The sequence below is a fragment of the Novosphingobium silvae genome (assembly GCF_009856825.1).
Classification (GTDB): domain Bacteria; phylum Pseudomonadota; class Alphaproteobacteria; order Sphingomonadales; family Sphingomonadaceae; genus Novosphingobium; species Novosphingobium silvae.
Genome location: NZ_WVTD01000001.1, coordinates 1 through 108,413, shown reverse-complemented (window position 1 = coordinate 108,413; position 108,413 = coordinate 1). Strand labels below are relative to the sequence as shown.

Annotated in this window: 117 protein-coding genes, 1 tRNA gene and 1 other annotated feature (1 of these 119 running past the window's edge); of the genes, 58 read left to right on the top strand and 60 right to left on the bottom strand. The window is 67.5% G+C overall.

From position 1 onward, the window contains the following. On the bottom strand, positions 1–505 hold the start of the coding sequence (gene pyk, locus GR702_RS00585) for a pyruvate kinase (protein WP_160984422.1). 983 nt of this gene lie to the left of the window's left edge; 505 of the gene's 1,488 nt are visible here — the first part of the coding sequence; its start codon is at positions 503–505; its stop codon lies beyond the left edge, outside the window. 86 nt (positions 506–591) lie between these two features. On the opposite strand from pyk, the gene GR702_RS00580 reads away from it, so the two are divergent. Next, positions 592–921, top strand: coding sequence for a DUF1244 domain-containing protein (locus GR702_RS00580; protein ID WP_160984014.1), 330 nt, complete (start codon positions 592–594; stop codon positions 919–921). A 512-nt stretch (positions 922–1,433) separates the two neighbouring features. Here GR702_RS00580 and sugE read toward each other — a convergent pair. After that, the gene (sugE, locus tag GR702_RS00575) at positions 1,434–1,751 is read right to left on the bottom strand and encodes a quaternary ammonium compound efflux SMR transporter SugE (protein WP_160984013.1); all 318 of its coding nucleotides are present in this window, start codon (positions 1,749–1,751) and stop codon (positions 1,434–1,436) included. A gap of 273 nt (positions 1,752–2,024) precedes the next feature. On the opposite strand from sugE, the gene GR702_RS00570 reads away from it, so the two are divergent. Continuing rightward, positions 2,025–2,261: a DUF2312 domain-containing protein gene (locus GR702_RS00570; protein ID WP_007679276.1), complete on the top strand. Its 237-nt coding sequence runs from the start codon at positions 2,025–2,027 to the stop codon at positions 2,259–2,261. A 40-nt stretch (positions 2,262–2,301) separates the two neighbouring features. On the opposite strand, the gene GR702_RS00565 is transcribed toward GR702_RS00570, so the two are convergent. Further along, positions 2,302–3,051 (bottom strand): CPBP family glutamic-type intramembrane protease, encoded by a 750-nt coding sequence (locus GR702_RS00565; protein WP_160984012.1) that lies wholly within the window; start codon positions 3,049–3,051, stop codon positions 2,302–2,304. Between the two features lie 312 nt (positions 3,052–3,363). Between GR702_RS00565 and GR702_RS00560 the strand changes: the two genes are divergently transcribed. Both GR702_RS00560 and ruvC read left to right on the top strand, forming a co-directional pair. Then, positions 3,364–4,128, top strand: coding sequence for a YebC/PmpR family DNA-binding transcriptional regulator (locus tag GR702_RS00560; protein WP_160984011.1), 765 nt, complete (start codon positions 3,364–3,366; stop codon positions 4,126–4,128). A gap of 9 nt (positions 4,129–4,137) precedes the next feature. Next, on the top strand, positions 4,138–4,614 hold the full coding sequence (gene ruvC / locus GR702_RS00555; RefSeq protein WP_160984010.1) for a crossover junction endodeoxyribonuclease RuvC: 477 nt from the start codon (positions 4,138–4,140) through the stop codon (positions 4,612–4,614). 474 nt (positions 4,615–5,088) lie between these two features. Here ruvC and GR702_RS00550 read toward each other — a convergent pair whose 3' ends face one another. Further along, positions 5,089–5,226, bottom strand: a complete 138-nt coding sequence (locus GR702_RS00550; RefSeq protein WP_160984009.1) for a hypothetical protein — start codon at positions 5,224–5,226, stop codon at positions 5,089–5,091. Positions 5,227–5,437: 211 nt separating this feature from the next. On the opposite strand from GR702_RS00550, the gene ruvA reads away from it, so the two are divergent. From ruvA to GR702_RS00530, 4 genes are all read left to right on the top strand, one after another. Beyond that, complete coding sequence (ruvA, locus tag GR702_RS00545) at positions 5,438–6,043, top strand: Holliday junction branch migration protein RuvA (RefSeq protein WP_160984008.1); 606 nt, start codon at positions 5,438–5,440, stop codon at positions 6,041–6,043. A gap of 3 nt (positions 6,044–6,046) precedes the next feature. After that, positions 6,047–6,190: a hypothetical protein gene (locus GR702_RS00540; RefSeq protein ID WP_160984007.1), complete on the top strand. Its 144-nt coding sequence runs from the start codon at positions 6,047–6,049 to the stop codon at positions 6,188–6,190. Then, complete coding sequence (gene ruvB / locus GR702_RS00535; RefSeq protein ID WP_160984006.1) at positions 6,187–7,215, top strand: Holliday junction branch migration DNA helicase RuvB; 1,029 nt, start codon at positions 6,187–6,189, stop codon at positions 7,213–7,215. Before GR702_RS00540 ends, ruvB begins: the two co-directional genes overlap by 4 nt. Before the next feature lie 253 nt (positions 7,216–7,468). Continuing rightward, entirely contained in the window at positions 7,469–8,356 is an 888-nt protein-coding gene (locus GR702_RS00530) for a PEP-CTERM sorting domain-containing protein (protein ID WP_160984005.1), read from the top strand. A 229-nt stretch (positions 8,357–8,585) separates the two neighbouring features. On the opposite strand, the gene acnA is transcribed toward GR702_RS00530, so the two are convergent. After that, on the bottom strand, positions 8,586–11,258 hold the full coding sequence (gene acnA / locus GR702_RS00525; RefSeq protein ID WP_160984004.1) for an aconitate hydratase AcnA: 2,673 nt from the start codon (positions 11,256–11,258) through the stop codon (positions 8,586–8,588). 140 nt (positions 11,259–11,398) lie between these two features. Then, on the bottom strand, positions 11,399–12,289 hold the full coding sequence (locus GR702_RS00520) for a DMT family transporter (RefSeq protein ID WP_160984003.1): 891 nt from the start codon (positions 12,287–12,289) through the stop codon (positions 11,399–11,401). 190 nt (positions 12,290–12,479) lie between these two features. Between GR702_RS00520 and GR702_RS00515 the strand changes: the two genes are divergently transcribed. Next, complete coding sequence (locus GR702_RS00515) at positions 12,480–13,934, top strand: L,D-transpeptidase family protein (protein WP_160984002.1); 1,455 nt, start codon at positions 12,480–12,482, stop codon at positions 13,932–13,934. Positions 13,935–14,014: 80 nt separating this feature from the next. Next, a complete protein-coding gene (locus GR702_RS00510) occupies positions 14,015–14,302 on the top strand; it encodes a hypothetical protein (RefSeq protein ID WP_160984001.1) in 288 nt (95 codons plus the stop codon). A gap of 14 nt (positions 14,303–14,316) precedes the next feature. Here the strand turns inward: GR702_RS00510 and recQ are convergent, their stop codons facing one another. The 7 genes from recQ to GR702_RS00475 form a co-directional block, all read right to left on the bottom strand. Further along, the gene (recQ, locus tag GR702_RS00505; RefSeq protein WP_337192481.1) at positions 14,317–16,197 is read right to left on the bottom strand and encodes a DNA helicase RecQ; all 1,881 of its coding nucleotides are present in this window, start codon (positions 16,195–16,197) and stop codon (positions 14,317–14,319) included. Between the two features lie 82 nt (positions 16,198–16,279). Beyond that, complete coding sequence (locus GR702_RS00500) at positions 16,280–16,849, bottom strand: NUDIX hydrolase (protein ID WP_160984000.1); 570 nt, start codon at positions 16,847–16,849, stop codon at positions 16,280–16,282. 53 nt (positions 16,850–16,902) lie between these two features. Continuing rightward, entirely contained in the window at positions 16,903–19,539 is a 2,637-nt protein-coding gene (gene metH / locus GR702_RS00495; RefSeq protein WP_160983999.1) for a methionine synthase, read from the bottom strand. A gap of 19 nt (positions 19,540–19,558) precedes the next feature. Further along, positions 19,559–20,077, bottom strand: coding sequence for a GNAT family N-acetyltransferase (locus tag GR702_RS00490; protein WP_160983998.1), 519 nt, complete (start codon positions 20,075–20,077; stop codon positions 19,559–19,561). Continuing rightward, a complete protein-coding gene (locus GR702_RS00485; RefSeq protein WP_160983997.1) occupies positions 20,077–21,138 on the bottom strand; it encodes a homocysteine S-methyltransferase family protein in 1,062 nt (353 codons plus the stop codon). Before GR702_RS00485 ends, GR702_RS00490 begins: the two co-directional genes overlap by 1 nt. Further along, complete coding sequence (gene metF, locus GR702_RS00480; protein ID WP_160983996.1) at positions 21,135–22,055, bottom strand: methylenetetrahydrofolate reductase [NAD(P)H]; 921 nt, start codon at positions 22,053–22,055, stop codon at positions 21,135–21,137. Before metF ends, GR702_RS00485 begins: the two co-directional genes overlap by 4 nt. Further along, positions 22,052–23,068 carry an ArsR/SmtB family transcription factor gene (locus tag GR702_RS00475; protein ID WP_160983995.1) on the bottom strand — a complete coding sequence of 339 codons (1,017 nt, stop codon included), beginning with the start codon at positions 23,066–23,068 and terminating at the stop codon, positions 22,052–22,054. The genes metF and GR702_RS00475 overlap by 4 nt, the downstream gene beginning before the upstream one ends. A gap of 168 nt (positions 23,069–23,236) precedes the next feature. Here GR702_RS00475 and GR702_RS21960 point away from each other — a divergent pair, with 168 nt between their 5' ends. Next, positions 23,237–23,407, top strand: a complete 171-nt coding sequence (locus tag GR702_RS21960; protein ID WP_202407977.1) for a hypothetical protein — start codon at positions 23,237–23,239, stop codon at positions 23,405–23,407. 238 nt (positions 23,408–23,645) lie between these two features. Next, positions 23,646–25,298: an NAD+ synthase gene (locus tag GR702_RS00470; protein WP_160983994.1), complete on the top strand. Its 1,653-nt coding sequence runs from the start codon at positions 23,646–23,648 to the stop codon at positions 25,296–25,298. A gap of 15 nt (positions 25,299–25,313) precedes the next feature. Here GR702_RS00470 and GR702_RS00465 read toward each other — a convergent pair whose 3' ends face one another. The 4 genes from GR702_RS00465 to panC form a co-directional block, all read right to left on the bottom strand. Further along, positions 25,314–25,910 (bottom strand): hypothetical protein, encoded by a 597-nt coding sequence (locus GR702_RS00465; protein ID WP_237449482.1) that lies wholly within the window; start codon positions 25,908–25,910, stop codon positions 25,314–25,316. Next, positions 25,907–27,262 (bottom strand): sensor histidine kinase, encoded by a 1,356-nt coding sequence (locus tag GR702_RS00460; RefSeq protein WP_160983993.1) that lies wholly within the window; start codon positions 27,260–27,262, stop codon positions 25,907–25,909. The genes GR702_RS00465 and GR702_RS00460 overlap by 4 nt, the downstream gene beginning before the upstream one ends. A 46-nt stretch (positions 27,263–27,308) precedes the next feature. Beyond that, the gene (locus GR702_RS00455; RefSeq protein WP_160983992.1) at positions 27,309–27,995 is read right to left on the bottom strand and encodes a response regulator transcription factor; all 687 of its coding nucleotides are present in this window, start codon (positions 27,993–27,995) and stop codon (positions 27,309–27,311) included. A 284-nt stretch (positions 27,996–28,279) separates the two neighbouring features. After that, complete coding sequence (gene panC / locus GR702_RS00450; RefSeq protein ID WP_160983991.1) at positions 28,280–29,143, bottom strand: pantoate--beta-alanine ligase; 864 nt, start codon at positions 29,141–29,143, stop codon at positions 28,280–28,282. A 144-nt stretch (positions 29,144–29,287) separates the two neighbouring features. Here panC and GR702_RS00445 point away from each other — a divergent pair, with 144 nt between their 5' ends. The 5 genes from GR702_RS00445 (at position 29,288) to GR702_RS00425 (ending at position 35,048) form a co-directional block, all read left to right on the top strand. Next, on the top strand, positions 29,288–30,100 hold the full coding sequence (locus tag GR702_RS00445; protein WP_160983990.1) for a division plane positioning ATPase MipZ: 813 nt from the start codon (positions 29,288–29,290) through the stop codon (positions 30,098–30,100). A gap of 4 nt (positions 30,101–30,104) precedes the next feature. Next, positions 30,105–30,392, top strand: a complete 288-nt coding sequence (locus GR702_RS00440; protein WP_160983989.1) for a J domain-containing protein — start codon at positions 30,105–30,107, stop codon at positions 30,390–30,392. A gap of 114 nt (positions 30,393–30,506) precedes the next feature. Further along, entirely contained in the window at positions 30,507–30,932 is a 426-nt protein-coding gene (locus GR702_RS00435) for a hypothetical protein (protein WP_160983988.1), read from the top strand. A 132-nt stretch (positions 30,933–31,064) separates the two neighbouring features. Continuing rightward, positions 31,065–32,492: a phosphoglucomutase/phosphomannomutase PgmG gene (pgmG, locus tag GR702_RS00430; RefSeq protein ID WP_160984419.1), complete on the top strand. Its 1,428-nt coding sequence runs from the start codon at positions 31,065–31,067 to the stop codon at positions 32,490–32,492. Positions 32,493–32,576: 84 nt separating this feature from the next. Beyond that, positions 32,577–35,048 (top strand): ligase-associated DNA damage response DEXH box helicase, encoded by a 2,472-nt coding sequence (locus tag GR702_RS00425; RefSeq protein ID WP_160983987.1) that lies wholly within the window; start codon positions 32,577–32,579, stop codon positions 35,046–35,048. A 165-nt stretch (positions 35,049–35,213) separates the two neighbouring features. Here GR702_RS00425 and GR702_RS00420 read toward each other — a convergent pair whose 3' ends face one another. The 4 genes from GR702_RS00420 to GR702_RS00405 form a co-directional block, all read right to left on the bottom strand. Further along, entirely contained in the window at positions 35,214–35,648 is a 435-nt protein-coding gene (locus tag GR702_RS00420) for an ExbD/TolR family protein (RefSeq protein ID WP_160983986.1), read from the bottom strand. 28 nt (positions 35,649–35,676) lie between these two features. After that, positions 35,677–36,210: an ExbD/TolR family protein gene (locus GR702_RS00415; RefSeq protein ID WP_202407975.1), complete on the bottom strand. Its 534-nt coding sequence runs from the start codon at positions 36,208–36,210 to the stop codon at positions 35,677–35,679. A gap of 136 nt (positions 36,211–36,346) precedes the next feature. After that, positions 36,347–37,117, bottom strand: coding sequence for a MotA/TolQ/ExbB proton channel family protein (locus GR702_RS00410; protein WP_160983985.1), 771 nt, complete (start codon positions 37,115–37,117; stop codon positions 36,347–36,349). A gap of 71 nt (positions 37,118–37,188) precedes the next feature. Continuing rightward, complete coding sequence (locus GR702_RS00405) at positions 37,189–37,857, bottom strand: energy transducer TonB (protein ID WP_160983984.1); 669 nt, start codon at positions 37,855–37,857, stop codon at positions 37,189–37,191. Positions 37,858–38,235: 378 nt separating this feature from the next. On the opposite strand from GR702_RS00405, the gene GR702_RS00400 reads away from it, so the two are divergent. After that, a complete protein-coding gene (locus tag GR702_RS00400) occupies positions 38,236–39,081 on the top strand; it encodes a hypothetical protein (RefSeq protein ID WP_160983983.1) in 846 nt (281 codons plus the stop codon). 159 nt (positions 39,082–39,240) lie between these two features. Beyond that, positions 39,241–40,548: a homoserine dehydrogenase gene (locus GR702_RS00395; protein WP_160983982.1), complete on the top strand. Its 1,308-nt coding sequence runs from the start codon at positions 39,241–39,243 to the stop codon at positions 40,546–40,548. A gap of 71 nt (positions 40,549–40,619) precedes the next feature. On the opposite strand, the gene GR702_RS00390 is transcribed toward GR702_RS00395, so the two are convergent. Then, the gene (locus tag GR702_RS00390; RefSeq protein WP_237449481.1) at positions 40,620–41,084 is read right to left on the bottom strand and encodes a hypothetical protein; all 465 of its coding nucleotides are present in this window, start codon (positions 41,082–41,084) and stop codon (positions 40,620–40,622) included. Positions 41,085–41,144: 60 nt separating this feature from the next. On the opposite strand from GR702_RS00390, the gene glpX reads away from it, so the two are divergent. Next, positions 41,145–42,125 carry a class II fructose-bisphosphatase gene (glpX, locus tag GR702_RS00385; protein ID WP_160983981.1) on the top strand — a complete coding sequence of 327 codons (981 nt, stop codon included), beginning with the start codon at positions 41,145–41,147 and terminating at the stop codon, positions 42,123–42,125. 277 nt (positions 42,126–42,402) lie between these two features. Continuing rightward, positions 42,403–43,338 (top strand): ribose-phosphate pyrophosphokinase, encoded by a 936-nt coding sequence (locus tag GR702_RS00380; RefSeq protein ID WP_160983980.1) that lies wholly within the window; start codon positions 42,403–42,405, stop codon positions 43,336–43,338. Between the two features lie 45 nt (positions 43,339–43,383). Here GR702_RS00380 and GR702_RS00375 read toward each other — a convergent pair whose 3' ends face one another. After that, complete coding sequence (locus tag GR702_RS00375) at positions 43,384–44,328, bottom strand: helix-turn-helix domain-containing protein (protein WP_160983979.1); 945 nt, start codon at positions 44,326–44,328, stop codon at positions 43,384–43,386. 166 nt (positions 44,329–44,494) lie between these two features. On the opposite strand from GR702_RS00375, the gene hisN reads away from it, so the two are divergent. From hisN to GR702_RS00320, 11 genes are all read left to right on the top strand, one after another. Next, positions 44,495–45,283 carry a histidinol-phosphatase gene (hisN, locus tag GR702_RS00370; RefSeq protein ID WP_160983978.1) on the top strand — a complete coding sequence of 263 codons (789 nt, stop codon included), beginning with the start codon at positions 44,495–44,497 and terminating at the stop codon, positions 45,281–45,283. A gap of 203 nt (positions 45,284–45,486) precedes the next feature. Next, entirely contained in the window at positions 45,487–45,690 is a 204-nt protein-coding gene (rpmI, locus tag GR702_RS00365) for a 50S ribosomal protein L35 (RefSeq protein WP_021232722.1), read from the top strand. Between the two features lie 13 nt (positions 45,691–45,703). Next, positions 45,704–46,066: a 50S ribosomal protein L20 gene (rplT, locus tag GR702_RS00360; protein ID WP_160983977.1), complete on the top strand. Its 363-nt coding sequence runs from the start codon at positions 45,704–45,706 to the stop codon at positions 46,064–46,066. A gap of 185 nt (positions 46,067–46,251) precedes the next feature. Then, the gene (gene pheS, locus GR702_RS00355; RefSeq protein ID WP_160983976.1) at positions 46,252–47,364 is read left to right on the top strand and encodes a phenylalanine--tRNA ligase subunit alpha; all 1,113 of its coding nucleotides are present in this window, start codon (positions 46,252–46,254) and stop codon (positions 47,362–47,364) included. Positions 47,365–47,384: 20 nt separating this feature from the next. Next, positions 47,385–49,793 carry a phenylalanine--tRNA ligase subunit beta gene (gene pheT, locus GR702_RS00350; RefSeq protein WP_160983975.1) on the top strand — a complete coding sequence of 803 codons (2,409 nt, stop codon included), beginning with the start codon at positions 47,385–47,387 and terminating at the stop codon, positions 49,791–49,793. Between the two features lie 48 nt (positions 49,794–49,841). After that, positions 49,842–50,723: an aldose 1-epimerase family protein gene (locus tag GR702_RS00345; protein ID WP_419880277.1), complete on the top strand. Its 882-nt coding sequence runs from the start codon at positions 49,842–49,844 to the stop codon at positions 50,721–50,723. Between the two features lie 12 nt (positions 50,724–50,735). After that, entirely contained in the window at positions 50,736–51,485 is a 750-nt protein-coding gene (locus tag GR702_RS00340; protein WP_160983974.1) for an SDR family NAD(P)-dependent oxidoreductase, read from the top strand. Between the two features lie 87 nt (positions 51,486–51,572). Continuing rightward, a complete protein-coding gene (locus GR702_RS00335; RefSeq protein ID WP_160983973.1) occupies positions 51,573–53,108 on the top strand; it encodes a peptide chain release factor 3 in 1,536 nt (511 codons plus the stop codon). Between the two features lie 126 nt (positions 53,109–53,234). Then, positions 53,235–53,939: an endonuclease/exonuclease/phosphatase family protein gene (locus GR702_RS00330; protein ID WP_160983972.1), complete on the top strand. Its 705-nt coding sequence runs from the start codon at positions 53,235–53,237 to the stop codon at positions 53,937–53,939. A gap of 172 nt (positions 53,940–54,111) precedes the next feature. Continuing rightward, positions 54,112–54,450: a P-II family nitrogen regulator gene (locus GR702_RS00325; protein ID WP_007687500.1), complete on the top strand. Its 339-nt coding sequence runs from the start codon at positions 54,112–54,114 to the stop codon at positions 54,448–54,450. Positions 54,451–54,464: 14 nt separating this feature from the next. Beyond that, a complete protein-coding gene (locus tag GR702_RS00320; protein WP_160983971.1) occupies positions 54,465–55,784 on the top strand; it encodes an ammonium transporter in 1,320 nt (439 codons plus the stop codon). Positions 55,785–55,976: 192 nt separating this feature from the next. Here the strand turns inward: GR702_RS00320 and GR702_RS00315 are convergent, their stop codons facing one another. Beyond that, the gene (locus GR702_RS00315) at positions 55,977–56,402 is read right to left on the bottom strand and encodes a protein tyrosine phosphatase family protein (RefSeq protein ID WP_160983970.1); all 426 of its coding nucleotides are present in this window, start codon (positions 56,400–56,402) and stop codon (positions 55,977–55,979) included. A gap of 312 nt (positions 56,403–56,714) precedes the next feature. On the opposite strand from GR702_RS00315, the gene GR702_RS22525 reads away from it, so the two are divergent. The 6 genes from GR702_RS22525 (at position 56,715) to queC (ending at position 61,878) form a co-directional block, all read left to right on the top strand. Continuing rightward, positions 56,715–57,494 (top strand): cold-shock protein, encoded by a 780-nt coding sequence (locus GR702_RS22525; RefSeq protein ID WP_160984415.1) that lies wholly within the window; start codon positions 56,715–56,717, stop codon positions 57,492–57,494. Positions 57,495–57,628: 134 nt separating this feature from the next. Continuing rightward, positions 57,629–58,819: an aspartate aminotransferase family protein gene (locus tag GR702_RS00305; protein WP_160983969.1), complete on the top strand. Its 1,191-nt coding sequence runs from the start codon at positions 57,629–57,631 to the stop codon at positions 58,817–58,819. After that, positions 58,819–59,745 carry an ornithine carbamoyltransferase gene (gene argF, locus GR702_RS00300; protein WP_160983968.1) on the top strand — a complete coding sequence of 309 codons (927 nt, stop codon included), beginning with the start codon at positions 58,819–58,821 and terminating at the stop codon, positions 59,743–59,745. The genes GR702_RS00305 and argF overlap by 1 nt, the downstream gene beginning before the upstream one ends. Beyond that, positions 59,742–60,650 carry an Hsp33 family molecular chaperone HslO gene (gene hslO / locus GR702_RS00295; RefSeq protein ID WP_160983967.1) on the top strand — a complete coding sequence of 303 codons (909 nt, stop codon included), beginning with the start codon at positions 59,742–59,744 and terminating at the stop codon, positions 60,648–60,650. Before argF ends, hslO begins: the two co-directional genes overlap by 4 nt. 74 nt (positions 60,651–60,724) lie before the next feature. Continuing rightward, the gene (locus GR702_RS00290; RefSeq protein ID WP_160983966.1) at positions 60,725–61,132 is read left to right on the top strand and encodes a hypothetical protein; all 408 of its coding nucleotides are present in this window, start codon (positions 60,725–60,727) and stop codon (positions 61,130–61,132) included. A 50-nt stretch (positions 61,133–61,182) separates the two neighbouring features. After that, a complete protein-coding gene (gene queC, locus GR702_RS00285) occupies positions 61,183–61,878 on the top strand; it encodes a 7-cyano-7-deazaguanine synthase QueC (RefSeq protein WP_160983965.1) in 696 nt (231 codons plus the stop codon). 136 nt (positions 61,879–62,014) lie between these two features. On the opposite strand, the gene GR702_RS00280 is transcribed toward queC, so the two are convergent. The 19 genes from GR702_RS00280 to GR702_RS00190 all read right to left on the bottom strand — a co-directional run bounded on the left by GR702_RS00280 (position 62,015) and on the right by GR702_RS00190 (position 77,215). Further along, positions 62,015–63,034: an OmpA family protein gene (locus GR702_RS00280; RefSeq protein WP_160983964.1), complete on the bottom strand. Its 1,020-nt coding sequence runs from the start codon at positions 63,032–63,034 to the stop codon at positions 62,015–62,017. 188 nt (positions 63,035–63,222) lie between these two features. Continuing rightward, positions 63,223–63,681, bottom strand: coding sequence for a DUF2793 domain-containing protein (locus GR702_RS00275; protein WP_160983963.1), 459 nt, complete (start codon positions 63,679–63,681; stop codon positions 63,223–63,225). Between the two features lie 36 nt (positions 63,682–63,717). After that, entirely contained in the window at positions 63,718–65,913 is a 2,196-nt protein-coding gene (locus tag GR702_RS00270) for a phage tail protein (protein ID WP_160983962.1), read from the bottom strand. Between the two features lie 9 nt (positions 65,914–65,922). Further along, complete coding sequence (locus GR702_RS00265) at positions 65,923–66,345, bottom strand: hypothetical protein (RefSeq protein ID WP_160983961.1); 423 nt, start codon at positions 66,343–66,345, stop codon at positions 65,923–65,925. Then, positions 66,342–67,166: a DUF2163 domain-containing protein gene (locus GR702_RS00260; protein ID WP_160983960.1), complete on the bottom strand. Its 825-nt coding sequence runs from the start codon at positions 67,164–67,166 to the stop codon at positions 66,342–66,344. Before GR702_RS00260 ends, GR702_RS00265 begins: the two co-directional genes overlap by 4 nt. Then, complete coding sequence (locus GR702_RS00255; protein WP_160983959.1) at positions 67,163–69,499, bottom strand: DUF2460 domain-containing protein; 2,337 nt, start codon at positions 69,497–69,499, stop codon at positions 67,163–67,165. The genes GR702_RS00260 and GR702_RS00255 overlap by 4 nt, the downstream gene beginning before the upstream one ends. Before the next feature lie 27 nt (positions 69,500–69,526). Further along, the gene (locus tag GR702_RS00250; RefSeq protein ID WP_160983958.1) at positions 69,527–70,099 is read right to left on the bottom strand and encodes a tail tape measure protein; all 573 of its coding nucleotides are present in this window, start codon (positions 70,097–70,099) and stop codon (positions 69,527–69,529) included. Continuing rightward, complete coding sequence (locus GR702_RS00245; RefSeq protein ID WP_160983957.1) at positions 70,089–70,286, bottom strand: phage tail assembly chaperone; 198 nt, start codon at positions 70,284–70,286, stop codon at positions 70,089–70,091. The genes GR702_RS00250 and GR702_RS00245 overlap by 11 nt, the downstream gene beginning before the upstream one ends. Then, positions 70,283–70,594, bottom strand: coding sequence for a gene transfer agent family protein (locus tag GR702_RS00240; RefSeq protein WP_160983956.1), 312 nt, complete (start codon positions 70,592–70,594; stop codon positions 70,283–70,285). The genes GR702_RS00245 and GR702_RS00240 overlap by 4 nt, the downstream gene beginning before the upstream one ends. Beyond that, on the bottom strand, positions 70,591–70,998 hold the full coding sequence (locus GR702_RS00235; protein ID WP_160983955.1) for a phage major tail protein, TP901-1 family: 408 nt from the start codon (positions 70,996–70,998) through the stop codon (positions 70,591–70,593). The genes GR702_RS00240 and GR702_RS00235 overlap by 4 nt, the downstream gene beginning before the upstream one ends. Positions 70,999–71,030: 32 nt before the next feature. Next, on the bottom strand, positions 71,031–71,420 hold the full coding sequence (locus GR702_RS00230; RefSeq protein WP_160983954.1) for a DUF3168 domain-containing protein: 390 nt from the start codon (positions 71,418–71,420) through the stop codon (positions 71,031–71,033). After that, positions 71,420–71,587, bottom strand: a complete 168-nt coding sequence (locus GR702_RS00225) for a hypothetical protein (RefSeq protein ID WP_160983953.1) — start codon at positions 71,585–71,587, stop codon at positions 71,420–71,422. The genes GR702_RS00230 and GR702_RS00225 overlap by 1 nt, the downstream gene beginning before the upstream one ends. Next, a complete protein-coding gene (locus GR702_RS00220; protein WP_160983952.1) occupies positions 71,584–72,126 on the bottom strand; it encodes a head-tail connector protein in 543 nt (180 codons plus the stop codon). Before GR702_RS00220 ends, GR702_RS00225 begins: the two co-directional genes overlap by 4 nt. 91 nt (positions 72,127–72,217) lie before the next feature. Continuing rightward, complete coding sequence (locus tag GR702_RS00215) at positions 72,218–73,357, bottom strand: phage major capsid protein (protein ID WP_160983951.1); 1,140 nt, start codon at positions 73,355–73,357, stop codon at positions 72,218–72,220. A 66-nt stretch (positions 73,358–73,423) separates the two neighbouring features. After that, positions 73,424–73,831 (bottom strand): HK97 family phage prohead protease, encoded by a 408-nt coding sequence (locus GR702_RS00210; RefSeq protein ID WP_160983950.1) that lies wholly within the window; start codon positions 73,829–73,831, stop codon positions 73,424–73,426. Further along, on the bottom strand, positions 73,828–74,136 hold the full coding sequence (locus GR702_RS00205; RefSeq protein WP_160983949.1) for a DUF6127 family protein: 309 nt from the start codon (positions 74,134–74,136) through the stop codon (positions 73,828–73,830). Before GR702_RS00205 ends, GR702_RS00210 begins: the two co-directional genes overlap by 4 nt. Beyond that, the gene (locus tag GR702_RS00200) at positions 74,133–75,308 is read right to left on the bottom strand and encodes a phage portal protein (protein ID WP_160983948.1); all 1,176 of its coding nucleotides are present in this window, start codon (positions 75,306–75,308) and stop codon (positions 74,133–74,135) included. The genes GR702_RS00205 and GR702_RS00200 overlap by 4 nt, the downstream gene beginning before the upstream one ends. Positions 75,309–75,405: 97 nt before the next feature. Next, entirely contained in the window at positions 75,406–76,731 is a 1,326-nt protein-coding gene (locus GR702_RS00195) for a DNA-packaging protein (RefSeq protein WP_160983947.1), read from the bottom strand. Next, the gene (locus GR702_RS00190; protein ID WP_160983946.1) at positions 76,721–77,215 is read right to left on the bottom strand and encodes a hypothetical protein; all 495 of its coding nucleotides are present in this window, start codon (positions 77,213–77,215) and stop codon (positions 76,721–76,723) included. The genes GR702_RS00195 and GR702_RS00190 overlap by 11 nt, the downstream gene beginning before the upstream one ends. A 204-nt stretch (positions 77,216–77,419) precedes the next feature. Here GR702_RS00190 and GR702_RS00185 point away from each other — a divergent pair, with 204 nt between their 5' ends. Further along, positions 77,420–78,058, top strand: coding sequence for a YqaA family protein (locus GR702_RS00185; protein ID WP_160983945.1), 639 nt, complete (start codon positions 77,420–77,422; stop codon positions 78,056–78,058). Between the two features lie 93 nt (positions 78,059–78,151). After that, entirely contained in the window at positions 78,152–78,703 is a 552-nt protein-coding gene (locus GR702_RS00180; RefSeq protein WP_160983944.1) for an NADPH-dependent FMN reductase, read from the top strand. On the opposite strand, the gene GR702_RS00175 is transcribed toward GR702_RS00180, so the two are convergent. From GR702_RS00175 to GR702_RS00160, 4 genes are all read right to left on the bottom strand, one after another. After that, positions 78,704–79,477, bottom strand: a complete 774-nt coding sequence (locus tag GR702_RS00175) for a GDSL-type esterase/lipase family protein (protein WP_160983943.1) — start codon at positions 79,475–79,477, stop codon at positions 78,704–78,706. 19 nt (positions 79,478–79,496) lie between these two features. Further along, positions 79,497–80,765 carry a serine palmitoyltransferase gene (gene spt / locus GR702_RS00170; protein ID WP_202407974.1) on the bottom strand — a complete coding sequence of 423 codons (1,269 nt, stop codon included), beginning with the start codon at positions 80,763–80,765 and terminating at the stop codon, positions 79,497–79,499. Between the two features lie 13 nt (positions 80,766–80,778). Continuing rightward, positions 80,779–81,018, bottom strand: a complete 240-nt coding sequence (locus GR702_RS00165) for an acyl carrier protein (RefSeq protein WP_160983942.1) — start codon at positions 81,016–81,018, stop codon at positions 80,779–80,781. An 86-nt stretch (positions 81,019–81,104) separates the two neighbouring features. Then, the gene (locus GR702_RS00160) at positions 81,105–81,467 is read right to left on the bottom strand and encodes a response regulator (protein ID WP_160983941.1); all 363 of its coding nucleotides are present in this window, start codon (positions 81,465–81,467) and stop codon (positions 81,105–81,107) included. 75 nt (positions 81,468–81,542) lie between these two features. On the opposite strand from GR702_RS00160, the gene GR702_RS00155 reads away from it, so the two are divergent. From GR702_RS00155 to GR702_RS00135, 5 genes are read left to right on the top strand one after another with little or no spacing between them, the layout of a single operon-like run. After that, entirely contained in the window at positions 81,543–81,821 is a 279-nt protein-coding gene (locus GR702_RS00155) for a DUF3572 domain-containing protein (RefSeq protein WP_272916642.1), read from the top strand. Next, the gene (locus GR702_RS00150) at positions 81,818–82,477 is read left to right on the top strand and encodes an HAD family hydrolase (protein ID WP_160983940.1); all 660 of its coding nucleotides are present in this window, start codon (positions 81,818–81,820) and stop codon (positions 82,475–82,477) included. Before GR702_RS00155 ends, GR702_RS00150 begins: the two co-directional genes overlap by 4 nt. Further along, positions 82,464–82,928 carry a RidA family protein gene (locus GR702_RS00145; protein WP_160983939.1) on the top strand — a complete coding sequence of 155 codons (465 nt, stop codon included), beginning with the start codon at positions 82,464–82,466 and terminating at the stop codon, positions 82,926–82,928. The genes GR702_RS00150 and GR702_RS00145 overlap by 14 nt, the downstream gene beginning before the upstream one ends. Further along, positions 82,909–83,688, top strand: a complete 780-nt coding sequence (locus GR702_RS00140; RefSeq protein WP_160983938.1) for a glycerophosphodiester phosphodiesterase family protein — start codon at positions 82,909–82,911, stop codon at positions 83,686–83,688. The genes GR702_RS00145 and GR702_RS00140 overlap by 20 nt, the downstream gene beginning before the upstream one ends. Further along, positions 83,685–84,830 carry a GNAT family N-acetyltransferase gene (locus GR702_RS00135; RefSeq protein WP_160983937.1) on the top strand — a complete coding sequence of 382 codons (1,146 nt, stop codon included), beginning with the start codon at positions 83,685–83,687 and terminating at the stop codon, positions 84,828–84,830. The genes GR702_RS00140 and GR702_RS00135 overlap by 4 nt, the downstream gene beginning before the upstream one ends. Positions 84,831–84,836: 6 nt before the next feature. On the opposite strand, the gene GR702_RS00130 is transcribed toward GR702_RS00135, so the two are convergent. Beyond that, on the bottom strand, positions 84,837–85,175 hold the full coding sequence (locus tag GR702_RS00130; RefSeq protein WP_160983936.1) for an SEL1-like repeat protein: 339 nt from the start codon (positions 85,173–85,175) through the stop codon (positions 84,837–84,839). Between the two features lie 296 nt (positions 85,176–85,471). Here GR702_RS00130 and dksA point away from each other — a divergent pair, with 296 nt between their 5' ends. The 5 genes from dksA to GR702_RS00105 all read left to right on the top strand — a co-directional run bounded on the left by dksA (position 85,472) and on the right by GR702_RS00105 (position 88,927). Continuing rightward, positions 85,472–85,930: an RNA polymerase-binding protein DksA gene (gene dksA / locus GR702_RS00125; protein ID WP_160983935.1), complete on the top strand. Its 459-nt coding sequence runs from the start codon at positions 85,472–85,474 to the stop codon at positions 85,928–85,930. A 195-nt stretch (positions 85,931–86,125) separates the two neighbouring features. Further along, positions 86,126–86,494 (top strand): PilZ domain-containing protein, encoded by a 369-nt coding sequence (locus GR702_RS00120; protein ID WP_160983934.1) that lies wholly within the window; start codon positions 86,126–86,128, stop codon positions 86,492–86,494. 150 nt (positions 86,495–86,644) lie between these two features. Continuing rightward, positions 86,645–88,183 carry an ABC transporter substrate-binding protein gene (locus GR702_RS00115; RefSeq protein ID WP_160983933.1) on the top strand — a complete coding sequence of 513 codons (1,539 nt, stop codon included), beginning with the start codon at positions 86,645–86,647 and terminating at the stop codon, positions 88,181–88,183. A 120-nt stretch (positions 88,184–88,303) separates the two neighbouring features. Further along, complete coding sequence (locus GR702_RS00110) at positions 88,304–88,693, top strand: DUF4112 domain-containing protein (protein WP_160984412.1); 390 nt, start codon at positions 88,304–88,306, stop codon at positions 88,691–88,693. A 51-nt stretch (positions 88,694–88,744) separates the two neighbouring features. Beyond that, complete coding sequence (locus GR702_RS00105; protein WP_160983932.1) at positions 88,745–88,927, top strand: hypothetical protein; 183 nt, start codon at positions 88,745–88,747, stop codon at positions 88,925–88,927. Positions 88,928–89,009: 82 nt separating this feature from the next. Here GR702_RS00105 and GR702_RS00100 read toward each other — a convergent pair whose 3' ends face one another. The 4 genes from GR702_RS00100 to ftsE form a co-directional block, all read right to left on the bottom strand. Further along, complete coding sequence (locus GR702_RS00100; protein WP_202407973.1) at positions 89,010–89,741, bottom strand: lysophospholipid acyltransferase family protein; 732 nt, start codon at positions 89,739–89,741, stop codon at positions 89,010–89,012. Continuing rightward, the gene (locus tag GR702_RS00095; protein ID WP_160983931.1) at positions 89,741–90,274 is read right to left on the bottom strand and encodes a YdcF family protein; all 534 of its coding nucleotides are present in this window, start codon (positions 90,272–90,274) and stop codon (positions 89,741–89,743) included. Before GR702_RS00095 ends, GR702_RS00100 begins: the two co-directional genes overlap by 1 nt. A gap of 39 nt (positions 90,275–90,313) precedes the next feature. Beyond that, positions 90,314–91,162, bottom strand: a complete 849-nt coding sequence (locus GR702_RS00090) for a cell division protein FtsX (protein ID WP_237449504.1) — start codon at positions 91,160–91,162, stop codon at positions 90,314–90,316. Between the two features lie 74 nt (positions 91,163–91,236). After that, positions 91,237–91,950 carry a cell division ATP-binding protein FtsE gene (gene ftsE / locus GR702_RS00085; protein WP_160983930.1) on the bottom strand — a complete coding sequence of 238 codons (714 nt, stop codon included), beginning with the start codon at positions 91,948–91,950 and terminating at the stop codon, positions 91,237–91,239. Positions 91,951–92,085: 135 nt separating this feature from the next. Here ftsE and GR702_RS00080 point away from each other — a divergent pair, with 135 nt between their 5' ends. Then, the gene (locus GR702_RS00080; RefSeq protein ID WP_419880276.1) at positions 92,086–93,006 is read left to right on the top strand and encodes an MJ0042-type zinc finger domain-containing protein; all 921 of its coding nucleotides are present in this window, start codon (positions 92,086–92,088) and stop codon (positions 93,004–93,006) included. 37 nt (positions 93,007–93,043) lie between these two features. On the opposite strand, the gene GR702_RS00075 is transcribed toward GR702_RS00080, so the two are convergent. The 3 genes from GR702_RS00075 to hisC form a co-directional block, all read right to left on the bottom strand. Next, complete coding sequence (locus GR702_RS00075; RefSeq protein ID WP_160983929.1) at positions 93,044–93,856, bottom strand: transglutaminase-like domain-containing protein; 813 nt, start codon at positions 93,854–93,856, stop codon at positions 93,044–93,046. Positions 93,857–93,923: 67 nt separating this feature from the next. After that, positions 93,924–94,847, bottom strand: a complete 924-nt coding sequence (locus GR702_RS00070; protein WP_160983928.1) for a prephenate/arogenate dehydrogenase family protein — start codon at positions 94,845–94,847, stop codon at positions 93,924–93,926. A gap of 31 nt (positions 94,848–94,878) precedes the next feature. Beyond that, positions 94,879–96,003 (bottom strand): histidinol-phosphate transaminase, encoded by a 1,125-nt coding sequence (gene hisC, locus GR702_RS00065; protein WP_160983927.1) that lies wholly within the window; start codon positions 96,001–96,003, stop codon positions 94,879–94,881. Between the two features lie 99 nt (positions 96,004–96,102). Between hisC and metX the strand changes: the two genes are divergently transcribed. The 4 genes from metX (at position 96,103) to GR702_RS00045 (ending at position 99,841) form a co-directional block, all read left to right on the top strand. Next, a complete protein-coding gene (gene metX / locus GR702_RS00060) occupies positions 96,103–97,212 on the top strand; it encodes a homoserine O-acetyltransferase MetX (RefSeq protein WP_160983926.1) in 1,110 nt (369 codons plus the stop codon). Beyond that, positions 97,209–97,646, top strand: a complete 438-nt coding sequence (locus tag GR702_RS00055; protein WP_160983925.1) for a GNAT family N-acetyltransferase — start codon at positions 97,209–97,211, stop codon at positions 97,644–97,646. Before metX ends, GR702_RS00055 begins: the two co-directional genes overlap by 4 nt. Continuing rightward, a complete protein-coding gene (gene metW, locus GR702_RS00050; protein WP_160983924.1) occupies positions 97,643–98,254 on the top strand; it encodes a methionine biosynthesis protein MetW in 612 nt (203 codons plus the stop codon). Before GR702_RS00055 ends, metW begins: the two co-directional genes overlap by 4 nt. Before the next feature lie 105 nt (positions 98,255–98,359). After that, positions 98,360–99,841 (top strand): hypothetical protein, encoded by a 1,482-nt coding sequence (locus tag GR702_RS00045; protein WP_160983923.1) that lies wholly within the window; start codon positions 98,360–98,362, stop codon positions 99,839–99,841. A gap of 14 nt (positions 99,842–99,855) precedes the next feature. Here GR702_RS00045 and GR702_RS00040 read toward each other — a convergent pair whose 3' ends face one another. Continuing rightward, on the bottom strand, positions 99,856–100,242 hold the full coding sequence (locus GR702_RS00040; RefSeq protein WP_160983922.1) for a VOC family protein: 387 nt from the start codon (positions 100,240–100,242) through the stop codon (positions 99,856–99,858). Positions 100,243–100,473: 231 nt separating this feature from the next. On the opposite strand from GR702_RS00040, the gene GR702_RS00035 reads away from it, so the two are divergent. Continuing rightward, the gene (locus GR702_RS00035; RefSeq protein WP_160983921.1) at positions 100,474–101,145 is read left to right on the top strand and encodes a glutathione S-transferase family protein; all 672 of its coding nucleotides are present in this window, start codon (positions 100,474–100,476) and stop codon (positions 101,143–101,145) included. 83 nt (positions 101,146–101,228) lie between these two features. On the opposite strand, the gene GR702_RS00030 is transcribed toward GR702_RS00035, so the two are convergent. Beyond that, positions 101,229–102,203, bottom strand: coding sequence for a complex I NDUFA9 subunit family protein (locus tag GR702_RS00030; protein ID WP_160983920.1), 975 nt, complete (start codon positions 102,201–102,203; stop codon positions 101,229–101,231). A 240-nt stretch (positions 102,204–102,443) separates the two neighbouring features. Here GR702_RS00030 and GR702_RS00025 point away from each other — a divergent pair. Further along, a tRNA-Leu gene (locus tag GR702_RS00025) sits at positions 102,444–102,530 on the top strand. A 207-nt stretch (positions 102,531–102,737) separates the two neighbouring features. Here GR702_RS00025 and GR702_RS00020 read toward each other — a convergent pair. After that, positions 102,738–104,831 (bottom strand): RelA/SpoT family protein, encoded by a 2,094-nt coding sequence (locus GR702_RS00020; protein WP_160983919.1) that lies wholly within the window; start codon positions 104,829–104,831, stop codon positions 102,738–102,740. Between the two features lie 287 nt (positions 104,832–105,118). Here GR702_RS00020 and GR702_RS00015 point away from each other — a divergent pair, with 287 nt between their 5' ends. After that, positions 105,119–105,601, top strand: a complete 483-nt coding sequence (locus GR702_RS00015) for a PilZ domain-containing protein (protein WP_160983918.1) — start codon at positions 105,119–105,121, stop codon at positions 105,599–105,601. 39 nt (positions 105,602–105,640) lie between these two features. On the opposite strand, the gene GR702_RS00010 is transcribed toward GR702_RS00015, so the two are convergent. After that, entirely contained in the window at positions 105,641–107,122 is a 1,482-nt protein-coding gene (locus tag GR702_RS00010) for a SulP family inorganic anion transporter (protein WP_160983917.1), read from the bottom strand. Positions 107,123–107,186: 64 nt separating this feature from the next. Then, positions 107,187–107,242, bottom strand: a sequence feature (sul1 is cis-regulatory element that is thought to sense ions involved in sulfur or methionine metabolism; They are found in Alphaproteobacteria). A 125-nt stretch (positions 107,243–107,367) separates the two neighbouring features. Then, positions 107,368–108,279 (bottom strand): oligosaccharide flippase family protein, encoded by a 912-nt coding sequence (locus GR702_RS00005; protein WP_160983916.1) that lies wholly within the window; start codon positions 108,277–108,279, stop codon positions 107,368–107,370. Between the last annotated feature and the right edge of the window lie 134 nt (positions 108,280–108,413).

The following is a 108,413-nucleotide window of genomic DNA, read 5'->3' as shown; positions in this document are numbered from 1 at the left end:
GGCCGCCGACTTCGGCGCTGCACAGGATCGAATCGGGTTCCGCGCGGATGACGACGAGGCGCAGCTTGCCGTCGTCGATCAGCAGGCGCTGGCCCTTTGTCAGGATGCCGAAAAGCTCGGGATGGGGCAGGCAGACGCGCTCGTCGGTGCCGGGCGCGGGATCGCGGTCGAGCGTGAAGTGGGCGCCGTGGCGGATGAAGGCCTTGCCTCCCTCGAACGTGCCGACGCGCAGCTTGGGGCCTTGCAGGTCACACAGGATAGCGACCGGGCGCTCCAGGTCCTTTTCCACGGCGCGGATGTTGGCGATCGTCTCGCGGTGAGTCTCGTGGTCGCCGTGGCTCATGTTGACGCGGAAGGCGTCGGCGCCGGCCTTGAGCAGCTTGGCGATGGTTTCCCTGTCCCGGCTGGCCGGGCCGAGCGTGGCCAGGATCTTCACCTTGCGCTGGCGCTTGATGCCGCGATGATGCGGCGAGCGGCGGTAGGGGAGCGTCGAGGAGGAAAGGATGCTGGCCAAGTTGCTGTCTGCCTCTTTCAGGAACGGGGGCTCATATGGCAAAGGCGGCATTACAAACCAAGGACGATTGGCAGAATATGAACGAGAGTGACCGTATTGACTCGCCCGCGGACATCGCCGGGCTGGACGACGCCGCCGCCGCAGCGGCTTTCCGCCGACTGGTGCGCCACCTCCAGCATCGCCACGATGCGCAGAACATCGAGCTGATGGGCCTTGCAGGCTTCTGCCGCAACTGCCTTGCCGACTGGATCCGCGATGCCGGTTTCGCCGGCGACAAGGCCGAGGCGCGCGCGCTCATCCACGGCATGCCTTTTGAGGAATGGAAGGCGAAGTACCAGAGCGAGGCCACGCCCGAACAGCTCGCCCGCATGGAGGAGAGCCTGGCGAAGAACGCCCCGGCGCACTGAAGCGGACGCAAGGCGATCGGCTGCGGCTTGACTTGGATAACCATTTAGGTTATACGCCGCAGCATCGATTGCGATCCTTGGGATCACGATCGAGCAAGCGGCGGGCCGGGAGCGTGTAGCTGACGCTTCCTTCGTTCCCGGCGCGGTCGGCGTTTCGGTCGTGGACACCGGAACAGCCACATCAGGATGCGTGGACGAAGATGAGGGTATGCCCTCAGGGAAGACGGCATGGGATGCGAGCCCTGCCCGTCACCCCCGCGCACCGCACGGGCTCGGCCATCGGGAGTTTTTCATAGCCTCTCCCGGGGCCCTCGGCGACAAAAGGCTTGAACCGGCAGTCCTTGCGTGATGCCCGCAAGGAACCCCAGCGCCGACCGCCTCGCCGTCCGCTGAACTTCTCCCCCGGCGTTACCCCGCACTCGCCAGCGGGCGATAAGGCGTGCCATGATGCATGGCACCGCCCCTCCTTGCCAGAGGCCTGCGCCGCCCGGCCGGAAACAGGGCCGCCCGCGTCAGGGCGTCGCCACTTTCATCAGCACGATGCCCGACAGGATCAGCCCCGCCGCCAGCAGGCGCGCCGGGCTGGCCGCTTCGCCCAGGAACAGGATGCCCGCGACGAAGGCCCCAACCGCGCCGATGCCCGTCCACACCGCATAGGCCGTGCCCAGCGGCAGCACTCGCATTGCCGCGGCGAGCAGGCCGAAGCTGGCGATCATCGCGACCAGCGTCAGCACGCTCGGCCACAGGCGCGTGAAGCCCTGCGACTGCTTCATGGAAAAAGCCCAGACGACTTCGAGCAGGCCGGCGACGAACAGCAGGATCCAGGACAAAAGGTATGCTCCGTGCAGGGAGGAGGGCCTCGGGGCGGGTTCGGCGCCGGGCCGTCCCGGTCTTGAAGCTCCGCACAGAGGAGGCGCGAACGTTGTCGGCAGGCGAACAGCATAGCGGGGCATCGCCGCATCGGCAACCGTGAGGAGGGCGGCACGAGGAGGCCGGCGCGCTCTCCACATGATTTCCACAGCCCCGTGCTTTGCCCGAATCCCTGCGCCTCGCTATCAGCGCCGGCCAACGATTCACGCCTTTCCACCGGAGCACCTGACCCAATGGCCGAAACCACCGACGATCGCCTGCGCCTGCTAATCGAGCGCGTCGAGCGCCTCGAAGAGGAAAAGAAGGGCATCTCGGACGATATCCGCGACGTCTACAACGAAGCCAAGGCGGTCGGCTACGATGTCAAGATCATGCGCCAGATCGTGCGCATCCGTAAGATGAAGCCCGACGACCGCCGCGAAATGGACATGCTGCTCGACACCTACAAGTCGGCGCTCGGCATCGACTGACGGCTCCCGGCGGCGGCGGCTCCCGGGCCCGGTCGCGGTGCTATCCCGCCATCGCCAGGGCCATGCTGGCCGCATTGGCAAGCGCGTGCTGGAGGATCGCTGCGGGCAGGCCGAGGCGCTGGCGGGTGAAGCCGAGCATCGCGGCCGCCCATAGCTGGGGCAGGACCATCGGCAGCGAAAGCGCGGTGGTCGCCGGATAGTTCATCAGGTGGATGGCGGCGAAGAGCACGGCCACCAGCCAGAACACCACCGGATAGGCCTTCCGGTATGCCGCGGGAACCCCGTGCCGCCGCAGCCGCAGCCATCCCGCGAGCGCCGCCGCCGCAAGCGCCAGCAGCGATGCGCCAAGCACCGTCGGCGCCAGCGTCTTTGCCGTCGTTCCCAGCACAAGCAGGACAAGCAGGCAGGCGAGCAGCCACAGAGCGCGGGGCCGTCCGGTCTGCCAGCCCCGGAAGATCGCCTCTTCCACCAACGGCGCGACCAGCACCGTGATCGGCAGCAGCCATCCGCCCGGCAGCTTGCCGAAGGCGTCCGGCAGGGGCAGGCCGAAGTGGCTTTGCCACAAGGCGATGAACGGCAGGATCACCAGCATCATCGCGCCCACGTGCAATGCCAGCAGCACGCCCAATGGTGCCCATGCCTCGCGGCGGAACAGCCCCCAGGGCGCAAGCACGCGCGGGCGGGAAAGAAAGGCCGCCAGTTCCTTCAGGATCGTGCGCGCGGAAGGCGGCGGGGCAAGAGGCGCGGCAAGAGGGGGCGGAGAGAGCGGGGCATCGTGCGGTGTCACCATGGCATCCGTGCTAGCGGCGCGTTCCTTGCCATTTCCTTGCCCGCCATGTCCTTGCGACATATCGCTTCCGGGCCGCCGTGTCGTTCAGCGACCGCGCAGGTGTGTTCCCTGGCAAGTCGGCTCGCCAACGTCATGGGATTTCGCTTTCGTCGTGCTGCGAACTGTCGGTCCCCGCTGGTGGCCCTTGCCCTTGCCCCTGGCCCTGCCCCTGTTGTAAGGCCCGCGCCACTTCATTCATCGAGAGCCCGCCGTGTCCCCAAGCCGGACGCGAGCCGGCGGGCAGGCAGCGAGCGGACAGGTAAGGCACGAGCAATGGCAGGCCATTCCAAATTCAAGAACATCATGCACCGCAAGGGTGCGCAGGACAAGAAGCGCTCGGCGCAGTTCAGCAAGCTCTCCCGCGAAATCACCGTGGCGGCCAAGATGGGCATGCCCGATCCCGACATGAACCCGCGCCTGCGCGCCGCCGTCAACGCGGCGAAGGCGCAGTCGATGCCCAAGGACAATATCCAGCGCGCGATCGACAAGGCGAGCAAGGGCGACGCCGAGAATTACGAGGAAGTGCGCTATGAGGGCTATGGCCCGAGCGGCATCGCCATCATCGTGGAGGCGCTGACCGACAACCGCAACCGCACCGCCACCAACGTGCGCACCGCCTTCGCCAAGAACGGCGGCAACCTGGGCGCGAGCGGCGCGGTCAGCCACGGTTTCGAGCGCCTCGGCCTGATCGAATACCCCGGCAGCGTGGGCGACGAGGACAAGGTCCTCGAGGCGGCGATCGAGGCGGGCGCCGACGATGTCGAGAGCGACATGGGCGATGGCGACGAGAACCCCGGCCTGCACCAGATCTGGGTCTCGGTCGATTCCCTCCACGAAGTGGCGCGCGAACTGGAAAAGACGCTGGGCGAGGCCGAAGGCGTGAAGCTGGCGTGGAAGCCGACCCTCAAGGTCGACGTCGATGCCGACACCGTGGGCACGCTGATGAAGCTGGTCGACACGCTGGAAGACGACGACGACGTGCAAACCGTCTGGGGCAACTACGAGATCTCGGACGAGGTCATGGAGACGCTGGGCTAAGCGCCCGGCATGATCATCCTGGGCATCGACCCCGGCCTCACCTGCACGGGCTGGGGTGTCGTCGCCAAGAGCGGCAGCCGCCTCAGCCACGTGGCCAACGGCCAGATCCGCACCGATGCCAAGGCCGGCATGGCCGAGCGGCTGGTGGAGCTCGACGCGGCGCTGACCGACGTCATCCTCCACCATCGCCCAGATGCGGGCGCGGTGGAGGAAGTTTTCGTCAACGTGAACCCGCAGTCCACGCTCAAGCTGGGGCAGGCAAGGGGCGTGGCGATGCTATCGGTCGCGCGCGGCGGGCTGCAGGTGGCGGAATATTCGACCAAGCTGGTCAAGAAGGCGATCGTCGGCACCGGCCGCGCCGAAAAGGCGCAGGTGCAGGCGATGCTCAAGATCCTGCTGCCCGGCGTGAAGCTGGCGGGAGAGGACGCGGCCGACGCACTGGCCGTGGCGATCACCCACGCCAACATGCTGGGAAGCCACCGCTAGGCTGCATGGACGGACAGTCCGCAAAGGGCTCGTTGCGGTCATTCGCTTGGTCAGCCAACGTTGAACACGTCCAAAGAGATGGGGCCCACGATTGCGACTGCCAATCCGCAACTACCTCGCAACGCCACTGACTATCTTCATTGAGCCGGTGTGCGATCAACATGAGGTTCCAGTGGGAGGCGAAGCGGTTGTAATCCTTGAAGACGGGTACCCGCACTCAATCGACGTTCACCCTGACAACTGGGTTTCCATCTGGAATGACGGACCGGCTTGGGCAACGGTACAGATATTTGACGAACACCAGTTCGCGAAGCCAAAGCGCAAAGTCTAGCAAGGTTAGCGGAACGCCTGCTTTCCACCCATAATTGCCATTAGGAAGCCAAGAGCCGCTCGGCCTAACGGACTGTCCGATGCGCTCGCTGCGCTAAGAAAAGCCGACCACCCGAACACGCCCCTAAGCGGACGTATTGCACTTTAGCGCAGGCCTGCGCCGACCGGCACGACCTGAAGCAGCACTAGCAAGCCGTAACCCACGCACGTCACAGCGACGATGCCGAGCAAAATGGTGAAGTACCAAAACTGGACCGGGTGCTTCCCCCGATACGAGCTCATGAATGATGCGTCCTCACGGCTACGTCTAAAGCGCTTCCACACAGCGGCACCAAGGACCAATCCAACCAGTAGCTGTATCAGAGCTCCCACCATACAGTTGCCCTATCCCAATCGGCAGCTGATTGCGACCATTGGCTATTGTCCGCCCCCACCCATCGCGGTCATCTTTTCCTCTGGCGCGCGGAATCCGTTCCTGCCATAGGAACAAACCATGATCGCCAAGCTGACAGGACTGCTGGATGATACCGGCCCGGATTGGGCCATCATCGACGTCAACGGCGTGGGCTATCTCGTCCATTGTTCGGCGCGCACGCTCGATCATCTGGGCATCCGGGGCGACCGGGTGGTGGTGCACACCGAGATGCAGGTCTCCGAAACCGACCAGCGCCTGATCGGCTTCGCCAGCGGGGCGGAGCGCAACTGGTTCCGGCTGCTGACGGCGGTGCAGGGCGTGGGCTCCAAGGTGGCGCTGGCAATCCTTTCTGCACTGACGACCGAGGAACTCCAGCGCGCCTGCGCGGGCGGCGACAGCGCCATGGTGGCGCGCGCCAACGGCGTCGGCCCCAAGCTGGCGAGCCGCATCGTCAACGAGCTGAAGGACAAGGCGGGCGGCATGCCGACAGCGCCCGGGCTGCCCGGCGCGGTCGCGGCGGTGCCGCCGGGTTCCGCCAGCGCCGACGCCGTCTCGGCACTCCAGAACCTCGGCTTCAAGCCCGCGGTGGCCGCCACGGCGGTGGGCCAAGCGGTCGAGGAACTCGGCGAGGACGCGCCGCTCGGCGATCTCATGCGCGTGGCGCTAAAAAAGGCGGCGGGCTAAGGCATGAAGACCGTGATCGCCATCATGACCGTTTTCGCGGGCGGCGTGCTGCTCGGCGTCGAAATCCGTGACTGGACCGCAAAGGACAGGTGCCTCGACCATGGCGGGGCGTGGGACGCCGAACTGGGCGGGTGCCGTTTCCGATGACCGATAACCCCATCCTCTCTCCCAATCGCCAAACCGAGGACGCCGATGCGGCGCTGCGGCCCAAGATGCTCGACGAGTTCGTCGGGCAGGCGGCAGCGAAGGACAACCTTCGCGTCTTCATCGAATCGGCCCGTTCGCGGCGCGAGGCGATGGACCATGTGCTGTTCTTCGGCCCCCCCGGCCTTGGCAAGACGACGCTGGCGCAGATCGTCGCGCGCGAGCTGGGCGTGGGCTTCCGCGCCACGTCCGGGCCGGTCATCGCCAAGGCGGGCGACCTTGCCGCGCTGCTGACCAATCTGGAGCAGGGCGACGTCCTGTTCATCGACGAGATCCACCGCCTGAATCCCGTGGTCGAGGAAGTGCTCTACCCCGCGATGGAGGACCGCGCGCTCGACCTCATCATCGGTGAGGGGCCCTCGGCACGCTCCGTGCGGATCGACCTGCCGCCGTTCACGCTGGTGGGCGCGACGACGCGGCAGGGCCTGCTGCAGACGCCGCTGCGCGACCGCTTCGGCATTCCCGTGCGCCTGCAGTTCTACACCGTCGAGGAACTGGAAAAGGTCGTCACGCGCGGCGCCGGGCTGCTCGGCATCGGCATGGACCGGGGCGGCGCGACCGAGATCGCGCGGCGCGCGCGCGGCACGCCGCGCGTGGCGGGGCGCCTGATGCGCCGCGTACGCGACTTCGCGCATGTCGCGGGCTCCGATGTGATCACGCGGGAGATCGCGGACGATGCGCTGACCCGGCTGGAAGTGGATTCCATCGGCCTCGACGCGCAGGACCGGCGCTACCTCCGCATGATCGCGGAGATCTACAAAGGCGGACCCGTGGGCGTGGAGACGCTGGCCGCCGGCCTGTCCGAGCCGCGCGACACGATCGAGGAAGTGATCGAGCCCTACCTCATCCAGCTCGGCCTCGTCGCACGGACGGCGCGCGGGCGCTGCCTCAATGACCGGGGCTGGCAGCACCTGGGCATCTCGCCCCCACAGGGGCCGCAAGGCGCGCTTTTCGATTCGGAAGGGTGACGCCCGGCCGGCCGCCGGGGCGGCCGAAAAAACGTCGAGCGCCTTTACACCTGCCGGGGGTGACAGTCCCGTTTCGGCACAGCATCCTTGCAAGGGGCACTTAACAACCGTCTTTCCCGGGTTGGGACGCTGAATTACCGGTTAACGACGTTGTCCCGTCAGCCGGTCTCTGCGTTGTTTCTGCAAGATAGGTCGCGGGTGTCTTCAGGGCGCTCTCCGCAAGGCGGCCGGAAACAAGAGAGAGCACCAGATCATGTCCGTTCGGATGGCCCTTGCGAAACTGTCTGCCTGCGCGGCGGGCTGCGCGATCATCGGCGGGGGCGCGGTCCATGTCGCGGAAACGCAGTCGCGCACGACCGAGTATCGCAAGGTGAAGGTCGCGAAGAAGGCGCAGCCGCCCAAGCGGCCCGCCGCGCGCGTCGTTCGCAAGGAAGAGCCGCGCACCACCCGGCGCGTTCGCAAGATCGTCCGGCGCACCTGCTGCGACCAGCAGATGGCCATGGTGCCGCTGCCGCCCGCCTACATCCCGCCCGCGCCCCCGGCGCCCTATTCGGGCGGCGGAGCGAGCGCGCCGGTGGTGATCGGCGGCGGACCGATCGGCGGCTTCGGCGGGGGCTTCTTCGGAGGGTTCTTCGGCGGCGGCGGTGGTGGAGGCGGCGGCGGCAACGTCGTCATCACCTCGACCACGACAGGCGGCTCCACTTCGAACGGGGAAATCACCTCCACCACGACCACATCCGGCAACGTCTCGACCTCCACCACCTCGGGGAACGTCTCCACGTCCACCACTTCGGGGAACGTGACGAGCACCAGCACGACCTCGGGCAATGTGACGAGCACGTCGGGCAACCTTTCCTCGACCACCACGACCTCGGGCAACGTGTCGACCTCGACCACGTCGGGCAACGTCTCGACGAGCACCTCGTCGTCGTCGTCGACGTCCACTTCCTCCTCGACATCGACTTCCAGCTCGAGTTCGACCTCGACCTCCTCGTCCACTTCCACCTCGGGCGGCGACGAGGAGAACCCGCCCACCAACCCGCCGACCGACGTTCCCGCGCCGCCGATGCTGATCCTGTTCGGCGCCGCCGCGGCCGCTCTCGTCGCGCGCCGCCGCTTCGCCCGGGCCGGGACGGCCTGAGGCGCACCGCATAGAGGCAGGCGCCCGCCCCGGGGGGAGCGGCGCCTGCGGGGGGAAGGGCGGCGCCATGCGTCGCCCTTTTTCGTCGGGTCCGTCGATAGCGAAAAATTCGGGCCCGGAGTTCGCGCCGCCGCGGCCGCAAGCGTTCCCGTGCCTTTCAACGAAAAACCCCGCCCGGCTCGCGCCGGACGGGGTTTTCAAAGCGACCGGCAGAATAGCCGGTGGCGGATCAGGCCGCCAGCTTGCGCAGCACGTACTGCAGGATGCCGCCGTTCATGAAGTACTCGACTTCGTTGGCGGTATCGATGCGGCACAGCGCCGTGAAGGTGAAGGTCGTGCCGTCGGCACGGGTGACCTCGACCTCGACGTCCTGCTGCGGCTTGAGGTTGGCGACGCCCTTGATGGTGAAGCTGCAGTCGCCGTTCAGCGCCAGGCTGTGGCGGCTCTCGCCATCCTTGAACTGCAGCGGCAGCACGCCCATGCCGACCAGGTTCGAGCGGTGGATGCGCTCGAAGCTCTCGACGATGACGGCGCGAACGCCGAGCAGGTTGGTGCCCTTGGCCGCCCAGTCGCGCGAGGAACCGGTGCCGTATTCCTTGCCCGCGACCACCACCATCGGGGTGCCGTCGGCCTTGTGCTTCTGGGCGACGTCGTAGACCGCGCCGACCTCTTCACCGTAGCGGCTCATGCCGCCCTCGATGCCGGGGACCATTTCGTTGCGGATGCGGATGTTGGCGAAGGTGCCGCGCATCATCACGTCGTGGTGGCCACGGCGCGAGCCGTAGGAGTTGAAGTCCGCCTTGGCGACCTGGTGCTCCATCAGCCACTGGCCCGCCGGGCTGTCGGCCTTGATCGAGCCGGCCGGCGAGATGTGGTCGGTGGTGATCGAATCGCCCAGGATGAGGAGCGGCTTGGCCTCGACGATGTCGGCGACGGGAGCCGGGGTCATTTCCATGCCCTCGAAGTACGGCGGGTTGGCGACGTAGGTCGAGCCCGCGCGCCACTGGTAGGTGTCCGAACCCACCACGTTGATCGCCTGCCAGTGCGCGTCGCCCTTGTAGACGTCGGCATAGCGGGCCTGGAACATCGCGCGGTCGACGCAGGCGTTCATCGTCTCGCTGACTTCGAGGTTGGTCGGCCAGATGTCCTTGAGGAACACGTCCGCGCCGTCCTTGCCGGTGCCGATCGGGGTGGTGGTGAAGTCTTCCACCACAGTGCCCTTCAGCGCGTAGGCGACGACGAGCGGCGGCGAGGCCAGGAAGTTGGCGCGCACGTCCGGCGAGACGCGGCCCTCAAAGTTGCGGTTGCCCGAGATGACCGCCGCGGCGACGAGGCCGTTCTCGTTGATCGCCTTGCTGATCGGCTCTGCCAGAGGGCCCGAGTTGCCGATGCAGGTGGTGCAGCCGTAGCCTACGAGGTTGAAGCCGATGTTGTCGAGGTGGCTCTGCAGGCCCGCCTTGTTCAGGTAGTCGGTGACGACCTGCGATCCGGGGGCGAGCGAGGTCTTGACCCAGGGCTTGGGCTTGAGGCCCAGCTCGTCTGCCTTCTTGGCAACGAGGCCGGCGGCGACCAGCACGCCCGGGTTCGAGGTGTTGGTGCAGCTGGTGATCGCCGCGATCATGACGTCGCCGTCACCGATGTCGAAGTCCTTGCCTTCCACGGCGACGCGGGCGGGAGCCTTCTTGTAGGTCGCGGCCATGTCGGCGTTGAACACGTCGTCCACTTCGGGGAGCGAGACCCAGTCCTGCGGGCGCTTGGGGCCGGCGAGCGAGGGGACGACGGTCGACAGGTCGAGCTCGAGCGTGCTCGAGAACACCGGGTCGGCTGCGCCCGGCTCCATCCAGAAGCCCTGTTCCCTGGCATAGGCCTCCACGAGGGCGATCTGCTCTTCCTCGCGGCCGGTGAGACGCAGGTAGTCGAGCGTCTTGTCGTCGATGCCGAAGAAGCCGCAGGTAGCGCCGTATTCGGGCGCCATGTTGGCGAGCGTCGCGCGGTCGGCAAGGCTGAGCGAGGCGAGGCCTGGGCCGTAGTACTCGACGAAGCGGCCGACGACGCCATGCTTGCGCAGCATCGAGGTGCAGGTGAGCACGAGGTCGGTGGCGGTGACGCCTTCCTTCAGCTCGCCCACGAACTTGAAGCCGACGACTTCGGGGATGAGCATGGAAACCGGCTGGCCGAGCATCGCGGCCTCGGCCTCGATACCGCCCACGCCCCAGCCCAGAACGCCCAGGCCGTTGACCATCGTGGTGTGGCTGTCGGTGCCGACGCAGGTGTCGGGATAGGCGACCAGTTCACCGTTCTGGTCTTCGCTCGACCACACGGTCTTGGCGATGTTCTCGAGGTTGACCTGGTGGCAGATGCCGGTGCCCGGGGGCACGGCGTAGAAGTTGGCGAGCGACTTGGAACCCCACTTGAGGAAGTCGTAGCGCTCCATGTTGCGCTGGTACTCGATCTCCATGTTCTCTTCGAACGCCTTGGGGTGTCCGAACTCGTCCACCATGACCGAGTGGTCGATGACGAGGTTCACGGGGACCAGCGGGTTGATCTTGCTGGTGTCGCCGCCGAGCTTGGCGATGGCATCGCGCATGGCGGCCAGGTCGACCACGCAGGGCACGCCGGTGAAGTCCTGCAGCAGCACGCGCGCGGGGCGGTACTGGATTTCAGCGCCGGTCTTGGGGTTCTGCTGCCAATCGACGATCGCCTTGATGTCGTTGGTGGAGACGGTGAAACCGCCGTCCTCGAAGCGCAGGAGGTTTTCGAGGAGGACCTTCATCGAGAAGGGCAGGCGGCTGACGTCGCCGATCTTCTCCGAGGCTTTCTTGAGCGAGTAGTAGGCGACGTTCCTGCCGCCGACGGTCATGGTGCTGCGGGTGCCGAGCGAGTCCTGTCCGACCTGAGTCATATTGGGTCTAATCCCCTTCTGTGATGCCTCTCGCGGGCTGCCTCGCGGCGCTCCTTTACCGTGTTGCAGTGCGACAGGCGGATTCGTCGCGCCGCCGATGCGCGCTTGGGGGGCGAACGTCAAGGGGGCGGGGGCTGGACTTAAATGTCGATTTGTGTCTTGCGCGTGCCGATCCAGCAACCCAGCACGATCAGCGCGGCCCCCGCGACCACTCCCTTGCCGGGCTGCTCGCCGAAGATCAGCCAGCCCATCAGGGCCGCCCAGAGGAAGCCGGTGTACTCGACCGGGACCAGCACCTGCGCCTCCGCGCGCGCATAGCCCCACGACAGGAACAGCAGCGCCGCCGTCGCCAGCACCGCGCCCGCCGCGATCCAGCCCAGCGTCTGCGCATCGGGCATCGTCCAGTAGAGCGGTGAGAGGACGAGGAAGATCAGCGCCACGTTGAGGTTCTGGAAAAGGGCGATCTCCACCGGGCCCGCCAGCATCGCCTGCCGCCGCTGGAGCACGAGGTTGAGCGCGTAGAACACGGCCGAAAGGACGATGGCCGCCGTGCCTTCGATGGCATCGGGCCCGTATTCTCCCGCTCCGAAGCGGTCGGCGCCGATCACCAGCATGCCCGCCAGCCCCAGCAGCGCGGCGAGCACCGCCCGGGGCCGGATCGTCTCGCCCAGCATGAGCGCCGCAAGATAGAGCGCGATGATCGGCGCGAAGAACGAGATCGCCATGCCCTCGGCCATGGGAATGCGCACAAGGCCGTGGAAGAACAGCGCGGCCATGATCGCGGTGATGGCCGAACGCTGGAAATGCAGCTTCGCGACAGCAGGCGTGGGCACCGGGCGTCCGGCCACGAGCCACAGCGGAAAGGTGATGGCGGTGGCGAACAGGTTGCGCAGCAGTAGCGCGCTCGCCACCCCGACGCCGAGCGCCGCCGCCTTCATCGCCGCGTCCATCACGCTGAAGGCAGCGATGCCCGCGATTACCGAAAGCACCGGCAGCAGCGGGGAGGAGGGACGGTCTAGAGACGCTGGCATGATGGCCCGAGCCTCTCGCCCGGCGCAAGGTTGTGCGCAAGCAATTCATGCCTGCGACAGGTGCCGTCCTTGAAGATGGGCGCGTAAAAGGGCACATCGGGGCGCACGCGGGCAACTTTCGCCCGCCCCCCGCACTTCCATTCCCAGGGCAGTGAAGCCCGGGCATCCATTCGGCAGGTTTCAAGGACTTATGGTGAGTTTCAAGCGGTTCGGTCCGGGCGTCGTCTCAGCGCTGACGATCCTCTCGTTGGGCGCGCAGGGCGCGCAGGCCCAGAAGATCAAGGCCGAGCCCGAGGATCTGCTGCCCCCCGCCGCGTCCCCGCCGGTCGCATCGCCTTCCTCACCCGCCCGCTCGCAGCCCACTCCGCGCGCTCCTTTCGGCACGCGCATGCCAGCGCCTGCGGTGCCGGCTTCGGCGGCGGTGGACGCCTCAGCGACTTCCACGCCGGTGGTGCAGGACGTCGTCGTCGCCGAGCCCGTCATGCCCTGGACGCTGGCGGATGCGCAGGCGCTGCTCAAGACCGTCGAGTACATCGGCAAGGAAGGCCTGCTTCCGGGAGACTATCAGCCCACCGCGCTCAAGACCGCGATCGCGGCCGGCGAGGGCGATGCGCTGGATGCGCTGGCGAGCCGCGTGTTCGGCTGGCTGATCGAGGACCTGCGCGATGGCCGCACGCCGATGACTGCGCGCGTGCAGTGGTTTGCGGTCGATCCCGACCAGGACGTGATGCCCACCGCCGAAATCATGGCGCAGGCGCTTTCCGATCATGACGTGGCCGGCGTGGTCGCCAAGCTTGCGCCGACGCACCCGGACTATGCCGCGCTCAAGACCGAACTCAACGCGACGCCCATGGCGAACAAGGCGCGCCGCGCGCTGATCCAGGCCAACATGGATCGCTGGCGCTGGCTCGCCCGCGATCTCGGCACGGTCTACCTCATGACCAACGTGCCCGAATTCCAGCTGCGCCTTGTGGTGAAGGACAAGATCCTGCGCACTTACAAGACGGTGGTCGGCAAGCCCGGCCGCACCGCCACGCCGCAGCTGGCCGAAACGGTGAGCGCGGTCGTGTTCAACCCGACCTGGACGGTGCCGCAGTCCATCGTCAAGGGCGAGGGGCTGGGCGCCAAGGTGCTCAACAACCCGCGCTGGGCCGCCGCCAACCACTACAAGGGCTACAAGAACGAGAACGGGACGATCACGGTCGTCCAGCAGCCCGGGCCCACCAACGCGCTGGGCCTCATGAAGATCGACATGCCCAACCCCCATGCGATCTACCTGCACGACACGCCCGCCAAGCAGTACTTCAATTCCGAGGTGCGCGCCTTCAGCCACGGCTGCATCCGCACCGAGCGGGCGGTGGAACTGGGCATGACGATGGCGATCCTGGGCGCGCAGATGCCCGCTTCCGAGGCGGCGGAACTGTCGCGCGCGGGCAAGTACAAGAAAGTGGAGATGACCCGGACCTTCCCGGTCTATCTCACCTACTTCACCTTCGCCCGCTCCATCGACGGAACGCTGCAGTCCTTCAACGACCTCTACGGCCGCGACGCGCCGGTCCTCGCCAGCTTCAAGGCCGCGCGCGAGCTCAAGACCACCCAGCGCAAGAGCGAAGAGGAAGTGATCCAGCTGGACAACCCGCTCTAACGCGGCAGCGATCGAAAGCGCTCTCCCCCTTGCGGCGCATGGGCTCCTCGCCCAAGTGATCGCAAGGCAAGGAGAGCACGATGACCGACCCCGAGACCGACCGCATCGAAGCTGCCGCAGCGCGCATCGTCGATCTCGAGGCGGAGCTGGAGGCCGCCGGCACCACCACCCGGGATGAAAAGGCGCTGCAGCGGGTCCGCGCGCTCCTTCACGAATGGGTCGATACCGTCACTGCCGTCGTCGCCACGCCGGGCGTCGGACGCGTGGTGCTGATCCACGGGAACGGCAGCGAATCGCGCATCGCTTCGCCCGAACTGCCGTTCAGGTTGGCCGTGCCTGTGACGTTCGGGGACGCGGCGGAGCATTAAGCCCCGCGCCGTTTTCAGAACCGGTGGAGCACGTCGAGGAATTCCTCGCCGTAGGCTTCCAGCTTGCGCGTGCCGACGCCGCCGATGCGGCCCAGCTCGACCAGTGTCGAGGGGCGTTCGCTCGCCATTTCGCGCAAGGTGGAGTCGTGGAAGATCACGTAGGGCGGGACGCCCGCGTCCTGCGCCAGGTCGCGGCGCAGTTCGCGCAGGGCCTCGAACAGCGGATCGTCCACCGGGTTGGCGGCGTTGTCGCTGCCGCGCTGGCGTCGCCTGCGTTCGGGCTTGGGCGGGATGGCGATGACGACGCTGGCTTCCCCTTTCAGGATCGCGCGGGCATCGCCGCCCAGCGCCAGGCCGCCATGCTCGGTCGGCACCAGGCTGCCGCGGGCCTGAAGCGCGCGCGCCAGCCCTTTGAGCAGCGGCTTCTCCTGCTCGTCCAGGATCCCGAACACGGAAAGACGATCGTGCCCGCGCTGTTGGATGCGCTCGTCCGATAGCCCCGCCAGCACCTTTTCCAGATGCCCCAGGCCATAGGACTGCCCGGTGCGGTAGACGGCCGAAAGCAGCTTGCGGGCAAGGTCCGTGACATCGACCACGCCCACGGGATTGAGGCAGTTGTCGCAGTTGCCGCAGGTTTCGGCGGGCTGTTCGCCGAAGTGGCGCAGAAGCACGGCGCGGCGGCAGCCTGCCGTCTCCACCAGCCCTGCCAGCGCATCGAGCCGCTGGCGCTCGCTCTGCTGTCGCCCCGGCTCGATTTCGGACAGGCGCTGGCGGGCCCGCGCGAAATCGTCCGCCCCCCAGAACATCACCGCCACCGAAGGATCGCCGTCGCGCCCGGCGCGGCCGGTTTCCTGGTAGTAGGCCTCGATCGACTTGGGGATGCCCGCATGGGCGACGAAGCGCACGTCCGGCTTGTCGATCCCCATGCCGAAGGCGACCGTGGCCACCATCACCATGTCCTCGGACGCCACGAAGGCCGCCTGGTTGCGCGCGCGCACTTCGGGATCGAGCCCGGCATGGTAGGGCAGGACGCGGCGCCCGGTGGCGGAGGCCAGGGTTTCCGCCAGTTGCTCCACGCGCGCGCGGGTGGGGGCGTAGACGATGCCGGGGCCGGGGTTCTCGTCCACCACCGCCTTGATCTGGCGGCCCACGTTTTCGCGCGGGCGGATGGTGTAGCGGATGTTCGGCCGGTCGAACCCGGCGACGATCAGGCCTTCTTCCGGGATGCCGAGCTGGGCGAGGATGTCGGCGCGGGTGTGATGGTCTGCGGTCGCCGTCAGCGCCAGGCGCGGCACTTGCGGGAAGGCATCGAGGAGTGGGCGCAGCAGGCGGTAGTCGGGCCGGAAGTCATGGCCCCATTCGGAGACGCAGTGCGCCTCGTCGATGGCGAACAGGCCGACGCGCGCGGATTGCAGCAGGTCGCGGAAGTAGGGCTGGCTCGCGCGTTCGGGCGCGATGTAGAGCAGGTCCAGGTGGCCTGCGCGGAAGGCGTCCATGGTCTGCCCGCGATCGGCGTCGGCGCTGGTGAGCGTGGCCGCGCGGATGCCGTTGGCGCGGGCGGAGCGCAGCTGGTCGTGCATCAGCGCGATCAGGGGAGAGACGACGACGCAGGTGCCCTCCAGAAGGACGGCGGGAAGCTGGTAGGTGAGCGACTTGCCCGCGCCCGTGGGCATGACCGCCAGCGTCGAGCGGCCGTGCAGGACGCGGTCCACCACCTGGTCCTGCACGCCCCTGAAGCCCGAGAAGCCGAAGACGTCGTGCAGCGCCTTCGCCACCGCATCCTCGGACGGAGGCGGCATGGGCGTCCAGTCCACATGCGGGGCGTGTATGTCCATCATGTCGGCGTCGGGTTCGCCGTAGAAGGTCGTCTCGAAAGGCCAGTCGTCGTCGTTCACGGCGGCGACTATGGCAGATGCGGGCGATGCAGGGAAACCGCACGGACGGCGGTTTCCTCCGTTATCGTGACCGGCCGTGCGCTCAGTCGGCCCAGAGATCGGGACGGCGCAGAAGCAGCGCCTGTGCGAGGACCAGCGTCTTGGCGTCGGTCAGTGCGCCCGACAGGGCCATGTCGCGCAGCGTGTCGAGGCCGATTTCGTGGACGGTGATGCACTCGTCCTCTCCCTCCGCGCCGCCGCCCGGGCCCACGCGGTCCTGCGCCGAATACTGCGCGAGGTAGAGGTGCACCCGCTCGGTCGAGACAACGAACATCGGCCAGATGTTGGCCACCGGTTCGAGGTCGCGGATGCACAGCCCGCCTTCCTCGATCGCTTCCTCGACGATGCGCTCCTGCGGGCTCGCCCCTTCGAGGTTGCCGGCGATCGCCTCCAGCACCGGAGGCTCCCCGGCCGCGATCACGGCGGCGCGCGGCTGGTCGATCAGCATGCACGTGCGGCGTACCGGATCGTAGGGGAGCACCGCCACGGCCGAGCCGTTGTCGAGGAGATGGCGCTCCACCTTCGTGCCGTCGGGCAATTCCATCTGCAGCCGGTAGAACCTGTACCAGCCATCGTGGAGCAGCGTGCGTTCGAGGATGCGGGCGGTCGTCATGCCGCCAGCGTTACCTTCGTGCCGTCATGTTGCAAGTGCGAAGATGGCGTTCGTCAGTCCAGGTTCGGCCGCAGCCAGCGCTCTGCCGTGGCGAGGTCCACGCCGCGACGCACCGCGTAGTCTTCCAGCTGGTCGCGCCCGATGCGGGCGACGCCGAAGTACGAGGATTCCGGGTGCGCGAAATAGAAGCCCGAGACCGCCGCCGTCGGCAGCATGGCCTGGCTTTCCGTCAGCACGATCCCGGCGTTGTCCGAGGCCCTGAGGAGGTCGAACAGGATCGGCTTGAGCGAATGGTCGGGGCACGCCGGGTAGCCGGGAGCGGGGCGGATACCGCGGTATTCCTCGCGGATCAGCGCCTCGTTGGTGAATTGCTCGTCGGGCGCATAGCCCCACAGCTTCGTGCGGACATGGCTGTGCAGGCGCTCGGCGAAGGCTTCGGCGAAACGGTCCGCCAGCGCCTTGAGAAGGATGTCGGAATAGTCGTCGTGTGCGGACTGGAAGCGCTCCAGATGCGGCTCGATGCCGTGGATGGCGACCGCGAAGCCGCCCAGCCAGTCGTCCTTGTCGTCGATGAAGTCGGCCAGGCAGAAGTTCTCCCGGCCGCGCGACTTCTTCACCTGCTGGCGCAGCATGGGAAGGCGCGTTGCCCCAAGGTCATCGGCGTCGAGCAGCACGTCGTCGCCATCCCGGCGGGCGGGCCAGAAGGCGCAGACGCCGCGCGCGGTCAGCCACTTCTCGTCGATGATCTTCGCCAGCATGGCCTGCGCATCGGCGAACAGGCTCGTCGCGCTTTCGCCCACGATCTCGTCCTCGAGGATCGCGGGGTAAGTGCCCGCAAGCTCCCACGCGCGGAAGAAAGGCGTCCAGTCGAACGTTGCGGCAAGGTCGGCAAGGTCCCAGCCATCAAACACGTGGAGGCCGGGCTCCGCGGGCGCCGCGGGCTTCTGCGCGAAGTCCGCCTTGAAGCCGTTGGCGCGCGCCTCCGCGATCGGGAGCAGCTCGCTCTGGCCCTTGCCCTCACGCGCGATGCGCACTTTCTCGTATTCGTCCGCGACTGAGGACACGAAAGGCACCGCCTGCGTATCGGACAGCAGCTGCGAAGCGACGCCGACGGCACGGCTGGCGTCGAGCACGTGGACCACCGGGCCCTTGTAGGCCGGGTCGATGCGCAGCGCGGTGTGGACCTTCGATGTCGTCGCCCCGCCGATCAGCAGCGGGATGTTCATCTCGGCGCGCTGCATTTCCTCGGCCACCGTCACCATCTCGTCGAGCGAGGGGGTGATGAGGCCGGACAGGCCGATGATGTCGGCCTCGTTCTCGTTCGCGGCTTCCAGGATCTTCGTCCAGGGCACCATGACGCCAAGGTCGATCACCTCGTAGCCGTTGCACTGGAGCACGACGCCGACGATGTTCTTGCCGATGTCGTGGACGTCGCCCTTGACCGTCGCCATGATGATGCGGCCCTTGGCCTTGGCGCCGGGCTGCTTCTCCGCCTCGATGAAGGGGATCAGGTGGGCGACCGCTTTCTTCATGACGCGCGCGGATTTCACCACCTGCGGCAGGAACATCTTGCCCGATCCGAACAGGTCGCCGACCACGTTCATGCCGCCCATCAGCGGGCCTTCGATCACTTCGATGGGCCTGCCGCCGCGCGCCGCGATCTCGGCGCGGGCTTCCTCGGTATCGTCCACCACGTATGCGTCGATGCCTTTGACCAGCGCATGCTCGAGGCGCTTGACGACGTCCCAGCCCCGCCATTCCTCGGCGGCCTTCTCGGCGACGGTGTCCTTGCCCTTGTAGCTTTCCGCCAGCTCGATGAGCCGCTCGGTCGCGGTCTTGCCGTCCTCGCCAATGCCCGGTCGGCGCATCATGATGACGTCTTCGCAAGCCTCGCGAAGGGCCGGGTCGATCTGGTCGTAGACGTCGAGCTGGCCGGCGTTCACGATCGCCATGTCGAGCCCTGCGGGAATCGCATGGTAGAGGAAGACCGAGTGCATCGCCCGGCGCACCGTCTCGTTGCCGCGGAAGCTGAACGAGAGGTTGGAGAGGCCGCCCGAGAAGTGCACGTGCGGGCACCGCGCGCGGATTTCCGCCACTGCCTCGATGAAGTCGAGCCCGTAGCGGTCGTGTTCCTCGATGCCTGTCGCCACCGCGAAGACGTTGGGGTCGAAAATGATGTCCTCGGGCGGGAAGCCGATGCCGGTGAGGAGGCCGTAGGCGCGCGTGCAGATCTCGATCTTGCGCTCCTTGGTGTCGGCCTGGCCCTTCTCGTCGAAGGCCATGACGACGACGGCGGCACCATAGTCCATGCACTTTCGCGCATGATCGAGGAACTGGTCGACGCCTTCCTTCATCGAGATGGAGTTGACGATCGGCTTGCCCGAGACGCACTTGAGGCCCGCCTCGATCACTTCCCACTTCGAGCTGTCCACCATCACGGGAACCCGCGCGATGTCGGGCTCGGCGGCGAGCAGCTTCAGGTAGGTCGTCATCGCCTCGACGGCGTCGAGCAGGCCCTCGTCCATGTTGACGTCGATGACCTGCGCGCCGTTCTCCACCTGCTGGCGGGCGACCTCGATTGCGGCGGGGTAGTCGCCGGCCATGACGAGCTTCTTGAACCTGGCGGAGCCGGTGACGTTGGTGCGTTCGCCGATGTTGACGAATCTGGAGCCGGAAGGGGTGGCGGTCATCTTTTGTGTTCTCGTTGAATCAGAGAGGCCGTGCGAGCACGAAGTCGTCGTATGTCCTGCCGCCCACGTCGAAGCGGCGGGTGCCGATCGTCTCGAAGCCGTGCTTGGCATAGAAGGAAAGGGCGCGGTGGTTGTCGTCCTTGACGCCGAGCAGCAGGCGCCTTGCGCCTTGCGCGTGGGCGACTACCGCCTGCATCAGGGCGCTGGCGATGGTCGAGCCCTGGAAGCGGGAAAGCAGGTAGATGCGCTTGAGCTCCACATCGCCGAGCTGCGCATGCTCGATCTCGGGCGCGCACAGGAGCGCGTAGCCCACCGGCGCGCCGCCCGGCTCGATCTCGGCGAGCCAGGCGTTTGCCCCTCCGGCGAAGTAGGCGCGATAACTCTCGGGCGCGTGCTGGCGCGTGCAATGCGCGACCAGCCCGGCGCCGTCGATGACGCCTGCAAAGGTTTCGAGGAACGTCGCCCCGCCCACTAGGGCGAGCGCCTCGGCATCCTCCGGCCCCGCCGGGCGGATGCGCCAGATCGGAAGCCGATCCATCACGCCTCCATGATGAAGGGCTCGAGCCCTGCAAGGCGCGTGACGGGCTCAAGCCGGGGGAGCGCACGCGGAGCCATGCCGCCCACCTTCTCGGCGATTGCCTTGATGTGCGTAGGGGTGGAGCCGCAGCAGCCGCCCAGTACGTTCACCTGCCCGGCGACGGCCCATTCGCCCACGAAGCCCGCCGTGGTCTCTGGCATCTCGTCGTAGGCGCCCAGTTCGTTGGGCAGCCCGGCGTTCGGATAGATCATGATGAGCGTATCGGCGATCTCCGACAGCGTCTTCACGTGGGGGCGCAGCTGCGTCGCCCCGAACGAGCAGTTGAGCCCGATGGTGACGGGCTTGGCGTGCCGAACCGCGTGCCAGAACGCCTCGACCGTGTGGCCGGACAGGTTGCGGCCCGAAAGATCGGTCAGCGTCATCGAAAGCATGATCGGCACTTCGCGGCCAAGCTCGTGCTCCAGCTGGCGCACCGCCATCACGCCCGCCTTGGCGTTCAGCGTGTCGAACACGGTCTCGATCAGGATGAAGTCCGCGCCCCCTTCGACGAGGGCGGCGGCCTGCTCCTTGTAGACGTCGACCAGCGTGTCCCAGTCGATCTCGCGGTAGCCGGGATCGTTCACGTCGGGGCTGAGCGAAAGGGTCTTGTTGGTCGGCCCGATCGCGCCCGCGACGAAGCGGGGGCGCCAAATACCTTTGTCGGCGTCCTTCGCCTGGAATTCGTCGGCAAGGCGGCGGGCGAGCCTCGCCGATTCCACGTTGATCTCGCGGACCAGATGCTCGGCGCCGTAATCGGCCTGGCTGATGCGGTTGGCCGAGAAGGTGTTGGTCTCGGCAATGTCCGCACCGGCCTCGAAGTAGGCGCGGTGGATCGCCTCGGGAACCTCGGGCTTGGTCAGCGCGAGGATGTCGTTGTTGCCCTTCTGGTCGTGGGTCAGCCCGAGGTCGCCGGCATAGTCGGCTTCCGAGAGCTTCCAGTTCTGGATCTCGGTACCGAACGCGCCGTCGGTGATGAGGATGCGCTTGGCCGCCTCGGCGAGGAATGTTTCGCGCACGCTCATGCGGCGAGCTCCTTGGGACGCAGGCCGAGCAGCTGGCAGATGGCGTAGGCCTGCTCGGCGCGGTTGAGAGTGTAGAAGTGAAAGTCGCGCACGCCGCCTTCGTAGAGGCGCTTGCAAAGGTCCGCGGCCGCCACCGCGGCGACGAGGGCGCGGGGGCCCGGACGCTCGTCGAGCCCTTCGAACATCGTCTCCAGCCAGTCCGGGATCTCTGTATTGCCCGACATGCGGCGGATCGCGGTGAAGCTCGTCACCGGCATGATGCCGGGCAGGATCGGCGCGGTGATGCCCGCCGCCAGCGCCTTGTCGAGGAAGCGGAAATAGGCGTCGGTCGAGAAGAAGAACTGCGTGATCGCGCGGGTGGCGCCGGCATCGATCTTGCGCTTGAGGTTGTCGAGGTCGAGGTCGGCGCTCGCCGCTTCGGGGTGAACCTCGGGATAGGCGGCGACGGAAACCTCGAAGTCGTGGCGCTTCATAAGTCCCTCGACCAGCTCGGCGGCGCTGGCATAGCCTTCGGGATGGGCCACGAAGCGGCCGCCGTCAGACGGCGGCGGATCGCCGCGCAGGGCGACGATGTGGCGCACGCCCGCTTCCCAGTACTGGTCGACCACCTCGGCGATCTCGGCCTTGCTTGCCGCCACGCAGGTGAGGTGGGCGGCCGGCACCAGCGAAGTTTCCCGCACGATGCGCGAAACGGTCGCATGCGTGCGCTCGCGCGTGGAGCCGCCCGCGCCGTAAGTCACCGAGACGAAGCTGGGATCGAGCGGTGCAAGCTGGGTGATCGCATCCCACAGCTGCTCTTCCATCTTCTCCGTCTTGGGCGGGAAGAATTCGAAGGAGACGCAGATGTCGCCCCGGGCCCCTGCGAAAAGCGGGGTCTCTGCAGTGCGCCCGGTTGCGGGCTGGGGAGCAGCGGTCATGTCGGGCTTGTCTCTCGATTGGCGTTGGCTTCGCTGGGCGCGGGGAGGGCGTGGTCGCCCGTGGCGCTTTCCCGCCGCGCCGTCCAGATCTTCACGGTGAGCGGATCGCCCGGCAATGCGGTGGGGGCGGCCGGGACCAGCCCTGCGGAAGCGAGCAGCGCCAGCATCTGCTCGTCCGAAAAGCCGAGGCGCGCATGGGCGTGACGCTCGCGCAGTTCCTCGCGGTCGTGGGCGGCAAGATCGACGACCGCGATGCGACCGCCCGGCCGAAGGACGCGCGCGGCCTCCGCCAGCACCGCGCCGGGATCCTGCGCATAGTGCAGCACCTGATGGAAGAGCACCGTGTCGAAGGCGGCCGGGGCAAAGGGCAGCGCGGTGAAATCGCCCTGCACGAGGTCGATCTTGCCCGCCGGAAGCGTCTGCAGGCGCGCGCGGGCGATGCGCAGCATCTCGGGGCTCTTGTCGAGCGCGGTCACTTGCCCCGCGCCCGGGGAGAGAAGCTCGGCCATGCGCCCGGTGCCGGTGCCCACATCCAGCAGCGCGCCGAGCGGATCCCGGCCCAGCGTGTCGAGCAAGGCGGCCTCCACCGGCTCGTCGGCGCCGTGCAGGCTGCGCAGCGTGTCCCATTCCTCGGCATGGCGCGCGAAGTAGGCCTGCGCGTTCGCCTCCCGCGCCGCGCGGATCGCTGCCAGGTGGCGGCGGTCCTCGGCGCACCGGGCGCAGAACTGCGCGTCCTCCCGCTCCGCCAGCGTCAGCAGCTGCGCCGCCACGCTCCCCATCGAGAGAGGGCCGTGCTCGTTCACCGCGCTGCGCAGGAACACCCAGCTGCCTTCCTTGCGCCGCTCGGCAAGGCCCGCGTCGCACAGGATGCGGATGTGGCGCGAGACGCGGGGCTGGCTCTGGCCGAGCACCTGCGCAAGCTCGCCGACCGCCAGCTCCATATGCGCGAGCAGGCGCATGATGCGCAGCCGCGTTGGCTCAGAAAGAGCTCTCAGGAGGGGGTCGATCCGCATGGCAAGGCATATAAAGATATCTTTATATGTTTGCAAGCCCTAGGAAAACAGCCGATTTCGGCCACCATCATTCCTATTTGCGTTGCACCATCGTCTCGTCTAAAGAGTGCCACTGCAGGCTTGCCTGCAAGCGTTGGCCTATGCGCCAAACAATGCAAGGGGATTCGCATGAAGAAGATTGCTTTCGCCGCGTTCGCGTCGGTCGCCGCACTGTCGCTCGCTGCTTGTGGTGGTGAACCGGCTCCCGAAGCCACCGAGTCGGTGGAAACCACTCCGGAAGAGATGATGACCGGTGACGCCACCGACGTGCCGACCGAGGCTGCGTCCGAGGCGATGTAATCGGCTCTGGGGGTCTGGCGCCTGCCCTCGCGGCTCGCTGGCCCCCGCGGCTTTTCGATCCGGGACTTTTCGGGGTCCTGACGGAAAGTCCGTTTCACGACGGACAGAAGCCCTCCTTAGCGGGAGGGTTTTTTGTATCCGGCGCAAGCGCAAAGCCTCCGGTCGGACTCCGTAGGTCCATGCTCCGGGCACGGCTTTTCGTTTGCACTGCCCCGGTGGCGCGGGCATCAACCGGGCCATGCCCGACACGCTGAAGATCACTCTCGCGCAGCTCAACCAGTCGGTGGGAGACATTCCCGGCAATGCGGCAGGCGTCCTTGCCGCGCGCGAGCAGGCGAAGGGCAGCGACCTTGTGGTCTTCCCCGAACTTCACCTTGTCGGCTATCCGCCCGAGGACCTGGTCCTCAAGCCCGCCCTGATCGAACGCGCAGCCGCGCAACTGCAGCAACTGGCAGAAGCGAGCGCGAGCGAGGGACCGGCGATGCTGGTCGGCTCGGCCTTCATCCTCGATGGCGCGCTTCACAACGGCGTCGCTCTCCTCGACCAGGGGAAAGTCGCGGCCGTGCGCCTCAAGCACGAGCTGCCGAACTATGGCACGCTGGACGAGATGCGCCTGTTCCAGCCCGGCCCGCTGCCCGAACCGGTGATCCTGCGCGGCACAATGATCGGCGTGCCGGTTGGCGAGGACCTGTGGCGCGTCGAGGTGTGCCGCCACCTTGCCGATTTCGGCGCCGAGATCCTCGTCTCGATCAACGGCAGTCCCTACGAGATGAACAAGGATGCCCTGCGGATCGAGGGCGTGGCCAAGCGCCGCGCGGTCGATACCGGGCTTCCGCTGGCCTACCTCAACCGCGTGGGTGGGCAGGACGAACTGGTGTTCGATGGGGCCAGCTTCGTCGTCAACGGCGATGGCAGCCTCGCAGCGCAGCTGAGGGACTGGGAGGAGCAGGTCTTCGAAACCCGCTGGACCAAGACGGTGAGAGGCTGGCGATGCGATCGCGGCACCGTGGAAGCCCTGGCCGCGCATCCTGAGGACATCTACTGCGCCATGGTCCTGGCCTTGCGGGACTATGTGAACCGGGGTGGCTTTCGGGGCGCGCTGCTGGCGCTGGACGGCGGCGTGGCCTCGGCCGCCTGCGCCGCGATCGCGGTGGACGCGCTCGGGCCGGAACGCGTTCGCGCCGTGATGATGCCCTCGCGCTCCACGGCCGGTGCAGCGCTGGAGGACGCAGCCGCCTGCGCCAGCGCACTGGGCATCCGCTGCGCGCCGATGCCGATCGACGCGGCGCTCGAGAGCATGGACGCCATGCTGGGGCAAGAGGATGGGGATGTGCCCAGCAGCCGGACGGAGGAAGAGCCGGAGCGCCAGCTGCGCGCGGCGGCGCTGGCCATCCTCGCGGGGCGGCGCGGCTCGCTGCTGGTGACGAGCAGCGACAAGAGCGATCTCGGCACCGGCGATGCAGCGCTGTGCGCGGGCGCGGCCGCCTACAATCCGCTGAAGGATGCCTACGCCAGCACTGTCGCCGCGCTCGCCAGCTGGCGGAACGGCCATGTGCCGCGCATCGGCCTTGGCCCGGCCGGAGCGGTGATCCCGCAGGCCACGCTGCTTCGCGGACGGCGAGACACGGCGCGCGGGGGACCGTACGGGAGCGGCCGCCTGCCCGAGGGCGAGATGCTCGATGCCATCCTCGTCGGCCTCGTCGAGAACGACAAGAGCGTGGGGCAGCTGGTGCAGGAAGGCTTCGCGCGGGAAACGGTGAGGGCGGTGGAAGACCTTCTCCACAGCGCGGAGTACAGGCGCCGCCAGTCCGCCCCGGGCGTCAAGCTGACCTCGCGCAACTTCGGCCGGGACCGCCGCTATCCGATCACTCACGCTTTTCGCAGCGAGTGAAGGGCGGCCAGCAGGTCACTCCACCACGAGGAAATATTCGGCCACCCGGTCGCCGCCGTTGCGCACCTCGATCACGTAGCGCTGGGTGAAAAGGGGTATCCAGCGGCAGCCGCGACGGGCGTCGGCGGCAGTGCAGACGGGCCGCCGGTCGGCGTCGAGGACCTGCAGCGTCATGGGCGTGTTGCTGGGCGTGGAAAGGGCGATGCTGGCCTTCTTGCCCGAAAGGAACACCTGCTCGAAACTGTCGCTTCGCCCGGGCGCGGCCTTGCCGCTGCGATAACCGGGGCCAAGGGGACTGCCGCGAAGCGGGCTGGGCGTGGTGGCGACCAGCGCGCGCCAGGCGGGGACGGGGTCTTGCCCCTGCCACTCGGCGAGGGGACGGGCGCCTGCGCGTTCGATCACGCCAAGCGCCTGTGCGAGCGCCGAGGCGTCTGCTCCGGCCTGCGCGGCCTGCGCGCTCGACAGCGCGAGCGCCACTCTCTCTCCAAGCGCGGGTGCATCGTCCTGCGCGGCTGTAGGGGCTGCCGGTGCTGCTGCGCATGGCGCGGTGCACAGGGCCGCGCAGAGGATGGCGGCGAAGGGGGCAGGGCGGCGGCGCAATGCAAGGCTCATCGCTTCGACTCCGGCGTAACGCTGAAACAGGCGCCCTTCTCGGTGGGCACCAGGTTGATCTCCAGGTGGTGCCGCTCGGCGATTGCGCGGCACAGGGCAAGGCCAAGGCCGGCCCCTTCCGTTCCGAAGCGACTGCCACCGCGACTGAACTTCTCGAAAATACGTTCTCGTTGATCCTCGCAGATGCCCGGTCCATCGTCGCTCACCACGAGTCTCGGGCCCTGCCGCAGCGTGAGGCGCACCGTACCACCGGCAGGCACGAACTTGAAGGCGTTGTCGAGCAGGTTGGTGACGAGCCGTGTCAGCTGCATCTCCTCCCCGTCGATCATGACGCCGGGCTCCACGTCGAAGGCGAGGTGATGGCCCGAATCCTCCGCGCTGTCGGCATAGAGTTCCGCCAGTCGGGTGACGAGGGCGCTCAGGTCCACGGGCGAGAGCCCGTGCCGGTCTCCTCGGCGCGCCTCGCTCGCGGCGATGTCGAGAAGCGATTCGAGCATGCGGATGATGCCGCGAATTTCCTTGCGGGCGTCGGCAATGCGCGCCGCGGTCTCGCCATCGGGCGTGGCGGCGAGCGCCTTCACCAGTCGGTTGTCGAGGTGCATGAGCGGCGTGCGCATCTCGTGCGCGACGTGGTCGCTCGTCTCGCGGTGCGCGGCCGCCAGGCGCTTCAGCCGCGAGAGCGCATTGCCCGAGTGGCTCGTCAGTTCGTCGATCTCGTCGCGGCCGACGGAGCTGCGGGCCAGTTGCTCCAGCGCTGCATCGTCGGGCTGGCGAAAGGCGGCGTTGATCCGCTCGAGCCTTCCGGCAAGCCGGTGCGCCGCGGTCCATCCGCCCAGCGCCACCGCGAGCACCGCCAGCACGCCGCCCGTCAGGAACACCAGCGCGACCTGGCGCTGCAGGACGCTGAGGTCGTTGTATTCGTGCGCCACCAGCAGCCTCAGGTTGGGGGCAAGCTGGGTGGAGCGGGCGAACGCCCCCTCGTTACCGTCGATCCTGACGTCTCCGGCTTCCGACAGCCCGGCGCGCAGGCCCGGCCATCTGGTGAGATCGCCGGCGATGCGATTGCCCTGGTCGTCGGCAAGCAGGTAGTGCGCGGTGGCCCCGGCGCGCGGTTGCAGGGCGAGGCGGTCCTTGATCCGCTTGGCGAGTTCGTGTTCGTCGCCGCTGGCATAGATGTCGACCATGCCTGCAAGGTCGACGTCGACGGCCCGCTCCAGAGCCTGCCGGTTGGTCCGCTGGATCGTTGCGTTGGTGAGCGCCCAGAGGCCGAAGGTGATCGTCGCCGCGGTCGCGATCGCCCACACGACGATCTGCGCGAAGATCGAGTGGCGAATGAGGATGAGGCGGCTCATGCCGAAGGTTCGCCCCGGAATCGGGGCCTTGCATGGAAAGGCATCCTCACCGCCCGTCGAGCAGCCGGTATCCCGAGCCCCATATGGTCGCAAGGGCGGGCCGGTCGAAACCTTCCTCGAGCTTGCGGCGCAGGCGACCTATGTTGACGTCGACGACGTTGGTCTGCGGGTCGAAGTTCATTTTCCACACGTCGCGCAGCAGCATCTCGCGGGTGAGGACTTCGCCCGCATTCTCCATGAAGTAGCGGAAAAGCTCGAACTCCTTGGGGCTCAGCGCGAGGTGACGGTTGTCGCGGAAGGCGGTGCGGGCCTTCACGTGGCACTCGAAGGCGCCGTAGAGGATGACGGCGGAATGCTCGCGGCCGGAGGCGCGGCGATGTAGCGCGCGCAGGCGAGCCAGCAGTTCGTCCGCCTCGAACGGCTTGGCAAGATAGTCGTCCGCGCCCGCATCCAGCCCTTCGGCGCGGTCGGAGCTGCGTCCCAGCGCCGAAAGCAGCAGCACCGGGGTGCCGACGCCGCTTTCGCGCAGGCGTGCAAGGATCGTCAGCCCGTCGAGGTCGGGCAGCATGCGGTCGAGGATGATGACGTCGAAGCGTTCGGCTCCCGCGCGCTTGAGCCCGTCGCTTCCCGTGGCGCACCAGCTCAGGGTGTCTCCCGACTGGAGGGCAAGTTCCCTGACCTGCGAGGCCGCGCGCGAATCGTCCTCGATATAGAGGATGTTCAGCCCGCTCATCGTGCGCCGCGCTTTCTGCCATGAACGACCGCGACGGCCCGGTGCGCGAGGCCGCCGCCCGTGTCGGGGCGTTGCAAGGCGATCAGCACGCTGGTGCCGCGCCGGCAGGACGTTGCATCGATAATGGCCATTCCCCCGCGACGGCGGCCGCGCCCATGCGCGGGCGGCGATGCCCCCATCGTATCCGCCCGAACCTACACTGGCGCGCCGCCGAGGTCGCCTGACAATGCCTGTCATCCCTCCCTCCCGCAAGAGGTGGGCGGGTCAGGAGTCCGGGCGCCTGGTCACTGCGGGGCGGCGGCAACCGGCATGTTGTCGATGAGCCGTGCCGGCCCGATCCGCGCGGCTGCCAGCAGGCGCATGGGGCGGCTCGCCCGGGCGTTCAGCGTGGCCAGGCTCTCCGCGTCGCGAAGCTCGGCATAGTCGACCGAGGCGAAGCCGCCGGCGATGATTTCGGCTTTCAGCGCCTCAAGCGCCTGCGCGACGTCTTCGCCGTTCTCGATCCCGGCGATTGCGCGGTGCATGGCGCGCGGCAGGGCGACGGCCGCCTCCCGCTCTTCGGGCGAGAGGTAGGCGTTGCGCGAGGAGCGGGCGAGGCCGTCCTCCTCCCGGACCGTCTCGACCCCGAGGATCGCATCGGCCGCCGGGCGCGTCAGGTCGAGGTCGCGGGCCATGCGGCGGATCACGGCGAGCTGCTGCCAGTCCTTCTCGCCGAACAGCGCAACGTCCGGCATGACCTGGTTGAACAGCTTGCACACGACGGTCGCCACGCCATCGAAATGCCCGGGGCGCGCGCCGCCGCACAGGCCCTCGCTCACGCCCGCAACGGAGATGTTGGACGAGAAGCCCGCGGGGTACATCGCCTCCACCGTGGGGGCCCAGAGCACGTCCACGCCCTCCGCCTCGAGCAAGGCCGAATCGCGCGCAAGCTGGCGGGGGTAGGCGTCCAGGTCTTCTCCGGCGCCGAACTGCAGCGGGTTCACGAAGATCGACACCACCACGCCCCGCGCGTGCCTGCGGGCCTCGCGCACGAGTGTCAGATGCCCTTCATGGAGCGCGCCCATCGTTGGCACCAGGGCAACCGGCCCGGCCTCGCGCAGGGCGGCGACGGCACTGCGCAGTGGATCAAGGGTGTGGACGGTTTGCATTGGGGTTCACTGCTCCAGTATGATGGCCGCGACCGGCAGGCGCGCGGGTGGTTCTCTAGACCCGGCGCGCTTCTGGGGGCAATGTTTGAAACGTCGGCCCAAGGACCTGTCCTTCGCGCCGCAGCAGGAAAGCGTATCGGTCCCGTGACAGCGCATCGCATCGTCTTCGCCAACGAGAAGGGCGGCACCGGCAAGTCCACCACCGCCGTCCATGTCGCCATCGCGCTTGCCTATCAGGGCGCGAATGTCGCGTGCATCGACCTCGATCCGCGCCAGCGCACCCTCTTCCGCTATCTGGAGAACCGGGTGGAAACCGAGCGCAAGCGCGACATCGCGCTGCCCGGCGCGCGCTTCGCGGTCTACGATGGCGACGATGTCGATGAACTGGACGATCTCGCCGAGCAGATCGCGGAAGGATTTGACTTCCTCGTGTTCGACACTCCGGGCCGCGACGATGCGTTCGCCCGCCATGTCGCCACCACCGCCGACACGCTGGTCACCCCGCTCAACGACAGCTTCGTCGACTTCGATCTCCTCGGTCAGGTCGACAGCGAGACCTTCCGGGTCAAGCGGCTGTCCTTCTACGCGGAGGTCATGTGGGAAGCGCGCAAGAAGCGCGGTCTCAAGACCATCAACGAGGGTCGGCGCGATCTCGACTGGGTGGTGGTGAGGAACCGCGTGCAGCACGTGGAAGCGCGCAACATGCGCCGCATCGACGGAGCGCTACAGGAACTGTCGAAGCGTGCCGGCTTCCGCATCGCGGGCGGCCTTTCGGAGCGCGTCATCTTCCGCGAGCTGTTCCCTTCGGGCCTGACGCTGCTCGACAAGGGCCATCTGGGCGACCTTGGCACCAGCCATCTCGTTGCCCGGCAGGAAGTGCGCGGCCTCCTGGCGGGCCTGAACCTGCCCATACCCGAGCGCGGGGCCGGCGAAGCGGCGCTCGCGGCAGGCGCGTGACCCGGTGGTGAAACTGCTCTGGCTGGTCGCGCTGGCCTGCATCGCCTGGCGCCTTTACTCGGGCCGCTGGCCCTGGCAGGCGAAGACCCCGCGAAGCGCCCTTTCGTTCGAGGCCGCGCGGGCAAGGGCGCTGCTCGGCATCGAGGCGGGCGCAAGCCGCCGCGAGATCGTGGAGGCGCACCGGCGGCGCGTGGCTCTCGTCCATCCGGACCGGGGCGGCAGCAGCGAACAGGTCCACGAAGCAAACGCCGCGCGCGACGTCCTGCTGGCGCAGCTTCCGGCAGAGGTCTGACGGCGCGGCACCCGGATGTAGCCGCAGCGCGGCGGGGGGAGGGACGATGCCCGTATCACGCCGCATGCTGTTGCCGGGGATCGGCGCCGCTGCCGCCGCTCTCTTGGCAGGCTCGTGCGGCTGATAAACGAAGCGCCGGGCCTTGATGACGATGCCGTGGCGCAGCGCGCCGACGAACTGGGCGTGCGCTTCGACAACGACGTCATCGATCGCATCCTCGATTACCCGGCACGCAGTCCGGTTGAAGACCTGGCCCTCATCCGGGGCTGGACCCTCTCGGCAGGCAAGCGCGACCGGGCACCCGTGCGCCTGGAGGAAACGAACATGCTGAAAGGCGAGCGCGGGCTCGGCCTCTACCAGTTCACCCTGCGCCGCGACCGGTACTACGCCGAAATCAGCGAGGTGGAGGCTTCGGGAGACAGTTGCACAGTGCCCTCGCCCGCGTTTTTCGCGGTGGAGGACCGCTCCTATCTCGGCGTCTTCGTGAACAACCGCCTGCGCGAGGTATCGGCTTTCGACGCCTGGCTTCGCGAGGTTTGAGCGGGGCGCGTCGCGTCAGATCATCGGAGGCAGGGTCGTTGCGGCAATGGGGGGAAGTTGGCGCTTCGATGCCCTTCACCTCCCGATGCGCGCTTGCCTGCGGTGGCGGCCCTGGGGCACAGATGGAGGATGATGCAGCCCCACGTCTTTCATCCTTCGATCCTGCGCGAATACGACATTCGCGGCGTCTACGGCGAGACGCTGTTCGAGGCCGATGCCCGGGCGATCGGCGCGCGGTTCGGCGCGATTGTGGCGGACACGGCGATTGCCGCAGGCAAAGAGCCCCGTGTCGTCGTCGGCCGCGACGGGCGGCTCAGTTCGCCGGATCTGGAAGCCGCGCTCGTCGAAGGGTTCGTCAAAGCGGGCGTGACGGTCATCCGCATCGGGCTTGGCCCCACGCCCATGCTCTATTTCGCGGAGGCATCAACCCCAGAGGTGCAGGGCGGCGTTCAGGTAACTGGCAGCCACAATCCCCGCGATCACAACGGCTTCAAGATGGTACTTGGCGGGCGGCCGTTCTTCGGCGCCGACATTCGCCGCCTCGAAGCGACGGACGGGGCGCCGGCGCCCCGCAGTCCCGGCAGGATCGAGCAGCGCGACATCCTGCCCGCTTACGTCGACTGGCTGCTCGAAGGGCTTTCCGGTATCGATCCGCACGACCTCGGCAGCCTTCGCGTGGGTTGGGACGCGGGCAATGGCGCGGCGGGGCCTGCGCTTGAAATGCTCGTCTCGCGATTGCCTGGCGAACACCATCTGCTTCACTCCGAAGTGGACGGGCGGTTTCCCAATCACCATCCCGATCCGACGATCGAGGCCAACCTTGCAGACCTGCAGGCGCTCGTCGCGGCCAAGAAGCTCGACTTCGGTGCGGCTTTCGACGGCGATGCGGACCGGCTCGGCATCGTCGACGGGCAGGGGCGGGTCCTCGACGCAGACGGGTTGCTCATGATCTTTGCCCGCGACCTGCTGGCGCGGCGCCCGGGAGCGACGGTGATCGCGGACGTCAAGGCCTCCGCCGCCGTCTTCGACACGGTGCGCGAACTGGGCGGGACGGCCCAGATGTCGCCCTCCGGGCACTCGCACATCAAGTCCAGAATGAAGGCGACGGGCGCGCTGCTGGGCGGCGAGACGAGCGGGCACTTCTTCTTCGCCGACGATGCATTCGGCTTCGACGATGGCCTCTACGCCGCTGTCAGGCTGATCGCCGCGTGTGCCCGGTTCAACCGCTCCGTTGCGCAGCTACGCGATACCATGCCGGTCATGCACAACACCCCCGAACTGCGCTTCGCCGTGCCCGAGGATCGCAAGTTCGCCGTGGTGGAGGAGGTGCGCGAAAGGCTTGCGGCCACGGGGCTGCGGGCGAACGCGCTCGACGGGGTGCGCGTGGAGACAGGTGAGGGCTGGTGGCTGCTGCGAGCCTCGAACACGCAGGCTGCGCTCACTGCCCGTGCCGAGAGCGCCACGGCCGATGGCCTCGCGCGGCTCGTCGCCGAGATCGACGGGCAACTCGCCCTCTCGGGAGTGAAGCGGGCGGGCGACGGCAAGGGCGGCCACGGCTGACGCGGCGGGGACGCGGGCGACCGTGCAACCTCGCTGGCGCGCGGTGCTTTCCTTCCTCGTGCCGATATGCTCCTCCTCCGCTGCATGAACACGAACGCGCCCGGCTCCGTCCCTCCCGAGATCGCCGCCTGGTTCGATGCGCGTGGATGGCGGGTCCGGCGCCACCAGGCGGCAATGCTGGAGGCGGACGACCGGGGGCAGCACGCCCTACTCGTCGCCGACACGGGTGCGGGCAAGACACTCTCGGGCTTCCTGCCGACGCTCGCCGCGTTCTGCTCTTCCCGGCTAGACGGCGTGCCCGCGCCCGAGGGCCTGCACACGCTCTACGTCTCGCCCCTGAAGGCGCTGGCCACCGACGTGCAGCGCAACCTGCTTGCGCCGATCGAGGAAATCGGCCTGCCGATCCGGGTCGAAACCCGAAGCGGCGACACGCCGTCCGACCGCAAGGCACGCCAGCGCAGCCGCCCCCCCCACGTCCTGCTGACCACGCCCGAATCGCTTTCGCTGCTGCTGAGCTATCCCGAGGCGGGCAAACTCTTCGCCGGGCTGCAGCGGGTGGTGATCGACGAAGTCCACGCCTTCGCCACGGGCAAGCGCGGCGATCTGCTGGCGCTGGCTCTCTCCCGGCTCCAGGCGATCAACCCCGCCCTTCAGCGCGCCGCGCTTTCCGCGACGCTGGCCGATCCGGACGAATATCGCGCCTGGCTTGCGCCCTGGGGCGAGATCGACAGTGTGGAACTGGTCCATGGCGAGCCCGGCGCCGAACCGGAGGTCGACATCCTGCTACCGCGCGAGGAGCGCATTCCCTGGAGCGGCCACGCAGCCACCTGGGCGATCCCGCAACTGATCGAGCAGATCCGGGCGCACCGCACGACGCTGGTCTTCACCAACACGCGGTTCCTTGCCGAATACATCTTCCAGGAACTCTGGGATGCGAACGAGGGCAACCTGCCGATCGGCATCCACCACGGCTCGCTCTCCCGCGAAGCGCGCCGCAAGGTGGAAGCGGCAATGGCGGACGGAAAGCTGCGAGCGTTGGTATGCACCGCCAGCCTCGACCTCGGGATCGACTGGGGAGACATCGACCTGGTCGTGCAGATGGGCGCGCCCAAGGGCTCCTCGCGCCTGCTGCAGCGTATCGGACGTGCCAATCACCGGCTTGATACGCCCAGCGAGGCCGTGCTTGTGCCGGGCAACCGCTTCGAGTTCCTCGAGGCCTTCGCGGCGCAGCAGGCCGTGCGCGAAGGCCAGCGCGACGGCGATCCGTTCCGCCCCGGCGGGCTCGACGTGCTGGCGCAGCATGTCATGGCCGTGGCCTGCGCCGGGCCCTTCCGCGAGGACGACCTGCGGGCCGAGATACGCTCCGCGCTGTCCTATGCCTGGATCGAGGAAGATACGTTCTCGCGCGTGCTCGAGTTCGTGGCGACCGGTGGGTATGCGCTGCGCTCCTACGACCGGTTCCGCCGCATCGTGCGCGACCGCGACGGGACATGGCGCCTCACCCACCCGGAGCATGCCGCACGCCACCGCCTGAATGCAGGGATCATCGTCGATGCCGAGATGCTCGACGTTCGCTTCCGGAACGGGCGCTCGCTGGGCAAGGTCGAAGAGGGCTTCGGAGCCAGCCTGGAACCCGGCGATACCTTCCGGTTCGCAGGGATGGACCTCGAGGTGGAGGGGTTGAAGGATCTGGAACTGATCGTGCGGGCCGCCAGGCGTTCGGCCACCATCCCCAGCTATTCCGGACAGCGCCTGCCGATCTCCACCCACCTTGCCGACCGGGTGCGCGCCATGCTGTCGGACAGGGCCGGGTGGTCGCGGTTCCCCGACGACGTGCGCGAATGGCTGGAGGTTCAGGACTGGCGCTCGCACCTGCCCGCGCCGGGACGCCTGCTGGTCGAGAGCTTCCCCCATCGCGGGCTGGAGTACACGAGTTACTACACTTTCGAGGGCTGGAATGCGAACCAGTCGCTGGGGATGCTCGTCACCCGGCGCATGGAGGCAAGGGGCCTTGGGCCGCTGGGCTTCGTGGCGACCGACTACACGCTGATCGTGTGGGGACTGAAGCCGGTGGAGGACCCGGCCATCCTGCTGTCGCCCGACATCCTCACGCACGAGTTCGTAGACTGGGTGCAGCAATCGTACCTGCTGCGCCGGGCCTTCCGCGAGGTTGCGGTGATTTCGGGTCTGGTGGAGCGGCAGCAGCCGGGCAAGCGCAAGTCTGGAAGGCAGGTCACGTTCTCCACCGACCTCATCTACGACGTATTGCGCAAATACGAGCCCGACCATCTGCTGATACAGGCCGCATGGGCCGATGCGCGTGCCCGCATGACGGACGTGGGCCGCGTCGCCGACGTCCTCGACCGTGCGGGTAAGGAGATCGACCATGTGCGTCTGGAGCGGATCAGTCCACTGTCGGTCCCCGCGCTTTCGATGATCGGCCGTGAGAACCTGCCCTCGGGCGCGGCGGACGACGACCTCCTGCTGGAGGCCGAGAGCCTTGCCTCGGTCGCCATGCGGGTCGACCCGGCGATGGAGGAAGAAGAGGGCGAGTGAGCGCAAACGCGCTGCGGCTCCCGCCGGGCTGCGAGCCGCGATCAGATGGGGAGCGCCATCGAGGGGCCCACCGAACAGGAGGCCGGGAGGGTCCTCAACAAAAAAGGGGCGGATCGCTCCGCCCCTTTTGGGTGTCCCTTGCGGGGACCAGTCTTTGAACCCGGCTTACTTGCCGAAAGTCGCGAACTGTTCGTTTCCGACGAAGCCGAACTTGGTGACTTCCGCGGCCTTGATGACCTGGAGCACCTGCGCCGACAGCTCGTAGCTGGCTTCCGGCTCGGGCTGGAACTGCAGTTCCGGCTCGGGGGTCATCCGGGTGGTGGCCTGAAGCGAGTTGGTGAGCGTCGCTGAGTCGATCTGGGTGCCGTTCCACAGGATCTTTTCGTCCGCCGTGAGAACGACCTTGTTCTTCACGGGATCGATCGGCGGCGGCTCGTTCGTCGGAGGCGTCGCGACCGGCAGGTCGATGTCGATCGAGTGGGTCGCAACCGGGATGGTGATGATGAACATGATGAGGAGCACGAGCATGACGTCGATCAACGGCGTCGTGTTCATGTCCATCATCGGGGCGCCATCATCCTTGCCGCCTGACATTGCCATGAGAGTTTACTCCTGTTCCTGCCGAACGTCAGCCGGCGGGGTCGATCGGGTTGGTGATGAAGCCAACCGTCGGATAACCCGAGACCTGAACGTTGTAGATCGCACCTGCGACGCAGCGCCAGGGAGCCTGGACGTCGCCGCGGATGTGAACCTGCGGGATGAGATCGGGATTGGCCATCAGGGCCTGCGGGCCGCCTTCACGCTTCACGATGGCATCGAGACGCTTGAAAGCCTGGTCGCGCAGCTCTTCCGAGGTGACCGGAGTGACGTTGTTGAAGTAGATGCGGCATTCGCCGTTGCGAGCCGCGCCTTCGTAGCCGGGTTCGCCGGCGCTGCGGCCGGAGCTGTCCGTGGTCGAGACGGTGAGGAGCAGGTTTTCGACCTTGTCCTTCGATTCGACCGCGGCAACAACCGGGATACGCAGCTTCTCGATCGTCTGGATCGCGACCGGAACCGCGATCAGGAAGATGATGAGCAGCACCAGCATGACGTCGACGAGCGGCGTCGTGTTGATGTCGGACATCGGTGTATCTGCACCGCCTCCGCCCGTGGATATCGCCATAGTCTTGTCCTAATCCTTGCGTTGCCTGGAGGCCGGCGGCGGCCTCTCGCATGCTTCGTGCCGCCGCCCTTGTGTTGGCCCCGACGGGTTCGCGGGTCGGGCCTGAACCGGAGCCGACCCGCCGGTCCCGTGCGTCTTACGGCTTGGCCGGAGCGGCGGCCGGCTTGGCCGGAGCCGCAGCGGCCTTCGCGGGAGCGGAGGCGATGGCGGGCTTCACGGCGCCCTTCGAGTTAATGTTGGCGAGCACGTCGTTCGAGAAGCCGGTCAGCAGCTCGGCGATGCGCTTGTTGCGCGCCTGCAGGTAGTTGTAGGCGAGAACGGCCGGAACCGCGACGAGCAGACCGAGCGCGGTCATGATGAGAGCTTCACCGACCGGGCCTGCGACCTTGTCGATCGAGGCCGAACCGGCAAGACCGATGGCGATCAGTGCGCGGTAGATGCCGACGACGGTACCGAACAGACCGATGAACGGCGAGGTCGCACCGACGGTGGCGAGGAAGGGCAGGCCGCCGGCCAGACGGGCGTTGATGCTGGCTTCCGAACGGGCGAGCGAGCCGTGCAGCCAGTCATGCGCCTCGAGCGAGTCGGTCATCTTGGCGTGCTGGTCTTCGGCGGCGAGGCCGTCGTCGACGATCTGGCGCCATGCGCTGTTCTTGTCGAGCTTGGCAGCGCCTTCACGCAGGGTCGGAGCGCGCCAGAAGGTGGTGCGCACGACGCCGAACTGGCGAAGGATCTTCGACTGCTCGAACCACTTGGTGAAGAGGATGTAGAACGAACCGAACGACATGATGCCCAGGATGATCACGGTCGCGTAGGCGATGAAGCCGCCCTGCTCGAGGGCTTCCATGAAGCCGAACTTGTTCTGCGGCGCGCCCGCACCGGCGGCAAGGATGTCAACGATAAGCATGCGATATACCTCTCAAGAAGAATGCAGGGTGTTGGCCAGGACCAAAAGGTGCCGTCCCGGCCGCCTTGGAGTTAGTTGAGCTTGTACACGATCGCGGTCTGGTAGGACGACGAGACCGGTTCACCCGCGTCGTTCAGCGCCGGATCGAAGCGCGCGTAGCGGGTCATGCCGTCGCAGGCCGCTTCGTCGAGGTCGGGGCTGCCGCTGGAGCCCGAGACCGAGCAAGCGGTGACCCTGCCGTCCGGTCCGATCTGGACGCGAACACCCACGCGACCTTCGCGCTCTTCACGAGCGGCGCGGGTCGGGTAGTTGGCCTGGATGCGACCAGCCCAGCCGGCCTGACCCTTGGGGCGAACGCCGCGGGCCTTCGAGGGGCCCGGCGCCGGCGGAGGCGGCGGGGGAGCCGGCGGAGCAGCGGTCGCGATCACGACCGGCGGAGCCGGCGGAGGCGTGATCACGGTCTGCACCGGCGGCGGAGCCGGGGCGATCTGGATCGGCGGCGGCGGCGCCACGATGGGCGGCGGCGGCGTATCCGGCTGCTCAGGCGGAGGTGGCGGCGGCTCCTCCTCCTTGGGTTGCTCCTCCTTGATGTCCACGGTGGTCACCTTTTTGATGACCTGTTGCGCCGCCTTGTAGGCCAAGCCGGTGACGAGCGCATAGCCGACGAAGACGTGGATCAAGGCGACAATGACAAGAGCAACAATCTTGTTGGTGCTCATTTGCTGGTCAGCGTAAGCCATTCAGACGCATCACTCCATTACCAAGCCCCGGACGTATCGGACGGAATGAAACCCGACAAGACGTGTCCAAGGGCGCCCATGGCTTCTTCCCGGAGGGAGAAAACCATGACGAAACTCAAATTACCCACCCTGACGGCTGACAGTCTGCCTCTTCCGAGAACGAACCCGACGGAAGGCGAACCGCGGGGCATTATTAGTATTTTTGCCCCATTTTGCAGGCTTCTTAGCGGTGAAGCCCCCCCCCGCGCAACGGCTTATCGCCCCCGCTTGGGTTAACGCACAATTCATGCCGCGTCCGATCAAATTGATCCAGTGCAATTTTGTCACGGCCCCCGCCTGTCGCTATAAGCCATCGCATTTTCTCGGAGATTATCGTTCATGTCGTCGAAAATCCGGCACCTTGCGGCAGGCCTTGCCAGTGCCTATCTCGCGCTCGCGGCACCGGTCGCGGCCGCCCAAGGGGTGGAAGCCGGCCCTCCGCCAGTCACTTACGCGGACATAGCGGACCTTGCCGATTCGGCGGGCCTTGTCGTGCACGCGCAGGTCGCGAAGGTCGTCCGCATCGAGGATCGGCGTGCGAACGGGCTGACACCCGGGCACGGCCGGTTCTACATTCAGGCCCGGACACGGGCGCTGCTCACGGGCAAGGCGCCGCTGGGCGAATCGATCAGCTACCTGGTCGACCTTCCGCTCGATGCACGCGGAAAGCCGCCCAAGCTCAAGAAAGTGGACGTCTTCCTTTTTGCGCGCGCCGTGCCGGGGCGCCCGGGCGAGCTGCAGCTGGTCAGCCCGACCGCCCAGCAGTACTGGACCGTGCAGGGAGAGGCCCGTCTGCGCGCGATCCTGCGCGGCTTCGTGGCGCCGGACGCGCCTGCGAAGATCACGGGCGTGCGGGAACTGCTGTACGTGCCGGGCAACCTGGCAGGGCAGGGGGAGACGCAGATCTTCCTCAACACCGTGGACAATTCGGCCGCGTCGATCACCGTCCGGCACGAGCCCGGCGCGGCTCCGGCGTGGGGCGTCTCCTTCTCCGAACTGGTTGCGGATATCGGCCACCCGCCGCAGCGCGACACGATCGAATGGTATCGCCTCGCCTGTTTCCTGCCGAACGTTCCTCCGGCCCGCGCCAATGTCTCGGACAGCTTCGCCGCGCAGCAGCAGGCGCTGTCCGACTACCGGATGGTTTTGGGTGACCTCGGTCCCTGCGACAGGACCTTGAAGTAAGTCCTTCGCGGCGGCAGATTGCGGACATTATATTTCGCGGCGGGGCTTACTTCATGTCGTTCCGGAAAGCTGAACAGGTGAAACAGGATCGTTGATCCCGCAAGCTGCTGGCATTTCCCCTCCGGCTGTCCTAGGGCGCGCTCCCGAAAAGGAGCTTGCATGGTCGAACCGCTCAATATCGCGCTTGCCGGACTGGGGACCGTCGGAGGGGGCGTGGTCCGCCTCATCGAGACGAACGCGGAGCTGATCGCCCGCCGCGCCCGCCGCCCGATCCGTATCGCGGCGGTCAGTGCGCGCGACCGCATGAAGGACAGGGGCGTCGACCTCTCCCGCTACGACTGGGTCGACGATACCGCCGATCTGGCCGCCCGCAGCGACGTGGACGTGGTGGTGGAGATGGTGGGCGGCTCGGACGGTCCGGCGCTTGCCCTCGCCCGCCACGCCATCGCGGGCGGCAAGGGACTGGTGACTGCCAACAAGGCGATGATCGCGCATCACGGCCTGGAGCTTGCCGCCGCCGCGGAAGCGGCCGGCGTCGCGCTCAAGTTCGAAGCGGCGGTCGCGGGGGGCATTCCGGTCATCAAGGGCCTGTCGGAGGGCGCGGCGGCCAATGCCATCGAGCGGGTCTACGGCATCCTCAACGGCACCTGCAACTACATCCTCTCCACAATGGAGGACACCGGGCGCGACTTCGCCGATGTCCTCGCCGATGCGCAGCGGCTGGGTTACGCCGAAGCCGATCCGACCTTCGACATCGAGGGCATCGATGCAGCGCACAAGCTGTCGATCCTGGCTGGCATCGCCTTCGGCTCGCGCCTGCGCTTCGATGCGGTGGAGACGATGGGGATCAGCCGGGTCAAGGCGGCCGACATCGAACAGGCCCGGGCGCTCGGCTATGTGATCCGCCTGATCGGCATGGCCGGCACCGACATGACCGACGGTACCTGCCGCCTGTTCCAGCGCGTGCGCCCGCACCTTGTGCCGATCGATCATCCGCTCGCCCATGTCGATGGCGCGACCAATGCCGTGGTCGCCGAGGGCAACTTCATGGGCCGACTGCTGTTCCAGGGCGCCGGCGCGGGCGACGGGCCCACCGCGAGCGCGGTGGTTGCCGACATCATCGACATCGCGCGGGGCGAGAAAGGCGCCGCCTTCTCAATGCCTGCCGGGGAACTGGAGGAGATGGAGCCGGCACAGACCGGGCACCGCATCACCAGCTCCTATATCCGCTTCACCGTCCCGGACCGCCCTGGCGTGCTGGCCGACATCACCGCCGCCATGCGCGATGCCGGGGTCTCGATCGAGAGCCTGATCCAGAAGGGCGATCCCGATCAGGACGGCGAGGTCATCCTGGCCGTGGTCACCCATCCCGGCCCCGAAAGCGCGGTGAACGAGGCGATGCGCATCCTCGATGGGTCCGACAGCCTTGCCGCGCGGCCGCTGGTCATGCAGATCATCGGCGCCTGACGGACGCACGAGCGGGATAACTGCGCGTCTGCCCGGACGGAGGGCGCGCGAAGGCGCCCTTCGTGCAGTCGCTAGGGCACGCGCATCTCGCCCTTGGCGATCTTGTCGGCGTCGGAGCCCTCGGGCGCTTCGGGGATCGAGGAAAGGTCGATGATGTAGGGCGCCTCGGGAGGGCAGGGCGGTATCATGCACATGCCGCTCATCGTCGACTTGCCCCGGAAGATGCCCCGTCCCCCGACATCGGCGGGAGCAAGATCGCCTTCGTCAATCGACTGATCGGGATCGTCGCCGGTATCGGGAACGCGGAACTGGTCCTGGTTCGGGGCGCAGACCACGATCTCGCCCGGGCGGGTCGGATTGGCGCAGCGGTTGCGGATGCGATCGGGCGTCACGCGCCCGCCCACGCCCAGCATCTTTTCCGCGATGGCGCGGTCCTCTGCGGCCTGCGTGGATGACTGCGGCGCAGCCGATTGCGCCATCGCCGGGACGGGCGCCGCTATTGCGAATGCGAAAAGGTAGAGCCAGCTTCTCGACAATTCAAATTCCTCTGTCTAAGCGGTTCGAACCTTTCCTCCCTGGATTAATCCGGAGTGAACATGTCCGACAGCAATACCCCCGCAAGTAAAGTCCTCGATCGCGTCCTCGTGCTCGAAATGGTGCGCGTCACCGAAGCCGCCGCCATTGCCGCATCCAAGCTCATCGGGCGCGGAGACGAGAAGGCCGCCGATCATGCAGCAGTCGAGGCGATGCGCAAGGCCTTTGACGAGCTCTACATGGACGGCACCGTCGTGATCGGCGAGGGGGAGCGGGACGAGGCCCCCATGCTCTTCATCGGCGAGAAGGTGGGCGGCGCCCCCGGTCGCGGTCCCAAGATCGACATCGCGCTCGACCCGCTCGAGGGCACGACCATCACCGCCAAGGCCGGTCCCAACTCGCTCGCGGTCCTGGCCGCTGCCGAGGAAGGCGGCCTGCTCAACGCGCCCGACGTCTACATGGACAAGCTGGCCGTGGGGCCGGGCTATCCCGAGGGCATCATCGACCTCGACAAGAGCCCGACCGAGAACGTCAGGGCCGTGGCGGCCGCCAAGGGCGTGAAGCCCGAAGAGATCATCGTGTGCGTGCTCGACCGCCCGCGCCACGAGGAGCTCATCGCCGAACTGCGTTCCATCGGCTGCGGCGTCGTGCTGATCGGCGACGGTGACGTCGCCGGCGTCATCGCGACGACAGACGAGGACACTACGATCGACATGTACATGGGATCGGGCGGCGCGCCCGAGGGCGTGCTTGCCGCCGCCGCGCTGCGCTGCGTGGGCGGGCAGTTCAACGGCCGCCTGCTGTTCCGCAACGACGACGAGCGGGCCCGTGCCCGCAAGTGGGGCATCGAGGATCTGAACAAGGTCTACAAGCTCGAGGACCTTGCCAAGGGCGACTGCATCTTCGCGGCGACGGGCGTCACCAGCGGTTCGCTGCTGCAGGGCGTCAAGCGCCTCAAGGGCGGCCGCATGACGACCGAGAGCGTCGTGATGCGCGCAAGCTCTGGCACGGTGCGCTGGATCAAGGGCGAGCACCGCATCTGATCCTGTCCGGTTCGCCGGATGCATGAAAGGCCGCCTGCGGAAAACTCCGCGGGCGGCTTTTTCTTTGGCAACGGCGCAAGAGGCGCCGCGCTGTGCCGAGGTCGGGCGGACATGCCGTCAGAGGCGGCGGCGCGCGCGGATCGCTGGCGGATCGATGTAGGCGTCGCGCCAGCCTTCGGCGCACAAACCCCCGGCCGACTATTGCAATCCCGCGACACCGGGCTACAGGGCCGGTCCCAACGACAGACCGCCAGGAAACGTCACGGGGATTCGCCAAATGAAGATCATGTCCGGCAACAGCAACATGCCGCTCGCCCGCGCCATTGCGGGATACCTCGAGCTGCCGCTAACCGACGCCAGCGTTCGTCGTTTCGCCGACGAGGAGATCTTCGTCGAGATCCACGAGAACGTGCGCGGCGAGGACGTGTTCGTGGTGCAGCCCACCGCTTTCCCGGCGAACGACAACCTCATGGAACTGCTGATCTGCATCGACGCGCTGAGGCGCGCATCGGCGCGGCGCATCACTGCCGTGGTTCCCTATTTCGGCTACGCTCGTCAGGACCGCAAGCCCGGGCCGCGAACCCCGATCTCGGCCAAGCTGGTCGCCAACCTCATCACCGAGGCAGGTGCCGACCGCGTGCTCTCGGTCGACCTGCACGCAGGCCAGATCCAGGGCTTCTTCGACATCCCGACCGACAACCTGTTCGCCGCGCCCGTCATGGCGGCTGACATCCAGGCCCGCTACGGCGACCAGTCGCTCATGGTGGTCTCGCCCGACGTGGGCGGCGTGGTGCGCGCCCGCGCGCTCGCCAAGCGCCTCGACAACGCACCGCTCTCCATCGTCGACAAGCGTCGCGACCGTCCGGGCCAGTCCGAGGTCATGAACATCATCGGCGACGTCAAGGGTCGTGCCTGCATCCTTATCGACGACATCATCGATTCAGGCGGAACGCTCTGCAACGCCGCGCAGGCGCTCATGGACGAAGGCGCCACCAGCGTGACGGCCTACATCACCCACGGCGTGCTTTCGGGCGCTGCCGTGAGCCGCGTGACGAATTCGGCGCTGAAGGAACTGGTGATCACCGATTCCATCCAGGCGACCGAAGCGGCGAAGGATTCGAACAAGATCCGCATCCTGACCATCGCGCCGCTGATCGGCGAGGCCATTCGCCGCATCGCCGACGAAAGCTCCGTCTCGAGCCTGTTCGACTGATCGGAGCGCTGACTACTCCCCGCCGCGCCTACTCCCTGGGGCGGCCTACTCCCAGGGACGGGGCGCGCCCGGCTGCAACCGGTGAAGCGCCTCGAGCCGGCGGGCCTGGCGCGATTCCAGCGTGAGGGTGAGGAGCGGCTGCGGCGTCTTCACGAACTGGCGCGGCGACATGCCGAGCAGGTCCGTGAACTCGTGGATCAGGTGGCTTTCGTCGTAGTAGCGCAGCGCGATCTCGTCGCCCTCGTTGCGGTCGGCGACACCGCGCAGGTGGCTTGCCATGTCGAGCGCGCGGGCGCGGCGCAGGACCTGCTTTGGCGGCATTCCGAAATCGCGGCTGATCACGCGTTCGAGCTTGCGCCGGTCCACGCCGCATTCGGCTGCGGCGGTGGTCACGGACATGCCCGGATCGCGGAAGGTAATCTCCTCGAACATCACCGTCACCGGGTCTGGCAAGCGTCCGTCCACCTGTCTCACCTGCTCGCGGATCATGCCTTCGAGCGCCAGCAGCCAGTCCTCCGGCGAGCCTGCCGGGTCGAGCATTTCGACGATGCGCTCGGACGGCGTGGCGACCGCCCCTGTCGGCACCACCCGGTCAAGGAACTCGCCCATGCGCGGCCCGCCCAGGGCGGTGCAGGCGCCCGGGCGAAGCGCCAGCCCGACGCTGATGAAGCTGCCCGTCACGGCTATCGGCATCCGGCGCGACTGCGGCCCGAAGAACATCGCCTCGTTCTCGGAGAAGACGCGGCCGGTGGCGGTGTCCGCCCGCCACTTGCCCGCGAGCTGGACCCGGATGAACGCCGTGTCGTTCAGAAGGCCGCACGCAAGGGTATAGTCGGCCGGAGCCTGCACCTTTGTCACATAAAGCCGCGCTACCCACGGGGCGAGGTCCGCCGCCGGTGCCCGGTTGTAGGACAGGGGTTGCCCGTCCCGTGTCACACCCTGTTGCGGCGCGATGGCAGGATCGACCGCAGGGCGGTTCTTGCGCTGCATGCCCACTCCAGCCGCGAATGCCCTGTTAACTGCGATAATCGGCGCGCAACCTCGCGGCAATGCAGGAAAACCCACAAATCCGGTTAGATTTCATCACCTGTGATAGTAAAGCAGTCCGGCAGGCGGCGCTTGACCGCGGCGGCCCCGTGCAGGCAGAGGACAAGCCATGAAAATCGAACAGGATATCGCCCTTGCACGGCGGCTGGCCGATGCCGCGGGGGATGCGATTCGCCCGCATTTCCGCACCGGCCTCACCGGTGATCGCAAGTCGGACGCCTCGCCGGTCACGGTCGCAGACCGCGCCGCGGAAGAGGCCATGCGTCGTATCCTCAAGGCCGAGGTTCCGCGCGATACAGTGATCGGCGAGGAGTTCGGCACGGAAACGGGCTCGTCCAACCGGACCTGGGTGCTTGATCCTATCGACGGCACGGTATCGTTCATTGGCGGCAGGCCGATCTTCGGGACGCTGATCGCGCTCCTGGTGGATGGCTGGCCGGTGCTCGGCGTGATCGACCAGCCGATCCTTGGCGAGCGCTGGATCGGGGCGAGCGGCCATCCCACCACCTTCAACGGCACTGCCGTGCGCACCCGCCCCTGCCGCGAACTGGCCGACGCGATGATGGCGACCACCGGCCCGCAATACTTCGATGACCACCAGGGCGACCACTTCATGACGCTGGCGGCGAAGACCGATCACAAGCGCATGATGTTCGGTGGCGACTGCTACAACTACGGCCTCCTCGCCAGCGGTCACATAGACCTCATCTGCGAGGCCGGCCTCAAGCTTCACGACTGGGCGGCGCTGGTCCCCATCGTAGAGGGCGCGGGCGGCACCATGTGCGACTGGAACGGCGAGCCGCTCAACATCGATTCCGGCGGCGAGGTGCTGGCGATCGGCGATCCCGCCCGCCTCGAGGACGTGATCGAGGCGATGGCCTGCCAGCACCACGACTGAGCACGCCTGCTCCTTGCCCCCGAGAAGGCGGCTAGGGCTGACGAGATGAACCCCGTGCATCCCGCTTGCCTTTCCATCCGCCACCCACTAAGGGCGCGTCCTTCAATCGACACGGTTGAGTCTTGATCCAAGAGATTCGCGCGTCGGCCTGGCGAAAAGGGCTGCCATGGCCGGCTGGACGTGTCCCTGAAAAGGAGACGAAAATGCCCAAGTTGAAGACCAAGAGCGGCGTGAAGAAGCGCTTCAAGCTCACCGCCACCGGCAAGGTGAAGCACGGCGTGGCCGGCAAGCGCCACCGCCTGATGAGCCACAACGGCAAGTACATCCGCCAGAATCGCGGCACCGAGGTCATTTCCGACGCCGATGCCAAGACGATCAAGAAGTGGGCGCCCTACGGGCTCAACTGAGGAGTACTGACCGATGAGCCGTATTAAGAGGGGTGTCACCACCCGCGCCAAGCACAAGCGTATTCTGGATCAGGCCAAGGGTTACCGCGGCCGTCGCAAGAACACGATCCGCGTTGCCCGTCAGGCCGTCGAAAAGGCCGGCCAGTACGCGTACCGCGACCGCAAGATCAAGAAGCGGACGTTCCGCGCCCTGTGGATCCAGCGCATCAACGCTGCGGTCCGTGCGGAAGGCCTGACCTATTCGCAGTTCATCCACGGCACCAAGCTGGCCGGGATCGAACTGGACCGCAAGGCGATGGCAGACCTCGCCATGAACGAAGGCGGCGTGTTCAGCGCCGTCATCGCGCAGGCCAAGGCAGCGCTGCCGGCGGCGTAATCCGCCCTAGCACGACGGTCTCGCCTCACGGCGGATCTGAAAAGGGCGTGGATGGCATTTTGCCGTCCGCGCCCTTTTCGCATCCGGGGAGCCGGCGCGAGGCGGTGCACACTCCGTTGCGATCTGCGCCCCTTCTCCCTAAGGAGCGCAACCGAAGACTTCACAATCAGGCAGGCAGACGACCAGTGGACTACGCAGCAACCGGCCAGGAGGCGCTATCCCGTATCGCGGGCGCCGATGATCTCGATACGCTGGAGTCCCTGCGGGTCGAATTCCTCGGCAAGCAGGGCTCGATCTCGGGCCTGCTCAAGACGCTCGGCAAGCTCGATCCCGAGGAGCGCAAGGTCGAAGGGCCCAGGATACATGGCCTGCGTGAAGCCGTCACCGAGGCGCTCGCCGCGCGCAAGGCCGCGCTCGAGACGGCCGCGCTCGACGCGCGCCTCGCGTCCGAGACGATCGACCTTTCGCTTCCCGCGCCGGAAGCGCCCCGGGGGTCCGTCCATCCGATCTCGCAGGTCATGGACGAACTTGCCGAAGTCTTCGCGGACATGGGCTTCGCGGTCGCCACCGGTCCCGAGATCGAGGACGAATGGCACAACTTCACCGCGCTCAACATGCCCGAGAGCCATCCCGCCCGCGCGATGCACGACACCTTCTACTTCCCCGATCGGAACGACGAAGGGCGCGAGATGCTGCTGCGCACGCATACCTCGCCTGTGCAGATCCGCTCGATGATCAAGCAGGGCGCGCCGATCCGCGTCATCGCGCCGGGGCGCGTCTACCGTTCGGACAGCGATGCCACGCATACGCCGATGTTCCACCAGATCGAGGGCCTTGTCATCGACAAGGGCATCCACCTCGGCCACCTCAAGTGGACGCTGGAAACCTTCCTGAAGGCCTACTTCGAGCGGGACGACATCGTCCTGCGCCTGCGGCCAAGCTACTTCCCCTTCACCGAGCCCTCGATCGAGGTGGACGTGGGCTATTCCAACGAGGGCGGACCCAACGGTTCTTCGAGGCGCGTCGTCGGCGGCTCGGGAGATGCGCCGGGCCATGCCTGGATGGAAGTCCTGGGCTCGGGCATGGTCAATCGCCACGTCATCGCCGCAGGCGGCCTCGATCCCGACGAGTGGCAGGGCTTCGCCTTCGGCACCGGCGTCGATCGCCTCGCCATGCTCAAGTACGGCATGGACGACCTGCGCGCCTTCTTCGACGGCGATGTTCGCTGGCTCTCCCATTACGGTTTCTCCGCCCTCGACGTGCCGACCCTGTCGGGCGGCGTCGGTACTCCGGCCTGAGCGCGGAAAGGATCTAGAAGATGAAGTTCTCGCTCTCCTGGCTCAAGCAGTACCTGGACACCGATGCCGGCATCGAGGAGATCGCCGCCACGCTCAACGCCATCGGCCTCGAGGTAGAAGGCATCGAGGACCCGGCCGAGAAGCTGCAGGGCTTCCGCGTCGCCCGCGTGCTCACCGCCGCCCGCCATCCCGATGCGGACAAGCTGCAGGTCCTCACCGTCGATACGGGCGACGGCGATCCGCTGCAGGTCGTCTGCGGCGCGCCCAATGCCCGCGCGGGGCTCGTGGGCGTGCTGGGCCTGCCCGGCGCCACGGTTCCGGCGAACGGCCTTGTGCTGCGCAAGTCGGCGATCCGGGGCGTCGAATCGAACGGCATGATGTGCTCGACCCGCGAGCTGGAGCTCGGCGAGGATCACGACGGCATCATCGAGCTGCCCGAAGACGCGCCCGTGGGCACCGCCTTCGCCCAGTACCACGGCGCGGACCCGGTGATCGACGTCGCCATCACGCCCAACCGCCCCGACTGCATGGGCGTTTATGGCATCGCCCGCGATCTCGCCGCGGCGGGCCTCGGCACGCTCAGGCCTATCGAGGCGCTGGAGATCGACGGCAGCTATCCATGCCCGGTCGAGATCCGCATCGAGGATGCCCAAGGCTGCCCCGCCTTCTACGGCCGCGTGATCAGGGGGGTGAAGAACCGCCCCTCGCCGCAGTGGCTGCAGGACCGGCTGAAGTCCGCCGGACAGCGCCCGATCTCGGCGCTGGTGGACGCGACCAACTACGTGATGCTCGCCTATGGCCGCCCGGCCCATGCCTATGACCTGGCGAAGCTGAACGGCGCGGTCGTCGCCCGCCGCGCGGTGGAAGGCGAAAGCGTCGAGGCGCTGAACGAGAAGACCTATACGCTCGACGCCGAGATGACGGTGATCGCCGACGAAAGCGGCGTCCACGACATCGCAGGCATCATGGGCGGCGCGCATTCGGGCTGCGGCGACGAGACCACCGACGTGCTGCTGGAGATCGCCTACTTCGATCCCGAGCGCATCGCGCGCACGGGCCGCAAGCTCAACCTCACGTCCGACGCGCGCGGGCGGTTCGAGCGCGGCATCGACCCGAACTTCCTCGACACCGGCCTCGCGCAGCTCACCGGGCTGATCCAGACGCTTTGCGGCGGCGAGGCGTCCGAGGTCGTGCGCCAGGGCGCCGCGCCCGCGACCCCGAAGATCGTCCACTTCCAGCCCGCGCTGGTGGAAAGGCTGGGCGGCGTGATCGTGTCCCCGGCCGAGCAGCAGCGCATTCTCGGCAGCCTCGGCTTCTCGGTCGTGGCGACCGAGGAGAATGGCGTCCAGGACTGGGCGATCACCGTCCCGGGCTGGCGCCCTGACATCGACGGCGCGCCTGACATCGTCGAGGAGGTGGTGCGCATCCATGGCCTCGACAATGTGAAGAGCGTGCCGCTGCCGCGCGCGGATGGCGTTGCCAGGGCGACCGCCACACCCGCGCAGGCGCTGGAGCGCAGAACCCGCCGCGCGGCGGCCGCGCGCGGCTTGCAGGAGGCCGTCACATGGTCGTTCCTGCCCGAGGCGGCTGCACTCGTCTTTGCCGAAGGTCCGCTCTGGATCCTCGCCAACCCGATCAGCGAGGACATGAAGGCCATGCGCCCCTCGCTGCTGCCCGGCCTGCTGATGGCTGCCCGTCGCAATCTCGATCGCGGCGCATCCTCGCTTCGCCTGTTCGAGCTTGGTCGCCGCTACTTGCGCGGCCAAGGCGGCGCGAGCGACGAAAGGCTCGCACTCGGCCTCGTGCTGGCGGGCGAGAAGACGCCGCGCGGCTGGAAGAGCGGCAAGGCCGTGCCTTTCGACGCCTACGACGCCAAGGCCGAAGTCCTGGCGCTGCTGGCCGAGGCAGGCGCTCCGGTGGACAAGCTGCAGGTCATGGGGGAAGCCGGGCCGCAGTTCCACCCGGGCCAGTCCGCCACGCTGCGCCTTGGCCCCAAGAACGTGCTCGCGCGCTTCGGCATGCTGCATCCCTCGCTTGCCAGGCAATTCGACGTCGACGGCCCGGTCGCCATGGCCGAGATCTTCCTCGACGCGATCCCGGGCCGCAAGGGCGCGGCCAGCTTCGCGCGCACATCTTACGCACCCCCGGCGCTGCAGGCCGTGACGCGCGACTTCGCGTTCCTGGTGCCCGCCGCGCTGCCTTCGGGCGATCTGGTGCGCGTGGTGCAGGGTGCGGACAAGGCGAACATCGTCGCTACTCGCCTCTTCGACGACTTCCGGGGGCAGGGCGTGCCCGAAGGACAGAAGTCGCTGGCCCTCGAAGTCACGCTGCAGCCGCTCGAGAAGAGCTACAAGGACGAGGAAATCAAGGCGATCAGCGACAAGGTGACTGCCGCCGCGGCCAAGCTCGGAGCGGTGCTGCGCGGTTGATGCCGGGGCTCGGGCGAGTCCCGGCGGGGCGATGACAAGGAGATCGACGTGGAATTCGTGACCATCTCCTCGGGCGAGCTTACGGCCCGGATCAACCCTTTCGGGGCCGAGCTGTGGTCGCTGACAGACACGCTCGGCCGCGAATACATGACCGATGCCGATCCGGCGTTCTGGACCGGTCACGCACCGCTGCTCTTCCCCATCGTCGGGGCCCTCGCGAACGATACCTACCGTGTCGACGGGCAGGCCTTCACGCTGCCCAAGCACGGCCTTGCCCGCCGCTCCATGTTCGAGGTGGTGGACGCGGGCGAGGCACACGCGCTCTTCCGCCTTGCCGACAGCGAGGAGAGCCGCAAGGCCTATCCTTTCGCCTTCGTGCTCGACATGGCCTTCCGCCTTGAAGGCAAGTCGCTCCGCATGGAAGCGCGGGTCTCCAATCCCGGCGAGGAGACGATGCCCTTCAGCTTCGGCTTCCATCCGGCCTTTGCCTGGCCGCTGCCGGGCGGCGCCGCCAAGGGCGACCACGCGATCGCATTCGAGCAGGGCGAGCCGCAGCCCGTCCGCCGCATCGACCCTGCCACCGGCCTCCTCCTTCCCGAACCCTTGGCAACCCCGGTGGAGGGGCACCTCCTGTGCCCCGACGCCGGTCTGTTCGAGGGCGACGCTCTTATCTGGGACCGCCTTTCCAGCCGCTCGCTCACGTTCGGTGCAGCCGGCGCGGCGCAGCTTTCCATCGCTTTTCCCGACACGCCCATGCTCGGCATCTGGCAGAAGCCGGGCGCGGCCTATCTCTGCATCGAACCCTGGCAGGGCATCGCCGATCCCCTCGGCTTCGCCGGGGACTTTCGCGAGAAGCCGGGCATTATCGCCCTGCCGCCCGGAGAGGCGCGCAGCTTCCGCATGGATGTCGCCGTCCTCTCCGCAGACTGAAGGAACTTTCCCATGAAGACCGTCCTCATCACCGGCGCCACGGCCGGGATCGGTGAAGCCTGCGCCCGCGCCTTCGTCGCTGCGGGCTGGAAAGTGGTCGGCACCGGCCGCCGCGTGGAGCGGCTGCAGGCGCTGGCGGACGAGCTTGGCGCGGACCGCTTCCACCCTTGCGCCTATGACATGCGTGACGAGGACGCGCGCGATGCGGCGCTGGCGGCCCTGCCTGCCCCATTCGCGGCGATCGACTGCCTCGTGAACAACGCAGGCCTTGCGCTTGGCGCAGCGCCCGCGCAGTCTTCCAGAGTGTCGGACTGGAAGACCATGATCGACACCAACGTCACCGCGCTCGCCTCGCTCACGCACAAGCTGCTGCCGGGCCTGATCGAACGCAAGGGAGCGATCGTGATGCTCTCCTCCGTCGCGGCGACCTATCCCTACACCGGCGGCAACGTATACGGCGGCACCAAGGCCTTCGTGCGCCAGTTCGCGCTGGGGCTGCGCTCGGACCTGTCGGGCACCGGCGTTCGCGTCACCTCGATCGAGCCGGGCATGGTGGAGACAGAGTTCACCGTCGTGCGCAACGGCGGCGATCAGGCGGCGTCGGACACGTTCTACGCAGGCGTCAACCCGCTGACCGGCGCCGACATCGCGCAAACGGTGCTCTGGGTCGCCACCCAGCCCGCGCACGTCAACATCAACACGCTGGAGCTGATGCCGGTGAACCAGTCGTTCGCGGGCTTCCAGGTGGCGCGCGAGGGATGATCGCTTCCGGGGCGCGATCCCCCGCAATGGAGCCGGATCGCCCCTTCAATCTTCCCTTATCTGCCTGGGCAAACTAAAGGCGCGCGGATGACCACCGCGCCCCACCAGTCCCGCCGCACTTTCGCGATCATCTCGCACCCCGACGCGGGCAAGACCACGTTGACCGAAAAGCTGCTTCTGCAAGGCGGGGCGATCCACCTTGCCGGGCAGGTGAAGGCGCGCGGCGCGGCGCGGCGCGCCCGTTCGGACTGGATGAAGATCGAGCAGCAGCGCGGCATCTCCGTGACCAGCTCGGTCATGACTTTCGAGCGCGACGGGATCACTTTCAACCTGCTCGACACGCCGGGCCACGAAGACTTCTCGGAAGACACCTACCGCACGCTGACCGCGGTCGATTCGGCCATCATGGTCATCGACGCGGCGAAAGGCATCGAGCCGCAGACGCGCAAGCTCTTCGAAGTTTGCCGCCTGCGATCGGTGCCGATCATCACGTTCGTCAACAAGGTGGACCGCGAGGGACGGGCCTGCTTCGACCTGCTCGACGAAGTGGCGGACATGCTCGCGCTCGACGTGTGCCCGATGTCCTGGCCGGTCGGCATGGGCGGGCAGTTCGAAGGCATTCTCGATATCGCCTCGGGCCGGATCAGCCGCCCGGAGGGGCCAAGCAAGGAATATCTCGGCAAGGTGGACGAAGGCGCGCAGCTGCCCGAGGCCGTGGCCGAGGAGCTTGAACTGGCACAGGCAGGCTATCCCGAATTCGATATCGACGCCTATCGCGGCGGCGACCTGACACCGGTCTACTTCGGCTCGGCGCTGAAGAACTTCGGCGTCACCGAACTGATCGATGCGATCGAGCGCTTCGCGCCGCCACCCCGCCCGCAGCCTTCCGAACAGGGCACGATCCTGCCGGACGACAAGGAAGTCACGGGCTTCATCTTCAAGGTGCAGGCGAACATGGACCCGATGCACCGCGACCGCATTGCCTTCATGCGGCTGGTCTCGGGCACTTTCAAACGGGGCATGAAGCTGACGCCGTCGGGGCTTGGCAAGCCGATCGCGGTACACTCGCCGATCCTGTTCTTCGCGCAGGACCGCGAGATCGCCGACAATGCGGAGCCCGGCGACATCATCGGCATTCCCAACCACGGCACCCTGCGCGTGGGCGACACGCTGTCGGAAAAGAACGACGTGCGCTTCACCGGACTGCCGAACTTCGCACCGGAAATCCTGCGCCGCGTGCAGCTCAAGGATCCCACCAAGACCAAGCAGCTCAGGAAGGCGCTCGACGATCTGTCGGAAGAGGGCGTGATCCAGGTCTTCTACCCGGAGATCGGCTCGCAGTGGATCGTGGGCGTCGTCGGCCAGTTGCAGCTCGACGTGCTGATCTCCCGCCTGGAGGCCGAGTACAAGGTGGAGGCGATGCTGGAAGGCTCGCCCTTCGACACGGCTCGTTGGCTCAAGGGGGACGACAAGACGCTGCGCGATTTCGCCGAGTTCAACAAGATGAACCTGGCGCGCGACCGCGACGGCGACCCGGTGTTCATGGCCCGCTCCGCCTGGGACGTGAACTACCAGCAGGAACGCAACCCGGACCTGACTTTCAGCGCCACGAAGGAACGGTGAGGACCGTGTTCCACGTGGAACCATATCGGTAAATGGAGTTCAGGATTTGCTCGTGAACGGACCATGGTGCAACCTCATGGTTCGCTGAGGGATTGTTGCGGGACACGTGTCACGGAAAAGCCCGCGTTGCAGATCAAGTTTGCCAGTTACAACATCCACAAGGCCGTCGGGCTGGACCGGCGGCGCGATCCCGAGCGGATCCTGAACGTCCTGCGCGAGGTAGACGCCGACGTCATCGCGTTGCAGGAGGTAGACCGGCGCTACGGCCGTCGCATGGCGGTGCTCCCGCTCGACGCGATCCATTCCGCGACCGATTATGCGCCCGTGCCGCTGTCGATGAAGCCTGACAGCCTTGGCTGGCATGGCAATGCCATCCTGGTACGCCGCGGGATCGAACTGGTGGAGGCGGCGCCCGTTCCGTTGCCGGTGCTTGAACCCAGGGGCGCCGTGCGCGCCGACCTCTGCATCGAAGGACGGCGGGTCAGGGTGGTGGGCATGCACCTCGACCTTTCGGGCCTCAGGCGCCGCCATCAGGTGCGCAGCGTGCTGGCCCACTGCAACGACTGCAGCGAAAAGGTACCCACGGTCATGATGGGCGACCTCAACGAATGGGCGCAGCGTGGTGGGTGCCTGCGTGAGTTCGACGAGGGCTGGCGCGTTCTCGCGCCCGGGCGCAGCTTCCCCTCTCGCCGCCCGATGGCCTTCCTCGACCGGATCGTCGTCTCTCCCGAATGGCGGGTGCAGGGAACCGATGTCCACCATAGCCCGTTGTCGGCGACAGGCTCGGACCATTTGCCGGTCCATGCGACACTCGAGTTGCCTAAAAATTAGGCATGTGCCCAAGGAACGTGCGACGGCGCGCGTCCCTTGCCGTGCATGATCGCGTCGCGAGCCTACCTGCCTCTGCCCTGACCGCCTGAAAGCGCGCGGCGTGCCAAGTGGCACGGCCCTTGCAAGGCCTGTCCTCAGCCGGCGCTGGGCCGGTGGCTAACAGGGGATAGGCATGAAGTTCATCATAGCCATCATCAAGCCCTTCAAGCTCGACGAAGTGCGGGAGGCGCTCGGGGCAATCGGCGTGGCCGGCATGACGGTTTCCGAGGTCAAGGGGTTTGGTCGGCAGAAGGGGCAGACGGAAATCTACCGCGGCGCCGAGTATTCGACCAACATGCTGCCGAAGGTGAAGATCGAGGTCGCCGCACCCGATGACCTTGCCCCCAAGATCGTTGAGACGATCCAGCAGGTGGCCAGCACCGAGGCCATCGGTGACGGCAAGATCTTCGTCCTCGACCTGGCATCGGCCGTGCGCATCCGCACCGGCGAGGCCGGCGACACCGCGCTGTGAGGGGAATTTCCATGATGAACCGCAAGCTTATCTGCGGCGCCGGTGCACTCACCGCGTCGCTGCTCGCCGCAATGCCTGCCTGGGCGCAGGAAGCGGCCGCCGCCGCGCCGGTGCCCAACCCCGGCAACAACGCCTGGATGATGACCTCGACCCTGCTGGTCCTGATGATGATCCTTCCCGGCCTCGCTCTCTTCTACGGCGGTCTTACCCGTTCGAAGAACATGCTTTCCACGATGACCCAGATCGGCGGCGTCACTGCGCTCGCCATGCTGATGTGGGTGATGTTCGGCTATGGCCTGGCATTCGGCCCCGAAGGCAACCAGTTCATCAGCTGGGGCAAGTTCTTCCTCGCAGGCGTCACGCCCGACTCCACTGCCGCGACCTTCACCGATGAAGTGATCTCGGAATATCTGTTCATCAGCTTCCAGATGACCTTCTCGGCGATCACCATCGCGCTGGTCCTGGGTTCGGTCGTGGAGCGCATGAAGTTCTCGGCCGTGATGGCCTTCGCTGTCGTGTGGCTGCTGATCGTGTATTATCCGATCGCTCACATGGTCTGGGAAGCGCGCGGCGTGTTCTTCGCGATGGGCGCTCTCGACTTCGCCGGCGGCACCGTGGTCCACATCAACGCCGGTGTCTCGGCGCTCGTCGCCGCTCTGCTCCTTGGCAAGCGCAAGGGCTTCCCCACCGAGCCAATGCCGCCCCACTCGCTGACGCTGACTTTCGTCGGCACCGGCATGCTGTGGGTGGGCTGGTTCGGCTTCAACGCCGGCTCGGCTCTCGAAGCCAACGGTTCGGCCGCGCTGGCCATGATCAACACGTTCGTCGCCACCGCTTCCGCCGCCCTGTTCTGGATGCTTGCCGAGCGTTTCTCGGGTCACAAGGGTTCGGCGCTCGGCTACTGCTCGGGCATCATCGCCGGCCTCGTCGCGGTAACGCCTGCGGCTGGTAACTCGGGTCCGTTCGGCGCCATCGTCCTGGGCGCCGTCGCATCGATCGTCTGCTTCATCTTCGTCTCGAAGGTCAAGCCCGCCCTGGGCTACGACGACTCGCTCGACGCATTCGGCATCCACGGCGTGGGCGGCATCGTCGGCGCCATCGGCACCGGCATCGTGTGCGCCCCCTCGCTCGGCGGTCCCGGCGCTGCCGACTACAGCATCGGCGGGCAACTGGTCACGCAGATCCTGGCCGTGGTCGCCACGATCGTCCTGTCGGTGGTTGGAACCGCCATCGCCATCTTCATCGCCAAGGCCCTCACCGGCCTGCGGGTCTCGCCGGAAGTCGAATCGGACGGCCTCGACATCGGCGAGCATGGCGAGCGCGCCTACAACTGAGTTCGGTTTCAAGAGTTTGGCGGCGGCGGGTACTTTCTCCTCTCCTTCCCCGTTGTCGCCAACCGTTGTTCCTCCTGCGAACACAGCCTTCAAAGGGCCGGAGCCAGCCGCTCCGGCCCCTTTTTTGTTGTCGACGCGGGCCGGAAGGCAGTCCGGTCAAGCCCTGGACCGGCGCACACCCGGAAGGAGACCTCAGCCGCGGGCGGCGAGCATCTCGATCAACTGGCGGATCGGCGACACGTCGTATCCGGCGCCTGCGGCCTTGGAGGCGATGACGGCCGGGCTGTCGCCGGCCTTCGCCCTTGCGAGGGCCCACAGCAGGGTGGAGCGGGTGCCCGACCGGCAGTAGGCCAGAACCGGGCCATCCGCCTGCAGCGCCTGCTCCATCGCATCGACCTGGGTCTGGCTGAAGCCCGAGTGCGAGACGGGTATGGCCACGTAGTCCAACCCCGCGGCGCGCGCAGCGGCCTCGATCTCGGGACCGGGCGTCTGGTCCTCGCTTTCGCCCTCGGGCCGATTGTTGATGATCCGAACGACGCCGAGCGCCTTGGCTTCTGCGATGGCATCGGTGCCGATCTGCGGGCTGGCGAAGACGGTGTCGGTGACCTGGCGGAACATGGCGCTTGCTCTCCGGATTCGTTCTGCTGTCGGCCATCGGGGCCGGAAGGGTCGCCATCAAGACCGTTGCGCGCGAACAGGCAAGTCAAATCGGGCGAGAACGGACCTTTCCGGCGCCGGAACCCGCTAACAAGCGGCCTGTACCCGAAATGAACGCGTATTTCCGTTCGCTATTGACCCGCAAGTCGTGTACGAGTCATGATCGCAGGAGAACAATGGGCCGGTGTCCATCGTTCAGCCTGAGGCTCGGCGTGCTACGTCCACGCGTCCGGGTGAATGCTTATGGGGCGCAGCGAAGGTACGTTCGTAGACATGGGTTTTGACAGAGGTCGTCGCGGTAGGGGACGCGACAAGCGGGATCGGTTCGGAGAAGACGAATTCGACCCGTTCTTTGCCGGACAAGATCGTTTCGGCGGCGGCGGTGATCGCTTCGGCGGTGGCGGCGGCGACCGTTTCGGCGGTGGTGGCGGCGGCTTCGGCGGCGGTGGCGGCGGCGGCGGTGATCGCTTCGGCGGCGGCGGCGGCGGCGGTGGTTTCCGCGGCGGCGGTGGCGGCGGCTTCGGCGGCGGCCCGCGCGGTGGCGGCGGTGGCGGCATGCCCGCCCAGGTCGTTGGCCAGGGCCGCGGCGTCGTAAAGTTCTTCAACGCAGCGAAGGGCTTCGGCTTCATCCAGCGCGACGAAGGCGGCGACGATGTGTTCGTGCACATCAGCTCGGTAGAGCGCGCCGGCCTCGAAGGCCTGGCGGAAGGCCAGCAGCTCGAATTCCAGCTTGTCGACCGTGGCGGCAAGATCTCGGCCACCGACCTCAGCGTCGTGGGCGATGTGATCCCCGTCGCCAAGCGTGAGCCGGCAGCCCCGCAGCGTCAGCTCACGGGCGAAAAGGCCAGCGGTACGGTCAAGTTCTTCAACTCCATGAAGGGCTTCGGCTTCATTACCCGCGATGACGGCCAGCCGGATGCATTCGTGCACATCAGTGCCGTGGAACGCTCGGGCCTTTCCGGCCTGAACGAAGGCGATCGCGTGGAGTTCGACATCGAGGTCGATCGACGAGGCAAGTACTCGGCGGTCAACCTGACGGCGCTCCAGGGCTGATCCTGCCTGCACTATCCCCGGCGGTTTGACCGGGGGACTGCAAACGTCTAAATGCGCGCAAATGGCGGTCCGGTAGGGCCGCCATTTGTCGTTTGCGATCTTCACACACCGATTCTGTTTCGAGGATAACCGACATGTCGATCACTCCGCTGATGCCCGTGTACCCCCGGTGCGGCGTGCGTCCCGTTCGCGGCGAGCACTGCCACCTGGTCAGCGAGGATGGTCGCCGTTTCCTCGACTTCGCAAGCGGCATCGCGGTGAATGCGCTTGGCCACTCGCACCCGGGCCTTATCGGCGCGATCCAGAAGCAGGCGGAAACGCTGATGCACGTGTCCAACCTTTATGGCAGCCCCCAGGGTGAGGCTGCGGCGAAGCGGCTTGTCGACCTGACGTTCGCGGACACGGTGTTCTTCACCAATTCCGGCGCCGAGGCGGTCGAGTGCGCGATCAAGACGGCGCGGGCCTATCACCAGTCGGCCGGGAACGATCACAAGTTCGAACTGATCACGTTCAACAACGCCTTCCACGGCCGCACGCTGGCGACGATCAGCGCGTCGAGCCAGGAAAAGATGCACAAGGGCTTCCTGCCTCTGCTGCCCGGATTCCGGTACGTCGATTTCAATGACCTCGAGGCGGCAAAGGCGGCCATCGGCCCGAACACCGCAGGCTTCCTCGTCGAGCCGATCCAGGGCGAGGGCGGCATCCGCATCGCCACGGACGCGTTCATGCAGGGCCTGCGTGCCCTGTGCGACGAGCATGACCTGATGCTGATCCTCGACGAAGTCCAGAGCGGCGTCGGACGCTCGGGCACGTTCTACGCCTACGAGCAGTACGGCATCGAGCCCGACATCATGGCAACGGCCAAGGGCATCGGTGGCGGGTTCCCGGTCGGAGCGTGCCTTGCGACGGAGAAGGCTGCGCGCGGCATGGTCGCGGGTACGCACGGTTCGACCTATGGTGGCAACCCCTTCGCGATGGCTGCGATCGGCGCCGTGCTCGACGTGATCCCCGACGAGGCCTTCCTTGCAGACGTGCGCGCCAAGGGCGAGCGGATCCGGGCCCGGCTGGAACAGTTCATCGGCAACTACCCCGATCTGTTCGAACTCGTGCGCGGGCGCGGCCTGTTCATCGGGCTCAAGATGAAAGTCGAGCCCCGCGCCTTCGTCGCCCACATGCGCGACAACCACGAGCTGCTGACGGTTTCCGCCGGCGACAACGTGGTGCGCATCCTGCCACCGCTTGTCATCGACGACACCCACATCGATGAATTCATGGAAAAGCTTTCCGCCGCGGCGGCCAGCTACCAGCCCGAGGAGGTCGTCTGATGACCCGTGACCTGATCGGCCTGGCCGACGCCGGCGGCGATGCCATCGCTGCGATGATCAACGATGCCATCGACCGGAAGGCTGCTCGCAGGAGCTGGCCCAAGGGCCGCGCGGACGCCGATGCGCCGCTCGCCGGGCACGTGCTGGCCATGATCTTCGAGAAGAATTCGACCCGTACCCGCGTGTCCTTCGACATGGCGATGCGGCAGCTGGGCGGCTCTGCCCTGATCATGGAGGCGGGCAGCACCCAGATCGGGCGGGGCGAGACCATCGCCGACACCGCTCGCGTGCTCAGCCGCATGGTCGACGCGATCATGATCAGGACCGACGATCACGCCAAGATCGAGGAACTGGCGCACTATGCCGACGTCCCGGTCATCAACGGCCTTACCGATCTGTCGCACCCGTGCCAGATCGTTGCCGATCTGCTGACCATCGTTGAGCGCGGGTTCGCCCTGCCCGGCCTTCAGGTGGCGTGGCTTGGGGACGGCAACAACGTCGCCAATTCGTTGATCGAGGCTGCGGGCCTCATGAAGTTCACCCTGCGTCTGGGGGGTCCGCCCGGATACGAGGCCGATGCAGGCTTCATCGAGCGCGCGCGCGCTGCAGGCGGCGAGATCATCCTGACCCAGGATGCCCGCGCGGCAGTGGCCGGTGCGCAGGTCGTCGTCACCGACACCTGGGTGTCCATGGGGCAGCCGGGCGGCGATGTTCACGTCGCGGCCATGCAGCCCTACCAGGTCGATGCAGCCCTCATGGCGGCGGCCGACCCACGCGCCATCTTCCTGCACTGCCTGCCCGCCCATCGCGGCGAGGAAGTGACGGACGAGGTCATGGACGGTCCTCAGTCTGCGATCTGGGACGAGGCCGAAAACCGCATTCATGCGCAGAAATCCGTCCTGCTCTGGGCGCTGGGGAAGCTATGATCAGGGACGAACTCTTGCGCCGCGACGACACCGGCTTCGACCGCGTCCTTGCGTTCACCGTGCCTGCACGCCACGCGCGCGGCCGGCTCGTACGGCTTGGCCCGGTGCTGGAAACGGTGCTTTCCGCCCACGACTATCCCAAGGTCGTCAAGCACGTCCTGGCCGAAGCGCTCGTTCTGACGTCGCTGATGGGCTCGCTGCTGAAGGACGACGGCGCGCAGATCACTTTCCAGGCCCAGGCCGAGGGCGGCGCCGTGGACCTGCTGGTCTGCGACTATCGCCGCGGGGAAGTGCGCGGGTACCTGCGCCACAACCCCGACATGGTCGGAGCCCTCGAAGAAGGGTGTTCGCTCGAGACGATTTTTGGCAAGGGCTATCTTGCCATCACGTTCGACCTGGCAGTCAGCGGCGAGCGTTACCAGGGCATCGTTCCGCTCGAGGGGGAATCGCTGGCGCAGGCATGCGAGAACTACTTCGCGCAGTCCGAACAGGTGCCGACCCTGATCCGCATTGCGGTGCGTTCCAACGGGGCGCGCTGCACCGCCGGTGGGCTGCTGGTGCAGCATTTCCCGGAAGGAGAGGTCGGCCGCGAGCGGCTCCACGCCAAGGACGACCATCCCGACTGGGAACATGTCGCCATCATGGCAGGCAGTGTCCAGGAGGCGGAGCTGGTCGATCCGGTCCTCAACCTTGAGCAACTGCTCTGGCGGCTGTTCCACGAGGAGGAGGAAGTGCGGGTGGAGCCGCTGCTGCCGCTCGAGCGAGGGTGCCGCTGCACGGTTGAGCACTACCTCGGCATCCTCTCGAGCTTCCCTGAAGAGCAGCGCGTCGAAATGCGGGACGACGATGGCATGATCCCCGTGGATTGCGCTTTCTGTTCGAAGATACTGCGCATTCCGACGTAAGTGGCGGTGCTGTCCGGTTGAAATCGGGCAGCCGCCTACCGATACTGTAGAGGGTCGGTAGGCGGGCCGAAGGAATGAAATTGAAGTCCACCCTTTCAGTGCTGTCGCTTGCCGGGCTGGCGCTTGTCGCCGCGCCTGCGCTGGGCGAAAAACCTTCTCTGGTCATGCTGGACGAACTGCAGCGCGGGAACTGGGAAATGCGCGAGCGCGGCGGTGACGGCACCGTGCGAAACATCTGCATCGACAATCCTCGGCGCCTTATCCAGCTGCGTCATCCGGGTCTGCCGTGCAGTACCGTCGTGGTAGAGGATGGTCCGGAACAGGTCACGGTGCAGTACACCTGCCGCGGCCATGGCTACGGGCGAACGCAGGTCAGGCGCGAGACCAATCGCCTTATCCAGGTGGACACGCAGGGCATCGTCAAGGGCCTGCCCTTCGCCTATTCGGCGGAAGGCCGCCATACAGGCGCCTGCACGAACTGACGGGCAGTTGAGCATTGCAGGCGGAGGTGTGCGGGAGTAGCCCACACCGCATGCAGAATGTGAACTCTTCCGATGTGCGGCAGGCTGTCGTGCTTCTCTCCGGCGGTCTGGACTCAATGGTATGCGCGGGGATCGCGCGCGAGCAGGGCTTTGCCGTCAACGCACTGACCATAGACTATGACCAGCGTCACAGGCGGGAACTGGATGCAGCCGCGCAGATTGCGGCCTTCGTCGCGGCCAAGCGCCATGTGGTGCTTCCACTCGATTTGCGGCGGTTTGGCGGGTCGGCGCTGACCGATGACATTGCGGTTCCCAAGGGCGGTGTGGGTGAGGACATTCCCGTCACTTACGTACCCGCGCGCAACCTGGTGTTCCTCTCGCTGACGCTGGCTTGGGCTGAGGCGATCGGCGCCACCGACATATTCATCGGCGTCAATGCGCTGGATTATTCGGGCTACCCGGATTGTCGGCCGGAATTCATCGCTGCGTTCGAGGATATCGCCACGCTGGCGACGAAGGCGGGCGATGAAGGCAAGGCACTTCGCATCCATGCTCCGCTGCAGTTCATGGGCAAGGCCGACATCGCCCGCGAAGCTGACCGGCTTGGCCTGGATCCCGGCATGAGCTGGTCGTGCTACGATCCCCAGCCTGAGGGCCGCGCATGCGGGCTTTGCGATAGCTGCCGCCTGCGCAAGGCCGGCTTTGCCGACGCCGGTCTGGTGGACCCGACTGCCTACGCCGCCTGAAGCAAAAGACACTTCTGAAACACAACGGGCCCGGCGGTTTGATCCGCCGGCCCTTTTTCTTAGGCTTGCTGGTACGCGCAAAAGAAAAGGGGGCCGGATTGCTCCGACCCCCCAATCTTGACCGTTGCCGGTTCGCTTACATGCCCGAACCCGGACCGTAAGTGATCTCGACGCGGCGGTTCTGCAGCTCGCGAACACCGTCCGCAGTCGGGACGCGCGGGTTGCTTTCACCGAAGCCCTGGCTCGAAATCGAGCCGTCGGGGATACCGTGGCTGGTCAGGTAAGCGCGGACCGAAGCGTTACGACGCTCGGACAGGCCCTGGTTGTACTTCGGCGAACCCGAGCGGTCGGTGTAACCGGCCAGCATGATGGGAACGCTGTCGCAGTTGCCATAGGCGCTGACGGCGCTGTCCAGAATGGTCGCGGCTTCCGGCGTGATGTCCGACTTATCCCAGTCGAAGAACACGATGTACGGACCCTTGTTGCAGACCACCGGCGGAGGCGGCGGGGGCGGCGGGGGCGGCGGAGGCGGCGGGGGCGGCGGGGGCGGCGGGGGAGCAGCTTCCTCACCACCGAAGTTGTACGCCAGGGTACCCAGCAGCGAGTGCGAGCGCCAGCGGGTGCTGATGCTGTCACCGGCCGGGCCGACCAGGTCGACGTTGTCGACGTTCATGAAGCGGTACTTCAGGCCCACGTCCCAGTTCGAGCTGAGCGGAGCGCGGATACCTGCGATCGCCTGCCATGCGAAACCGGTGTCGGAGTCGTCGATGACGTCAGCGTGGACGCGGCCAACGCCGGCGCCACCGCCGATGAAGCCCTGAAGGCCATCGTCGGGACCGAAGTCGAGCAGGCCGTTCACCATGAACGTCAGGTTGCTGGCGTCAGCACCGCCGCTGTTCTTGATCGAAGCCTGGCGATAGCTGGCTTCGGTTTCAAGACGGAACGGACCGAAGTCGTAGCCAAGAACGCCGCCGCCGTCGAAGCCCTTGTTGAAGTCGAGCGTGTCGACGTTGTTGACGCCATTGATGTCCACATCAGCGTCTTCGACGATCATGCCGCCGAATTCGAGCTGCAGATACCACTGGTCGTCGCGTGCGAGCGCAGGCGTGGCAATGGCGGTAGAAGCCAATGCCAGACCAAGGACGAGTTTCCTCATACGTTTCCCCTACAAAGAGATTTGGAGCCACCGAGTGCGAGAGTGTCTAACCCCTCGGCATTCCGTGTGCAAGCGCACATTAAGCCCGACTGTTGCCAAAATGTCGCGATTACGGGCCCTTGGGTTGCGCTTGCGACATCGATGAACGAAATCTCTGCCACCCCGAAGAACCCCTGTTGATGCACCCGTTATGCCGATGGGAGGATACCCAAGGCTTGAAGAGCCGAGACCAGATCTTTGATCGCAGCTCGAGCCTCCCCATCAACACTCGATCCTCCAAGTGGTTCCAAAGGAAGCGAAGCTTTTCTCCAGGAACCGAAAAACAGCGCCTCGCATCCGGTGGAGCGATCGAAGACGCGCATGCCGTCGCGCGGGGTTACGAACAGCCAGCCGCCGCCCTGTCGCACCGCGATTTCGCCTTCGTGTCCTTCCCAGCTGCCAGTTGCATTTTCCAGGATCAGCCAGGCTTCGCCATCTAAGGAATTTTCCGGAGGAGCGGCATTTGAGCCCTGGACGGTGCAGTGAAGCAGCACATCTGCAAGACCAAGCGCCTCGTTCACAAACGCTTCCTTCTGTGCCTGCCCGACGTGGAGAAGAGGCAGCGAATAGCGCGGTGTCGCACTGGTGAAGGTGAGAGGATCGGGCATGGAACACTCCTGTGGGGTCGATGAGGTTGGTTTGGCTCAGGGCAGAGTACAGAGCGTCAGCGGAAGCGAGAGGGCATGGGTGCCCTGCTGGCGAACCTGGAGAGGGGCGCCGGGTGCCATCTCGGCGAGTTCGCTCCAGAGAGCTGCGGGGAGGTCCAGACGCGGCGCGGCGACCGACCAGGTGGCCAGCGGCGCTTCCAGCGGACCTGTCGTGACGCGGTAGAGTTCGGCTTCTTCGACCAATGGCATGTCTATTCCGTCCTGCCACGCCCATCCTCCCCGCGTGCGCCGGGTCCATGACAGGGTGCAGGTACCATCGTGCCGCACCGTCCGGCGGGGGTGGACCGGGGAGAGCGGCCGCAAGGTGATGCCATCCAGCCGCACCCGGCTTTGCGCAGGAGCCGCATCGCCCGCACCAAGCGCGACGACCTGACGTTCGGCTGCCGAGCCGAGCACGGACGTATCGATCGAGGCAAGCCCCGTGCCGAGCAGAGCGAAGGGCTCGCCGGCGATGTGGAGCGCCCTCGCGGCTTCGGTTCCGCCGCGTCCACGCAGCAGGCCGCTCAGGCGCCAGTATCCATCGCCGAGTGGAACGGCATGCAGGAACTGCAAGATCTCTTCGCCGACGATCGCCAGGTTGGCGCCTGCCGCGAGCTGCCGCGTGTCGATCGATGCCAGCTGCATGGCGGGGTCGATCAGCCTCACAACAAGCCCGGGGCCTCGGTCCAGGAAAAGCGGGTTCGCGTCCGGGAGGATGGAAACGGTCGTGCCCATCACTGCACGGCGACGGCCGCTGGGGCCGAGCGGCAGCAGCTCGCCGTCTCCGCGGTCGGCGAAAAGGGCTGCTCCTCGCCAGTCGGGGCTGGCACTGGAAACAGCGGCGAAGCACCGCGGAGCATCCGGTCCACCGCTCGCGGGATCGAAGGGCAGCTCGAAGGCGAAAAGGCCTGTTTCGCCCGGCAGGACGTCGGGCAGGGAGTTGAGGCGGCCGGGGTCCGTTGCAAGCGCAGGCGGCATGTCTGCACCAAGGGGCAGATGACGCTGCAGCGCGAGTTCGATGCCGCTTTCGCGCCACTCCCATTCGCAGACCCGCCACATTCCCCCGATCCCCGGCAGGGAGACAAGCGAGCCGGGCGCTATGGAGGCATCGAGTTCGCAGGTGCGCCAGGACACGCGATCCCGGCTCCAATCGATGCGGCGAGCCGCGCTTTCGATCAGGGTGCGAGCAGATGCCGCCTCGATTGCGGCGGGAAGGTCCAACGCGCCGGGCTCCCCGGCCATTGCCCGCCCGCTCGCGCGCTGGACACTTGCCTGATAGTCGCGGCCCGGATCGTAATAGCGCAGGATCATCGGCGGTTGCGCGGAAGCCGGTGCGCGATGTCTGGTAAAGCCGGAGGCCCCGCCGAAGTCGTCGTCGCCGACTGCGATCGCGGCCTCGGGAAGTTCGACGAGGTCGGCGTGCGAACGTTCGCGGGCGATGACGAGCCGCCCTCCTGCGGTGTCTATGGCGAGCGGCACCACCTGGTCGAACGTTTCGATGTCGGTCGCGGGGGGCCCCTCGCTGGAGTATCCGAGGATCGTCGGCAGCGGCAGGGAACCTTCGAGGTCTTCGACCACGTCGCGAACGAGCGCCCCGAGGTCGAAGCTCTCGTCAGCGATGATCTCGAACGTGAGCGAGGGGATGCGATTGTAGAAGGGAGCGAGCTCGAGGTTCTCGAACACGGCATAGGCTAGGTCGCGGTGGGCGGGACAGCGTTGCGCCCCCTCCGCCGCAGCCATGAGCGGATCGGGTGCCTGATTGCCCTGGCCGGTGTGGATCCGGAGAGTCCCCCCCACCTTGAGGTCGCCCGCAGCACCGCGCAGCAGCTTGCCGTCCGCCCAGATCCGGCCCACGGAAAGGATGGGCCGGCTGGAGAGGGCGATCGCGAAGTTCGCCGTGTAGCTGTAGGTGGTGGTGCCGGGCGTGCCCTTCCCGCCACCTTGGGCTTCATCGTGTTCGACGAGCTCGGTCGCCCAGATGATCGAGCCGGCCACGCGCATCCGGCCAAAGTGCCGCGGCACGATCTGGCCGTAGGTGGAGGTGGTGACGGCCAGGTCCTTGAGGCGCGGGCCCTGTCGGCGGCCCGGCCCGAACAGTGCGGCATCGACCTGCCGCCCGGCGAGCGTGCCGATGGCGCCGCCGATCGGACCGCCCAGCATCGTGCCTATGCCGCTGAATACGAGCGTTGCCATGTCAGTTCCTCATCTTGGCGCGAGAGTATTTTCGGTTCGAAGGCGCCAGTGCGCCACGATCGGCCAGTCTTCCAGCAACGCGCCGAGGGCCACTCTGCGCAGGCCCGCATGAGCATGGACGATGGCCCTCGGGCCCGCCGCGACCGCGAAGTGAAGCTGGCACGGCGAGACGCGCAACATCAGTACGTCGCCTGGCTCGATGGGCCCGGTAACCGTTGCCAGGCCCAGCTTCTCGCCCAGAGCGAAAGCCTGGGGAGCGTGCAGGGTGCGCAGGGCATAGCCGTTTGGCAGCGGCGCCTTGCGGCCCAGCGCTGCCAATGCGGCAGCCACCAGGCCCACGCAGTCGAGCGCCACGTGCGGCTCGCGCCCATGGAGGCGAAAGGGCGTGCCGATGAGGCGGCTTGCCGCTGCAGCCAGGCTCTCCCCGGTCATGCCATTGGCCCCGGGTATCGGGTCAGCATGTCGTTGCCCGGCAGGTATGGCTCGCCCCGAAAATTCGCGGCGTTGCCGAAGCGGGCCGCGCAGGTGTCCAGCGTGTGATCGCACCCTTCGCGCAGAAGCGCACGGGTTCCGCCGGGAATACCCTCGTCGAGCGGCAGGTCAAGGACGAGGCCACCTGCGCCATCGTCACCCATGACCATCGCCACGGCGCCCATGAGCGGTCCTTCCAGCCAGCGCAGGCTTCCCCCCGCGCTGAGGGCAGGCTCCTGGTCTTCCCGGAGGAGAACTGCGTTGCTTGCGAGGTGAAGGGCGGCAACGGTCACCTCGCGCGTGAAACGAAGGGGATTGAGGTTGCAGCCTGGTCCGCAGAATGCAGCGCGGCAGGTCGGGCTCGTGCGGGGAACGGGATCGCGCCAGAGTTCCGCCTTGCGCGAGATCAGCTCGGCCGAGAAGGCGCCGTCCTCTTCGGCAACCGCGCCGATGGTTCCGGCGTAGAGCACTTCGCTTTCGCCGGTCTCCCAGTCCACAAGGCCGATGCGCACTTGCGCAGCGTCGAAGCGGCCGGCGGCAAGGTCAGTCGCATCGAGCGCCTCGTGGCTGAGCGCGCCGCGCACTTCGGCGCTGTCGGGCTCGAGATCGGCGGACTTGCGGATGGAGCTTGGCACCATTCCGGGCGAAGCGCGGTGAAGCACGCCATCCAGCCAGATGTCACGATCGTGGCTAATGAGCCCGACCGCCACGCCGTCGCGGCGCAGGATGCGCCAGAAAGTGGCGACCGTTTCCACCGGAGCGGTGAACCATTTCCTGCTCATGACCCCTCCCGGATCTCGACGATGGGTACGCTTGGCGCCTCGCCGGCGGCGAATGCGGAGCCGGACACCTCGAGGCGGTCTTCCGCGAAGCGCACCGGCACATCGAACAGGAAGCCCGCGCGGATCACCGAGCCGGGCGGCGGAGCGGCGTCGAACACGATTGTGCCGCCTGCACCCCGCCTCCAGCCAGCTTCCATCGGCACGCCGTCGACCGAGGCGAGGATCGATCCGGGAACCGGACGGGTGATGCGGCGCTGCTGCGCGTCGTCCCCGCTTCCGTACCGCTTCATCAGCGCGAAATCGGTGCGCAGCCCATCGCCGCTGCCGATGTCCTGATCGAGGGGGCCGGGCACGCCAGTCATTCCGCTGGAGCTGAAATCGCTCGGGTCGCGCAGCCGGAAGCCGCGTGCGGGCCCACGCCTTGCGCGGTAGAAGGCGATGAGTTCGCCCAGCTCGACTTCGGAACGAACGCCCGGCCCCACGTCGAAACGCAGGCGTGCGTTGGACCACAGGCTGTTGCGCCGCTCGAAGCCTGACGCAGTGACCGAGACGCTGGTTGAGAATTCGGGCACCACGGTGGCGTCACGACCCAGGGCGAGGGGATAGAGCACGTCGTCGAAGGCCTGCATGGCTTCTACTCCTGCGAAGGGGGGAAGGCGCACGTATCCGTCGCGCGCGACTTGCGGCAGCGCCCAGACGACGATCTCGTGAGGAGCGCGGCCAAAGGCTTCGTCGATCCCGGCGTCGATGCGGATCCAGTGGTCGGGGCGACCGGGGGCAAGGACGAATCCCGCAAGGTAGTCCTGCTCGTGCGGGGGATAGCCAAGGCGCGCGTCGACTTCGGCGTAGGCACTCCGGCGCAGGCCGTCGGCTCCGGCGGTCAGCCAGTCATAATCCTCCACCTGAAGGCGGTCGAACGCCGGAGCCGCCCATCCCACGGGCAGGTTCGCGCGCTTGAGTTCGGGCATGTCGGGTGCGAGCAGGGTGGGAGTGAAGACGAGCGCCAGCGCCTCCACGGAGCGGGGGGCCACTTCGTCGCGCACGGCGGATACCAGCCCGGCAGTGGACTGCGCGAGCATGGCTCCCGCCTGGTCGAGCAGGGCAGTCTGATCCGTGTTGAGCGCAGCGCGCATGTCTGCGATGGCGGCAGGCGAGCCCCCGAACGCAGCTCTTGCCGCATCGTCGTAGAGGCAGATGCGCCCGTCGCCGAACGTCCACCACCAGGGCTCGCCCACCTGAAACCGGACTGGAGCGCCAGCTTCCGCCATCAGGGCGGCGAAGGCCCGTGCCACGGACTGAAGCCATGCCATCGCGCCCGGGTTCGCCGGTGAAAGCAGGGTCGAAGGCGGATCCCACCCGGTAAGCGCCGGATTGCCTTCAAGGTCGCGCTGCTTCCAGGCCGCCGGGCAGTGCTGGTCCAGAAGTTCGTAGGACAGCGAGGCGACCGGGCTGAACCCCATCCGGGTGCACTCGGCGAAGAACGCGCGGTGCCAGGCGCGGGTGGGCGTGTTGAGCGGATCGCCGTCCTGCCCCGCAAGATAGGCATCGCCGTCGTGAGCGAGCCGGAAGTAATGGCTCATCCCAAGGTAGTGAACGACCGACCCGCGGTAGCCGAGCTGGCGCACGCTGCGCAGCAGGCGCGCCGGCGTCTGGACGCACTGGTCGTCATAGCCGGTGGCGATGGCAAGGCCACTTGGCGGCACCATGACATCGCCGATCTCGAGCATGGCGCGTGCGCCATCGGCGGCGATGTCAGACATCTCGATCCAGCCTTCCGCCTCTGCGGGAAGCGGGGCCGGGCTGGCGCCGTCGTAGCCGGGCGGGGCGAAGGAGATGAACATCCGCTCGATCGCGCGCGGCCATACCCGGTCGGCATCGGCGGGCAGCGCGTAGCCGCCGTCGAGCGCCGAGAAATCCAGCTCGACGAGGGCGTCCTCGCTCGTGCCATCGGCGTAGTTCCACAGGCGCACGTACCAGGTGCGCGCCGCGCCCGCTTCATCGCGGCCTTCGATGGTAAGGGTCGGGCCGTTGACGGCATCCAGCGGGAGGATCCCGGAAGAGCGCCAGCGAAAGCGCAGCGTGGTGCGCGAGTAGTCGCGGTCCGTGCGGTAGCCGAGCAGCGGGTGGTCGAGCCGGTCCTCGCTGTCCCAGATGAGGCCGCCAAGGTCCGCCCGGCGCAGGAACGAGGCTTCGACGCGCAGCGAGTCCGGGCCGGTCGAAACCACCGTCGCCACCATCGGGCGGGGATAGTTGACGGTCCAGAAGCGCGGGTCGAAGCGCATGATCCAGTCGCTGGCCTGACCCTCGCGCTTGCTGGCGAGCCAGAATGCCATGGTGTAGTCCTTTGGAAGAAGGGAAGGTCAGTAGGTGAGGGCGCGGCGCACCGCGCTTGCCAACTGCCGCGAGGATCGCTGGAGCGACTGCGGGGTGCTCGCGCCGCGCGGGGACGTGACGTTGATGGCGACACGCACCTCGCGTCCGCCGGAGCCGGTTCCCGCCTCGATGCGCCCGGCCGAGGTCGGCACGAAGACTTCGGGCCCCCGCTCGCCCACCAGATACCCGCGCCCGGGAGAGACGTTGCCGCCCGTCGCGCGGCCGGGTAGGCCCAGCGCTCCGGCGAGGAGCCCCGTGATATCGAACCCGCCCGTCGCCGCGGCCCCCCCGCCGCTGCCCATTACGGCAGAAGCGAGCGTGCGCGCCGCCTGACCTGCGATGGCATCGAGCGCGGAGGATGCCGTGCGCTTCAGGTCGTCGAAGCCGAGGCCGCCCTTGCGGATCGCCCCCGAAAGGCCGCGCTCGAGGGCATCGCCGGCGCGGGTGAAACCGGAAACCAGGTCGCCATCCACGGCGCTGCGCATCTGCGCGATATCGCGGGCGAAGCCATCGGTGCCGGCGCGCACTTCCACCAGCAGGCTGTCGATCTCATCGTCCATCGTCGTGCTCCATCAGACGTTGCAGGGTGCCTCGGTCGAGACCGGGGCTGGCGGCATCGCTCGCCGTCATCCCGAGCGCGGCGGCGAGTTCGGCGGGAGTGGCGGACCAGAATTCGTGCGGGCGCCAGCCCAGCGACCGTGCCGCAACCCCGCAGAGCGCCAGCACGGCGGGAGCGAAGCGGCTCACGCAGCGCCTTTCAGGATCTGGCCCAGGAGAGTGCGCAAGGGCGCGGCGCAGGCGGCAAGTCCCTGCCCCGCCACCGCCTCGCCGATCGCTTCGCGGGTGAGAGCCTCCGGCTCGGCAAGGCAGTGCCAGAACAGGGCCGTCATCTCGGCGAGCTTCAGCTCGCCCGCGCCCGCGCGCTCCACCAGCGCGAAGAGGGAGCCGAGTTCCTCCTCGGCGGCGACAAGCGCTGCAAAGGTGGGTCGCAGCAGCCGGGGAAGGCCCGCGACCGTGAGGCTCGCCTCGCCGCGAAGCGCGTTCGGCGTGCTCATGCGGGCGAGACCTGGCCCGAGCTTTCCAGCTGCAGCGTGTAGTTGCGCTCGCCGTTGAAGTCGCCTGCATAGTCGAGCCGCTGGACGAGGAACCGGCCCCGCAGCCGCTCTCCGTCCTCGAAGCTCAACTCGTAGTCGTCGAGCGTGCCGGCCATGGCATTGGCGCGGATACGGGCTTCGGCGGCGCTTCCGAGGAAAATGCCAGCCGCACTGACCGAAACCGAGCGCACGCCCGCGCCGGAGAGGAGTTCGCGCCAGCCGCCGCTGTCCTTGGAAGTGACGACGACGGCATCGCCCGTCACCGACATCTGCGTCGTGCGCAGCCCGGCTACGGTCTGGTAGGCGGCGGGAGTCGCGCCGTTGGAGATCTTGAGGAGGAAGGCGCTGCCTTTCTGGGCGGGCATGGTCGGGCTCCTTGGGATTGAGGTGGAAGGTGTCAGGCCGCCAGCAGGCGGAAGCGGTATTCGACGAGGATCGCCCTGCGGCTTTCCGCGCGCTGCTCGGCGCGGGCGCGAAGGAACACGGTCGAGGCGATGCGGAACGAGGGCTGCACGGCGGGCATGGCTTCGATCCGCGCCTCAATCGCCGATACGAGGTCGGCGGCGGTATCCGGCCGGTCGCCCCGGCAGTGCAGCTCCAGCGCGATGCGCACTTCGCGGCCGGGGATGGTCTTGGTGCTCCAGTCGGTGCTGGCGCTCGTGGCGATGGCGAGCCAGGGCAGGCTGGTACGCGAAGGCGCTTCCTCGACCACGGCGTTGAGCCTCTGGGCAAGCGCGGCATCGCACGAGAGCCAGGCGATCAGCGCGGCGCGCAGGGCGAGTTCCATCACTTTTCCCTTCCGAACAGAGGCCAGACCAGAGCGGCGCTGCGCCAGCGGCGCTCGTCGCGCCTGCTTGCCAGCACGCGTCCCGCGACATGGGCCTGGGCGATTTTGGCGGCGCGCGCGGCCAATCGGGCCGCCAGCGCGTCGAAGCTGGTGCGAGCGGCGATCATGCGAGGCGCAGCCGCCGCCAGGGGCGCCAGAGCGCGGCCACCGATGTGGGCGGCGTGGGCGAGGCGCCGCTGCCTTCGCGCTCGCGGTGCTGATGCGCGGCGAGACGCACGATGCCGTGGCGCAGGCCATCGGGCAGCGCGCCCCATTCGGACGCAAGGCCGGCGGTGAAGCGAACGGCAATCCGCGTCGAGGGCCGGGCGAGGCGGACCCTCCCCGTGCCGTCCGCGCCCAGATCGGCTTCCCAGTCCGGCGCGAGAAGAGTGCTGCGGCTGCCGTCGGAGGCGATCGCGTCCACGGCCGCGATCGACTGCACCGGGCGCGTGGCGAGCGTGAGCCAGCCGCAGCGGCCGTCCAGCCGCTCTTCGCAGGCAGCTTCGAGCGGCATGGCGCCGATGAAGGCCTCGCACGTCTCGAGCGCCGCGGCGATGAGCGCCGAGAGGGCGTTGTCGTCGTTGCCGGTGGTGATGCCCAGCCACTGGCGCAGCTCGGCAAGTGCCGAAGACGGCAATGCGGCGGGTGTAAGGATGACCCGGTTCATGGGCGCCTCCGATGGTTCGATGTCGGGAAGGAAGAAGCGAAAGGTGCCCGCGCCGCCGGGAGGGGATACGGCGACGCGGGCCTCGGCCGGATCAGGCCGAGATGCGCAGCAGCTTGATCGCGTCGGAATCGAGCACCTGCCCGCCGATGCGCTTGGTTGCGTAGAAGTGGACGAAGGGCTTGTTGGTGAACGGATCGCGCAGGATCGAGGTGGCCGAGCGTTCCGCGATGAGATAGCCCGCGCGGAAGTTGCCGAAGGCGATCGGCGAGGCGCTGGCGGCGATATCGGGCATGTCCTCGGCCTCGATCACCGGGTAGCCGAGCAGGCGGTTCGGCTGGCCTTCCATGATGCCCGGCTGCCACAGGAACGAGCCGTCCGCCGCCTTCATCTTGCGCACCACGGCCAGCGTCTTCGAGTTCATCACCCAGGTGGCACCCTGGCGGTGGCCTGCCTTCAGCGCATGGACCAGGTCGATGAGCTTCAGTTCAGGCGCGGCGTCGAAGCCCGAGGCATTGCCCGAGACGATGTGCTGCAGCGTGCCGAAGGGGCGGGTCGCGTCGGCGGCGGTGGTGGAGGTGACGTTCAGGAAGCCGCGCGGCTGGTTGGTGCCGGTGCCGGTGATGAAGGCCGCGCCCTCGGCCCGGGCGAACTCGGTGGCGATCTCGTTGGCCAGCCACGACTGGACGTCGAAAGCCGCATCGTCGAGCATTGCCTGGCTCGCGGCCGGGTTGGCGTAGAGTTCGCCGGTCGGCGGGGCGATCTCGGCGAAGGCGGGGGTGGAAGTCTCGGGCCGGGTCGCGGTTTCGCTCACCCAGCCGGACGCGGTGCCGCTGGTGGTGATGAGCTTGCGATAGCCCGCGCTGCCGGTCTGCACCACCTGGGCGATGGCGCGGATCGGGCTGATGGCGCGCAGCCGGGCGGAGATAAGCGCATCGATCTCACGCGGGACGGCGAAGCCGCCGTCTGCCGCCACCGCGCCGGAGAACGACTTGAGCTCGGTCTCGCGGCCCGCCCGGAGGTAGCCCTGGACGAAGCTCTTCACCTCGAGGCTGGAGCCGTCCGGGCCGCCTTCGATGATGGGACGGGCGGCGGCGCGGCTGACCCGGTCGAGCCTTGCCTTCACATCGTCGACATCGCCGCGCAGGACCTGGACCGCGACATCGGTCGCATCCTGGCGGGCGACCAGATCGAACGAGGCATCGAGCGCCTCGACGGGAGTATTGGCTTCCATGGGGTATTCACCTTTCGGTTGGTGGGGAAGGAGAAGGGGGCAGGAGCAGGGGCGCGAGGAGGCGGCTCACGCGATTAGGTGGACGCGCGCCTCGTGCTGCATCGGGTGGGTGACCAGGCTGACCTCGAACAGGTCGACGTCGAGCAGTTCGCGGCCGTCTTCGGAGCGGCGGCTTGCACGGGCACGGTAGCCGAAGGACAGGCCGGTCACGGTGCCGCGCTTGAGAGCGAGGCCCGCTGCGCCGAAGGGGTTGTCGATCGTCGCGACGACGCGCAGGCCGCGCTCGTCCTCGGCGGCCGTCTCCACCCAGCCGATGCGAAGGTCCGACCGGTGCTGCCAGTAGAGCGGCAGCGGATCGCGGCGATCGGCGAGGGTGCGGGCGAACGCGCCCGCGCGGATCGTGTCGCGCCCAGCATCCGTCCTGCCGAAGAGGGCGGCATAGCCTGCGAAACGCAGGGGACCATCGCCGCTCATCGCAGCAGATCCGTGGCGCCAAGGCGCACCGCGATGCCCAGCATCAGAAGGGCGAGCGCACCGCGCATCAGCCAGCCCACCACCGCCGAGCGTGCGCTCGACTTGGCATCGCGCCACGCGCGCAGCAGTTCGCGCAGTTCGCCCATGTCCTGCGAGGCGGTCGCGTCGTCCAGGCCGATGCGGGCCAGCATGCGCCTCGCGCCAAGCTCGCTGGCTTCCTCGACGACTGCCCTAAGGGTCACGAGATCGCCGCCTTCCCTTGCCGCCTGCGCGAGCAAACCGGCCAGCATATCATTGGAGTTCATGATTTGTTCTCCGAATTTTCCTGATTATCAAGGGGGCGGGGCTGCAGGCCGAGCAGGGCGCGCTTCTCATCGGCATCGAGGAAGTCGGCCGCGCTCACCTGGGTCCAGAGCCGCTCGCGGTCCTCGGCGAGCGCGGGCACACGGTCGAGGTCGATGGCGAGCACGGCTTCCGGGAACCAGGGAGCCAGACCTTCGCCGATGGCCGCCAGGATCTTGCTGGCGAGCGGCAGCAGCGTCAGGCGCCAGAGCGCACGGTTCGCCTCGCGGTAGTTGTTGTACGTGGCATCGCCCGGCAGGCCCAGCAGCATGGGCGGCACGCCGAAAGCAAGCGAGATGTCGCGCGCGGCGGCGGCCTTGAGAGTGGCGAAGTCCATGTCGGCCGGGGTCATCGCCATGGCCTGCCACTTCAGGCCGCCCTCCAGCAGCATCGGTCGCCCGGCGTTGGCCATCCCCGTGTAGGCGCTGGTGAGCTCGGCCTTGAGCCGCTCGAACTGGTCGGCGGTAAGCGCCGCGCCGTCCTCGCCCTCGTAGACCAGCGCGCCGGAAGGACGGGCCGCGTTCTCCAGGAGCTGGCGGTTCCATGCCGACGCTGCATTGTGCGTGGCGATCGCCTCGTCCGCGGCGGTGAGGCACCCGGCGCCGTAGTGGTCGTCCGCCGGGTGGAAGTGGCGGATATGGATGAGATTGGGCGAGGCATCCTCGTCGAGGGCAGGTATCGTCAGGCGGCGGCCGGCGACATCGTAGGCGAAGGCGGCGGGCCAGCCGTCTTCGCCGGCCACCACGCTCACCCGCTCGGGACGCAGGGCGAAGAGTTCGACCGGGCAGCCCCGGGCGTCCTTTAGCACCTGCACGTAGGCGTTGCCGTGAAGCAGCAGGTGCGAGGCCAGCGTCTCGAGCAGCGGCTGACCGGCGCTGGTCTCGGCCACGAGCGCGGCGAGCGCCGGCTCTCCCGGGCGAAGCGGCGCACCGCCGATCCCCTCGGCGACAAGCCGCACCGCCCGCTGCGCCACGGGGTTCTCGAGGTAGGCGCGGCGCACCGCGCTGTTGTACTCGAAAGGAGCACGGGCCTTGCCGGTCTCGGCGAAGAACCAGGGCGAGGCGGCGCCGCGCGCCAGGGGAACGCGGTTCCTCTCGCCCTTGAAGGCGGCGACGAGGGTTTCGAGGAAGGACATGGAGTTCCTTTCGAGAGGAGTTTCAAAGCGGCGCGCCGGAGCGCGGGCGAATAGGACGAGATGGACGAAGAGCGTTCGTCGGCCTTGGTAGAGGAGACTAGATCGCCGCCCTGATCCGAGGGCCTGCCGGGCGGCCCAGCATCAGTTCGGTCAGCGCCCAGACCAGCGCGTCGGCACGGTCGGGGGAGCGTCCGGGCCCTTCGTAGGCGCCGCCCGCCACCAGCCCGCACAACTCGTCCTCCAGCGCGGGGAACGTGCCGCGATGGCGGACGCGGCCCGCTTCGTAGAGGGCGGCGACCGGCTCGGCTCGGGCGGTCTTGCCCCGGCTGGCGTGGACGAGCCGCAGCGGCAGCGAGAGCGCCGCGGCGCGCAGCACCGCGCCCACCATCTCGCCGCCCTGGTTCGCCTCGGCGACTACGCGGTCGGCGCGCCATGTCTCGGCGGCGTTGGCGACCGCGCGGGCCCAGCGCTCGGGACCGGCCTTCTCGACCGAGGCATCGGCCAGCACATGCGCGGTGCCGTCGTTTGCGAGCGCTGCGACCACGATGCCGCAGGCGTCCCCGGCGGAGGAGCCGGGAGGATCGACCCCCACGACCACGCGGACGAACTCGGCGGGATCCTTGCTGCGGCAGCTTTCCAGCAGGGCGCGGGTCCAGAGCGCGCCTTCGATGTCGGCGATCAGTTCGCCGTCGAGCTCCTGCCGGCCCAGCAGCGACTGGCCGAAGCTGCGCCGGATGTCGGTAAGATAGCGTGCGGGCAGGTTCTCGCGGTTGTCCTCGGTGCTGCCGCGCGTCACCGCGATGTCGTCCTCGCTCTCACCCAGGATGCGCTGCAGGAGCGGCACCGCGCGCGGCGTGGTGGTTGCCAGCACGCGGGGCCGCTCGCCCAGGCGCATGCCGAAGAGCAGGTTGTCCCAGGTGCGCACCGCCCGGCCCGAGGCATTGTCCCACTTGGCCACCTCGTCGCACCAGCCGTGGCTATGCTGGGGCCCGCGCAAGGCCTCGGGCTCCTGCGCGGAATAGAGCATGGCCTGCGCCCCGTTGGGCCAGACAAGCCGCCGCAGCGAGGATTCGAACCGGGGGCGCTGCTTTGCCGGACCAACCGAAAGAAGGCCGCTTTCCCCCTCCACCATCACTGCCCGCATGTCGGGCAGGCTGGCGCCGACGAGAGCGAAGCGCGCTTGCGGATCGGCCTTGGCGACGGCGCGGACCCATTCCGCCCCCGCGCGGGTCTTGCCAAAGCCCCGCCCCGCCATGATGAGCCAGGTGCGCCAGTCCCCGGGCGGGGGAAGCTGCGACGGGCGCGCCCAGAGCCGCCAGTGCGTCCCCAGTTCGGCGCGCTCCTCGTCGGTGAAGGCCTCCATCTTCGTCCGGCGCTCGGACTGGGGAAGCGCCTTGAGGATCGCCAGCTTTTCACTGATCATCGGTCTGGTCGGTGTCGGCTCCGGGCGCAGGCAGCGCCGGAAGGCTGCGCTCGCGCATCTTCTCGATCTTGGCGTCGATGGCATCGAGGATGGCATCGGAATCGCGGTTTTCCATCACCGCCCGCTGACGCGCGGTGCTCTCGCGGTGGGCGGCAAGTAGGCGCAGGGCATTGGCGTTGTCGAAAGTGCGCACGCCCTTCTTCGCACCGGCGGCGGGCTTCACCTCGCCTTCGCGCAGACGGCGCAGCAGCGCCATCTCGAGCATGTCGTAGCCTTCGCAAAGGGCCTCCTGCCATTCGCGGTAGAACCCGGGCTCGGCCCGCCTTGCCTGGTATGCCAGCGCGGGGCTGATGCCCGCGTGGCGCGCCGAGGCGGCAACGTTCGAGGTTGCCGCAAGCTCGGCCAGGAAGGCGGCGCGCCACTCGGGCACGGCATCGGTGCCGACGGCGTGCGCACGTCGGCAGGGCAGGGGGGCATCCGCCATGATCGGTTCCAGTTGCTGAAGCAGGGAGCGGGAGCGGCCCGGAGGCAGGCTCTTGCGCTGTCTGTCCTGGAGTACCGGATAGGACGTCACATGTCAAGAATAAAAACCTAATAGGTTACACGTGGAACATCGTTCGTACTTGTCGGCGGAGGGCGCTGTCACTAAGCAGAGCCGCGTTCGGGCGTGGGGCCCGGGGGGAACACGATGCTTCGCCGTCTCTACGACTGGACCATGGCCAAGGCCGCGCACCGCCACGCCGAATGGTGGCTCGCCGCCTTCGCGTTCATGGAGGCCAGCTTCTTCCCGGTACCGCCGCACCCGCTGCTCGGCCTGATGTGCCTGGCCGAGCCGAAGAAGGCGATTCGCTTCTCGGTCATCGCGACGCTGGCTTCGGTCGCGGGCGGTCTGCTGGGCTACGCGATCGGCCATTTCGCCTATGCCGCTTTCGGTGAGGCGCTGCTCGGCGCCCTGGGCCTGGCCGAGAGCTTCCCCAAGGCGGCCTGCTACCTGCGCCTTTACGGCGCCGAGATCATCATCGTGAAGGGCGCGACGCCGATCCCCTTCAAGCTGCTGACCATCACGGCAGGCTTCATCGGCATGAACGTGCTGGTCTTCATCGGCGCCTCGATCCTTTCGCGCTCGATCAGCTTCATGGTCGTGGGCGTGCTGTTCCGCCTGTTCGGCGCACCGATCAAGGCAGTGATCGACAAGCATCTCGGCAAGGTCACGGCGGCGTTCGCGTTGGCTGTGGTGGCTGGCTTCCTTGCCATCGCCTTCCTTGGCGGCGGCGCCAAGGACACCAACGAGAAGTGCGCCTCGGCCGTGGCGGGTCGGTCGGCCTGAGCGGCAACCGGGGCGGTTCCTCGCAACGGTCTTTCCCCTGACACCGAAAGCGGCGATCTCTGGCGTCCCGTTCACACGCCAGGGAGTGCCCCCATGTCCAGCATCGCCATCGTCGTCGGCAGCCTTCGTGCCGAATCGTTCAATCGCCAGCTGGCCGAGGCACTCACCCGCTTGCCCGAGGCGCAAGGCCATGAGTTCGCCTTCGCCGACATAGGCTCGCTGCCGCTCTACGATCAGGATGACGATGCCGACCAGGCCGCGAGCGTCAAGGCGCTGAAGACGCTGATCTCAGGCTCGGACGGGGTGATCTTCGTGACGCCCGAATACAACCGCTCGATCCCGGGCGTGCTCAAGAACGCGATCGACCACGCCTCGCGCCCTTACGGGCAGAGCGCATGGGCGGGCAGGCCCGCAGGCGTGATCGGCGTGTCGGTGGGCGCGATCGGCACGGCGCTGGCGCAGCAGCACCTGCGAGCCGTCCTCGCCTATCTCGACATGCCGACGCTGGGCCAGCCCGAGGCGTTCATCGCGTGGAAGGAAGGGTTGCTGAACGCGGACGGCACCGTGGGCGAAGGTTCGGCCGGGTTCCTGGGCGGCTGGATGGAAGCGTTCCTGGGCCTCGTGGAATTGCACAAGGCACCCTGATCAGGAGGCTTTCGCCAGCGCTTCTGTCAGGACCGGGCGCAGCGCCTCGTAGCCGGCGGCGGTCAGGTGGATACCATCCTCCATGAACAGTGCCTTTCGCACCGTTCCGTCCGGGCGCAGGAGAGCGGCGTGGTAGTCCGCCAGAACAAGGCCGCGCCGTGACGACAGGTGCCGGAGCAGGGCATTGAGGCGCGCGATGTCGGGTGCGGGATCGCCAAGGCGAAAGCCCTTGAAGTCGCGCGCGGGAGGCACCGTGCCGACGATGACCTTGATGCCATGGGCGCGGGCCAGTTCCACCATGTCGAGCAGGTTCGCGGTGATCTGGTCCAGCGCCACGGGTCCGGTAAGGCCGGCGATGTCGTTCGTGCCCACCCAGATGTGAATAATGCGCGGGCGCAGGGCCAGCGCATCCTGCCGGAAGCGCAGCAGGACCTGGCCGCTGGCCTGCCCGCCGACCCCGCGCGTGACGATCTGGCGCTCAAGGCTGGCACGCGGCCAAGCGGCGGTGAGCGAATCGCCGATCATCACCACGCCTGGGCGGATGCCGGCGGCGATCATCCGCCGGTTCTCCTCGCGATAGCCGCAAAGCGTCGCCCAATCGTCCAGAGGGCGGCCGGTGACGACCTGCCCGTCCGCGCCGCATGGCCGCTCGGTCAGGCCGACGAGCGCCATGCGGCGATGGTCGGCCCATGTGGTGAAGGCGGCGTAGACACCCAGCGCGGCGACCAGCGCCAGCACCAGGATGCGGGGGCGGATCGCTGGCCGGCGAGGCATGGGCGGAAAGCGCCCCGTCCTAGCCGATGATGCCCACTGCCTGGCCGGCGCGGGTGAACATGCCAATGATCTGCTGGACCTGCTGCGCCGTATGCTCGGCGCAGAGCGAGCAGCGCAGCAGCGTCATGTTCGCGGGCGTCGCCGGCGGCCTTGCAAGGTTGACGTAGAGACCCTCGCGCAGCAACGCTTCCCACATCATCGCGCCGCGTTCCAGATCGGGCATGATGACCGAGATGATCGCGCTCTGCGGCTCGGTGGTGCCGAGTTGGAAGCCGGCATCGGTCAGGCCCTTGTGCAGCGTTCGCGAGCTTTCCCACAGGTGCGCGCGCTTGTCGGCGGCGGTCATCAGCTTGCGGATCGAGGTGGTCGCGGTGGCGACCACGCTGGGCGGCAGGCTGGCGGTGAACACGTAAGGACGGCAGACCAGGCGCATGATCTCGAACTTGGGGTGGTTCGAGACGCAGAAGCCGCCCACCGTGCCGACCGACTTGGAGAACGTGCCGATCACAAAGTCCACGTCTTCGAGGCAGCCCTGCTCCTCGGCCACGCCGCGCCCGTTGGGGCCGATGAAGCCCATCGAATGCGCCTCGTCGACCAGCACCATGGCGCCGTGCTTCTTGGCGACCGCGATCATCTCCTTGAGCGGGGCGATGTCGCCCAGCATCGAGTAGACGCCTTCGAGCACGACCAGCTTGCCCGCGCCCTCGGGAATGCGCTTCAGGCGCTTTTCCATGGCCTCGATGTCGTTGTGCTTGAACGGCACGACTTCGGCGTCGCCCATCTTGCAGCCGTCCCAGATGGAGGCGTGGCTGTCGATGTCGAGGACGATGTAGTCGCCCTTGCCGGCAATCGTCGAGATGATGCCGAGGTTGGCCTGGTAGCCGGTGGAGAACACCATGGCGTGCTTCATGTCGTAGAAGTCGCATAGCGCCTCTTCGACTGCCTTGTGACCCGCATAGGTGCCGTTGAGCACGCGGCTACCGGTGGTGCCCGAGCCGAAATCGTCGAGCGCCTGCTTGCCCGCCGCGATCACGTCGGGGTCGAAGGTCATGCCCATGTAGTTGTAGGTGCCCAGCAGGATCGTCTCGCGCCCGTTGCAGATCGCCACGGTGGGCGAGACGACGCGCTCCATGACGAGGCCGAACGGGTCGGTGACGCCGGTGGAGAGCAGGTCGGCGCGCATCTTGATCAGCGGGTCGAACTTGCTGAACAGGTCGCCCCCGTTTGCAGGAGCGTCGCCGCCCACGAGGGTTTCGGGCTGGTCGGGCTGGCTCACGGCATCGGTCATCGTATTCTCTCTATCAGCCCTGCAGCCTGACGACGGCGTCGACGAGCTGGCCGTAGGTCTCGATCTCGGCCTGCTGGTTCATCGAGATGATGATGTCGAACTCGTCCTCGATGGCGGCGACGAAATCCATCACCGTCAGGCTGTCGAATTCGAGGTCGTCGGTGAAGCGGGTGGCGTCGGTCACTTCGATGCCCTTCTTGTTGAAGGGTTCGATCAGGCCGGCGATGCGGGCCGAGGTCTCTGCGCGGTCCATGGGGTATCTCCGAAAGGGTCGGCGGCGCTCTGGCCGGGAAATGCGGCGCAAAAGCGGCGCGGAACGGTCATGTCAAGGAATGTGTATCACAGAAGCGCCCGCACGGCCTGCATGAACGGCCCGATCGACACCGGCTTGGCGAGGTAGCCTTCCGCGCCCGCTTCGCGGATGCGTTCCTCGTCGCCCTTGCCGGCATAGGCGGTGACGGCGAGGATCGGGATGGGGCGCAGGACCGAATCCTTCTTCGCCGCCTCGATCAGGTCGAGCCCGGAGACGTTCGGCAGCTGGATGTCCATGATCACGAGATTGGGCACGAACTGGCGCGCGCGGTCCAGCGCGTCGAGCCCGTCCGCCACCGGTTCGACGGCGAAGCCCTGGGCGCGAAGCACGTCGCAAAAGAGCTTCCGGTTGAGATCGTTGTCCTCGACAACGAGGATTCGCTTTGCCATTCGACGCCCTGATGACCATCTGAGGGAGAGGGCCCCCGAGGTTCCTGCCATCCCGTCTATTCCACGAGAGCGAGGCTGACAATTCTTCGAGACACGCCATCCCCCGCCGACCCGCAGGCGCTGGCGCTCAATGCGCTGGGCTGGGTCCTGGTCGACCAGGACAGGGCCGAGCGCTTCCTCTCGCTCACCGGGCTCAGCCCCGAGGAACTGCGTGCGTCGCTGGGCGAGCCCGGCACCCTGACCGCGGTGATAGAGTTCCTCTGTTCGCATGAGCCCGACCTGCTTGCCGCCGCCGATGCGCTCGGTGTCACCCCTCAGGCGCTTGCCGCCACGCGCGAAAGGCTCGGCGCATGAGCACCGACACCGGCAGGCCCCTCCTCATCACCGACTGCGACGAAGTGCTGCTTCACATGATCAAGCACTTCCGCGACTGGCTGGCGGAGGAAGAAGGCGTCCGCTTCGACATGACGGGCGGCGAATTCTATCAGTCGATGCGCCGCCTCGGCAGCGAGACGCCGCTTGAACAGGCGGAAATGTGGGCGCTGCTCAACCGCTTCTTCGATACCCAGATGCACCGGCAGACCCCGATCGAGGGCGCGGTGGACGCCATCGCCGCGATCCGCGAGGTGGCCGACGTGGTGGTGCTCACCAACTTGCTCGATTTTCGGCGCGAGGCCCGCGAGACGCAGCTGGCCGGCCATGGCATGCCGCTTCGGGTCTTCACGAACCAGGGGCCCAAGGGACCGGCGCTGCAGGCGATCCTCGACGAGTACCGCCCCGCCCGCGCGGTCTTCATCGACGACCTGTCGCAGCACCACGGCTCGGTATTCGAGGTTGCGCCCGCAGTGCGCCGCCTCCACCTGTGCGGCGAGCCGCAGATCGCTCCCGGCATCAAGTGCGCGCACAAGCTCGGTCACGCGCATGCGCGCATCGACGACTGGGGCAGCGCGCTTCCCTGGCTACTCGAAAGCCTGACACGCGAAGAAGAGGATATTCATGAGCAACATTGACGCCCGCCTGGCCGAACTGGGCCTGACCCTTCCCGAACCGGCGGCGCCCGTTGCGGCCTATGTGCCGGTTGTCGAGGCGGGCGGGCTGGCCCACGTTTCGGGACAGCTGCCGTTCGTGGAGGGCACCCTGGTCACCGGCCGCCTTGGCGAAGACGTCTCGCTCGAGGCCGGCGTGGAAGCGGCACAGGCCTGCGCGGTCATGATCCTGGCCCAGCTCAAGGCCGCCCTCGGCTCGCTCGACCGGGTGGAGCGGATCGTTAAGCTGGGCGCGTTCGTCAATTCGACCGGAGACTTCACCGACCAGCCCAAGGTCGCTAACGGCGCCTCGGAGCTCATGGTCGCGGTCTTCGGCGATGCCGGCAGGCACGCCCGCAGCGCCGTCGGCGTTCCCGTCCTGCCGCTGGGCGCCGCTGTCGAAGTGGACGCCATCGTTGCCGTTCGCCCTGCTTGATCGCTGGGCATCGCCCGTTCCCGATCCGCGCAAGGTCGCGTGGATCGGCGAGCACGACTATGCCCATCGCGGGCTGCATGGCGCGGGCGTGCCCGAAAACTCGCGGGCGGCCTTCGCAAAGGCGATCGAGCAGGGCCACGGCATCGAGCTCGACGTTCAGCGCTCGGGTGACGGGCACCCGGTGGTCTTCCACGACGACGCGCTGGAGCGCCTGACCGGCGAGACGGGGCCCGTCTTGCGGCGCAGCGCGGCGCAGCTTGGCGCCATCGCCCTGTCCGGCTCGGCGGAGACGATCCCCACGCTGCGACAGGCGCTGGCGCAGATCGGCGGGCAGGTTCCCGTCCTCATCGAGGTCAAGTCCGATCGCGACACCCGGGTCGCTGCGCTGTGCCTTGCCGTGCGGCGGGTGCTGGAAGGCTATACCGGGCGGCACGCCGTCATGAGCTTCGATCCGCGGGTGAGCCGCTGGTTTCGCATCCATTCCCCCCATACCGTGCGCGGGCTCATCATCTCCGAGGGAGAGGACAGGGCCTTGCCGGGCCGGATCCGCCGCCGCCTGTGGCTCTGGTGTGCGCGCCCCGATTTTCTCGCCTACGACGTGCGCGATCTGCCGAGCCGCTTCGCCGCGCGCCAGCGGCGGCGCGGGCTGCCCGTCGCCACGTGGACCGTGCGCGAGGCCGAGCACGACGAGCGGGCGCGCACCCACGCCGACGCCGCGATTTTCGAAGTGGCGGGCGATCCTGCGGGTGACGTCAGGTGAGTGACGGCACCTTCACCGCACGGGTGCTGGGCAAGGTGGGCGACGTGCCCGCCGAGGAGTGGGACGCGCTGACCGACGGGGGCAATCCCTTCGTCTCCCACGCCTTCCTCGCCGCCATGGAAACCTCGCGCAGCGTCGGCGCGCGCAGCGGCTGGACGCCGCTGCCGATCGTCATCGACGGGCCGGACGGCCGCGTCGCCGCCGCGCTGCCCGCCTATCTGAAGGAACACTCGCAAGGCGAGTACGTGTTCGACCATGCCTGGGCCGACGCCTGGCACCGGGCGGGCGGATCCTATTATCCCAAGCTGCAGATCGCCGTGCCTTTCACGCCGGCCACGGGTCCGCGGCTGTTGACCGCGCATCCCGAACTCGCCCTGCCGCTGCTGCGGGCAGCCGAGACGCTGTGCCGGGACAATGGTCTGTCCTCGGCGCATGCCACCTTCATCGAGCCGGCGCAGGTTCCCGTGTTCGAGGCGGCCGGCTGGCTGCTGCGCGAGGACATCCAGTTCCACTGGGAAAATCGCGGCTATGCCAGCTTCGACGAGTTTCTTGGCGCGCTCTCCTCGCGCAAGCGCAAGGACCTGCGCAAGGAACGGGAAAAGGCGCAGGAAGGCGTCGAGATCCGCGCGATGACCGGCGACGAGATCACCGAGGCGCACTGGGACGCGTTCTGGGATTTCTACCAGGACACGGGCGCCCGGAAGTGGGGTCGCCCCTATCTCACCCGCCAGGCGTTCAGCCTCCTGGGCGGAACGATGGCGCGCCAAATCCTCATGGTGCTTGCCTTCGACGAGGGAGGAGAGCCGATCGCCGGCGCTCTCAACTTCATCGGCCGCGACACGCTTTACGGGCGATACTGGGGCGCACGGGTCGACAAGCCGTTCCTGCACTTCGAGCTGTGCTACTACCAGGCGATCGATGCCGCGATCCGGCTGGGCCTCTCCCGCGTGGAGGCGGGCGCGCAGGGCGGGCACAAGCTGGCGCGCGGGTACGAGCCGGTGCGCACGGTCTCGGCGCACTACATCGTCCACGAATCGCTTCGGTCCGCCATCGCCGATTACCTGGCCCGGGAGCGCGACGGCATCGCGCAGGACCAGATGTGGCTCGGCGAGCGATCCCCCTTCCGCAAGGCCGAGGGCTGAACGCTCTCAGGCGGCCTTGCGCATGGTGCCCGCCAGCCACTGGCGTGCACGGCGCTGCGCCTCGGCGATTTCACGCGCGGTCATGTCGTCGGACACTTCGGCTCGGCAGGTCGCCGCTTCCTCGTGGCCGGAGACGGCGGCGAGGTTGAACCACTTGTGCGCCTCGACAAGGTCGCACCCAGCGCCGAGGCCGCCGGTGGAGTAGGCGACGCCAAGCTCGAAGCAGGCGTCCGCATCCCCCTGCGCCGCGTCGGCGAGCGCGGCGGCAAGGCGCAGGTCGGCAGTTGCCGGGTCGGATCCGGCAACCGGAGTGGCGGCCATATGCTTAATCGAGACAAGTTCCATCGTCAGCCTCATCATCCTTCAACCGAAGCAGTTCTCTGCAATCGTTGATCACAATGTCGGCGATTCGCCCGAAAATAGAGTTAACGTCCGTTCCGCGTCGCACCTTTAGGGAGGAAGCCCAGTTGCGGCCCTGAGCTTCGTTAAGAATTTTGTGGATGATCGATCATATGCGCTTGTGCACGCATAGGTGCGGAACTATAGGCCCCCTCAACCGCGGATCGTTTACGGTTACCGGAAAAAGTCCGGGGCTGCAGGGCGTTGGCGATCCGATGGAGACACTTGCGGAGTTTCTCTGGATGGCAACGGCCCTAGCTGACGAAATCGATGTACTGGCCAAGGCGAAGCGCGCCATTGGCGGCGCTTACATTCCCGATCCCAACGAAGACTACATGAGCGAAGCGCAGCAGGATTATTTCCGCAAGCTGCTCCTCGCCTGGAAGAAGTCCATCCTCGATGCCGCGGCAGGCACGCTGCAGCAGCTGCAGGACGGCCCCATCCGCGACGCCGACCTCAACGACCGCGCTTCGAGCGAGACCGACTGGGGCATCGAACTGCGCACCCGCGACCGGCAGCGCAAGCTGATCGCCAAGATCGATTCGGCGCTGCGCCGCATCGAGGAAGGCGAGTACGGCTACTGCGAAGTCACCGGCGATCCGATCGGCCTCGGCCGTCTGGAAGCCCGGCCCATCGCGACCATGACCGTAGAGGCGCAGGAAGCGCACGAGCGCCGCGAAAAGGTCTCGCGCGAGGACTGAGCCGGGCTCCCCGCTCCGGGTGCCTGCGGTCAAGTTCCGTCCAGCGGTCCGCCCGGGACACTTTCCGGGTGGGCCGTTAAGCCTTTATTCGCCATTGCGCGCTAGTCACGGAAGCTGACGCGCGTTATCCTGCGCAGGCCCGCTCCAGCGGCGCGGCAATGGATACTTGCAGATGCGTAATGCCGGACGGAGCGCATGAACGAAGGTGAAAATCGGCAGATCGCGCGTGACAGCCTGTTCCTCATGGCTGACCTGCGCATCGAAGGACTTGATGGCGAGTTTCGCATCAAGGTCCGCAATCTGTCGTCCGGCGGCATGATGGGCGAAGGCGTTGTGCGCGTCGTCCGCGGCACCGTGGTGCGGGTGAATATTCGCAATATTGGCTGGGTGGAAGGCTCCGTCGCCTGGGTTCAGGACAGCCGTTTCGGCGTGGCGTTCCGGGACGACATCGATCCCCGCCTCGCGCGCGAGCCGGTGGGCCGGGTTGCCGATCCCACGCCCGATTTCATCCGCAAGCACCAGGACCACATGGCGGTGCCCGGCGCCACCCGGCGCAAGCTCTGAACGCCGCTTTCCGGAGTCGTCCTGCGCGTTCGGCAGTCCGCCGTCGGCACGGCTCGCGGCTTGCAGTGTGCCTGGAGCGACACGGCTTTCCCGGTAAAATCCGGCGCTTGAGCATTTGCGCCGGTGTCGAAATGCACTAGGCCATCCGACATGTTCTTGCCGCGCTCCCAGCGCCCCGCGACGTGGGCCTCGAAAGTGGCGCTCGCGCTCGCGTTCTCGCTCGCGTTCTCGGGGGGTCTGGCGGGCTGCGGCGCTTCCGACACGTCCTCCCTCGACGTGGCGGTGGTGGACGACGGGCCCGACCCGGTGGCGCCGGACACCCGGCTTGCCCCGGCCCGGCAGATGCTGCGCGCGGCGACGGCGGAAGGTCTGGTGGCCTTCGATGCCGCCGGGCGCGTGATCCCCGCTCTCGCCGACCGCTGGATCGTCACCGACGACGGGCAGAGCTATATCTTCCGCCTGAGGGAAGGCACCTGGCCCGGCGGCGATCCGTTGACCGCAGAGTCCGCGCGCCGGGCGATCCGCTCGGCGCTCAGGAACCTGGGCGATACTCCGCTTTCCCGCGACCTCGACGGGATCGACGAAGTGCGCGCCATGGCGGGGCGCGTCGTCGAGATCCGGCTCAACCGGCCCATGCCCTACCTTCTCCAACTGCTCGCCCAGCCCGAGCTTGGGCTCGACCACGATGGCGAGGGCGCCGGGCCGATGGCGATGACGCGCAGCGGCGACGTGGCCGTGCTTACCCGGATCGAGCCCTCCCGCCTGGGGCTGCCTGCGATCCAGGACTGGAACGAGCGCACGCGCCGCGTTCGGCTTCATCCGCTGGCCGGCCCCGCAGCTGTCGAGGCGTTCAACGCCGGCAAGGTCGATCTCGTGCTCGGCGGACGCATACAGGACTTCGTCGAGACGCGTTCGGTCGGCATCCTGCGCGGTACGATCCAGCTGGATCCTGTCGTCGGCCTGTTCGGCCTGCAGGTCATGGCGGGTGCCACGGCGAAGGACGGCTTCCTGTCGCTCGCCGCCAACCGCGAGGCGCTGGCCATGGCGATCGACCGTCCCGCATTGATCGCGCCTTTCGGTGTGGGCGGCTGGGTGCCGACGACGCGGATCGTCACGCCCAGCCTCGATGGCGATCTCGGCACCATCGGGGAGCGCTGGGGCGAGCAGCCGCTCGAGCAGCGCCGCGCGCTTGCCGGGGCGCGGGTACGGGCATGGCGCCCTGCGGAAGGCGCGCCGGGGCCGGTGCGGCTGCGGATATGGTTGCCCCAGGGCGGCGGCTCGCGCCCGCTGCTCGACCGGCTCGTCGCGGATTTTGGGACCATTGGCGTCGGGCTGGAGCGCGTGCCGGACCTCTCGGACGCGGACCTTGCGCTGGTGGACGATGTTGCGCGTTATCCGCGCGCGGCCTGGTTCCTCAACCGCCTGTCATGCCAGCAGGCCAAGGCGCGTCCCCGCACGCTCTGCTCGCCCGAGGCGGATGACCGGGTGGCCGAGGCCGCTAAGGCTGCAACGCCCGCCGAGCGGGCCGCGCTGCTCACCGAAGGAGAGGCGGAACTGACGGCGGCTAACGTCTTCATCCCCTTCGGAACGCCGATCCGCTGGTCGCTCGTGCGCGGAAGCGTGGATGGTTTCGCGACCAATCCGTGGGGCTGGCATCCCTTGATGCCGCTTTCCTGGCTCCCCAAGTAAGACGCAGCGGCAACCGCGCCGCATGTCTCGAGAGGTCAGGCGAAGTTGGTCACAGGTTCAGGTTCGACGGATCGGGGCGGCTTGGCCGGACGCTCCGCGCAGGGCGCAAAGGCCCGGCGCATGGACATCGAGCTGCCGCTCGGTAGCGATCCGGCATCGGTGCGCCGCCGGGTGGAAGCGCTCGAACAGGTGCTCGAACGGGCGCTGACGGTCCCGGGCCTCAACCGCAAGGTCGGGCTCGACGCGATCGTCGGGCTCGTACCCGTGGCAGGCGACGTCGTTTCCGCCGCCATGGGCCTTTATCTCGTGTGGGAGGCCCGGAACCTCGGCATGTCGAAGTGGCAGCTGGCCCGGATGACGGCCAACGTCGGGTTCGACACGATGGTCGGCGCCATTCCCTTGGCCGGCGACCTGTTCGACTTTGTGTTCCGCTCCAACTCGCGCAACCTGCGCATCATCCGCAAGCATCTGGACAAGCACCACCCGCAAACCCGTGTGATCGAGGCCTGAGGCTTTCGGCGGAGGCTTCCGTCGGTCGGTGCGCGGCGCTATGGCAGGCGCATGAAAGCGATCCGCCTTTCCCTGACGACCGCCGCGCTGCTGACGGCCGGCGCTTGCTCGCAGTCCGACACCGCGCCGGGGCCCGGCGGGGTCACTGTCGGCGAGGCCCGGGCCCTTGACGAAGCTGCGGCCATGCTCGACGAGCGCCGCCCTCCCGAGCAGGCGCTGCAGCCTTCGAAGTAATGCCGCCGGACGGCTTGCTTGCGCCGACCTGCGGCTCTCGCCCGACTTTTTGCCGCCCGTCTTTTGTAGCTTGCGCGCTGTCTCAGCGGTTCAGCGCGTTGATGGCGGCGTGGACACGCGCCTCGACCTCTTCGCGCGCAAGGCCTGGCTCGATGCGTTGACCCACTCGCAGCGTGATCGTGCCGGGTTTCTTCCAGCGCCGATGGTATAAGCGCCCGCTGTCCACCGCCACCGGCACCACCGGCAGGGCCAGCAGCTTGTAGAGGCCGGCGAACCCCGATTGCAGCGGCGGCTGTGCGCCCGTGGGCACGCGCGTGCCTTCCGGGAATATCGCGAGAGGCCGCCCCTGCGCCGCCAGCCCGCGGGCACTGCTCACCATCGCGCGCAGCGCCTTCGCGCCTTCCCCCCGTTCCACGACGACCGCGCCGTAGCGGCGCAGGGCCCAGCCCCAGCCGGGGATTTCCGTAAGCTCCGCCTTCGGGAAGGGCGCCGGGCGCTGCATCTGCGCGGGCAGGTCGATCGCCTCGAAGAAGCTCTCGTGCTTGAGCGCGACCAGCACTCCGTCCTCGGGCATCGTGCCTTCCAGCCTGACGCGGATGCCCAGCAGCCAGCGCGCGCAGAAGCGGTGGTACTGGCTCCATCCACGCACCACCCGCCGCAATGGCTCCTCGCCCACGAACGAGGCCAGGAACGAGCCGGTCACATAGCCGACCGTTCCCAGATAGAAGGCGGCATAGAACACGAGGCTGCGCGCCACGTCGAGCGGATTGGCAGGCACCTGTGCCACTGCGGGGGCAGGCCGGTCGTCAGTCATCATCGTTCCCAAAGGTCTAGCGCGGCGCGGGCCAGCAGCTTGTGGTATTCAAGGAAGAGCGCGCCCAGGCTCGGCCGCGAAGGTACGCCGTCCCGCTCGATCCTGACGCCCTCGGGAAATTCGCGACCCAGTTCCAGCGCGGCGCGGCGCATGTGCCAGTCGGCGGTCACGAGGCGGACCGATTTCGCGCCGTGCTCTTCTACCCACTGCGCCGCCTCTATGGCGTTGGAGCGCGTGTCGTAGGCGCGGTAGCCGAGCGTCACGCAGCACTTCATCAGGCGGGGCGGCACGCTAAACTGCGCCGCAAATTCACGCGGGCGCACTTCCCGGTCGACTCCCGAGACGAGCAGGTCTGGCGCCTTGCCTTCTTCCAGCACCTTGAGTGCGTGCTCGATCCGGCCGGAACTGCCGGTGAGCACGATGATCACGTCCGTGCGCTGGCTGGCGGGCAGCGGGCCCGGCAGCGCGATGGCGAACCACAGGAAGCCGAAAAGCCAGACGAGCAGGACAAAGGCGACGAAGCGGCGGAACATCAAGGTCTATATAAGCACAGGCACGCGCGAAAGCAGCGGCTAAAGCATGCGCCGCAGTGCGTGCAGCACCGTGAACCGGGCGGTGACCATGGCGAGCAGGGTCGCAAGGACCGGCACCAGGGCAAGCAGCAGCCAGTCGGTCCAGGCCAGCGCCCCGTTGTCGACGAGACCTGCGCCAAGGCTCGAGAAGCGGCGTGCAAGGGCGAGGATGACTACCAGCGCCAGCGCCAGTCCCACCGTGCCGCCCCCGGCCGCATCGTAGCCGATCGAGCGCTGGAACACGCGGGCCACCTGGGCGTCGGTGCCGCCAAGCAGGTGGACGATCTCGATGGTGTCGCGGTTGGCGCCCAATGCCGAGCGCGCCGCCAGCAGCACCGCTGCCGCAAGTGCCAGCGCCAGCAGCGCGACGAGGGCGATCGAAAGCACCTGGAGCGAGACCATCGCCTCGAACACGGGCCGCAGCCAGTTCGATTGCGCATCGATCCTGGCACTGGGCGCGACGTGCGCCACGCGGTAAGCTACTTCGCGCAGCCGGGCCGGTGTGGCAGGGCCTTTCAGGCGCACGTCGATAAGGGCCGGCACAGGGATGGCCGATCCCGTGGCCGAGGCGATGCCGGTGCCGAGCCAGGGTTCTATCAGTGCGTCGAGTTCCTCCTGCGGCACGAGCCGCAGCCCGGCCAGGGAGGGCATCGTCTTGAGCGCCTCAACTGCGCGGGCGGCTTGCACGGCACGCAGTTCCGAGCGCGGCTCGATGATCTGGACAGTGATGCCGCCGTCGATCTCGGCGCGGGCGGACGAAACCGCGTTGCCGAGGGCAAGGCCTGCGGCGAGCGCGATCGCGGTGAGCGCGACCATGATGGCGATGACCCAGGGCATCGGCCCCGCCATGCGCCCTTCCGGTATGATCTCGGCCCGCCTCCGGCCCGAAAGGCCGCGCCCGCGAAGCCTTGAGAGCAGCGCCTTCACGCTGGCCTCCGTGGCGGATAGCGCAGCGCGCCGGTGGGATCGGAGAGGCGTCCGCGGTCCAGCCTCATGATGAGGCTCTCGGGCACCTTGCGCAGAAGGTCGAGGTCGTGGGTCGCGACGACAACCGTCGTGCCCTGCCGGTTGAGCATCTCGAACAGGCGCATGAGCTTGAGCGCCATGTCCGGGTCGACGTTGCCCGTGGGCTCGTCCGCCACCAGCATCGCGGGCCGGGCGATGACTGCCCGCGCGATGGCGACGCGTTGCTGCTCTCCGCCCGAAAGCGTCTCTGGCCGCGCTTCGATCCGGTCGGCCAGGCCCACCCATTCGAGGATGTCGCGCACCGGTCCTGCCAGGTCCCGCTCGCGGTGGCCGGCCACGCGAAGGGGCAGGGCAACGTTGTCGAAGGCGGAAAGGTGCTCCACCAGACGGAAGTCCTGGAACACGACGCCGATGCGCCGGCGCAGCATCGGCAGGCGGCCGCGAGGCAGGGTGATGGCATCGGTGCCGAACATCCGTATGGCCCCGCTCGAAGGGCGCTGGGCAAGGTAGAGCAGCTTCAGCAGGGACGTCTTGCCCGCGCCGCTCGCGCCGGTGAGGAAGTAGAAGCGGCCTTCGAACAGCGTGAACGTGAGGTCGCTCAGGACCTCGCGGTCGGTGCCATAGCGCAGTCCGACATTGTCGAAGTGGATGATTTCGCCGTCCGCGCTCATGCTCGTCTAGTGTCTCACTCGGGCCGAACCGGCGACAGCGAGGCCTATAGCGGTCATTGCATGTGGAAAAAAGACCGTCAGGGCGCGAACCCACAGGGTGAGTCCTTGTCGCGCGCGAGGCAACCGTGCTTATGCATGACAATCATGATCATCGCGTGCCCCGCCTGCTCTACGCGCTACGCCGTACCGGACAGTGCCATCGGCGTGGAAGGCCGGACGGTGCGCTGCGCCAAGTGCCGGCACAGCTGGTTCCAGGAAGGCCCGGAACTCGCGATCGAACCGGTAGCCGCAGAAGGCCGGGCAGAGGCTCCTGTAAAGGCTGGGGCAGAGTCTCCGGCGGAGACGTCGCCCGCTTCGCCGCCTGCCGTGCCCGAGCAACCCGCAGCCGAGCAGCCGGCGCGCGCTCCAGCGCAGCGCCCGGCGATCGTCGTGCCCCGTCCATCCGCGCCGCTGGACGAGACCGCGCCCGAGCCTGCAGCCGCTCCTTCGCCCGCCCGAACGGTGCCGGATGCCGGTGCGCCGCGTCTGAAGCCCGCTGCCGCCAGCGCCTACTACGATGATACGCTGAACCGGCCCTATGCCGACGAGAACACGTCGAGGTTCGATTTCTCGCCGCCGTTCCGTCCGCGTCGCAACTGGACCCGGATCGCGACTTACGCGGCGGTGATCTTCGCGATCTCCACCCTTGGGCTCACGGCGGCGGTCGCCTTCGGAGGGCTGCCCGACTGGGTGCCGATCCCGCGCCAGACCTTCCAGCAGGCCCAGCCCGATCTCAGGCTGGACTTCCCGCGCAACCGGCAGGACCGCAAGCCCCTGCCGGACGGGACCGAGTTCTTCAGCGTCAGCGGCACCATCACCAACATCGGCGCGCAGGGCCGCAGCGTCCCCTCGCTGCTGGTGGTGCTTCGCGACCGGCGCGAGACCATCGTCTACCAGAAGGAAGTGGTGCCGGCGAAGCGGCAGCTGGCGCCGGGCGAGACGATCACCGTGAACGAGGCGCTGACCGACATCCCCAAGTCCGCCGCCGCCGCTGAGATCGGCTGGAAGGCGGACTGAGTTCGCCCGCCCCGCCGACGTTTAAGGGCCGCCTTTCCTACGCCGGCACCAGTTCGGTTACCTGAACGCTCTGGGATAGCAGTTCCACCTTGCCGAAGCTCGAAAGGAACGAGACGTCCGCCGCGTCTCGTCCGACGCCGATCTTGGCGATGCGGTCAGGCGAAGTCATGCCGGTGGCATCGACCATATGCCACGCGCCGTCGAGGAAGACTTCCGCCACGGCATGGAAGTCCTGCGGCTCCACGCCGAGGCCATAGACGCTGGCGAAGCGCGCGGGGATCGCGCTGGCGCGCACCAGGGCGATCATCAGGTGCGCATAGTCGCGGCAGACGCCCTTGCGGCTTTGGAACGTATCGGCCGCCGTGGTGAACGCATCGCTCGACCCGGCTTCGTAGGTGAGAGTGCGGGCGATGAAGTCGCGGATGGCGCCGACGCGGGCGCCGCCCTGTAGCGGCCCAAACTCCTGCTCCACGAACTCGTGGAAGGTGTCCGACGTGCAGTATCGCGAGGGCATGAGGTAATCGACGGTTTCGCCGGGCAGCAGGTGCGGGGGCACGGCGGGAAGCGTGTCGATCTCCGCCAGCATGCGTTCGATCGAGACGGTGGCCTCGTAGCGGACCTGCAGCGGGCCCGACGTGCGCAGCCAGATGCGCTCGCCGATCTGGGCCTGCGCCGCCACCCGGGCGAAATGGTCGACGGGAGGAAGGTCGATCCGCGCCTGAAGAACGCTCTGCTCGGGGATCATCGCCGCTTCCACCTGAAGCAGGCAGTCGACCGGGCCGAGCTCGGGATGGGGCACCGCGTAATCGAGCGTGGTGACGATGGAAAGCTGCGTGTGCGAGAGCTGCATGTAAGGGTCGTCCTCGAGAGGATGTTTCCCGCAGGAAACCTCGAGGCCGCCCCGGGCTCCCGGGGGCTCAGGGATTCTTTGCAGCCTCGTGGTCGCCTCGTCCGAAATCGGGGCGGGAATCGTCCTGGCCTTCCTCGATGATCGAGCGGCGAATGGCGCGGGTGCGGGTGAACTGGTCGAACAGGGTATCGGCGTCGCCCACGCGGATCGCCCGCTGCAGCGCGGTCAGGTCCTCGGTGAAGCGCTGCAGCATGGTGAGCACGGCCTCCCGGTTCGAGAGGAACACGTCGCGCCACATCGTCGGATCGGAGGCGGCGATGCGGGTGAAATCGCGGAAGCCGCCGGCCGAATACTTGATGACCTCACCCTGGGTCACGTCCTCGAGGTCGGAGGCGGTGCCCACGATGGTGTAGGCGATGAGGTGCGGCAGGTGGCTTGTCACCGCGAGCACGAGGTCGTGGTGCGCGGGCGTCATGATCTCGACGTTGGCGCCAAGCGCCTCCCAGAAGGCGACGAGTTCCGACAGCTTCAGCATGTCGACCTTGTCCGGCGGCGTGACAATGCACCAGCGGTTGCGGAACAGGTGCGCAAAGCCGGCGTCCGGCCCGGAGTTCTCGGTGCCCGCGACCGGGTGGGCGGGGATCACGAGATGGTCGGGCAGGGCTTCTCCCAGCGCCTTGGCGATCGCTTCCTTCGACGAGCCCACGTCGCTGACGAGCGTGTGTGCCGGCAAGGCGGCGCGGATCTGCTCGGCAGCGATGCCCATCGCGCCCGGAGGGACGCAGAAGATTACGAGATCGGCCTGCCGCACGGCTTCGGCGGCGCTGTCGCACACGGTGTCGACAAGGCGGCGCTCGGCGGCGCGGGCGCGGTGCGCGGGGTTGATGTCGTAGCCGGTGGTGCGCGCCTCGGGCAGGTACTCGCGCACCGCCAGCCCGATGGACCCGCCCTGAAGGCCAAGACCGATGATGGCGATCGTCGCGAAGGTCATGCGGCGATACCCCGATTGATGGACGCGCGGATCACTTCGCGTTTTCCGCCATCTCGCGCAGACCGGCCGCGATCGCGTCCATGTCCTCGCACTTGCCGATCGTGATGCGCAGCGCCTGTCGCAGCCCCTGTCCGGGCAGCCAGCGCACGATGTACCCGCGCTCGGCAAGTCCCTCGAACGCGGCCTCGGCCGTCAGCGCTCCCTCGAACAGCACGAGGACGAAGTTCGCCTGGCTCGGCAAGGGACGCAGCCCATGGTTGCCGAGCGCTTCGAGCTGACCCACGAAGCGCGCGCGCTCGTCGCGGTTGTGGACGCGGCTGTCCTCGAGGAAAGCGGCGTCTCCCAGCGCGGCCAGGGCCATGGCCTGTCCGGTCGCCGAGACGTTGAAGGGGCCACGGATGCGGTTTAGCGTGGCGATGATGCCGGGCGCTCCCGTCGCCCAGCCCACGCGCTCACCGGCAAGGCCGAAGATCTTGGAGAAGGTGCGGGTGACAAGGACGTTTTCGTGCGCCTCGGCGAGGGCGAGACCGCCATCGTCGTCGTGGGCCGCGACATACTCGCCATAGGCCTGGTCGATCACCAGCAGGACGTCGGAGGGCAGCCCCGCGTGCAGCCGCGCGATCTCTCCGCCGGGCAGGAAAGAGCCGGTCGGATTGTTGGGATTGGCCACGAAGACGACGCGCGTCCGCTCGCTCACCAGGGCCAGCAGCGCATCGACGTCGGTGCCGAAGTCGCAGTCCGGGGCGACGACCGGGGTCGCGCCGCAGCGCCTTGCGGCGATGTCGTAGACCGAGAAGCCGTAGCGTACGTAGATGACCTCGTCGCCGGGACCTGCATATCCCTGCGCCGCGAGGTTGAGCAGTTCGTCCGAGCCTGTGCCCATGACGATGCGCGCCGCATCGATCCCGTGGCGCGCGCCGATGGCGGCGCGCAGTTCGGTGCTGTCCGGATCGGGGTACAAGGCCGGGGCCTGGGCGCGCGCGGCAAGGGCGGCGGGGCTCGTGCCGAGCGGGTTCTCGTTCGCGGAAAGCTTGACGAGGGGGCGTCCGTCCTTGCCCTTGGACCTGCCGGGGACATAGGCATGGATCGCCTCGATCCAGGGCTTGGGGGCGGGGCACTTTGCCAGGGTCGGCGCGGACGTATCGGTTTCGCTCATGACGCGCGGCCCATAACCCAGCGTGGCCTTCAATGACAGTGGCCGATTGCGGCGAACCGATTGATTCCCTAATGGCGATCTCCCATCTGGCGAAACATCATGGCGACGTCCCCCACTATTCCTACCGAAAACAGGTTCCTCGATCTCGACATGCCGCTGATGCTGGATGGTGGGCAGAGCCTTGCCTGCCCCCGCATCGCCTACGAGACCTGCGGAACGCTGAACGCGGCCAAGGATAACGCGATCTTCATCTGCCATGCGCTGACCGGGGACCATCACGTCGTCTCCGATCACCCCAAGACGGGCAAGCCGGGCTGGTGGGTGCGCATGGTCGGGCCGGGCAAGCCGATCGACACCGATCGCTACTTCGTGATCTGCGCCAATGTGATTGGCTCGTGCATGGGCTCGACGGGCCCCGCCAGCCTGTCGCCCGATGGCGAGCCTTGGGGCATGCGCTTTCCGGTCATCACCATCCGCGACATGGTGAAGGGCCATATCGCCGTCCTGGATGCGCTCGGGATAGACAGCCTCCATGCGCTCGTCGGCGGCTCGATGGGGGGGATGCAGGCCCTCAGCCTTGCCGCCAACTTCCCCGAGCGCACCCGCGCCGTGCTGGTGCTGGCTTCCACCGCGCGCCACTCGGCCCAGAACATCGCCTTCCATGAAGTGGGACGGCAGGCGATCATGGCGGATCCGGCCTGGCGTGACGGTAATTACTACGCCTTCGGCAAAGGGCCGGAAAAAGGCCTTTCGGTGGCTCGCATGGCCGCGCACATCACCTACCTTTCCGAGGCCGGGCTGACGGAGAAGTTCGGCCGCCGGCTGCAGAACCGCGAGGAGAAGACTTTCGGCTTCGACGCGGACTTCCAGATCGAATCGTACCTGCGCTACCAGGGCCTGTCGTTCACAGACCGCTTTGATGCGAATTCGTACCTCTATATCACCCGCGCCATGGACTACTTCGACCTGGCCGAGGAGCACGGCGGCCTGCTCGCCAATGCTTTCGCGAAATCGAAGGCGCGATACTGCCTCGTCAGCTTCGATACGGACTGGCTCTATCCCACGGCGGAATCGCGCACCGTCACCCATGCGCTGAACGCGGCCGGGCTTCCGGTCAGCTTCGTCGAGCTTTCCGCTCCCTATGGGCACGATTCCTTCCTGCTCGACGTGCCTGCGCTCGACCGGGTAGTGGAAGGGTTCCTGGGATGATCGAGCTTTCGGACGAGCGGCAGCGCATCGACCTTCCGCGGGTGCACGGCTGGCTCGCGTCCAGCTACTGGTGCCCCGGCATCGCGATCGCGCAGGTGGAGCGGCAGATCGCGGGATCGCACTGCCTGGGGGCATACCATCCCGATCACGGGCAGGTGGGCTTCGCGCGCGTCATCTCGGACCGTGCCAGCTTTGCCTGGCTCGCCGACGTATGGGTCGACGAACCGGTGCGCGGACAAGGCCTCGGGCGACGCATGGCAGGCTGGTTCGTCGAGCATCCCTGGTACGCCGGCATTCGTCGCTTCGGTCTGACGACGGCCGATGCGCACGGGGTCTACGCCAAGCTAGGCTTCACGCCGCTGGCAAGGCCGGAGATGATGATGGAACGCCTCGACCCGGCCTTCGCGGCCCGGCTGGCGGAGGATGCCGCATGAACGCCGCGCATGCAGCAAGCCTGCGCCCCGATCTCGCCGTGATCGCCGAGAATGTTTCGCCCGGGTCCAGCGTGCTCGACGTCGGCTGCGGCGACGGCACGCTGATGCAGGCGCTGCAGGCAGGGCAGGGCTGCGCCACGCGGGGGATGGAGATCGACGCGGCCAACGTGGGCGCCTGTGTCGCGCGCGGGCTGTCGGTGATCCAGGGCGATGCCGACAAGGACCTGGCCTTCTATCCCGACAAATCCGTCGACTACGCGATCCTCAGCCAGACGCTGCAGACGACGATGCGGCCCGACAAGGTGCTGGACGAGCTGCTGCGCATCGGGCGCAAGGCCTTCGTCAGCTTCCCGAACTTCGCCCACTGGCGCGTGCGCGTCTCGCTCATGTGGAACGGGCGGATGCCGGTGACGCGGCTCCTGCCGGTCGGCTGGTACGAGACGCCCAACATCCACCACCTCACCATCAACGACTTCCGCGCTCTGGTGAAGGAACGCGGGATCACCGTGGAAGGGCGCTGGTTCCTGTCCGGGGACCAGAACTGCAGCGCGGCCGCGGCCAATTTCCGCGCCGAGCACGCCGTGTTCCTGCTCTCGCGCGGGAACTGAGGGACGCTGGCCGCGGCTCCCTGGGAAGTTAACGCCCCGTTTGCCACAGCCGCGCTAGTCCTGCCGTGCGTCGCGCGCCGCGCCGACCCTCATGCGAGCCTGCCCATGACCCGTTCGATCACCCGCGGCATCGCGCCTGCGACGCTCCTGCTGCTTGCCCTGGCACTGACATGGGCCTGCCTGCACCGGGGGCCGTGGTACGACGAGCTTTACACGCAGTTCGTCTCGCGCCCCGGCGTGCCGTGGTTGGCGGCGATGAGGGACAGCTGGCTCGCCGATAATCACCCGCCGCTCTACTACGCGCTGGCGCGGGCGACGGCCTGGCTGGGGCCGATTTCGCATCACCGCCTGCTCAACCTGGCGATCGGCGGGCTGGCAGTGGTCGGCTGCATTGCGATCGTGCGTGACGTGCCGCGGCTGGCGTCGGCCGCAGCCGGGCTGGTGCTCGCGGTCGCGGCGAACGAATGGACCCTGCTGGAGGGCAGCGAACTGCGCTCGTACTTCCTGTCGCTCTGCTCCGGCAGTGTGCTGGCATTGGCGCTCTGTGCCTGGCATGTCGCCGGAGCGAAAGCGAGCACGGCGCGGCGAGTGACCTACTGGATTGCCGCTTTGGTGGGCTTCAATACCCACATCATCTCTTCGCTCACCTGCGCGGCGCTGGCAGGGGTGTTCCTTGTTCCTGCGTTCTGGCAGCGCGACTGGCGGCGGGTGCGGGCCATCGCCGTGCCGCCGCTCGTCGCGGGGCTGATCCTCGTTGCCGTCACCGCCGTGCAGTTGCCCATGTGGCTGGCCAACACCAGCGTCTTCTGGATCGAACCGGGCTTTGCGTCCGCTCGGTGGGCGATCGAGAGAGGCGTGGTCCACAGCCTGACGGCGAACCTGGTGCTGCTGGTGGGCGCGCTGGCGGGAGCCGGGCTGATGGCGCGCGACGTGCTGCTGCTGCGCAAGCCCTCGGGCGAAGCGGGGGCGCTGGCGCTGCTGGCCACCGGGGTAGCGATTGCCGCGACAGGGATCGTTGCCCTGCACATGCTGCGGCCGATGGTGATCGAGAAATACATGATGGTCCTGTTCGCGGCCGTGGCGCTTGGCGTTGCGCTCGGCTTCGGACGGCTCCTCGACGCCCTCGGAGCGCGTCTGCGCCTGCTGGTGCTGGCGGCGGCATTCGTGGCGGCGGTGCTGGCGATGGTGCACAACACCAGGGCTGCCGCCGCGCGAGACGGCTGGTTCGGCAGCGGCCGGGTCGTCGCTGCCGAGGTCGCCCGCTGCCCGGGCACGATCGTCCACGCCTATCCCGACTGGAACGACGCGGTCTTTGTCGCACTGCCCCGCGACAACGCGCAGGTCGTGCCTTTCGGATATCGGTACGTGGCAGAGGCAATGGGCTTTGATCTGGCGCCCGCCGGATCGCGAGCGCTGTCGCGCACCTGCCCGACCATCTTCTGGGGCGAGCACGACAACCTGCACCGCTGGAATGCAGCCACCGTCATCGCGCGCCTGAGGGAGCGCGACGTGATGGTGCCAGGCCTCCGCTTCCGGCGCATCGGGCCCGGATGGGTGGCCATCGTTCCCCCGCAGCCCGCCCGCTGAAGCGAAGCGCGACCTCAGCCCATCGATAGGCCGTGGTAGGCGCCCAGCTTGTTGCCGTCGGGATCGCGAAGGTAGGCGCCGAAGGCCCCGCGCGCCTGCGGCTTGGCCTCGGGCGCGCCTTCGCAGGTGCCGCCGCTGGAAAGGCCGGCCGCGTGCCACGCGCGCACCTCGTCTTCGCTCGCCGCATCGAAGACGATCGTCCCGCCATTTGCAGGCGTGCACGCCTCTCCATCTCGCGCGGGACCGGCCAGGAAGCGGACCCCGCCAAGGTCCCACATCACGATGGGATACTGCCCCGGCGTCGTGCACGGCGACATGCCTAGTGCTCCGAATGTAGCGTCATAGAACGCGCGGGTTTTCGCAAGGTCGTTCGAACCCACGCGAATGGATTTGAGCAGCATTGGATCGTCTCTCCCGATTGCCCCGTCGATGTTCCGGCACTCGCCCGGCCTCGTGGCTGAGGGCGAAGACTGTCGAGAGCCTTCTTCGACGTCAATTGAAGCCCGGTGCGTGCCGGCGATATGTGAGCCCCAGTGGCGCATGGCCGATGGCACGACTTATCCACGCGTTTAGCCCCGCTTGCGAATTGTCCTTGGTGGACGCTGTGCCCGGGCTTTGGCATCGAAACGGCCATGTGGCACATCTATCAGTTTCCGCTCTGTCCCTTCAGCCGCAAGGTCCGGCTGCTGATGGCGGAGAAGGGCATCGCTTACGAGCTCCAGACCGCCCGCCCCTGGGAAGGCGAGGATCGGCTTTTTGCCATGAACCCGGCCGGGCGCACTCCCGTGATCCGCGAAACGGAAAAAGGCTTCGTCCTTTCCGACAGCCGTGCGATCTGCGAGTACTTCGAGGAGACGGTGGACCGCAATCCGCTGATCAGCGGCACCTCGCAGCAGCGCGCAGAGATCCGCCGCCTGATCGCCATGTTCGACGAGAACTTCCACAACGACGTGTCAGGCCCGCTCCTGCTCGAGCGGATGAAGAAGCGCCTTGTCCTGCGTCAGTCGCCCGATGCCAAGGCGCTGCGCGAATCGATGAAGCTCGCGCACGATTACCTCGACTACATCGATTACCTGATCGACAACCGGCCCTGGCTTGCCGGTGCGACGATGACACTGGCTGACCTTGCGGCCGCCGCGCAGATTTCCGTGGCCGACTATCTCGGCGGCCTCGACTGGTCGAGCCACGAGCAGGCGCGCGCCTGGTATCTGGTGATGAAGTCGCGGCCTTCGTTCCGGCCGCTCCTGAGCGAGCGGATGGAAGTGATCCAGCCACCAAGCCATTACGCCGAAGTGGACGCCTGACCGCGCGTTACGCGCCGCTCGCTGACGCGCAGTTCGAGGAACCGGACGGCAGGAAGGACGGCGTCCCTCCTGCCCAAGCCCGTTCAGGCCGCGTGCTTGGTGCCGAAGCGGCCGTGTTTGCGAAAGCGGACCATCCAGCGATCGAGGAACAGGCCGAGCGGACGCGGGGTCACGCCCAGCTCGGCAAGGCCCGGCGCTCCGCTTTCCGCGACGTTGCCCGCCGAAAGAAGCTTGAGCTGGTCGGAACTGATCGGCGCGCCCGGCAGCCATCCAGTGGCGCCCGCGACAAGGCCCGCAAGCGAGTCGGGGAGTTCGGCGAAGCTGCGCGAACGGCCCTGCGCTGCGGCGATGCGCCTGTTGATCTCAAGCATCGTGACGACCTCGGGGCCTGCCACCTCGTAGGTCCTGCCGCCATGCACCGAGGGCGCTGCAAGCGCATTGCCGATGGCAGTCGCCACGTCGTCGACGAAGACCGGCTGCAGCTTTGCCTGAGGCGCGAAGACGGGCAGCACGGGAAGGCGCGCGATCAAGTTGGCGAACATGTTCACGAAGCGATCGTCCGGACCGAACATCACCGAAGGCCGCACGATGATGGCCTCGGGGAAGGCGGCGCGCACCGCATTCTCGCCTTCGCCCTTGCTGCGCGCGTAGGGGACATCGGACCCCGCGTCCGCGCCAATTGCCGAGACGTGGACGAAAGCGCTTACGCCGGCAGCCTTGGCGGCTGCCGCGACCACGCCCGCACCCTTGCCTTGCAGCGCGTCGAGGTCACCCGCGAAGGCGCCCACCAGGTTCACGACCGCATGGCTGCCGGCAAGCACCGGCGCGAGCGTCTCGGCGCGGGTCACGTCCACTCCGGCGAACTGCACCTGTCCCAGGTTCCCCAGGGGCTTGATGGAGAACGCCCTCTTCGGATGACGGCTGGCGATGCGCAGGCGCGCACCGCGCGAAAGCAGCTCCTGGGCGACGTGTCGACCGACGAAGCCGCTGCCGCCAAGAATGGTGACGATCTTGCCGTAAAGGGCATTGGTGGTGTCGATAACGGGGCTGGGGCTCATGGTCAGGTCTGTTCCTTCCGTCGCCGCGCGGTAGAGCAACTATCCCGCGCTGCAGCACAGTGGCCTCGCCCCTGCCACAAGGCACGGGAAGGGGCAAGCCGGCCTGTTAGAAGCGCTTCCAAAGCCATGAAATCAGTTAAGTCGAAAAATGTTGCAGTCGCCTTGTTGACAACCCCGCGCGGCCTGCGTAGAGGCGCCCTCCTACCCGGCAGGGACAGCGCTTCGCTCCCCTGCCTCCGTGCCCAGATGGCGGAATTGGTAGACGCACCGTCTTCAGGTGGCGGCGCTGGTAACGGCGTGGAGGTTCGAGTCCTCTTCTGGGCACCATTACTTCTTCGGAAGTGAGCGCAAGTAGTCGAAAGCCCCGGGAAATCGGGGATTTTCGCGTCTTTGTGATGACCTGGTGAACGGCGTTGCCGGGACGGGCTGCGGCTAAGCACCTCCTGCTGCGGACGTCCGGCCGGTCGCTCCGCCTCGGGCGCGCGTACGAAGCGCCCGGCCTGGCCCCTGTTCTGTCGATGACCTGCCTGCGGCTCAGATCCGTTCAGCGTCCGCCACGGCCTCGCTTGCGCGCAGGGCGCCGGTGATCCGGGTTAGATGGGCAAGGTCGGCCACTTCGAGGTCGACCTCGTAGGTCCCGAAAGGCTCGTCGCGCTGGGTCATCTGCAGGTTGGAGACGTTGGCGCGATTGCTCGCGAAGATCTGCGTCACCTCGGCCAGGGTGCCCGGGCGATTGTAGAGGACCAGGCGCAGGCGGCCGACGGCACCGGTGGTGCGCTCGCCCCATGACAGGTCGAGCCAGTCCGCGTCGGCGTTCTTGGCAAGAGTCATGCAGTCGATCGTGTGCACCTCGACCTTGTGGTCGGGGCGGCGCAGGCCGACGATGCGATCGCCGGGCACCGGGTGACAGCACTGCGCAAGCTCGAAACCCATGCCGGGGGTGAGGCCACGGATCGAGATCGCCCGCTCGGTGCTGGTCCATTCGGGCTCTTCGGGAAGCTCCGCCGTGCTGCCCGGGACAAGTGCCTCCATCACCTGACGGTCGGTGAAGCGCGCCGAGCCGATGGCGAACATGAGGTCCTCCTCGTCCTTCAGCCCAAGCCGTTCGATAGCGCCCGAAAGCGCCTTCTTGCCCAGGCGCTGGGGCAGGCGGCCCGAGATCTCGTCGTAGAGCTTGGAGCCGATCTCGGCCACTTCGGCGCGCTCCTTGGCGCGTACCGCACGGCGAATGGCGGCTCGCGCCTTGCCGGTGACCACAAAGCCCAGCCAGGAGAGTTGCGGCTCCGAAGTCGGGCTCTTGATGATTTCCACGACATCGCCGTTGACGAGCCGGGTGCGCAGCGGGACATGCCGTCCGTTGATCTTGGCGCCCACCGCCGCGTTGCCCAGCTTCGTGTGCACGGTGTAGGCGAAGTCGACCGTGGTCGAACCCTTCGGCAGCTGGAACAGTGCGCCTTTCGGCGTGAAGGCGAAGATCCGATCCTGGTAGATCGCGAGCTTGGTATGCTCGAGCAGTTCCTCGGCATCGTGGCTCGCATCGACGATCTCGATCAGGTCGCGCAGCCAGCCCACTTGCCCGTCGGGCCGCACGCCGCCCTGCTTGTAGGCCCAGTGCGCGGCGAGGCCGAACTCGTTCAGGCGATGCATCTCCTGTGTGCGGATCTGCACTTCCATGCGCATCGATCGCTGGAAGATCAGCGCCGTGTGCAGCGACTGGTAGCCGTTGGACTTTGGCGTCGAGATGTAGTCCTTGAAACGCCCCGGTATCATCTGCCAGGCCTGGTGCAGCACGCCCAGCGCCTTGTAGCAGTCGTCCACGCTGTCGGTCAGGACGCGAAACGCCATGATGTCGGTGATCTGCTCGAAGGTGACGTGCCGCTCGGCCATCTTGCGCCAGATCGAATAGGGGTGCTTTTCGCGGCCCGAAACCTCCACGTTGAGGCCGGCCTCGGCAAGGACCTGCTTGATCGAGAGCGCGATGGCGTCGACCTGCCCGCCTTCCTGGCTGCGGATCTGCGCGAGGCGCCCGGTGATTGTGGCATAGGCTTCGGGTTCCAGCTGCTCGAAGGCGAGAAGCTGCATCTCGCGCATGTATTCGTACATGCCCACGCGCTCGGCAAGCGGCGCATAGATGTCCATGGTCTCGCGCGCGATACGGCGGCGCTTGTCTTCGCTCTTGATGAAGTGAAGGGTGCGCATGTTGTGAAGCCGGTCTGCCAGCTTCACGAGCAGGACGCGCAGGTCCTCGCTCATGGCGAGGAGGAACTTGCGCAGGTTTTCCGCCGCGCGTTCGCTCTCCGTCATCACTTCGATCTTGGAAAGCTTGGTCACGCCATCGACCAGTCGCGCAACGTCGGCGCCGAACAGCTTGTCGATTTCGTCGATCGTGGCGAGCGTGTCTTCCACCGTGTCGTGGAGCAGGGCGGTGATGATGGTCTGCTGGTCGAGCTTGAGCTCGGTCATCAACCCCGCGACTTCCACCGGATGGCTGAAATATGGGTCGCCGCTGGCCCGTTTCTGCGTGCCGTGCTTCTGCACGGTATAGACGTAGGCGCGATTGAGCAGGGCCTCATCGGCCTCGGGCGCGTATTCCTTGACGCGTTCGACGAGTTCGTACTGGCGGAGCATGTCACAATGACATGTCAGGATTTATCTCTCCGCGACAAGGGCAGATGCAACAACATGCATATTTTGCACGCGGGGCAATGCGGTGCAGGCCGAAGCTGACGAGCCGCAAACCCGCGTTCAATCGATTTCATAGTTAATGTACGGAAGGGTTTTGTTAACCATCGGGGAAGGCATCGAGGGCAGTATGCCGCTCGAACCGGAGGAGCGCTGCAGATCCCCCGCCAGCTTCTTCGGTTCAAACCCGTCCCGCGGCGCGAAAGTTCCCGTCCAGGAGCCGAACAGACATCATGGCAGAGAATACCACTCGCACTGACAGCCTCGCCCCCGCGCGCCGGGACTGGCTCAAGGCCGCATCGCTGCGTGACCCGGGTGAGCGGGCGGGGCAGAGCGGCCCCGCGCCCGCGCACCCGGAACGCTCGCCGCGCGTGCGCACGCTGATCCGCGCGGTGATCGGCGGGGAGGGGCGCACTGGGCAGGACGTGATCGTGCGCAACGTATCCCCGGGCGGGATGTGCATCGCCTCGCGCACGCTGCTTCCCAGCATGGGCGAAATTCTGTGCGTGGCCCTGCCGGGGCAAGGCAATCTGCAGGCGGAAGTGCGCTGGGTAGGCGACGGCGAGTTCGGCGTGCAGCTTACCGGCGGGGCGAGCCTGATGGAGCCCGGAGCGACCGACCGCCGACGCAACGCCGGCTTCACGGCCGCCCTCGAGCGCCTGCTCGGCGTCCGCCCGCACCAGGAACGCACCTCGTCTGGCCTTCGCCCCTGCTAAGGCGGAGACGCGACCGATAGCGGCGTCTTGCCCCGTCGCTCAGGAGGTGCTGCCACCCAAGCCCGGCGCGAGCCTGTCTACGAGTATGGCGCTTGCCTGGTTGAGGCCGATCACCTCGACCACGATGCCGTGGCGGCGCATCTTCGTCACCACGTCCTCCAGCGCACCCACCGCGGTGATGTCCCACAGGTGGCTGTCGGTCAGGTCGATGCGCACGCGCGATGCCGTATCGCGCAGGTCGAACCGGTCGGCGAAGATGTCGGCGCTGGCAAAGAAGACCTGGCCGGTCACACGGTATGTGCGCGTGTCCGTCGCTTCGTCGTAACTGGAGATAACCTGCATCAGGCGCGTCACCTTGAAGGCGAAGAATACGCCGCTGAGCAGCACTCCCACGGCAACCCCGGCCGACAGATCGTGGGTCGCAACGGTGACGACCACCGTCGCCGCCATGACCACGCCCGAAACCTTCGGGTGACGGGCCAGATCACGGATCGAGCTCCACGAGAAGGTGCTGGCAGAGACCATGATCATGATCGCGACGAGCGCGGCGACCGGCACTTGCGCCACCCACGGGCGAAGCGGCACCATCACCACCAGCAGGAACACGCCCGCGACAAGCGTGGAAAGCCGCCCGCGTCCGCCGTAGCGCACGTTGCCTACCGTCTGGCCGATCATGCCGCAGCCCGCGATCCCGCCGAACAGGCCCGCAGCCAGGTTGGCTAGACCAAGGCCGGTGCACTCGCGCGCCTTGGAACTGGTGGTTTCCGTCAGGTCGTCCACCACGCTCGCGGTCATCATCGATTCCAGCAATCCCACCGCCGCCATCGCCAGAGCATAAGGTGCGACGATACGCAGCGTCTCCCATGCGATCGGAACGCGGGGGAAAGTCAATGAAGGCAGCGAGGAGGGCAGCCGGCCAAGGTCGGCGACGGTATGGACCGGCATGGGAAAGGCCATGCTGATCGCCGTCAGGACGACGATGCAGATGAGCGGTGAAGGCACGGCCCGGGTGATGCGCGGCGCCAGGTAGATGATCGCCAGCCCGCCCGCGATCATGGCGTAGGTATGCCATGTCACCCCGACCATCTGCGGTATCTGCGCCGAGAAGATGAGGATGGCGAGCGCGTTGACGAAGCCGGTGCGCACCGAGCGCGAGACGAAGCGCATCAGCACGTCGAGCTTGAGGAGCCCGAACGCGATCTGGAACAACCCGGCCAGCAGCGTGGCGGCCAGCAGGTACTGCAGTCCATGGGAATGGACGAGCGCTGCGGCGACAAGGGCGACCGAACCAGCCGCGCCGGAGATCATCGCCGGGCGGCCTCCGGCAATGGCGATGACGATCCCGATCGTGAACGAGGCGAACAGGCCCACTTCGGGGTCGATGCCCGCCACGAACGAGAAGGCGATCACCTCGGGAATAAGCGCGAAGGTGCCGACCATACCGGCCAGAACTTCGCGGCGGGCACCGGCGGCGCCGGTGAACCATTCGGCGCGGTAGCGCGAAAGAGCGTTGCTGTGCATGTGAGGAACCGACGAAGTCGCAGGGATGGCGCGGACGGAGCGGCCGGGATCGGCCTGCGACGAGCGTTGTCCGGCGGATCGGCGGCCGGAATAGCCACCCGGATTTTCACCGGGTCCTTGCGAATGGCGGTCCATTAGACGGAAGTGGCCGAGAGCGCAACCGCAGCCCGTTCCGCTTGGCCGCCGTAAGCTGCGCCGGCGATCCGGCTAGAAACGCCGGACCGTGGCTTCCTGTCGCGTCGAGGTTACCTCTTACGGACCGCGCGAAGAGCTTTGTCCTGTATCTGCTCGATGATCCACAGCCCGCTCGTGCCGATGATGATCCGGGGCTTGAAAAAGACCAGGCCAAGCAGGAAGCAGCCGATGAACGAGCCGACGAGGAACAGGATCAGGATCTGCGAAAGTCCTTCGGCGCGCGCGGCCTGCGCGATCAGCTGCGAGCCCCCTCCGGACAGGATCGCGAGCGCCAGCCCCTGTCCGTGGGCCTTAATGAACTCGCCTAGCCCGAGTCCCAGCACCGAGCACGCCATCAGGCTGACCATGCAGAACCAGGCAATGACCGCGCAGCCGATGGCAATGCCTACGGCGACGAGCCCGTACTGCACCGCGAAGAGCGACAGGCCGATCGTCAGGAAGGCATAGAACACCTGCGATGCGATCATCTGCCTGAAGGAGGCGGTGGCCTTCAGGAGCGAGGCGCTCACCCGCGCGCCGATCCGGAAGTATGTGGCGACCGCCAGGACGCTGAAGACCGGGATCACGCCGCTCCAGTCCTTGCCAAGCAGCAGGCCGATCAACTCGGGCGCAACCACGTAGAAGAGAACCGACAGTGGAATGCCGACCATGGCGGTCAGGTTCGTGCCGCGCAGGAACGCCGCCTTCAACCGGGGGAGATCCTCCTGCAGCTGCGAAAAGGCCGGGAAAACCACGCGGTCGGCGACTGTCGTGTAGAGGTTGGCTGGCTGGCTCATCAGCTTGTATGCGCGCACGTACAGGCCAAGGCTTGCCGCATCGAGATAGCGCCCGACGATCACGTCGTCGGCGCGCAATGCCACGAAAGTGATGATCTTGGAGGCCGCGAAGCCGGAAGTTCGCGACGTCAGAAGGCGGAATGTCGCAAGGTCGAAGACCGGGATAAGCGGGGGCCTGGCGATCACCACCATGACAGCCCGCTGCCGAAGTCGATTTTTCGGGACGGCGCTCAGCCCGGCCCCGCAGACATGATGATCAGCAGCACGCCGGCTTCGGCTGCGACTTGGCCGACGAGGGCGAAGATCAGCGCGTTTTCGGT

What these genes read in the sequence shown, in the direction of transcription:
- GR702_RS00580 (WP_160984014.1), top strand. Translation starts at nt 592, where the DNA reads ATGAACGAGAGTGACCGTATTGACTCGCCCGCGGACATCGCCGGGCTG.
- GR702_RS00570 (WP_007679276.1), top strand. Translation starts at nt 2,025, where the DNA reads ATGGCCGAAACCACCGACGATCGCCTGCGCCTGCTAATCGAGCGCGTC.
- GR702_RS00565 (WP_160984012.1), bottom strand. Translation starts at nt 3,051, where the DNA reads ATGGTGACACCGCACGATGCCCCGCTCTCTCCGCCCCCTCTTGCCGCG.
- GR702_RS00560 (WP_160984011.1), top strand. Translation starts at nt 3,364, where the DNA reads ATGGCAGGCCATTCCAAATTCAAGAACATCATGCACCGCAAGGGTGCG.
- ruvC (WP_160984010.1), top strand. Translation starts at nt 4,138, where the DNA reads ATGATCATCCTGGGCATCGACCCCGGCCTCACCTGCACGGGCTGGGGT.
- GR702_RS00550 (WP_160984009.1), bottom strand. Translation starts at nt 5,226, where the DNA reads ATGAGCTCGTATCGGGGGAAGCACCCGGTCCAGTTTTGGTACTTCACC.
- ruvA (WP_160984008.1), top strand. Translation starts at nt 5,438, where the DNA reads ATGATCGCCAAGCTGACAGGACTGCTGGATGATACCGGCCCGGATTGG.
- GR702_RS00540 (WP_160984007.1), top strand. Translation starts at nt 6,047, where the DNA reads ATGAAGACCGTGATCGCCATCATGACCGTTTTCGCGGGCGGCGTGCTG.
- ruvB (WP_160984006.1), top strand. Translation starts at nt 6,187, where the DNA reads ATGACCGATAACCCCATCCTCTCTCCCAATCGCCAAACCGAGGACGCC.
- GR702_RS00530 (WP_160984005.1), top strand. Translation starts at nt 7,469, where the DNA reads ATGTCCGTTCGGATGGCCCTTGCGAAACTGTCTGCCTGCGCGGCGGGC.
- acnA (WP_160984004.1), bottom strand. Translation starts at nt 11,258, where the DNA reads ATGACTCAGGTCGGACAGGACTCGCTCGGCACCCGCAGCACCATGACC.
- GR702_RS00520 (WP_160984003.1), bottom strand. Translation starts at nt 12,289, where the DNA reads ATGCCAGCGTCTCTAGACCGTCCCTCCTCCCCGCTGCTGCCGGTGCTT.
- GR702_RS00515 (WP_160984002.1), top strand. Translation starts at nt 12,480, where the DNA reads ATGGTGAGTTTCAAGCGGTTCGGTCCGGGCGTCGTCTCAGCGCTGACG.
- GR702_RS00510 (WP_160984001.1), top strand. Translation starts at nt 14,015, where the DNA reads ATGACCGACCCCGAGACCGACCGCATCGAAGCTGCCGCAGCGCGCATC.
- GR702_RS00500 (WP_160984000.1), bottom strand. Translation starts at nt 16,849, where the DNA reads ATGACGACCGCCCGCATCCTCGAACGCACGCTGCTCCACGATGGCTGG.
- metH (WP_160983999.1), bottom strand. Translation starts at nt 19,539, where the DNA reads ATGACCGCCACCCCTTCCGGCTCCAGATTCGTCAACATCGGCGAACGC.
- GR702_RS00490 (WP_160983998.1), bottom strand. Translation starts at nt 20,077, where the DNA reads ATGGATCGGCTTCCGATCTGGCGCATCCGCCCGGCGGGGCCGGAGGAT.
- GR702_RS00485 (WP_160983997.1), bottom strand. Translation starts at nt 21,138, where the DNA reads ATGAGCGTGCGCGAAACATTCCTCGCCGAGGCGGCCAAGCGCATCCTC.
- metF (WP_160983996.1), bottom strand. Translation starts at nt 22,055, where the DNA reads ATGACCGCTGCTCCCCAGCCCGCAACCGGGCGCACTGCAGAGACCCCG.
- GR702_RS00475 (WP_160983995.1), bottom strand. Translation starts at nt 23,068, where the DNA reads ATGCGGATCGACCCCCTCCTGAGAGCTCTTTCTGAGCCAACGCGGCTG.
- GR702_RS21960 (WP_202407977.1), top strand. Translation starts at nt 23,237, where the DNA reads ATGAAGAAGATTGCTTTCGCCGCGTTCGCGTCGGTCGCCGCACTGTCG.
- GR702_RS00470 (WP_160983994.1), top strand. Translation starts at nt 23,646, where the DNA reads ATGCCCGACACGCTGAAGATCACTCTCGCGCAGCTCAACCAGTCGGTG.
- GR702_RS00465 (WP_237449482.1), bottom strand. Translation starts at nt 25,910, where the DNA reads ATGAGCCTTGCATTGCGCCGCCGCCCTGCCCCCTTCGCCGCCATCCTC.
- GR702_RS00460 (WP_160983993.1), bottom strand. Translation starts at nt 27,262, where the DNA reads ATGAGCCGCCTCATCCTCATTCGCCACTCGATCTTCGCGCAGATCGTC.
- GR702_RS00455 (WP_160983992.1), bottom strand. Translation starts at nt 27,995, where the DNA reads ATGAGCGGGCTGAACATCCTCTATATCGAGGACGATTCGCGCGCGGCC.
- panC (WP_160983991.1), bottom strand. Translation starts at nt 29,143, where the DNA reads ATGCAAACCGTCCACACCCTTGATCCACTGCGCAGTGCCGTCGCCGCC.
- pgmG (WP_160984419.1), top strand. Translation starts at nt 31,065, where the DNA reads ATGCAGCCCCACGTCTTTCATCCTTCGATCCTGCGCGAATACGACATT.
- GR702_RS00425 (WP_160983987.1), top strand. Translation starts at nt 32,577, where the DNA reads ATGAACACGAACGCGCCCGGCTCCGTCCCTCCCGAGATCGCCGCCTGG.
- GR702_RS00420 (WP_160983986.1), bottom strand. Translation starts at nt 35,648, where the DNA reads ATGGCAATGTCAGGCGGCAAGGATGATGGCGCCCCGATGATGGACATG.
- GR702_RS00415 (WP_202407975.1), bottom strand. Translation starts at nt 36,210, where the DNA reads ATGGCGATATCCACGGGCGGAGGCGGTGCAGATACACCGATGTCCGAC.
- GR702_RS00410 (WP_160983985.1), bottom strand. Translation starts at nt 37,117, where the DNA reads ATGCTTATCGTTGACATCCTTGCCGCCGGTGCGGGCGCGCCGCAGAAC.
- GR702_RS00405 (WP_160983984.1), bottom strand. Translation starts at nt 37,857, where the DNA reads ATGGCTTACGCTGACCAGCAAATGAGCACCAACAAGATTGTTGCTCTT.
- GR702_RS00400 (WP_160983983.1), top strand. Translation starts at nt 38,236, where the DNA reads ATGTCGTCGAAAATCCGGCACCTTGCGGCAGGCCTTGCCAGTGCCTAT.
- GR702_RS00395 (WP_160983982.1), top strand. Translation starts at nt 39,241, where the DNA reads ATGGTCGAACCGCTCAATATCGCGCTTGCCGGACTGGGGACCGTCGGA.
- glpX (WP_160983981.1), top strand. Translation starts at nt 41,145, where the DNA reads ATGTCCGACAGCAATACCCCCGCAAGTAAAGTCCTCGATCGCGTCCTC.
- GR702_RS00380 (WP_160983980.1), top strand. Translation starts at nt 42,403, where the DNA reads ATGAAGATCATGTCCGGCAACAGCAACATGCCGCTCGCCCGCGCCATT.
- GR702_RS00375 (WP_160983979.1), bottom strand. Translation starts at nt 44,328, where the DNA reads ATGCAGCGCAAGAACCGCCCTGCGGTCGATCCTGCCATCGCGCCGCAA.
- hisN (WP_160983978.1), top strand. Translation starts at nt 44,495, where the DNA reads ATGAAAATCGAACAGGATATCGCCCTTGCACGGCGGCTGGCCGATGCC.
- rpmI (WP_021232722.1), top strand. Translation starts at nt 45,487, where the DNA reads ATGCCCAAGTTGAAGACCAAGAGCGGCGTGAAGAAGCGCTTCAAGCTC.
- rplT (WP_160983977.1), top strand. Translation starts at nt 45,704, where the DNA reads ATGAGCCGTATTAAGAGGGGTGTCACCACCCGCGCCAAGCACAAGCGT.
- pheT (WP_160983975.1), top strand. Translation starts at nt 47,385, where the DNA reads ATGAAGTTCTCGCTCTCCTGGCTCAAGCAGTACCTGGACACCGATGCC.
- GR702_RS00340 (WP_160983974.1), top strand. Translation starts at nt 50,736, where the DNA reads ATGAAGACCGTCCTCATCACCGGCGCCACGGCCGGGATCGGTGAAGCC.
- GR702_RS00335 (WP_160983973.1), top strand. Translation starts at nt 51,573, where the DNA reads ATGACCACCGCGCCCCACCAGTCCCGCCGCACTTTCGCGATCATCTCG.
- GR702_RS00325 (WP_007687500.1), top strand. Translation starts at nt 54,112, where the DNA reads ATGAAGTTCATCATAGCCATCATCAAGCCCTTCAAGCTCGACGAAGTG.
- GR702_RS00320 (WP_160983971.1), top strand. Translation starts at nt 54,465, where the DNA reads ATGAACCGCAAGCTTATCTGCGGCGCCGGTGCACTCACCGCGTCGCTG.
- GR702_RS00315 (WP_160983970.1), bottom strand. Translation starts at nt 56,402, where the DNA reads ATGTTCCGCCAGGTCACCGACACCGTCTTCGCCAGCCCGCAGATCGGC.
- GR702_RS22525 (WP_160984415.1), top strand. Translation starts at nt 56,715, where the DNA reads ATGGGTTTTGACAGAGGTCGTCGCGGTAGGGGACGCGACAAGCGGGAT.
- GR702_RS00305 (WP_160983969.1), top strand. Translation starts at nt 57,629, where the DNA reads ATGTCGATCACTCCGCTGATGCCCGTGTACCCCCGGTGCGGCGTGCGT.
- argF (WP_160983968.1), top strand. Translation starts at nt 58,819, where the DNA reads ATGACCCGTGACCTGATCGGCCTGGCCGACGCCGGCGGCGATGCCATC.
- hslO (WP_160983967.1), top strand. Translation starts at nt 59,742, where the DNA reads ATGATCAGGGACGAACTCTTGCGCCGCGACGACACCGGCTTCGACCGC.
- GR702_RS00290 (WP_160983966.1), top strand. Translation starts at nt 60,725, where the DNA reads ATGAAATTGAAGTCCACCCTTTCAGTGCTGTCGCTTGCCGGGCTGGCG.
- queC (WP_160983965.1), top strand. Translation starts at nt 61,183, where the DNA reads ATGCAGAATGTGAACTCTTCCGATGTGCGGCAGGCTGTCGTGCTTCTC.
- GR702_RS00280 (WP_160983964.1), bottom strand. Translation starts at nt 63,034, where the DNA reads ATGAGGAAACTCGTCCTTGGTCTGGCATTGGCTTCTACCGCCATTGCC.
- GR702_RS00275 (WP_160983963.1), bottom strand. Translation starts at nt 63,681, where the DNA reads ATGCCCGATCCTCTCACCTTCACCAGTGCGACACCGCGCTATTCGCTG.
- GR702_RS00270 (WP_160983962.1), bottom strand. Translation starts at nt 65,913, where the DNA reads ATGGCAACGCTCGTATTCAGCGGCATAGGCACGATGCTGGGCGGTCCG.
- GR702_RS00265 (WP_160983961.1), bottom strand. Translation starts at nt 66,345, where the DNA reads ATGACCGGGGAGAGCCTGGCTGCAGCGGCAAGCCGCCTCATCGGCACG.
- GR702_RS00260 (WP_160983960.1), bottom strand. Translation starts at nt 67,166, where the DNA reads ATGAGCAGGAAATGGTTCACCGCTCCGGTGGAAACGGTCGCCACTTTC.
- GR702_RS00255 (WP_160983959.1), bottom strand. Translation starts at nt 69,499, where the DNA reads ATGGCATTCTGGCTCGCCAGCAAGCGCGAGGGTCAGGCCAGCGACTGG.
- GR702_RS00250 (WP_160983958.1), bottom strand. Translation starts at nt 70,099, where the DNA reads ATGGACGATGAGATCGACAGCCTGCTGGTGGAAGTGCGCGCCGGCACC.
- GR702_RS00240 (WP_160983956.1), bottom strand. Translation starts at nt 70,594, where the DNA reads ATGAGCACGCCGAACGCGCTTCGCGGCGAGGCGAGCCTCACGGTCGCG.
- GR702_RS00235 (WP_160983955.1), bottom strand. Translation starts at nt 70,998, where the DNA reads ATGCCCGCCCAGAAAGGCAGCGCCTTCCTCCTCAAGATCTCCAACGGC.
- GR702_RS00230 (WP_160983954.1), bottom strand. Translation starts at nt 71,420, where the DNA reads ATGGAACTCGCCCTGCGCGCCGCGCTGATCGCCTGGCTCTCGTGCGAT.
- GR702_RS00225 (WP_160983953.1), bottom strand. Translation starts at nt 71,587, where the DNA reads ATGATCGCCGCTCGCACCAGCTTCGACGCGCTGGCGGCCCGATTGGCC.
- GR702_RS00220 (WP_160983952.1), bottom strand. Translation starts at nt 72,126, where the DNA reads ATGAACCGGGTCATCCTTACACCCGCCGCATTGCCGTCTTCGGCACTT.
- GR702_RS00215 (WP_160983951.1), bottom strand. Translation starts at nt 73,357, where the DNA reads ATGGAAGCCAATACTCCCGTCGAGGCGCTCGATGCCTCGTTCGATCTG.
- GR702_RS00210 (WP_160983950.1), bottom strand. Translation starts at nt 73,831, where the DNA reads ATGAGCGGCGATGGTCCCCTGCGTTTCGCAGGCTATGCCGCCCTCTTC.
- GR702_RS00205 (WP_160983949.1), bottom strand. Translation starts at nt 74,136, where the DNA reads ATGAACTCCAATGATATGCTGGCCGGTTTGCTCGCGCAGGCGGCAAGG.
- GR702_RS00200 (WP_160983948.1), bottom strand. Translation starts at nt 75,308, where the DNA reads ATGTCCTTCCTCGAAACCCTCGTCGCCGCCTTCAAGGGCGAGAGGAAC.
- GR702_RS00195 (WP_160983947.1), bottom strand. Translation starts at nt 76,731, where the DNA reads ATGATCAGTGAAAAGCTGGCGATCCTCAAGGCGCTTCCCCAGTCCGAG.
- GR702_RS00190 (WP_160983946.1), bottom strand. Translation starts at nt 77,215, where the DNA reads ATGGCGGATGCCCCCCTGCCCTGCCGACGTGCGCACGCCGTCGGCACC.
- GR702_RS00185 (WP_160983945.1), top strand. Translation starts at nt 77,420, where the DNA reads ATGCTTCGCCGTCTCTACGACTGGACCATGGCCAAGGCCGCGCACCGC.
- GR702_RS00180 (WP_160983944.1), top strand. Translation starts at nt 78,152, where the DNA reads ATGTCCAGCATCGCCATCGTCGTCGGCAGCCTTCGTGCCGAATCGTTC.
- GR702_RS00175 (WP_160983943.1), bottom strand. Translation starts at nt 79,477, where the DNA reads ATGCCTCGCCGGCCAGCGATCCGCCCCCGCATCCTGGTGCTGGCGCTG.
- spt (WP_202407974.1), bottom strand. Translation starts at nt 80,765, where the DNA reads ATGACCGATGCCGTGAGCCAGCCCGACCAGCCCGAAACCCTCGTGGGC.
- GR702_RS00165 (WP_160983942.1), bottom strand. Translation starts at nt 81,018, where the DNA reads ATGGACCGCGCAGAGACCTCGGCCCGCATCGCCGGCCTGATCGAACCC.
- GR702_RS00160 (WP_160983941.1), bottom strand. Translation starts at nt 81,467, where the DNA reads ATGGCAAAGCGAATCCTCGTTGTCGAGGACAACGATCTCAACCGGAAG.
- GR702_RS00150 (WP_160983940.1), top strand. Translation starts at nt 81,818, where the DNA reads ATGAGCACCGACACCGGCAGGCCCCTCCTCATCACCGACTGCGACGAA.
- GR702_RS00145 (WP_160983939.1), top strand. Translation starts at nt 82,464, where the DNA reads ATGAGCAACATTGACGCCCGCCTGGCCGAACTGGGCCTGACCCTTCCC.
- GR702_RS00130 (WP_160983936.1), bottom strand. Translation starts at nt 85,175, where the DNA reads ATGGAACTTGTCTCGATTAAGCATATGGCCGCCACTCCGGTTGCCGGA.
- dksA (WP_160983935.1), top strand. Translation starts at nt 85,472, where the DNA reads ATGGCAACGGCCCTAGCTGACGAAATCGATGTACTGGCCAAGGCGAAG.
- GR702_RS00120 (WP_160983934.1), top strand. Translation starts at nt 86,126, where the DNA reads ATGAACGAAGGTGAAAATCGGCAGATCGCGCGTGACAGCCTGTTCCTC.
- GR702_RS00115 (WP_160983933.1), top strand. Translation starts at nt 86,645, where the DNA reads ATGTTCTTGCCGCGCTCCCAGCGCCCCGCGACGTGGGCCTCGAAAGTG.
- GR702_RS00110 (WP_160984412.1), top strand. Translation starts at nt 88,304, where the DNA reads ATGGACATCGAGCTGCCGCTCGGTAGCGATCCGGCATCGGTGCGCCGC.
- GR702_RS00105 (WP_160983932.1), top strand. Translation starts at nt 88,745, where the DNA reads ATGAAAGCGATCCGCCTTTCCCTGACGACCGCCGCGCTGCTGACGGCC.
- GR702_RS00100 (WP_202407973.1), bottom strand. Translation starts at nt 89,741, where the DNA reads ATGACTGACGACCGGCCTGCCCCCGCAGTGGCACAGGTGCCTGCCAAT.
- GR702_RS00095 (WP_160983931.1), bottom strand. Translation starts at nt 90,274, where the DNA reads ATGTTCCGCCGCTTCGTCGCCTTTGTCCTGCTCGTCTGGCTTTTCGGC.
- GR702_RS00090 (WP_237449504.1), bottom strand. Translation starts at nt 91,162, where the DNA reads ATGGCGGGGCCGATGCCCTGGGTCATCGCCATCATGGTCGCGCTCACC.
- ftsE (WP_160983930.1), bottom strand. Translation starts at nt 91,950, where the DNA reads ATGAGCGCGGACGGCGAAATCATCCACTTCGACAATGTCGGACTGCGC.
- GR702_RS00080 (WP_419880276.1), top strand. Translation starts at nt 92,086, where the DNA reads ATGACAATCATGATCATCGCGTGCCCCGCCTGCTCTACGCGCTACGCC.
- GR702_RS00075 (WP_160983929.1), bottom strand. Translation starts at nt 93,856, where the DNA reads ATGCAGCTCTCGCACACGCAGCTTTCCATCGTCACCACGCTCGATTAC.
- GR702_RS00070 (WP_160983928.1), bottom strand. Translation starts at nt 94,847, where the DNA reads ATGACCTTCGCGACGATCGCCATCATCGGTCTTGGCCTTCAGGGCGGG.
- hisC (WP_160983927.1), bottom strand. Translation starts at nt 96,003, where the DNA reads ATGAGCGAAACCGATACGTCCGCGCCGACCCTGGCAAAGTGCCCCGCC.
- metX (WP_160983926.1), top strand. Translation starts at nt 96,103, where the DNA reads ATGGCGACGTCCCCCACTATTCCTACCGAAAACAGGTTCCTCGATCTC.
- GR702_RS00055 (WP_160983925.1), top strand. Translation starts at nt 97,209, where the DNA reads ATGATCGAGCTTTCGGACGAGCGGCAGCGCATCGACCTTCCGCGGGTG.
- metW (WP_160983924.1), top strand. Translation starts at nt 97,643, where the DNA reads ATGAACGCCGCGCATGCAGCAAGCCTGCGCCCCGATCTCGCCGTGATC.
- GR702_RS00045 (WP_160983923.1), top strand. Translation starts at nt 98,360, where the DNA reads ATGACCCGTTCGATCACCCGCGGCATCGCGCCTGCGACGCTCCTGCTG.
- GR702_RS00040 (WP_160983922.1), bottom strand. Translation starts at nt 100,242, where the DNA reads ATGCTGCTCAAATCCATTCGCGTGGGTTCGAACGACCTTGCGAAAACC.
- GR702_RS00035 (WP_160983921.1), top strand. Translation starts at nt 100,474, where the DNA reads ATGTGGCACATCTATCAGTTTCCGCTCTGTCCCTTCAGCCGCAAGGTC.
- GR702_RS00030 (WP_160983920.1), bottom strand. Translation starts at nt 102,203, where the DNA reads ATGAGCCCCAGCCCCGTTATCGACACCACCAATGCCCTTTACGGCAAG.
- GR702_RS00020 (WP_160983919.1), bottom strand. Translation starts at nt 104,831, where the DNA reads ATGCTCCGCCAGTACGAACTCGTCGAACGCGTCAAGGAATACGCGCCC.
- GR702_RS00015 (WP_160983918.1), top strand. Translation starts at nt 105,119, where the DNA reads ATGGCAGAGAATACCACTCGCACTGACAGCCTCGCCCCCGCGCGCCGG.
- GR702_RS00010 (WP_160983917.1), bottom strand. Translation starts at nt 107,122, where the DNA reads ATGCACAGCAACGCTCTTTCGCGCTACCGCGCCGAATGGTTCACCGGC.